The organism is Nocardia pseudovaccinii (assembly GCF_050942345.1).
GTDB classification, from domain to species: Bacteria; Actinomycetota; Actinomycetes; order Mycobacteriales; family Mycobacteriaceae; genus Nocardia; species Nocardia pseudovaccinii.
Genome location: NZ_CP192074.1, coordinates 3893398 through 4007842, shown reverse-complemented (window position 1 = coordinate 4007842; position 114445 = coordinate 3893398). Strand labels below are relative to the sequence as shown.

Here is a 114445-nt window from a genome sequence, read left to right as displayed (position 1 = left end):
CGAGCAGATCGGAGAGCTCACTATGACCGACGCAATCCACCTCCCCGGCACCGGGCCGGCGGGTGACCGCGTCCCCGCGTTGCAGGGACTGCTGGTGGCCGAGTCGGAACGAGATTTCACAGTCAGAGTGACCGAAGGCACCTGGACCTTCCGCCGCGACGATGTACTTCGGGTCCTCGACTGGACCGACAGCGCGACCACCGAGCGCGAGGGCCGTCCGGTGCTGATGGATATCCGTCCCGGCGCCACCGCCGATTTCACCCGCCGCCTGCGCATCGACCTCGTCGACCGGCCCATGACACTGGCCGAGGAACCCTCCGCGGCACTGGGAGATGAAGCGCTGCAACAACTCACCGCATCCTGGGCCGACAGCCTGCAACTCGCCGATTGCCCGGGCACCAGCGGAGCGACCTTCACCTACTGCCAAACCAAATCGCTCGCGACAAGCGACGACGGCATAAACTGCGACAGTCTCGACTGAACGGAACTGCGCATGGCGGCGCGCCGGACAGGTTCGGTCCTCATCGTCTCCGAATCCGATGATCTGCACGGGACCGCGATGGCGGCGACGTTGCGAGAACACCACGGGCTCAGCCCTATTCACCTCGACCTGCGCGACTTCCCGCGCGAATCCGGAAGTTTCCGGCTCGATCGGCACGGCACCACGCGTTCGCTGTCGCATGTGATCGGACTCGACGACGTCCGCTCGGTCTGGTGGCGCAGACCGCATCCCGCACAGGTCCCGGCCGGCGTGCGCGCCTCGGATGACGCCTACCGCCAAGCCGAATGCGATGGCTTCATCCAGGGTCTGCTGTGGTCGATACCGGCGTACTGGGTCAACGATCCCGGTGCCGATCGCACCGCGAGCCGCAAAATCGTACAGTTGGAGACCGCACGGCGAGCCGGTTTCGTGATCCCGGAAACGCTCATCACCAACGATCCGGACGAGGCGCGCAGCTTCGTCGAATCACGTTCGGGCTCGGTGGTTTACAAGCGAACCGGCACCGGGCGCGCCGAATTCGCCGAAACCCGATTGATTACCAAGGCCGACTTCGGCCGCCTCGCGGGCATACGCTCCGCGCCGACCACGTTCCAGGACTACGTCGAGGCACGGTGCGATCTGCGTGTGGTGTGGATGGACGGCGTCGAATGGGCGGTGCGCATCGACTCGCAGTCCGGGGTCGGCCGGGTCGATTCCCGACTGGACACCACTGTCGACTTCGTACCGGAGCATCTGCCCGCCTCGGTCAGCAAATCGCTGGCCACGCTGATGGGCGCACTCGGCCTGAGCTTCGGCGTGCTGGATCTACGCCTCGGCCTCGACGGCGAGTACTACTTCCTCGAGGTCAACCCACAGGGCCAGTTCGCGTATCTGGAGATCAAGACGGGCCTGCCGATGTTCCGCAGCCTCGCCAACCTGCTGGTCAACGGCGACGGCGCGGTGCCCGGCTATTAGCGCGCAGGATCTCGCTCGGTGTCGGCGAAATCCATTCGCCGACACCGGCATCCAGATCCAGGAACGCTACTGGCTCTTGCGGCGGTTCGCACCGCCACGACTGCGGAGCTGCACGTGCGACTCCACCAGCACGTTGTGGATGAAGCCGTAGGAGCGGCCGGTCGACCGGGCCAGCGATCGAATGCTGGCACCCGCCTCGTACTGCTTCTTCAGCTGGGTTTGCAAACGGTCTCGTGATTTCCCCGTGACGCGTGTGCCCTTACCCAGTGTGGCCTTGACTTGTGTGGGCCTGTCGCTCATGGCTTCCTCCGAGTCGCCGAGCCGCGTCTTTCCAGGCTAGACAACTGGGAAGCTGTGATCAACGGGTCTTTGTGATGAAAATCACCGGAGATCCGATCCCGGGGAACCGAAAACCCACCGCCCGCAACGAAACTCCGGCCGGATCACCCCGGATCAGGCCAGCTGAATCAGTTCCAAATATTCCGCAGACCAGTGGTCTTCCTGGCCGTCCGGCAGCAAGATCACCCGTTCCGGGGACAGTGCCTCGGCCGCGCCAGGGTCGTGGGTCACCAGGACCACCGCGCCCGCGTAGGTGCGCAACGCGTCGAGGACCTGTTCGCGCGAGATCGGGTCCAAGTTGTTGGTCGGCTCGTCCAGCAGCAGCACATTGGCCGCCGAGGAGACCAGCCCCGCCAGCGCGAGACGGGTCTTCTCACCGCCGGAGAGGGTGCCTGCGGGCTGCTCCAGCTGCGGTCCGGAGAACATGAACGCGCCGAGCAGTCCGCGCAGCTCCTGCTCCCCCGCATCCGGCGCGGCATGGCGGATGTTCTCCCACACCGTGGCCTGATCGTCGAGGGTGTCGTGCTCCTGGGCGAAGTAGCCGACTTTGAGCCCATGACCGGGCACGAGACCTCCCGCCGTCGGCGTCTCCACCCCGGCGAGCAGGCGCAGCAGGGTGGTCTTGCCCGCGCCGTTGAGACCGAGCACTACGACGCGGCTGCCGCGGTCGATGGCAAGATCGACGCCGGTGAAGATTTCCAGCGAGCCGTAGACCTTGGTCAGGTTCTCGGCCATCAGCGGGGTCTTACCGCAGGTGGCGGGTTCGGGGAATTTGATCCGCGCGACCTTGTCGGCCACCCGCACCTCGTCGAGTTCGGCCATCAAGCGGTCCGCGCGCTTGGCCATGTTCTGTGCCGCAGTGGCTTTCGTGGCCTTGGCGCCGAGTTTGGCGGCCTGGGCGCGCAGGGCGCTCGCCTTCTTCTCGGCATTGGCGCGTTCGCGGCGGCGGCGCTGTTCATCGGTGGCACGCGCGTCCAGATATTTCTGCCAGCCCATGTTGTAGACGTCGGCCTCACCGCGCACCGCGTCCAGGAACCAGACCTTGTTCACCACATCGCCGAGCAATTCGACATCGTGGCTGATCACGATCAGACCGCCGTCGTGGTTCTGCAGGAAGCCGCGCAGCCAGGTGATGGAGTCGGCGTCGAGGTGGTTGGTCGGCTCGTCGAGCAGCAGGATGGTGTCCGAGCGCCCACCGCTGCCGTCGGAGGCCGCGAACAGGATGCGCGCCAACTCGATTCGGCGGCGCTGACCACCGGAGAGCGTGCGCAGCGCCTGGCCGAGTACCCGATCGGGCAGGCCGAGGCTATTGCAGATGCGCGCCGCTTCACTCTCGGCCACGTAGCCGCCGAGCGCCGAGAAGCGTTCCTCCAGCCGACCGTACTTGCGCACCGCCTTCTCGCGTTCGGCATCATCGACCACCTCGGCCATCAGCGCCTGCTGCTTCTCCATATCGCGCAGCAGGGTGTCCAGGCCGCGTGCGGAGAGCACACGATCGCGGGCGAGTACGTCCAGATTGCCCTCGCGCGGATCCTGCGGGAGATAGCCGATATCGCTGGAGCGCAGAATCTTTCCGGCGTAGGGCTCACCCTCGCCCGCCAGAATGCGCAGCGTGGTCGTCTTGCCCGCGCCATTGCGTCCGACCAGTCCGATCCGGTCGCCGGCCTGCACCCGCAGCGCAGGCCCGGGGGCCGACAGCAGGGTGCGGACTCCGGCCCGGACCTCCAGGTCCGTCGCGGTGATCACAGGCTTCTCCTACGGGTACGTGGTGCTGACCGGTTGCTGTTCGATTGTGCGACGCGAAACCGCACAAGAACCACCGATTTTACCTGGCTCCGGAGGTGCTTCCGACACCCCACGATCCAGGTGTGACCGCGCTAACTCCGCGATCGGCGCTAAGCCGCCACACCGGCCAGGCTCGACGCGATGCTGTTGGCATTCGCGACGCGCTGGCCGCGGGCCTCACCCGAGCTTCGTTCGTAGTACTGATCGAACGCCGCCGCCGCCGCACCGGCCGAGCTCGCCGACGTCAGATGACCGTACGCGTTCGATTCGCTGCCCTTCAGTTCGTGAATCATGAAATCGACTTGGGTCTGCCAGTCGGTGACGGATCTGCCCTGCGAGGCGGCGAATGCCTCGAGATTCGCCCGTCGACCCCCCTCCCACTGGCACAGACCGATGGCGCCTTCACCCGGATTGTAAGCACCGGTATCGAAACCCGATTCGACCTGCATATTGCCCAAGATGCCCGCCGCTTGCGCCGGTGTGAAGCCCTTGCTCAGGAGGTACTTGTAGATCTCGCTGGCCGTCACTTTCTGACCTGCGCCGATGGGTTGGGCACTCGCGCTGTTGCCAAGACCTGCGGGGCCGCTGGAGTTGCGGCTGTTTCCACCGCTCCCGGTATAAGTGGGGAACTGGTTGCCGCTACCGATCGAATTCGTGGCACTTCCGCTGTCGTCCGACTCCGGGTCGGTGACCTTTCCTGCCTGATCGTCCAATGCGTCGTACGCGTCCGAGACTGCCTGCGCCGCTTTCTCGACCTTCTTATCGATTTTGTTGATTGCGGTCATCTGCAACTCGATGCTGCGCGGCAGCGGCACGTCGGTCAGATTCGGCACACCGGCCATAATGTCCTTGACGTCGCCCACCAGTTCCTTGACCTCGCGGGTCGTGGTGACGGACACGTCAGCCGCTTTCGCCGCGATCTGGGCGATATTGCTGTCCAGCGAGTTCAGATCGTCTCTATATTTCGTGTCGTCGCTCTGTTTGGCACGGTATTTCGTGACGAGTTCGCCGGACTTCAGCTGCGACTCCCCCAGGCCATTCAGACCCTCGACCGTAATCGACTTCGCCGAGCCGTCGCCCACCGCCTTCACCAACTTCGCCAGCACCGTCTCTATGTGGCTGGCGAAGGCGTTGAGAATCGGTGCATCCGGCCGCGACGGCAGCGATGTGTCGACAGCCTCGTCAGCCATATGTCACCTTCCCGTCGATACCTCTCCGGCAGCTTAATCGCGGCTAGGCGCCACGCATCGACCATTAGATCCCCGACGGTGGGAACAGTCGCTCGGGGTCGAAATCGCACAAACCCGACCAGGTCCACTCGGCGTATTCAAACAGAGGTAGCGTGCCATCACATGACGACCGATCTGTTGGGCAAGAGCGCACTCGTTTCCGGAGCCAGCCGGGGCATCGGCAAGGCCGTCGCGGCGGAGCTGCTGCGCCGCGGCGCAAATGTGCTGATCACCGCCCGCAAGCCGGAACCGCTCGAGGAGGCGGCCGCCGAGCTGCGGGCGCTCGGCCATCGGGGCGAGGTCAGCGCGCTGGCGGGCAATTCGGGTGATCCGGACAGCCGTGCCACCGCGGTGAGTCGGGTGGTCTCGGAATTCGGCTCGCTGGACATCCTGATCAACAACACCGGTATCAACCCCGTCTACGGCTCGCTCATGGATGCGGATCTGGAGGCGGTGCGCAAGATCTTCGACGTCAATGTCGTCGCCGCACTCGGGTACGTGCAGGAGGCCTACAAGGCTTGGATGCGCGATCACGGCGGTGCGGTGGTGAATGTGGCCAGTGTCGCGGGTCTGCGTTCGACCGGCGTGATCGCGGCGTACGGCGCGTCCAAGGCCGCGCTGATCCGGCTCACCGATGAACTGGCCTGGCAGCTGGGCCCGAATATCCGGGTGAACGCGGTGGCGCCGGGCGTGATCAAGACCAAGTTCGCCGATGCGCTGTACTCGGCGGATGAGGAGCGGGCCGCGAGCGTGTACCCGATGAAGCGACTCGGTGCGCCGGAGGATGTGGCGCAGCTGATCGGATTCCTGGTCTCGGATGAAGCCAAATGGATCACCGGTGAGACGATCCGCGTCGACGGCGGATTGTTGTCGACCGGCGGAATCTGAACCGTCCCAACAGAACTGATGGCCGTGCGGCGAATTCCGCACGGCCATCGGCGTTTCTATACTCGGGCCGGCTGGCGCAGATCGTCCGGATCGGGCAGCGACGGCGCGGAAGGTCCTTCGTCGAATCCGAAACGCTCGTGCAGCTTTTCGAGCGGGCCGGGCGCCCACCAGTTCCAGTCGCCGAGCAGTTTCATCACCGCGGGCAGCAGGAAGCCGCGGACCAGGGTCGCATCGACCAGCACCGCGAGCGGCAGCCCGATGCCGAAGGACTTCATGAAGGTGATGTCCGAGGCCAGGAATCCCAGGAACACCAGCGAGATCAGGACTGCGGCGGCGGTGACGATACGGCCGATCTTCTCGAGCCCGTGGGCAACCGCGGATTCGTTCTTGCCGGTGCGTTCGTATTCTTCGAGGATCCGTGACAGCAGGAATACCTGATAGTCCATGGCCAGACCGAAGGCGACACCGAAGAGCATGACCGGCACGGTCGGCGGCAGATCGCCGGTCACGGTGAAATCGAGCAGGCCGGACAGATGCCCGTCCTGGAAGATCCAGACCAGCGCGCCGAAGGTGGCGGTGAGGCTGAGTGCGCTGAGCACGATCGCGACCAGCGGCAGCACCACGCTGCCGGTCAGCAGGAACAGCACGACCAGCATGATGATCACCACGTAGGCCAGCGCGATGGGCAGCGCCGAGGTCACCGCTTCGAGGGAATCGGCGCTCGCGGCCGCGATACCGCCGACCAACCGTTGTCCGGGTGCGGGCACGGCGCGCAACTGTTCGGCCACCTGATCCAGCAGCGCCGGATCGCTGGTGTCCGGTGTCACCGAAAGGTATGCGGCGTCCTTGGTTTCGAAGCGCACGTGCTGTGCCATGGCCGGGGCGAGCTGCCCGCCGTGGGCGTAGCTGCCGGTGGCGGTGTCGACGCGCCGGACATTATCGATTTCGGAGAGTTTCCTGGCGTAGGCGTCCAGCCCGGATTTGCCCTCGGGCAGTACGACGAAAAGTCCATTGGTGTCGGTGGCGGCGAAGTCGCGCTGGATGGTCTCGGTGATCTGCCGGTTGTTCATCGACTCCGGCAATGCCCGCTCGTCCGGGAAACCGAGTTTCACACCGAGGAAGGGGGTCCCGAGCAGCAGCAGGAAGGCCGCGACCGCCAAGCCGATGGGCATCGGCTTGCGCATCACGAATACCGCGAGCCGATGCCAGAAGCCCTCACCGGGCGCGGGGCGTTGCGGTCGGAAGAACCAACCGAGTTGGCCGCGATCAATGCGGCTGCCGAGCAGCAGCAGAATCGCGGGCAGCACCGTCAGCGACACTGTCGCGGCGATCGCCGCGACCGCCAGACCCGCATACCCCATGGAACGCACCGCGAGAAGCGGGAAGAACAGCAGTCCTGACAGCGCGACCGCGACGGTGACCGCCGAGAAGGCCACGGTACGTCCGGCCGAACGCATGGTCGCGGCGACGGCGGGACCGGTTGCGGCGCCAGCGGCCAATTCGTCGCGGTAGCGGCTGATGATCAGCAGGCTGTAGTCGATCGCGAGACCGAGGCCGAGCAGAGTGGCGACATTGGTCGCGGTCGCGGCGAGATCGGTGACCAGGGTGATCATCCACAGCGCGCCCATGGTGATCATCACGGTCACCGCCGCGACGACCAGCGGCAGGCTGGCCGCCACCAAACCGCCGAATACGAACAGCAGAGCGATCAGTGTGATCGGAAAGGCGATGGATTCGCCGAGGACGGCGTCCTTCTCGCTCTGCTGCACCGTCTCGTGCAACAACATCGCGTAACCGCCGACACGCACCTGCATCGGCCCGTGCGTGCCACCATAGCGATCCGCCAGACCGCCGACCTTCTGATCGACCGCACCCTCCTCGCCGAGAATGCTCGCGACGATCAGCCCTGATTTGCCGTCGGCGCTGCGCAATGCGGGCGACTTGTCCATCCAGTACGACATGACACCCGCGACGCCCGGCTCATCCTTCAGCTTCAGCGCCAATTTTACTGCGGCCGTTGCCGATTCGGGGTCGTCGACCGAGGTGTCGCTGTGCACCAGCAGCACGAAGTTCGGCGGCGCCTGACCGAAGGTATCGCGCAGAATCTCGGTGGCCCGGCTGGATTCGCCGCCGGGATCGCTGTAGCCGCCGCCCTGCACTTTGTCGAACAACGTCGAGCTGAGCATCCCCATTACCAGCGCGAGACCGGCGAATATGCCGAGAATCCATTTGCTGCGCTGCGTAGCGACTGCATGCAGGTCGCTCGAAATGGTCAGCTTGGTCAGTTCGAACACCGCCACACCCTCATCACTCGTTAAGCCGCGCCGCGCTCGCTCCCTGACGAATCCGCGACGTGCCCGGTTTGCACCTGCCTGGCCACCACCCGCATCGGCAGATACTTCGGGTGCACCAGGGCGCCGATCACCGTCTCTTGCACCGCGATACCGGGCATCGGGCGCAGGCGCCAGCGCCCGCCGATCGTAGCAACCTGCAGGGCAACCTCGGTGAGCGAGAACACGTTTCCCGGACACTGCCTCGTGCCCATACCGAACGGCAGGTACGCGCCTTTGGGCCGGGACTCCATTGCCGCAGGCAGCCAGCGGTCCGGGTCGAATTTGTGAGGATTCGGGAAGATCGCCGGATCCCGGTGTACCGCAACGGGACAAACCAGCAACATGGCGCCTTCTGGCAACGCCTTGCCGCCGAGTTCGTAGTTCGCGGGCACATCGCGGACGGTCAGCCACGGCGAGTACATGCGCAGGGTTTCGGTGACGATCCGCTTGGTCAGATCGAGTCGGCCGAGATCGGCGAATTCGGCCGGACGACCGCCGAGCACCGCGTCGATCTCCGCGTGGAAAGCGGCCTCCAACTCGGGATTTCGGCCCAGCTCATGGAAGACCCAGGACAGCGTCATGCCGGTGGCCTCGGTACCGCCGACCAGGAAGTTGATCAGCTCGTCGTGCACCTGGGCATCGGTGAGCGCGACACCGTCCTCGTCGCGGGCCTTGATCAGAGTGTCCAGCAAGTCACCGTGATCCAGGTTCGGATCGACCGCCAGGTCCGCGCGGTAGGCGGTGATGATCTTGCTGGTTGCCGACTTCATCCCGGCGACAAGGCCTTCGAAGCGCCGGTTGCCGGGCAGTGGCAGCCTGTCGATCCAGGCCGGGCGGGTGACGCGGCGGGCGAGCAGCGTCATGACCGGTGTGAGCATCTCGTGGATTTCCGCGCCGGTCTCCGCGCCGAGGTCGCCGCTGAACAGCGCCCCCGCGACGGTGCGCAGCGCCAGATCGTGCATCGCGGTATCGACGACCACCATTTGACCGTCACGCCAGGTATCGGCCTGTTCCGCGCCCAGACGCGTCATCACAGTGGCGTACTGCGCGATGCGGCCGCGAGCGAAGGCCGGGGCGATCATCCGGCGCTCCCGCTTGTGCTGCGGGCCCGACAGCACGGTCACGCCCGCACCGAGCAGCGCCTCCGCGCGATCGATCATCGCACCCTGATCGGACAGGCCGACGAAGGCCTCGCGGATCAGTTCCGGTTCGGTGACGACGTAGGTGTCGTAACCCGGAATCTTCACGCGCACCACGGGTCCGAGGTCCGACAACGTCTGCAGGAAGCGGTACGGCCTGCGCGCGAGCCGGTGTGAATGGCCGATGAGGGGTAGTGCCCCCGGTGCGGTCGGCACCGCATTCGTGCCGGTCGGGCTGCTGGCGAGCCGGGTGGTCATCATGTGAGTCTCCTAGTCATCCGCGAGCGATGACGGCGTCGACGCCGCCGATCTGGCCGACCCAGTCGACGTAGGCCGCCAGTCCGTCGGCCAGCGAGACCGTCGGCGCATAGCCGAAATCCCGGGTGGCGGCGCCGGTGTCGTAGGTACTGGAGACGGTCAGTGCCGCGGTGGTCCAGCTGGACAGCGGCGGCGCGTAGCGCTCCTTGATCGCCGGCACTCGCCATATGGTGTCGAAAACCGCGATGGCGGCGTCGAATACCGGTTTGGGAATGGTCCGGGTCGGGGGCGTCAAGTCCAAGGCGACGGCGAGATCCTTGACGAACTTCCACAGATCGACATCCTCGGGATCGGCGAGGAAGTAGGCATTGCCCGCGACCTGATCCGAGCGCGCCGCCTGTAGGCAGGCCTGCGCGGCGTGCTCGCAGTAGGTGATCGACACCATGACGTTCTTGCCGCCGGAGAGGTCGGGCAGCTTGCCGGACTTCAACTTTCGCAACAGCAGCGTCATCCAACCCGAGGAACGCGGTCCCCAGATCATCCGCGGTCGCAGCGCGCAGGTCACGAAATCCGGGGTGTTGGTGGCCAGGACGAGCTGTTCGGCGGCGGCCTTGGTCTCCACGTACAGACTCTTCGGGGCGGTCACGTACGGCTCCGACTCGTCGATGCCGAAGCGGTCGGTGTCATAGGAGGTCGCCACCGAGGGGCTGCTGACGAAAACGAACCGGCCGACACCGGCCTCCTGCGCGGCCTTCATCAGCCGCCGGGTGCCCTCGACATTGGCCTCCCAGAACTGCGCCCGGCTACCGACCTCGGCGACCAGCCCGGCGCTGTGATACACCACATCGACGCCTTTACACGCGGTGACCAGCGATTCGTAGTCGCCGAGATCGCCTGCCACCGTTTCGAGTTCGGGGACCGTCGACAGGTAGCCGAGATCGCTCGACGGCCGGACGATGGCACGCACCTCATCACCCGCCGCCACCGCGGCGTCGACGAGATGGCTGCCGAGGAATCCGGTTGCCCCGGTGACCAATGCCTTCATGGCGTCATACCCTTTCCGGCCCAAACGGCCAACTCCTCGCGCCCGATCTTGGCGTTGTGCCTGATGTCGACCGGGAACCCGGGATGGGCGCGGAATACCTTGATGGACCTGGTGAATTCGCGCTCGCGCGCGATGGACCACAGCTCCCGCTGGACCCGTGGGATCTCGGATTCCGCCACCCGGGACCGCAATTCGAAGCACAGCACCGGGATCTGCGCCCCCGGCTCGCCGATACCGACGAGCGCCGTGCGGTGCACATCCGGGTGGGTATTGAAGATCTGCTCGCACTGCACGGTGAACAGGTCACCGGCCGCGGTGCGGACCCGCTGCGCCGAGCGGCCGCAGAACCACAGCCGACCGGATTCGTCCTGCCAGGCCAGATCGCCGACACGATGCCAGCGGCGCACAGTGCCGTCCGGGCGGGTTTCGTCGATCTTGGTGTGGGCATCGGCGGCCCGGTTGCGGTGATAGGCGGTGCTGACTTGCGCACCGGTGGACACGATTTCGCCGATCTGTCCCTGCGACAGCACGAGATCCTCGCGCCAGGTGGGGATTTCGTCATCGGAGACGGCGATGATCCGTACTCTGGTGTCGCTGTCGGATTCCGCGATCGGACGGCCGACGCAGGTGCCCGCGCCCTCGGCGGTCTGCTTGCGGGTTTCGTCGAGTTCGGACCATTCGAGGGTGGTCAGCGGCAATGCCTCGGTCGCACCGTAGGTGGTGAAGACGTGCGCGGACTCACCAAGAGCGGCCCTGACCCCCACCAGCGCATCGAGGTTCGCGGGCGCGCCCATCGATATGACCCGGACCAGACTCGGCAGCGTGATCCCGGTTCTTGTCAGATATTCGCCGAGCGGACCGAGCAGGGCTGGGGATGCGGTGACATCGGTGGCCTGGAAACTCTGGACCACATCGGTGAGCAGTGCCGGATCGGCCCTGGACACCCGCACCGGATCGACCGGCCCGAGCACCACATGCGCCCCCTGCAGCAGATCGAAGATGCCGAACAGCGGTACCGAGGTCAGCGAGACGAAACCCGTCGGGCGGCCGTGCAACTGCTCGATCACCCGCAGCGAGGCGGCGAATCCGGCCCTGGTGAACTCCACCCCCTTGGCCGGTCCGGTACTGCCGGTGGTGAATGCGATCATCAACAGATCGTCTGGCCCATGGGCGATTTCGGGTGCGGCCGCACCGGGCGTCTGCCGCATGGCGAGCAACGTGTGCCCACCCCAGAACGAGCGTCCGGCCGTCACATGCACCCGCACCGAACCGAAGGTGCGCCGCGCCGCCAGCCGCACCAGATGCGCCAGCGGTATGCCGATGAACGCCTCCGCACCGACACTGCGGAAGCAATGCAGCATGCGACGCACGCCCATACCCGGATCCACCACCACCGGCACCGCGCCGACCCGGAACAGCGCGAAGATCACCGCGAACAGATCGGGATCGGGCTTGACCATGACAATGGTCTTGACGCCCTTGCTGATTCCGATCCGCTCGAAGGCCGCGGCATAGGCCTCGACCCGCGCGCCGAGTTCGGCGAAGGTCAGCATCGCGAATCCGAGATCCGTTGCGCGCCTGGCGCGTTCGGGATGCGCGACGGTCGGATAGCTGATGGCGGGCAGGTCGGCGCGCTGCCCGATCTGATGCTCGAGCAGCGCGCTCAGATCCGCGGGCTCCTGGCTCACCCCGCACCGCCGGCGGGAACGGTGTAGCTCACGCAGCCGGCGATCGGACCGGATCCCGCGGCGACCAGGAGCAATTCGTCACCGGCCGACAGTTCACCGGCCTCGAGCAACTGGTGGTAGCCGATGATCAAACCCGAGCTGCCCGCGTCCAGGTCGCCGGTCGCGGCCTGATGGGTTCGGACGAAACCGAATTCGCTCGCCAGAGTGGTCGCGAAGTCGGGCACCGGGTTATTGGTGACCAGTACGCGCTGCCCCACCGGACGTTCGGCCAGGTACGGGCGGACCGCGGCAAACGCTGCGCCGCTGACCAATTCCGCGTAGTCGTCGGCGACATCGACGGTGATCGAGCGCTGTCCGTCGTCACCCATCGCCTTCAGATCGAGGTATCCGGCGATACCGGGATGGGTGCCGACCGCGCGCGGCAGCGGCGCCGGGATATGCACGCGGTCGAAGCCGGTGCCCTCATCGATCCCCTTGGTCACCAGCAACGCGGCACCGACCGCGGCATAGCGGAAGTCGGCGGGTGCGTGTCCGACGCCGCCGGGGTGGGCGTCGCTGCCGACGATCAGCACCCGCTCGACCGTGCCGTTCTCCAGCAGCGCACCCGCGGCCTGCAATGCGTTGAGCACGCCGCAGGCCCCATTACGCAGATCTAGCGAGAATCCCGCCCGCGAGGAGCCGACCTGGTAGTCCAGGTGCATCCCCAATTCCTTCTGGATCAGCGCCGCATTGGACGGTTCGACGATATTGCTGTCGCGGTAGACACCGACATTGATCAGCACGTCGATATCGTTCGGCTCGACACCCGCGCCCGCGAGGCACTCCTCGCCCGCCCGCACGGCGTGGTCTATGGAACCCAGGGTTGGGTCGGCGCTGACGGCGGACCGCCGAATAATGAACGTCATTTCATCCCACCAATGCGCTGATAGTTGCCGAAAGGACACCGAATACCATTCCGGAGGCCGTCGGCACGAAACAGATTTTGGCCCCCTTCGGGATCTCGCCTCGGGAAATGTAGTCGTGCAGCACCAGGAAATGCGTACTTGCTCCGGTGTTGCCATACTTTTCGACGGTCGCCAGCCGCGGTGGCATCGCGGTGCCGTGAATCTTGCTGCCGGATTCGGCGAGCTTCTCGGTGAATCCGACGCCGAGCTGGTGGAAGACGATGAAGTCGAACTTCTCGTCGGCGAATGTGGTGCCGCGCTTTGCGAGGATATCGCGATGGAATTTCGCCCATGTTTCGCGGCGCGGCGCGGCTTGCATAGTGAGATTATCGGTCAACATGATCATGTTCTCGCTGGCATCGCTCGGTTTGGCAATACACAATGGCGAGTACTCGGCGCAGGTCGTCAGATCGACGTAGTGCAGTACGTCTTCCTCGTCCACCGCGGGGTCCAGAATGACCGCGACCGCGGCATCCGCGAGAGTGAGTGCGGCGAACTGTGGATCGCGCACATCGACGGCCTCGGCGAGCGCGCCCTCGGTCACCGGCGAGATCACCTCGGGCGTGACGACCATGCCATTGCGCACCACACCCGCGCGAATCAGATTGTCCAGCAGATAGATTCCGGTCATGGTGCCGCCGCAGGCATTCGCCACGTCATAACCGGACGCATTGACCGCGCCGATGCGCCGAGCGATCTCCTGTGCCGCCGACGGTTCGAAGACCATATGGAATCCGTCGTGCACGGTGGTGCCGCCGCAGATGATGATGTCCAGGTCGGCAGCCAGCAATCCGGACTTTGCCAGCGCGTCCTGCGCGGCCCGCGCGCCGAGGGTCATGGTGTCCTCGCTGGTGCGGTCGACCATATAGCGATGACCGATGCCGGTAATTCGCTCGACGTCGAACTCGCCGCCGCTCGTCATCCGGCTCAGTACTTCCGAAGTGGTGTATTCGCCGGCCGGAAGGGCGGCTCCCAGGGCGCGTAATCGGGAAGAATTCACCGTAGCGGTCCTTTCGACAGAGACGGGCAGCACGAACTCCCCGGCTGGCACGACAATGGCTGCGGGCAGATGATGCGGGAATTCCGTTCCACACGATCGCGAGAACAGAAGGTTCCGAAATCAACATTGGTTTCGGTAATCGGATCCGGATTGCCCGACCCTGAGCAATCCGTTCGACAACGCCGAGCATACGGCGCGCCGGACAATGTGACCAGCCAGATGACAGCACGATGCTACTGGCGAGTCACATAGTTGCTGGAAAAGGGAGATCTGACATGATCGCATTATGAAGAATGTCACCGTCGATATCCGTGAACTATCACAGCGCAACGGTGACCCGACCACCCGGCAGTAAGCTCCGCACGACCGACGAACCACGCCGACAACGAAGGGGGTCCGCCCTGCACACCACCGAACTCGCTGTGCCACACCGGCATCCGCGTTACGCATGGGAAATGCGATGACCGCGGACCTCGTCGTCTGCGGACTCGGACCCGCCGGTCGCGCACTCGCGCACCGCTGTCTCGCGCACGGAATGTCGGTCACCGCAATCGATCCGGTGCCGGATCGACCCTGGTCGGCGACGTATGCGGGATGGTATGACGAGCTGCCGGGGTGGCTGGATCCGTCGGTTATCGCCACCACCGTGCAGTACCCGACGGCGTGGGGCACGAGGTCGCATCGACTCGACCGAACCTATGTCGTCTTCGACTCCGCGCGGTTGCGGGATTCGCTGAATCTCGACGGCGCACAAATAGTTACCGATCGGGTTGCCGAAATTCGGCACAACACAGTGACTTTGGCTTCGGAAACAATATTCGGCGCGAAACGTGTTATCGACGCACGAGGAATTGCCCGCTCCCCCGAACTCGCCGAGCAAACCGCGTACGGCGTGGTCGCGCGACGCGACGCCGACATCGAACCCCTGTTCATGGACTGGCGCTTGGACAACGGCGCGGAACCCGATGCGCCACGGTCGTTTCTGTACGCGGTGCCGCTCAGCGCGGAGACGATGCTGCTGGAGGAGACCTGCCTCGCCGGACGCCCCGCCCTCGACACCGCGGTGCTGCGCGACCGCCTGTACCACCGGTTGCGCTCGCGCGGAATCGAACTCACCGGCACCGAACCGATCGAGCGCGTGCGTTTTCCGGTGCAGGGCGGCCACCCCGGACAGCGACGATTCGGCGCGGCGGGCGCATTCACCCATCCCGCAACGGGTTACAGCGTCACCGCCTCGCTCGCCGCCGCCGACACGGTCGCCCTCGATTCGAAGGCATGGCCTGCCCGGGCGCGAGCGGTACACGCGTTGCGGTCGGCAGGTCTGCGCGCACTGCTCGCACTGCCGCCCGCCGACCTGCCCGTCTTCTTCGATGCCTTCTTCACCCTGCCACCGGACCTGCAACGGGCCTATCTATCGGGCCGCACCGATCTCGGCGGCACCGTGGCCGCCATGCGCACCCTCTTCGCCGCCCTGCCCACACCGCTGCGTCGGCGCGTCGCGACCGCGACACTCGGGATTCCGATTCGCTCGCCTATTCGAATCGGTTCGTCCATGATGGAGTGATGGCACGAGCTATCTGGAAGGGCTCGATTGCGTTCGGGCTGGTAAACGTCCCTGTCAAGGTGTACACGGCCACCGAAGACCACGACATTCGGTTCCACCAGGTGCATGCGAAGGACGGTGGCCGGATCAAATACGACCGCGTCTGCACGGTCTGCGGCAAGTCCGTGCAATACGCCGATATCGATAAGGCCTATGAATCCCCCGAGGGGGACAAGGTCATCCTGACCGACGAGGACTTCTCGAAGCTGCCCGCCGCCGAGAAGCACGAGATTCCGGTGCTGCAGTTCGTACCCAACGACCAGATAGACCCGATCCTGTTCGAGAAGAGCTACTACCTCGAACCCGACTCGAATACCCCCAAGGCCTACGTCCTGCTGGCGACCACACTGGAACGCATCGATCGGACCGCGCTCGTACACTTCACGCTCCGGCAGAAGACCAGGCTTTCGGCACTGCGGGTGCGCGACGGCGTGTTGGTGCTGCAGACGCTGCTGTGGCCCGATGAGGTCCGTGCCGTCGATTTCGAATCCCTGGACGGTGTGGCCGAGCCGAAGCCGCAGGAGATCAAGATGGCCGAGACGCTGGTCGAGACCATGTCCGACGATTTCGATCCCGAGCAATACACCGACGAGTACCAGATCGAGCTGCAGAAGGTGCTCGACGAGGCCATCGCCAGCGGCACCGGGAAGGTGGTCAGTCAGCCCGAGGAGGCGCCCGCTGCGATGGACGCCGAGGTCGTCGACCTGGTGGCCGCACTGCAACGCAGCCTGGAGGCCAGTGGACGACGGACCGCCGAGAGTTCCGGCAAGACAGCCGCCGAGCCCAAGGCCAAGGCGGAACCGGCGAAGAAGGCCACCAAGGCAGCGGGCACCAAGGTAACGGCGACAAAGTCTGCGGCCAAGAAGACCGCCGCCAAGCCCGCCAAGAAGACCGCGAAGAAAGCAGCGGCCCGCAAGGGCGCATAACCGACTACCCGCACACTCCCGGCAACTTGCGGCATGGACCGGTGCCGCCGGGCACGAAGCGGGCGCTGATCCGCCGCGGCCGACTGGCCGGTGCGGGGCGCGGCGCCCGCCAGCGCCGATCAGAACATGCCGTGCGGGAGCTGGTCGGCGTCGGGCACCGGTTGTACGACATCCCAGTGCTCGGTGATCACGCCGTCGACCAGCCGCCAGATATCCACCACCACAACGCCGTGGAAGTCGTCGGGCGCGAACATGTGGTAGTGCACGACCGCATATTCGTCATCGGTGATGACCCGTTTGATCTCCAGCCGGGCCGCGGCCACCGGTGCGTTCGCGATGAACTCGATGAAGGCGTCACGGCCGGACGGATTGCCCGGACTGTGCTCGATGAAGTTCTCGTGCAACAGGTCTCGCAGTATCTCGATATTGCCCGCACTGAACTCGGCGAGGCCGTGGAGTAAGAGATCCCTATTGCGGGTTGCCAGGTTGTTCGTCATGGCGGTAACCCTCGCAAGCGCACGGTAAACCTGTCGATTACCAGCCATGTAATGGCGACTGCTCGCGTGGTGTGGTGATACTGGCGGGGTGGATAGCGAACGCCCCGTCGGAGCGCTGCTGCGTGAGTGGCGGCTGCGGCGCCGACTCAGCCAGCTCGAATTGTCCGTGCGGTCGGGCATCTCGACGCGGCATGTGAGTTTCGTGGAGACCGGCCGCACCATTCCTAGCCCGGCGATGGTCGAGCGGTTCGCCGAACATCTGGGCATCCCGTTGCGCGAACGCAATCGGCTGCTGGTCGCGGCCGGATACGCGCCGACATACCGGCATCGCGCACTCGACGATCCAGATCTTGCGCAGGCGCGCGCCGCGGTCCGGCGCGTACTCGATGCCCACGAACCGTTTCCCGCACTGGCCATCGATCGGCAGTGGAATCTGTTGCTCGCCAACACGGCGGCTGAGGTGTTCTTCGAGGGTGTGTCCGCGGAACTGTTGGAACCGCCGATAAATATGATGCGAATCGGTCTGCACCCCAATGGTTTCGCGCCACGCGTGCGGAATATCGAACAGGTGCGCGGGTTCCTGCTGCCTCGGCTCGCCCGGCAGGCGGCGCTGTCCGGTGATCCCGAATTGGCCTCGCTACACACGGAATTGAGCGCTTTCGCGTCGGAAGGCGTTTTTCCGCAGGTAGATCCGTCCGAGGTCGCGCTGCCCATCCATCTCGACCACCACGGCACGCAGCTGTCGCTGTTCAATACGATCATGCGGTTCGGCGCGGCCTTCGACGTGACCCTCGACGAGATCGCCATCGAGTCCTACTTCCCTGCCGATCAAACCACCAGCGCCTACCTGCACTCACTCGCCAGGTGATCGTCAGGACTCGACGGCCCGCGCTTTGCCCTCTTCGAAGAAATCGAGCAGGGCGGCGGCGTTGTTCACCTCCTCGCGCGAGCGCAGTGCGCCGAACGAGGCATTCCAGAATTCGCCGGTGCGCGGCGTCCACGGGCCGACATAGGCGTACGGACCCGGATGCGCCGAATCACCCGGTGACACACCGTAATTGACCTCATTGACAGTGCTGGAGAGATCGAAATGCTCCGGCCACAGCACCGGAATGACATCGGGCGCCGTGCAGCGCAGTGTCGAATCCCCGAGCGCGAGCCAGTCCGCGATGAGCCCCGCCGCCTCCGAATCGACAGCGAGCTGATCGCCGGGGTCGACTCCGGTGGTATCGGCGTAGACATTGGCCGGTGCCTCGGGTTCGAAGCCCGCGGCGGCGGCGACCTTGTCGAAGGTGCCCGCGAGCGCGACCCGGCCCTCCGGCCACACCAAATCGGTGCCGACCACCGACACCGGCCACTGCGCACCGCCGAAACCACCGTGCACCACCCGTAGCCGGATGGTCCCGAAGCGCCGATATTGTGGGCCCGCGATCAACAACTCCCCCACCGCGTGCAGTGCGAGCCGGGTGTCCCGATACGTGATGTCGTCCACCCGGAAATCATCGCCGCTGCGGGCCGCCCGCGCTGGCCAATCGCACCAGCGGAATCAGAACGGATGGGCGATGACCAACAGCACCTCGGCGGGCTTGATGCGGATTCATTGCTGTCGCCTATTATCAAGATGTTGTCGAGGGAAGGACACTGCCGTGGAATTCCAAGTACCGGTCATCGATATCTCGTCATATGTCGGCGATGGCTCCGCAGCCGAACGCCGGGCGGTTGCCCGCGCGATCGACGCCGCCGCGAGCACCGTCGGCTTCATGCAGATCACCGGCCACGCCATCCCAGAACCGGTGCTCGACGACTTCGCGGCCGCACTCGACAGCTTCTTCGACCTCGAACCGGTGACCAAACAGGGCTATCGCACCCCGCCCGAGATCAATCGCGGCTACTCACCGCCCAAAAGCGAGAGCCTCAGCCTGAGCCTCGGCGGCGCGTACGCCACCCGCATGAACGATTATTTCGAGGCATTCAATGTGGGCATCTCCGCGGCCGCCTATCCGGAGGTCGAGTTGTCCGCGAGCGACTACGCCGAGAATCTGTGGCCGACAGAGATTCCCGGCTTCCGCGCACCCGTGGAGACCTACTTCGCGCACGCCGCCCGCATCGCACGAACCCTCACCACCATCTTCGCCGACGCCCTCGAACTGCCGCCCGGCTACTTCACCAGGTTCACCGACCATTCCCTCGACGTCCTGCGGATGAACAACTACGCGCTCCCGCCGGGCACCGTGGATCTCGACGACGAACTCACCGGAATGGGCGAACACACCGACTACGGCATCGTCACCGTCTTGTGGGCGGACCGGGTCCCCGGTCTCCAGGTCGCCGGCGCCGATAACCGTTGGCACGACGTGCAACCCGCCGACAACGCCCTGCTGGTCAATCTCGGCGACGTGATGGCGCGCTGGACCAACGAACGCTGGCTCTCCACCCTGCACCGCGTCATGCCGCCGATCACCGACGGAACCATCCGAAGACGCCGCAGCGCGGCCTTTTTCCACGACGGCAATCCGGACGCCGTCATCGAAACACTCCCGTCCCGCCTCGGCGAGGGAAGTAAATACGCCCCGATCACCGTCGCCGAACACCTGCGCACGAAACTCGCCGGTTCCCGTGCCCTGCAACCCAATACCAATGCCACCCGCGAGGCGGCACGGGCCTTCGCCGCGGCGAGCACCCAACGCACTTCGGAGTGAGCGCCACTCACTTACGGAATTTCGTCTCCAGCTCGGCGAGCGTGGCCTGCAGATCTGCCGCGTCATTCGTCTTGAAGATGCCCTGGAATCCGGCTTCCGCACGGATGGCGGCCTCGACCTCGGGATCGTGGTAAAGCCTCACCAGCGCAAGCAGTTTCGGGTTGTCCCTGTCTTCGGCGCGAGCCGCGAAAATATTGACGTACTGCTTCAGTTCCGGGCGTTCCGGGTCGTCGGTGAAGATGGTCTCGTTGTTGGTGAGCCCCGCGGGACGAGCGAAGGTGTCGTCGACGAACGCTGCGTCGACACTCTCCAGAGATTGCGCGGTCAAGGTTGGATCGATGGTCTTCAGCGTCACCCGCGATGCATCGGTGTCCACATCCTCGATCTTCGAATCCCAGCTCGCACCGCCCTTCAGCACGATCAGTCCGGCGGCGGCCAAGCCGAGCAGCGGGCGAACCTGATTGGCCGGGTTATTGCTCAGGGTGATCTGGCCGCCCTTCGGGATCTCCGCCACCGACTTGTGCTTGCGCGAATACAGCGTGAGCGGGTAGATCTCGGTCGCGCCGATCGGCACCAGGGTGTCGTTGTTGCGGACGTTGTAGTTGGCCAGGTACCGCACGTGCTGGAACTTGTTGAGATCGATCCGGCGTTGTGCCAGTGCGGGATTCGGCTGATTATAGTCGGTGAAGTTGACGAATTCGACGGCAATGCCCTGTTCGGCGGCCTTCTTCTTGTAGACATCCCAATGCGGCAGCGAGATGTCGTTCACGCCGATGCGCACGACATCGTCATGATGCTCCCGACCACACGCGACCCCACCAGCGGCCAGGGTAAGAAGCAGGGAAATCACCAGAACACGGCGCAGCAATTGCATTGCTGGCAACCTAGACGCTCGTCCAACTAGTTGCCAGGGTTTCGCTCAGCACAATCCAAACCGTTGCCCGACCCCCGGGCGCATCGCTTGGATTATCGGGTTCATATTGCGACAAGCATTCGGGAGCACGAGTGAAATTCCATCGGGTACTGGCGATCCCGGTCCTGGTAGCCACCGCGGCCCTCACCCTGACGGCGTGCGGCGACAACAAGGCTTCCGCCGACAACGTAGTGCGCATCGGCACCACCGACAAGGACCACGCCTGGGACGTCTTCGAGGAGAAGGCGAAGGCTCAGGGTATCAACCTGCGGATCACCAACTTCTCCGACTACAAGCAGCCGAATCTCGCACTGTCGCAAAAGCAGATCGATCTCAATCTGTTCCAGCATCTGCAGTTCCTCGGCGCCTACAACGTGGCCAACAACGACACCCTGACGCCGATCGCCTCGACCTATATCGTGCCGCTCGGGCTCTACTCCAAGAAGCACAAGTCGCTCACGGATGTGCCGCAGGGCGCCGAGATCGCGATTCCCAACGATCCGACCAATCAGGCACGGGCGCTGTTCGTCCTGCAAGCTGCTGGTTTGCTGAAGCTCTCCGGTGACAGCAAGGCGCCGACACCCGCCGATATCGATAAGGGCGCGTCCAAGGTCAAGGTGACCCCGGTCGACGCGGCGCAGACCGCGCTCTCGCTGGCCTCGGTCGACGGATCGATCATCAACAACACCTTCCTCGATCGTTCCGGCATCGACCCGAATTCGGCTCTCTACAAGGATGATCCGAAGAATCCGGCGGCCGAGCCGTACATCAATGTCGTGGTGTCCAGGGCCGAGGACAAGAATAACGAGCTGTATCAGAAGGTGGCCCAGCTCTGGCACGATCCGGAGGTTCAGCAGGCGCACGCCGAAGTCACCAAGAACACCGCGGTCGAAGTAAAGCGCAGCGGTCCAGAACTGGAGCAGATCCTGGCCAGGGTGCAGCAGACCGTCAAAGACGGCAAGTGAGCGGGCAAGCCGTCTCTGCGGTCGAATTCCGGTCGGTCACAAAGATTTTCGGCAAGGGCGCGGATGGGCAGGTCGCGCTCGACGATATCGACCTGCGCATCGAACGGGGCGAGATCTTCGGTGTGATCGGCTATTCCGGCGCGGGCAAGAGCACGCTGGTCCGGCTGATCAACGCCCTGGAGAAGCCGACCACCGGCACCATCGAAGTCGCCGGGACGCCCGTCACGGGTGTGCGGGAGGCCGAGGTCCGCCGCATCCGCCGGGATATCGGCATGGTCTTCCAGCAGTTCAACCTGTTCCGATCGCGAACGGCCGCAGGCAATATCGAATATCCGCTCAGGGTCGCGGGCTGGAAGCGTGCTGAACGCAAAGCACGGGTGAAGGAGTTGCTCGAGTTCGTCGGGCTCGCCGACAAGGCCCGCAGCTATCCGGATCAGCTCTCGGGCGGTCAGAAGCAGCGGGTCGGCATCGCACGGGCACTGGCGACATCGCCGTCACTGCTGCTCGCCGATGAATCGACCTCGGCGCTGGACCCGGAGACCACCGGTGAGGTGCTGCGGCTGCTGAAGAAGATCAATCGCGAACTCGGCGTCACCATTGTGGTGATCACGCACGAGATGGATGTGATCCGCGCGGTGGCCGATCGGGTCGCGGTGCTCGCCGAAGGCAAGATCGTCGAATTGGCCAGTACCTTCGAGGTTTTCGCGACCCCGCAAGCGGCGCCGACACAGTCGTTCGTCGAGACCGTGCTGCGCAATCGGCCCGACGCCGAAGAACTGCGGCGACTCGGTGAGATGCACGGTGGACGGTTGGTCACCGTGGATGTCGACGACAAACGTGGGATCGGAGCGGCACTGGCCGTCGCCGCGCAGGCGGGTGTCGAGTTCGAGGTGGTGTACGGCGGAGTGAGCACGTTGCAGGACAAGACGTTCGGCAGCGTGACTCTGGCATTGCACGGTTCGGATGACGATGTGGACAAGGTGGTCGAAGAACTCGATCACCGCGTCGGCTGAAAGGGCTGGCAGTGCATACGGATTGGGACAAACTCCGGCCGGTACTGACCGAGGCCGTCGGCACCACCATCTATCTGGTGCTGCTCACCTTCGTGGTCGGCGGATTGATCGGGCTGTTCCTCGGCACCGCCCTCTACACCACCCGCAAAGGCGGACTGCTGGCCAATGCGCCGATCAATGTGCTGCTCAATGTGTTGGTGAATGTGGTCCGGCCGATTCCGTTCATCATTCTGCTCGCGGCACTCGGTCCGGTCACCCTGGAAGTGGTCGGGACGACGATCGGTACGGAGGCCGCTGCCTTCGTCATGATCGTGGCGGCATCCTTCGGTATCGCTCGCATAGTGGAACAGAATCTGGTCACGGTGGATCCGGGCGTCATCGAGGCGGCCAGGGCGGTCGGCGCCGGGCCGCTGCGGATCATTCTGACACTGCTGATCCCGGAAGCGTTGGGGCCCTTGGTGCTCGGCTACACCTTCGTGGTGATCGCCATTGTCGATATGTCCGCCATGGCGGGCACGGTCGGCGGCGGAGGGCTCGGTGATTTCGCGCTGGTCTACGGATACCAGCGCTTCGACTGGCAGGTCACCCTGGTCGCGACGTTGATCATTGTCGTCGGTGTGCAGGGGATTCAGTTTCTGGGCAATTTCATTGCCCGAAAGGTGCTGCGCCGCTGATCCACCGGCGCGGCCACAGCCAGGTGCGCTCTCGACGCCGATCACGTCGAGAGCGCACTCGGTTTTCCGTCAGCCCGCGTTCGCGGTGCACTGCGAATCGACGATGCGCGGTTCGCGCGGCGCCGAACTGCCGAAGTTCAGCAGCGGCGGCGGTGCGGTCGGCCCGGCATTGGCGATCGCCTGCTGCTCGGCCTCGGCCCGTGTCGGCGCCCAGGCCCAGCCCAGGTGATCATCGCCATTGCGGGCCACGGCGGCGCACGCGTTGGCGAACTGCACGATGACGTGGCAGCTGGACAGTCCGCACTGCTGCACCGCGGCACGGTCCGAATCCGCCCAGTTCGAGTAGTTGTATGCCCATCCGAGGGTCGCGTCGCCGCGCGACGAGACCGAAATCGCCAATGAGCCGTAGAGGCCATCGTCCGCCTGTGCGGTGCCTGCACCGGCGGCGACGAACGCACCCGCGGACGCGGCCACCAGACCCATGGCAGCCTTGGACGATAGTGACATGTGTTGCGCTCCCCAGTTCCGAAAATAGCTTCGGATCGAAATCCTGACCGTTCCGATCCGAATTGTCCAAATCTTTGTATCACCAGAGCTGGACAACCCGTCGGTCAGCGATCCCCCAGCGCCATACCTCCTCGTGCCGCCAAGGCTGACGAGCCCCACGGCGGCACCACATCCCGCCAGTCCGCCGGCCAATTCGCCAGCGCGACAACTATCATGATCACCAGATGAATCGGCGCCGAGGTGCCCTGCCAGAACGGCGCGTCATCGATGAGATGTGTGGTCACCGCACCCGTCAGCACCAACACCAGCATGGCCGCGCCCAAGAATCTGCTCTCCCGGCGCGGAAGCACCAGCAGCACAGCGGCGATCAACTCCAGCCCGCCGACCACGAACCGCATGTTCGGATGAAATCCCCACTCCGCGAACTTCTCCGAATAGGCGGGCCCGAAAAACGTAGACCCGGGCCAGAACTTGGTTGCGAAGCCGACGAAGAACTCGAATCCGAGAAACCAGTAGAGCCCGGTATGTACCCGCTCCGACCGCAAGCGTTGCGACATGTTTCCTCTTCCGCGCAGGTCATCCACCGCGATGCGGGGGCGACGGGCGTCCGCCCGCCACCGCTATGACCGGGCCCGGCCGGGAAATGTGACGACGGCCGCGAAACGCAGCGACCCCGACCGATGGTCGGGGTCGCTGCGAATGGGTTCGGGCGCGGCCGGATTCGTGGTGCTAGACGGTGAAACCGAGGGCGCGGAGTTGTTCGCGGCCGTCTTCGGTGATCTTGTCGGGGCCCCACGGGGGCATCCAGACCCAGTTGATCTTGAGGTCTTCGACCAGGCCGGAGCGGACCAGGGCGTTGCGGGACTGGTCCTCGATGACATCGGTCAGCGGGCACGCCGCCGAGGTGAGGGTCATATCGAGGGTGGCGATATTGGCCTGGTCGACGCTCATGCCGTAGACCAGGCCGAGGTCGACGACATTGATGCCGAGTTCGGGGTCGACGACGTCGCGCATCGCCTCCTCGATGTCCTCGAGTTGCTTGATGTCCTCGGCCGAAAGTTCGACCTGCTCGGTCGTTTCGGTGACTGGTGTCTCACTCATGCTGTTTTCCATTCGTGGAGATGTCGCTGCCCATGGTCCGCTTGGCCTCTTCCGCGGAGGATATCCGGATCACCGCATCCTTGAACGCCAGCCAGCCCAGCAGTGCGCATTTGACCCGTGCCGGGTACTTCGACACTCCGCTCAGCGCGATACCGTCGCCGATCATGTCCTCGTCGCCCTCGATGGTGCCGCGGCTGGAGATCATCTCGTTGTACGAGTCGACGACCTTGAGCGCCTGTTGCACCGGCAGCCCGATCACCTGATCGGTGAGGATCGAGGTGGCGGCCTGGCTGATCGAACAGCCCTGGCCGTCGTAGGACACATCGGCGACATCACCGTTGTCGTCGAGCTGGACGCGCAAGGTCACCTCGTCACCGCAGGTCGGGTTGACGTGGTGCACCTCGGCACCGAACGGCTCCCGCAGCCCGCGGTGATGCGGGTGCTTGTAGTGATCCAGGATCACTTCCTGGTACATCTGCTCCATGCGCATGTCTTATGCAACTCCGAAGAAGCTCTGGGCCTTCCGCACGGCGGCTACCAGCTGGTCTACCTCATCGAGGGTGTTGTAAACCGCGAAGGACGCACGGGCGGTGGCGGGCACGCCGAGACGACGCATCAGCGGCCAGGCGCAGTGGTGACCGACTCGCACGGCGACGCCCTCATCGTCGAGAATCTGCCCGACGTCATGGGCGTGGATGCCCTCGACCACGAACGACACCGCGCCGCCGCGATCGATATTCTCGGTCGGTCCGATGATCCGCACGCCCGCGATCGCCGCGAGGCCCTCCAGCGCCGCACCGGTGAGTGTGTGCTCATGCGCCGCAACGGCATCCATGCCGATCTGTTCGAGATACCGCACGGCCGCGCCCAATCCGACCACCTGCGAGGTCATCGGCACACCGGCCTCGAACCGCTGCGGCGGCGGCGCGTAGGTGCTGCCCTCCATGGTGACGGTCTCGATCATCGAGCCGCCGGTGATGAACGGCGGAGTCTCCTCGAGCAGCGCACGCCGCCCGTAGAGCACGCCGACACCGGACGGGCCGAGCATCTTGTGCCCGGAGAACGCGGCGAAGTCGACGCCGAGCTCACGAAAGTTCACCGCCATATGCGGCACCGACTGGCAGGCATCGAGCACGGTGAGCGCGCCGACTTCCTTTGCCCGGTGCACCAATTCGGCGACATCGCTGACCGCACCGGTCACATTCGACTGATGCGTGAACGCGACAACCTTGGTGGCGGAAGACAATTCGAGCGAGTCGAGGTCGATCCGGCCGTCGTCGGTGATGCCGTACCACTTCAGGGTCGCACCGGTCCGGCGGGCGAGCTCCTGCCAGGGCACCAGATTCGCGTGATGCTCGAGCTCGGTGATGACGATCTCGTCGCCCGGACCGACGTGGTACGGGAAGCGGCCATCGGAGAACGCGTACGTCACCAGATTGAGCGATTCGGTCGCATTCTTGGTGAATACGATCTCGTCCGCATCCACACCGACGAACCGGCCGATATCGGCGCGTGCACCCTCGTACGCGTCGGTGGCTTCCTCGGCCAGCTGGTGTGCACCGCGGTGTACGGCCGAATTGCGCTCGGTGAGGAATTCACGTTCGGCGTCGAGCACGGCGAGAGGACGTTGCGAGGTCGCGCCCGAGTCCAGGTACACCAACGGCTTCCCGTCCCGAACCGTGCGGCTCAGGATAGGGAAGTCGGCCCGGATCCGGGCGACATCGAGGGTGCGGACCGTGGCGGTCATATCAGGCTCCAGCGGTAGCGGACTGGGGGACGGCAGTCGGCGAAGCCGACGGGGTGGGTGAGGCTTGCGTGAAGCGGACGTAGCCGTTCGCATCGAGTTCCTCGGCCAGCTCGGCGCCGCCCTCGGCGACGATGCGGCCACCGACGAAGACGTGCACGAACTCGGGCTGGATGTAGCGCAGGATGCGGGTGTAGTGCGTGATCAGCAGGATGCCGCCGTTCTCGCGCTCCTTGTAGCGGTTGACGCCCTCGGAGACGATGCGCAGCGCGTCGACGTCCAGGCCGGAGTCGGTCTCGTCCAGGATGGCGATCTTCGGCTTGAGCAGACCCAGCTGCAGGATCTCATGGCGCTTCTTCTCACCACCGGAGAAACCCTCGTTCACGCTGCGCTCGGCGAAGGCGGCGTCGATTTCCAGCTCGTTCATCGACTCCTTCACCTCCTTGACCCAGGTGCGCAGCTTGGGGGCCTCGCCGCGGACCGCGGTGGCGGCGGTGCGCAGGAAGTTCGACATCGAGACACCGGAGACCTCGACCGGGTACTGCATGGCGAGGAACAGACCCGCGCGCGCCCGCTCGTCGACCGACATCGCGAGCACGTCCTCGCCGTCGAGGGTGATCGAACCGGAGGTCACCGTGTACTTCGGGTGCCCGGCGATCGCGTACGACAGCGTCGACTTGCCGGAGCCGTTCGGGCCCATGATCGCGTGCGTCTCACCGGATTTGATGGTGAGGTTCACGCCCTTGAGGATCTTGATGGGCTCGCCGGACTCGTCCGGGTTGGCGACCTCGACGTGCAGGTCCTTGATTTCCAGGGTGGTCATCGAATTCGGATTCCTTTGCGGGATAAGGGGTTCTGGGTCAGGCGCCGATGGCGGCGAGTTCGGCCTCGATGGCCGACTCGAGCCGCTCCCGGACCTCGGGGACCGCGATCTTCTGGATGATTTCGTGGAAGAAACCGCGTACTACCAGCCGGCGGGCGGCGTCCTCCGGAATGCCGCGAGCACGCAGGTAGAACAGCTGCTCGTCGTCGAAACGGCCGGTCGCACTCGCGTGGCCCGCGCCGACGATCTCACCGGTCTCGATCTCCAGGTTCGGCACCGAGTCGGCGCGCGCACCGTCGGTGAGCACCAGGTTGCGATTCACCTCGAAGGTGTCGGTGCCCTCGGCGGCGGCGCGGATGAGCACGTCACCGACCCACACCGTGCGGGCATCGCCCTTGGGCGAATGCGGATCACCTTGCAGCGCACCCTTGTACAGCACATTCGACTTGCAGTGCGGCACCGCGTGGTCGACCAGCAGACGCTGCTCGAAGTGCTGACCGGCGTCGGCGAAGTACAGGCCGAGCAGTTCGGCGTCGCCGCCGGGACCCGCGTAGCGGACATTGCCGGTGAGGCGCACCAGATCACCGCCGAGAGTGACCGAGGTGTGCCGCAGGGTGGCATCGCGCCCGAGCTCGGCGTGGTGCGCGGTGGCGTGCACGGCGTCGTCGGCCCAGTCCTGGATCGCGACGACGGTCAGCTTGGCGCTGTCACCGAGTACGAACTCGATATTCTCGGCGTAGGTTCCGCTGCCGCGCTGGTCGATGACCACGGTGGCGACGGCGAAGTTGCCGAGCCGGATCTGCAGGTGGCCGTAAGCGGTTTTACCCTCGCCGGGACCATCGACGGTAACAGTAACCGGTTCGGCGACTTCGGTTTCCGAACCGACCGTGATCACGGTCGCCTGCTCGAAGCCCGAGTACGCCTGGGCCGCAACACGATCCGACGGCACCCCGGCCGCGCCGAGGCGAGAGTCGGTGCGCGCCACCGTTTCCACGGTCACACCGGCGACCGGCGCGACCCCGACAGTGACTTGGCCGTCGCGCACGGCGGTACCGTCTTGCAGACCACGCAGGCGACGCATCGGGGTGAACCGCCAGGCCTCATCCTTCGCCGAGGGCACTTCGAAGGCGTTCACATCGAAGGAGGTGAACACCTCCCCCTTATTGCTCGGCGCATGCGTCGCGTCGGTAATGCGAGCCTCGGCGGCTTCGGCAACATTGTCCAGGGCTGCCATCAGCCGACGGCTCCTTCCATCTGCAGTTCGATCAGGCGGTTCAGCTCGAGCGCGTACTCCATCGGGAGTTCCTTGGCGATCGGCTCGACGAAGCCGCGCACCACCATCGCCATCGCCTCGTCCTCGGTGAGGCCGCGGCTCATCAGGTAGAACAGCTGGTCCTCGGACACCTTCGAGACCGTGGCCTCATGGCCCATGGTCACGTCGTCCTCGCGGATGTCGACGTAGGGGTAGGTGTCGGAGCGGCTGATCGTGTCGACGAGCAGCGCATCACATTTCACGGTCGACTTGGAACCGTGCGCGCCCTTGTTGACCTGGACCAGACCGCGGTAGGAGGCCCGGCCGCCACCGCGCGCCACCGACTTGCTGATGATGGTCGAGGAGGTGTGCGGCGCCAGGTGCAGCATCTTCGCCCCGGTGTCCTGGTGCTGACCCGCACCCGCGAACGCGACCGAGAGCACCTCGCCGCGCGCGTATTCGCCGGTCATCCACACGGCCGGGTACTTCATCGTGACCTTGGAGCCGATATTGCCGTCGACCCATTCCATCACCGCGCCCGCCTCGGCCTTGGCCCGCTTGGTGACCAGGTTGTAGACGTTGTTCGACCAGTTCTGGATGGTGGTGTAGCGGCAGCGTCCGCCCTTCTTCACGATGATCTCGACCACCGCGGAGTGCAGCGAATCGGACTTGTAGATCGGCGCGGTGCAGCCCTCGACGTAGTGCACGTAGGCACCCTCGTCGACGATGATCAGGGTCCGCTCGAACTGGCCCATATTCTCGGTGTTGATCCGGAAGTAGGCCTGCAACGGAATATCGACCTGCACGCCCGGCGGCACGTAGATGAACGAACCACCCGACCACACGGCGGTATTCAGCGCGGAGAACTTGTTGTCACCGGCCGGGATCACGGTGCCGAAGTACTGCTCGAAGATCTCCGGGTGCTCGCGCAGACCGGTGTCGGTGTCCAGGAAGATGACGCCCTGGGCCTCCAGATCCTCGCGGATCTGGTGGTAGACGACCTCGGATTCGTACTGCGCGGCGACACCGGCGACCAGGCGCTGCTTCTCCGCCTCCGGGATGCCGAGCTTGTCGTAGGTGTTCTTGATGTCCTCGGGCAGGTCTTCCCAGCTCTCGGCCTGCTTCTCGGTCGAGCGCACGAAGTACTTGATGTTGTCGAAGTCGATGCCGTCGAGGTTGGAGCCCCACTTCGGCATCGGCTTGCGATCGAAGATGCGCAGCGCCTTGAGCCGGTGCTCGAGCATCCACTCGGTCTCGTTCTTCTTGGCCGAGATGTCGCGGACGACAGCCTCGGACAGGCCTCGTTGCGCACTGGCACCGGCCACATCCGAATCGGCCCAGCCGTAACCGTATTTGCCCAGGGAAGCAATGGTTTCTTCCTGAGTGAGCGGTTGCACCTGGTCGGTGGTCGTCGTCATTCGGCACTCCTTCCGGAGTCGTTCGTACGTACCGCTGCGGGCTGTGCAGCGGTTTCAGGGGAAGCGTTGTCGGTGATAGGGAGAACGAACAGCGGCACATGGGTAGTGCACGCGCAGTCGCCGTTGGCGATCGTCGCAAGTCGCTGCACGTGGGTTCCGAGCAGGTCCCGGAAAGCCTCGAGTTCGGCCTCGCACAACTGCGGGAATTCCTCGGCGACGTGGGCCACCGGGCAGTGGTGCTGGCAGATCTGCACGCCCGCCCCGACCTTGCGGGTGGACGCGGCGAATCCGGCGTCGGTGAAGGCCTCGGCGATCTCGTCCGCCTTGGCGGTGGTGGTCTCGGGGGTGTGTTCGGCGACCGGTTCGATGCCCTCGACGATGGTCCGCGCCCGCTTGCGCGCGAAATCGGCAATGGCCTGCTCACCGCCGACCTCACCCAGCTGGCGAATGGCCGCACCGGCCAGATCGTCGTAGGCGTGGCCGAGCCGTCCCCGGCCGACGGCCGTCAGCTGATATTGCTTGGCGGGCCGGCCGCGACCCTTCTGCTGCCACGGCGCCGAGCGGCTGGCCCGCGCCTGACCGGATTCGATCAGCGCGTCCAGGTGCCGACGGACACCGGCCGGCGTCAGGCCGAGCTTGGTGCCGATCGCGGTCGCGGTGATCGGGCCCTCTTCGAGCAGCAGCTGGACCACGGCGGCGCGAGTATGTCCTTCACCGCCCGTGACCAGGGGCGCGGGCGCAGCAACGGACCCGGCACCGGTACGGCGACCGGCCCCTCGATCCTCGTCGTGCGGCAAACCCACGGTTTTCACAACACCAGTGTGACGGAATTCGTTCCCGGAATCTAATAAGGGTGCCCTGAGTTGAACGGCCCGATGACCTGCATGGGAGCGCTTTTCCGGCGGCGTTCGGATGCGACACGTTCGTTACCTGCGGCTCTCGTGCGACGACCGGCTCGAGTTCCCGACGAAAATACGAGTGCGATTTAGGCCACACGTCGGTGCCCAAAATCCGTCAGCGCACCGTGATCAGCTTCATCGACACCTGACAGTGGGCCCGGTTCGAACTTCCGCGGCCGCGCCTGTGCCTGGTCCGAACGTGCCCCGGGGTCGGTTCCGCGGGGCACCGGATACGCCGGTGGTATCGGCTACGCTGGCCGCGTGATGTCAGGCGAACACGGCGAACCAGGTGTCGAACGCAGCCGGTCGACCACCCTGATTCGCCTGCGTCGGACCGCGCCCATCAGCACCGCCGTCGCGCTGGGGCGTCGGATCATCGGTCTGGATGTCGCGCCCGACCACACCGTCGGCGACACCCTGCACATCAACGAACCCGAAGCCGCCGAACTCAACCCGCAAGAGACCGCACAACTGCGTCGCGTCCGTCTGTTGGGCGCGACGGGAGCGGTGATGATGGCCATCGGGGCGCTCGGGCTCGGCGCCCAGCCGACGCTGCAGAATCCGACCTACGGCAAGGCGATTCTCGGGCTGCCCGCGCGGGTGCACAATTCGGGACTGGCGACGACCATGGTCGGCACGGTCATCGTCATGCTGGCCTGGCTGCTGCTCGGCCGATTCGCACTCGGCTTGCAGTCCAACCGCATCCGCCGCATCAGCCGATCACAACTCGACCGCACGCTGCTGCTGTGGATCATTCCGCTGTCGGTCGCACCGCCGATGTTCAGTCAGGATGTCTATTCCTATCTGGCCCAGGGTGAGATCGCGGCGAGTGGACTCGATCCCTACGACGTCGGCCCGGTACAGGGGCTCGGCCAGGACCACATTCTGACGCGCAGCGTCCCCAATATCTGGCAGAATTCGCCCGCGCCCTACGGGCCCCTCTCGATTTGGCTTGGCAAGGGCATCGCCGAAATCGTCGGCGACAATATGCTCGCCGGAGTGCTGCTGCACCGAATGCTGGCGTTGCTCGGCGTGGCCTGCATCGTTTGGGCGCTGCCGCGACTGGCACAGCGCTGTCGAGTATCGCCGGTGGCCGCATTGTGGCTCGGCGCCGTGAACCCATTGGTGATATTCCACCTGGTATCCGGTGTGCACAACGAGGCCATGATGCTCGGCCTGATGCTGGTCGGGTTGGAATACTGCCTGGCGGCCCTCAGCAATATCGGACCGATGCGCGGCCACGCACTCGTACTGCTCTTATCGGGCACCACGCTGATTGCGCTGTCCGCCATGGTCAAGATTCCATCGATGCTGGCACTGGCATTCGTGTGGATGGCATTGAGCCGAAAATGGGGCGGCGATTGGCGTGCGGTGCTCAGATCCGCGCTATTCCTCGGTTGCGTCACCGGTACGGTCATGCTCGCGGTATGCCTGGGCAGCGGTCTCGGTTTCGGCTGGATAGACACCCTGACCATGGCCAACTCGGTGCGCAGCTGGATGTCGCTGCCCACCGCGCTCGGGGTAGTCACCGGATTCGGCGGCGTTCTACTGGGATTGGGCGACCACACCACCGCCCTGCTGAGCATCACCCGACCGATCGCGGCGGTCGCGGCCTCGCTGATCGTGGTGCGACTGATGGTGGCCACCTGGCGCGGGCGGCTGCATCCGGTCGGTGCGCTCGGCGTCGCCTTCGGCGCGGTCGTCCTGCTGTTCCCGGTGGTGCAGCCTTGGTATCTGCTCTGGGGCATCGTCCCGCTGGCGGCGTGGGCCAGCCGACCCGCCTTCCGGGTCCCGGCCACGATTGCCTCGGCGGCGATCAGCGTCATGCTCATGCCCTCCGGCAGCGAAATCCAGCCTTTCGTCCTTATCTATGCGGCCTGCATCACCATCCTCACCTGCACGCTGATGATCCTGGCCACCCGCAAGTCGCTGCCGTGGCGGCTGCACCACGTCGGCGCCGACACCGCGTCCACCGCGGCCGGTCCTTCCGGACCGCAGAGTTGACGAGGCAGGGGTGTCGTCCGGGTCACATCTGTCGACGGCTTACCGTGTGACACCGTGAGGGAGCGCAGCGAGCGAACAATGGGCACAGCACCCTTGGACGCGACGGAGCCGAGCACCGAGGCGCGATGGTGACCGCAGCCTCGGAACCCGCCGTCTGTATCGACGGCGTCATCAAGCATTACGGCGAAACCACCGCCGTCGCCGGGATCAGTTTCGCGGTCGAACGGGCGCAGGTGCTTGCCCTGCTCGGCCCGAACGGCGCGGGCAAGACCACGACGGTCGAAATGTGCGAGGGGTTCAAAACTCCGGATGCCGGTTCGGTCCGGGTGCTCGGACTCGATCCGATCGCCGACTCCGACCGCCTGCGGCCGCGCATCGGCGTCATGCTGCAGGGCGGTGGCGCGTACCCGGGTGCGCGCGCGGGCGAGATGCTCGATCTGGTCGCCGCCTACTCGGCTGATCCGCTCGATCCCGAGTGGTTGCTGAAAACCCTTGGCCTGCAAGATAACCGGCGCACACCGTACCGACGGCTGTCCGGCGGCCAGCAGCAGCGGCTCGCCCTGGCCTGCGCGCTGGTCGGGAAGCCGGAGATCGTCTTCCTCGACGAACCGACCGCGGGCCTGGACGCGCAGGCCCGGCTCATCGTGTGGGAGCTGATCGACGCGCTGCGCCGTGACGGAGTCACCGTGCTGCTCACCACGCACATGATGGACGAAGCCGAGCAATTGGCCGACCAACTGGTCATCATCGATCACGGACAGATCGTCGCCTCCGGCACACCCGCCGAGGTCACCGCACACGGCGCGGCCGGGCAGCTGCGCTTCACCGCCCCGCCGAAACTCGATCTGCGCCTGTTGAAAACCGCTCTGCCGGAGGGCTTCTCGCCGCGCGAGACGATGCCGGGACAGTATCTGGTCGAGGGTGAGATCGATCCGCAAGTACTTGCGACGGTGACCGCGTGGTGTGCGCAGCAGAATGTGCTGGCCACCGATATCCGGATCGATCAGCGTCGCCTCGAGGACGTCTTCCTGGAACTCACCGGAAGGGACCTACGCGGATGAATCAGCCAAATCTCGCCGGGAACCGCTTCGCGCCGGGCACTTTCACGCCCGATCCGCGTCCAAGCGGCCGCCTCGCCATGATGACCGCGCAGACCCGGCTCGAGCTGATCCTGTTGCTGCGCAACGGCGAACAGCTGCTGCTCACCATGTTCATTCCGATCACGCTGCTGGTCGGGCTCAGTCTGTTGCCGTTCGGGGACCTCGGCACGGACCGGGTCGACAAGATCGTGCCCGCGGTCATGATGGTCGCGGTCATGTCGACTGCCTTCACCGGACAGGCCATCGCGGTCGGATTCGACCGCCGTTACGGTGCGCTCAAGCGCCTCGGCGCGACCCCGCTCCCCCGCTGGGGCATTGTGGCGGGCAAGAGCGCCGCGGTGCTGATCGTGGTGGTGATGCAGGCAATTCTGTTGGGAGCCATCGGATTCGCGCTCGGCTGGCGACCGGAACTCGCCGGGCTCGCGCTCGGCGCGCTGGTGATCGCGCTCGGCACAGCCACTTTCGCGGCAATGGGTCTGCTGCTCGGCGGCACGCTCAAAGCGGAGATCGTGCTGGCGCTGGCGAATATCCTGTGGTTCGTCATGCTCGGCATCGCGAGCATCGTGTTCGCATCCGACGATCTGCCTTCGGCGGTGAATGTGCTCGTACGGTTGGTGCCGTCCGGGGCGCTGGCCGTCACGCTGGAAGACGCCATGCGCACCAGCATCGACTGGTTCGGCATCGCCGTGCTCGCCGCTTGGGGCGGCGTGTCCGGCTTCCTCGCCACCCGCTTCTTCCGCTTCGACTAACCGGAGCAACGACGGAATGTAGTAGACCGGGTGCGGGCGGCCGAAGTGGCCCGGCTACGATCGTCGGGTGCTGTATCGCGCATTCCTGCGACTCGTCGATCTGCTCCCGCTGCCCTCGTTGCGGGTGCAGCGACTGATCGCTATCGCGGTCATCGTCTCACAGGCGGGTATCGCCGTCACCGGTGCGATCGTGCGGGTCACGGCATCCGGACTCGGGTGCCCGACCTGGCCGCAATGCTTCCCGGGCAGCTTCACCCCCACCGGTGTGGCCGAGGTTCCGGTGCTGCATCAGACCGTCGAATTCAGCAATCGCATGCTGACCTTCGCGGTGACACTGTGCGCGGCGCTCATCGTGCTCGCCGTCACCCGGGCCCGTCGCCGTCGCGAGGTGCTGGTGTACGCGTGGTTGATGCCGGGCGGGACGGTGCTGCAGGCGATCATCGGCGGCATCACCGTGCGCACCGGTCTGCTGTGGTGGACGGTGTCGGTGCATCTGCTGGCATCGATGCTGATGGTGTGGGTCGCGGTGGTCATGTTCGCGAAGGTCAGCGAACCCGATGACGGCATCGAAGTGATCCAGTCGCCCGCGCCGCTGCGCTGGCTCACCGGACTGAGCGGAGTCGCGCTCGCCGGGGTCCTGATCGCGGGCACGCTGGTCACCGGTGCCGGACCGCATGCGGGCGACAAGAGCATCGAGCGACCGGTCGAACGCCTGCAGGTCGAGATCGTCACGCTGGTACATCTGCACTCGCAACTGCTCGTCGGCTATCTCGCACTGCTCATCGGGTTGGCCTTCGGCCTCTTCGCCGTCGGCATCACCCCCGCCGTCCGCACCCGACTGTTCGTCATACTCGGCCTGGTCTGCGCCCAGTCTCTCGTCGGCGTCGTCCAGTACTTCACCGACGTGCCCGCCGCCCTGGTGGCCACCCACGTCGGCGGCGCCGCGGCCTGCACCGCCGCCACCGCCGCCCTCTGGGCCTCCCTGCGCACCCGCGAACGCGTCACGGCGTCGATCTCCAACTCCGCGGAACAGTTGGCATAGCGCACACTGTTCCGATGCGCCCAGCAGCATCGAGTACCGAAGCGCCACAACCGTTCCCGGATATCGAGCCGTATGAGCGCGGACTCCTGGACGTCGGCGACGCAAACCAGGTCTATTGGGAGACCAGCGGTAACCCGCACGGTAGGCCCGCGCTGGTAGTGCACGGCGGGCCGGGCAGCGGCGGCCGACGCGGATCGCGAAAGTTATTCGATCCCAACGTATATCGGATTATCCTCTTCGATCAGCGCGGGTGCGGGGAGAGTCTGCCGCACGCCTCGGACCTGGCTGTCGATATGGCGCACAACACCACCGACCATCTGATCGCGGATATGGAGCGCCTGCGCGAGCATCTCGGGATCGAACGGTGGCTGCTGTACGGCGGTTCGTGGGGTTCGACCTTGATCCTGGCCTATGCCCAGCGACACCCGGAGCGAGTCAGCGCGGTTGTGCTCGTCGGCGTCACGATGACGCGCCCCGAGGAGATCGAGTGGCTGTATCACGGTGTCGCGCGATTGTTGCCTGGCGAATGGGAGGCATTCCGGAATGGAGTGCCCCCGGCCGAGCGCGACGGAAACCTGGTTGCGGCCTACAACCGGCTGATCAACAGCCCGGACGCGGATGTGCGCACCAAGGCCGCCCGGGACTGGTGTGCCTGGGAGGATGCGATCATCGCGCATGAGAACCTCGGCAATCCGGGGCAGTACAGCGCGAAGCCGGATGACGCGATGCTCGCTATGGTCCGGATCTGCACGCATTACTTCGCCAGTGCCGCCTGGCTCGACGATGGTGTCCTGCTACGGGAGGCAGGCAAGCTCGCCGGGATTCCGGCGGTGCTGATCCACGGACGTCTCGATCTGTCCGGACCCCTCTACACCGCTTGGCAATTGGCGCGGGCCTGGCCCAGTGCGGAACTGCGGGTCATCGAGGATTCCGGCCATACCGGCAGCCTGGCCATGCGCGGCGCGATTCTCGAGGCATTGGCGCGCTTCGGCGGCAGCGGCCATGGTGAATGGTCCGATGATCGGATGCAATTCGGCGGTGAGCACGGCTAACCTGGCAGGCATGCCGGTCACTGTCCTTGTGCCAGACGAATATGGAGTCGGGGTATTGGCCCGGCTCGATGGGATTCGCCCGGTGCGGTATTCGCCCGGCGAACCGCTGCCCTCGGGGGCGGAGTTGGCGGAGGTGCTGGTTCCGGCGTTTCTGGCTCGGCCCGATTCGATCGAAATGGCCGGATTGCCGAAGTTGCGGTTGGTGCAGATGCTGACGGCCGGAGCCGAGCGGTGGATCGGTCGGCTGCCAGATGGGGTGCTGCTGTCGAATGCGCGGGGTGCGCACGGCGGCAGTTCCGCGGAGTGGGTGGTCGCGGCGCTGCTCACGATTTATCGCGAGCTGACGGAGTTCGCCGATTTGCGGCGCGAGCAGCACTGGTATCAGCATCGGACGGATACGTTGGCGGGCAAGCGGATCCTCGGCATCGGCGCGGGTGATCTCGGTATCGAATTGCGCCGCAGGGTCGAGGCTTTCGACGCGACCTTGACGCTGGTCGGCACGACCGCCCGCGACGGTGTGCACGGTGTCGACGAATTGCCGCGGCTGCTGAGCGAATTCGATGTCGTCGTGCTGATGGTTCCGGTGACCGATCAGACCATCGGCATGGTCGATGCCGAATTCCTGGCCGAGATGGCCGACGGCGCGATACTGGTGAATGTCGCGCGCGGACCGATCGTGCGGACCGAAGCGCTACTGGCCGAACTGGTTTCGGGGCGATTGCGTGCAGCCCTGGATGTCACCGACCCGGAGCCCCTTCCACCCGAACATCCGCTCTGGACAGCGCCCGGTCTGTTGCTGACACCCCATGTCGCGGGAAGTAGCCGAGGCAGTCTCGAACGCGCCTACGCCGTTGTCGCCGCGGAGATTGCCCGATTCGCGGCTGGTGAGCTACCGAAAAACCTTGTGCGCGGAGATTATTGAGTCGCTCACGGATGAACGACGGCTACCCGAACCGCGGCCGAGTGACACGCGCGAGTGTTCGGATCAAAGCATCCGATGCCAGTTGCCCGTGTTCGATGCGCAACCCCGCGTAGCACGGATCGCCGTTCTCGACGAGCCCGACGATCGTCGGCTCATCCAATTGCTCCGCCGCGAACGCATATATCTGCTCCAATTTCGGCACGATCAGACCGTAGTCGAGGGCCCGCGCCACGCGTCCCTCGAGCGCGAGCACCGCGTCGACAGACATATTCACCAGCGGATACACCTCGGGAAAAACATTCCGCAGGTCGAGAAACAGGCGAACCGAGCTGCGGCGCGGATCGGCCGACCAGCTGCCGAGAGCCCCGAACCGGCCCAGCGCCAGCGTCGGCCGCGCCACCAGGACGTGGGTGAACAGCACCCGCATGAGCGTCACGTTGATCATCAGCCGCTCGGCGGGCAATTCGGCCGCGGCCAACTCCTGATGTTCCAGATAACCGGCGACGATGCTGCGATTATGCGCCCGGTACCACGCCGCGGGCGAAGGGGCGATGAGGAATTCGAGCCACAGCCGGGCACCGGGCGTCGACGCGTCGCGGGCATCGGCGTGATGCAGCAGTGCGGCCTCCAGTTTGTCGTGCAGTAAGCGGTCGTTGATGGCCCGCCACCACGGGCTGCCGGTATCGGCGTGCAGCACACCGCGAGCGAGTTCCCATTGCAGAAAAGCGATTTCGGCCCGACGGTAGGCGCGGAGTTCCGGCGGATAGAAGCTCTCGGCGAGCGCGACGCGGTGCTGCGCGTCGGCATGCGCGGCGCCGACCCGCCGAGCCGCCAGCTCGCTCGCCTTATCCGCGTTCATCGCCCCCTACTTTACGATCCCGGAGCCGTCCACAGCCGGAACCGGAGACCCATCAATATTGCGATGTCTCTTATTGGCGATCCTATTGGTGCTTCGATGAACGGGTGCCTAACGTCGACATCGCGACGAACCGACACGTCGCGCGCGTCAGCGCGGCAACCCTAATCCCCGATCAGGAGGCACACGATGTCGAAGGTTCTTTTCGTCATGACCGGCGTCGACTACTGGACGCTCGCCGATGGCACGAAACATCCGACCGGCTACTGGGCCGAAGAGGTCGTGGCTCCGTATAAGGCCATCAAGGCGGCGGGGCACGAGATTGTGGTGACCACTCCCGGCGGCGTCGTACCGACGGTCGACCAGGGCAGTCTCGCACCCGAGGTCAACGGCGGCGCGGACGGTACCGCGGAGATCGCCGAGACCCTGGCCGATGCGGCAGAACTGCGCAGCCCGATCCGGCTCGAGGATGTCGACCTGGCCGACTACGACGCCGTCTACTACCCCGGCGGACACGGCCCGATGGAAGATCTCTCGGTGAATGCCGACTCCGGCGCCCTGCTCAATGCCGCGCTGGCCTCGGGCAAACCGCTCGGCGTCGTCTGCCACGCGCCCGCAGCGCTGCTCGCGACCGCCATCGGCGGCGATTCCCCGTTCGTCGGCTACCAGGTCACCGGATTCACCAATGCCGAAGAGGCACAAGCCGGATTCGCCGATAAGGCCAAGTGGCTGCTGCAGGATCGGCTGGTCGAGCTCGGCGTCGATTTCCGCGAGGGCGAGCCGTGGGCACCGCATATCGAGATCGATCGCAATCTCTACACCGGCCAGAATCCCGCATCGTCGGCACCGCTGGCCGCGGAAATCGTCACAGCGCTGGGCTGAGGTACCGATGGCCGCCGACCAGACCACCGAGGTGCTGGACGCCATACCGCGCTGCCTGACCCGCACCGTCGAGGGCGCGAGACCAGAAGGCATAAGGGAAACGTAAAGATCGCTTGCGCCAACGGCTCTCGGTGGCCACGAGGTCTAGCGTGGAATGGTCGAACCGCGGCAGGGAGGTGTCGGTGGCGACAGACGTGATCGGCAAGATCGCCCGCGTCACCGCGACGATCAAGCCGGACCATCTCGGCGAAGTTCTGATCGAGGTGCGGGCGGGCACCGAGCGATTTCTCGCGCGCCCTGCCGACGGGACGACAACCATTCCGAGGCATACCCAGGTGCTCGTGGTCGGGAGCCTGGGTGGACGCACGGTTGAAGTCACTCCCTTGAAATGAAGGTTCATCATGGACGTCCTGATACTGGTCGTCGTCGGCATCGCCGTTGTTGTGCTGTTCCTGGCCGCCGTGCTGTTCCGGCTGTCCTGGCGGGTCGCCGAACCCGATGAGGCACTGATCATCTCCGGATTCCGCGCGGGCGAAGGACAGTCCTTCGGCGAGAGCATGGGCTTCCGGATCGTCACCGGACGCGGCAGTCTGGTGGCACCCGGACTGACCAAGGTGCGCCGAATCTCATTGGAGGCGCACGAAAGTCAGATAACCGTCCCCTGTGTGAGTCAGCAGAAGATCAGTCTGCAGCTGGCGGGTGTGGTGGTCTACAAGGTCGGTGACGACTACCGGTCCATCGCGAATGCGGCCCGCCGGTTCCTGGACCGCCCGGCCGAGGAGCTGGAAACCAAGGTGCAGAATGTCTTCGTCGGCCATCTGCGCGCGATCGCGGGTTCGATGACCGTCGAGGATATGATCAGCGACCAGGACAAATTCTCCGAGCAGGTCCGCGACCGGTGCTCGCAGGAGATGGAGTCCTTCGGCCTCGTGATCGACAGCTTCCAGATCCAGTCCATTGCCAGCGGCTCGAATTACATTGCCAATCTTGCGATTCCGCATCAGGCCGCAGTAGAGCAGCAGGCCCGCATCGCCCGCGCCAATGCCGAGCGCGAGGCCATCGAACAGGAACAGGCAGCACAGGCCCAGATCGCACTCGCGGTGCGCGACACCCAGATCAAGAAGGCTGGTTACCAGGCCGAGGTGGACAGCGCGAGTCAGGAAGCCGCCCAACAGGGGCCGCTCGCCGATGCCAAGGCCCGCCAGGCGGTCGTCGAAATGGCAACGCGCGTCGCACAACTCGAAGCACAGCAGAAGGAACAGCAGCTGCAGGTGGAGATCCGCAAGCCAGCGGATGCCGAGGCCTATCGCCAGACCACACTGGCGACCGCGAGCCGCGACGCGCGGATCAGCCAAGCCGAGGCCGATGCCCAGGAGACCCGTTTGCGCGCGGAAGCCGCTGCGGCACAGACGAAAATGCAGGCACTCGCCGAGGCCGAGGCGATCAAACTGCGGGCCGCCGCCGAGGCCGAGGCCACCCGGCTCACCGGTCAGGCCGAGGCAGACGCCATCAAGGCCAGGGGTCTGGCCGAGGCAGACGCCGTGCGCGCGCATATGGCCGCCGAGGCCGCGGGCATCCAGCAGCGCGCCGAGGCGATGAGCCAGAACCAGGAGGCCGTCATCGCACAGCAGATCGCCGAGAAGCTCCCGCAGATCGTCGCCGCGGCGGCGGCACCGTTCGAGCACGTCGATCAGTTCACGGTGTTGAACGGCGCACAGGGTGTCACCTCGGCATTGGCCGAGATCATTCAGCAGGCGGGTGCGCTCACCTCGATCGCACGCGAATCCCTGCTGCCCGCAATGAATCTCAGTTCGAACGGGCACCAGAACGGCGAGGTCGAACTCCCGAAGTAGACCGCGAGTCGGCGGCGATCCGCGAACGATTCGCCGCCGACGCCCGAAGTACCCTTCGGTAAGGGCCGTTGGTCCCTTGTTCGACATTCGGTGTCTCTGCGACCGTGATACGTCCGATCATCGGTAAGCGGAAAGCGAACTCGCGTGACATCGCTGTTGTGGATCGCGCTGCCCTATGGCGCGTTCGTGTCGTTCGTGCTCGGTCATGTGTGGCGCTACCGGCGCGATGGTTTCCGCAGCTATACCCGTTATCCGGAGATGGACCGCAGCCAGCGGTTCGGATCGACGGCATTTCGGTCCGGGGTGTGTGTCATAGTCCTCACCCGCCTGATCAATGTGATCACCGCTGAACCGCATGCCCGCCCCTCCGGCGCGCTGCACGTGGTCACCACGATCGTGCAGATCGGCGGCGTCGCCGCTGCCACGATCGGGGCGGTATTGCTATTCCTACCGGATCTGATAGTGGGTCCATCGCGTCCGGTGATCACCCCGCTGGACCGCATGACCTTCCCGGCCCTGACGGCCGCTCTGCTTTCCGGGGTGATCATCGAATACGATCCGACCACGGTGGCGCGTGAATATCGAACCGGCGAAACGCTTTTCGCGTGGTTCCGCTCGCTGGTCACCATCGATCCGTATCCCGAGGCCATGCAGCATGCACCGCTCATCTACCAGGCGCGCGGTCTGATCCTGCTGCTGGTCCTCGGCATCTGGCCATTTACCCGGCTCGCGGGTATCTTCGCCGGCCCGGTCGTTCGGCGGATCCTGCGCGCCGTCCCACGCGAGACTCGCGAATCGGACCGCGCGACCACGGGAGGCTGAACGGCTCAGTTCTCGTTGCGCGCCTTGGGAAAACGGGTCTGCCGAGCGACCCAACCGGCCATCTTGGCCCAGTGCCCCTTGCGCGGGGTGACCACCGAAATCAGCTCGCGATCCCATTCATCGGCCTCGGTCAGGCCGTTGATGGTCTCGACCAATTCCCTGGCGGTCGCCAGATCGTCGACGACGCGGTCACCGAGGACACCGTCGGAGCCGACCAGGGTGACGCGCACGCCCGCGCGGCCGATCGGCTGCAGTACAGCGGTGGCGGAGCCGCCGTGCTCGGCGACGAATCCCTTGACCGAATCCACCAGGGAACCCGACAGCTGGACTGGGGCGGCGGCTTCAACACTCATGGCGGTTAGTTTACTGCCCGGTACGTTCGGGTCCAGCCCCCGTGGGTGTAGAACGGATCTCATGCGCGCTATTCAGGTTTCCGAGCACGGTGGTCCCGAAGTCCTGAACTACGTCGAGGTGCCGGATCCGCGGATCGGTCCGGATCAGCTGCTCGTCGACACCGAGGCGATCGGTATCAACTTCATCGATACCTATATCCGCACCGGCCGCTACCCGCAGGCGGTGCCCTATGTTCCCGGCGCCGAAGGCACCGGCGTGGTGGCCGAGATCGGCACGAATGTGACCGAATTCGCAGTCGGCGACCGGGTCGCCTGGGCAGCCGCCCCCGGCAGCTATGCCCAGCGGGTCGCGGTACCGGCGGCGGTCGCGGTCAAGGTACCCGACGGTGTCGACGCACCGGTCGCCGCCTCGGCGCTGCTGCAGGGCATGACCGCGCACTACCTGATCGAATCGATCTACAAGCCCGAACCCGGCGAGACCGTGCTGGTGCAAGCGGGCGCGGGCGGCGTCGGTCTGATGCTCACGCAGCTCGCCGTCGCGCGAGGGGTGCGGGTGATCACCACCGTCTCCTCGGACGCGAAGGAAAAACTGTCTCGCGAGGCAGGCGCGAGCGAGGTGCTGCGCTACAGCGATGATCTCGCAGATCAGGTTCGTGCACGCACCGAGGGCGTCGGCGTCGCGGCCGTATACGACGGCGTCGGCGCGGCCACCTTCGAGGCCAGCCTCGCATCTCTGCGAGTGCGCGGCATGCTGGCCCTCTTCGGCGCGGCCAGCGGCCCGGTACCGCCCTTCGATCTGCAACGCCTCAATCCGGCAGGGTCGCTGTTCGTCACCCGTCCCACGCTGGTGCACTACACCCGCGACCGTGCCGAATTGCTCTGGCGCGCAACCGATATCCTCACCGCGATCGCCGACGGAACGCTGCATGTGCGGATCGGCGCCACATATCCGCTGGCCGAGGCCGAGCAGGCGCACCGTGATCTCGAGGGCCGCAAGACCACCGGCTCGATCGTCCTGCTGCCGTAACCACACGCCACCGGCCGCGCACGGTGCACGGCCGGTGGCACCGGAATCCATTGCCCAGCAGCCTGATTCGCACCCCAGCCGCTACCGAGCCGGTTCCGCTGCCCAGCGGCCCGACTCGCCATCCCTGCCGCTGCCGGATCGATTCCGCTACACGACAACCAGATTCGCACTTCCGGCTGCTCCCGGATCGGTCCGAGGCCAAGTAACCTGATTCGCACTGTCGGGTGCTGCCGAGCCGGTCTCCGCCGCCCGGCAACCATATCCGCCGGATCAGTAGTCCTGCCCGGTCAGACCACGGTAAATAAACCGCGTCAAACCCTCGATCGCCTGTTCATCCGTCAAGTTGACGGAACCGTCCTCGACCGCGGCCAACATCCCCTGGGTGACCTGGAACATCATCGCCAGACTGGCATCGACGCTGCTCGGCAGCCGTAATCCCTTGTCGGCCAGGCCATCCAGGTGATCGGCGATATCCGCGCGCTGTTCGACCCCGAACTGTCCGAGCACCCGGGCGAAATCCTCGCTGACGATCGCCGCCTGAGCAATCGCGCGCATCACCGCCCCATGTTCCCGCGAGAAGGACCAGTACCCGGCGATGTGATACCGCACCGCCTCCGGATCACTGAAATCGGATTTGTGTTCGGGCTGCTCCGCGCGCTCGTCGCCCGCGCTCGCCAGATCGTTCAGCAGCGCCTGGAGCAGCTCCTCCTTGCTCGCGAAGTGGTTGTAGAACGACCCGGCCGCGCGCCCGGCGGCCGCGGTGATGTCGGTGATCTTGGTGTTCAAGTAGCCGCGTTCGGCGAATACCCGCCGCGCCGCATCCTTCAGTGCCTGTTCGGTCTCTGCGGACTTCTCCCGGCGACTCGATGTCACTCGCACCACCTCCTTGACACGAAACCTATCAATCTCCATACTGAATTCAGATTCAGTGAATTTCAATTCAGATAGGTGGGCATCATGAAAGCAGCAGTCCTGCGCAGCGCCGGCGAGAGTCCTGTGTATGCCGACTTCGACGAGCCGGAGGTGACCGAAGGCCGAGAGCTGGTCGAGCTGGTGGCGGCGGGCATCCATCCGATCGTTCGATCGCTGGCGGCCGGTACGCACTACGGCAGCACCGACGCCTACCCCCTGATCCCAGGCATCGACGCGGTGGCGCGCACCGCCGACGGCGCGCTCGTCTACACCGGTTTCCCGCAGGCTCCATACGGCACGCTGGCCGAACGTATGGCGGTGCCCGCGCGGATGCGGATTCCGCTCCCGACCGGCGCCGATCCCGCGCGGATCGCCGGTGGGCTCAACCCCGGATTGTCCTCGTGGCTGGTCCTGCGCGAGCGCCGCGACGCACTGCCCAACCAGAAGCTCGGCACCGTGCTGATCCTCGGCGCCACCGGGGCCGCGGGCCTGCTGGCCGTGCAGAACGCCTTCGTGCTCGGCGCGGACCGGGTGATAGCCGCTGGACGCAATCCGTCGGCACTCGAGCGGGCGGCGGGATACGGCGCGACCACGGTCACACTGCAGGACGACAGGGACGCCACCGCGTCGGCACTGGCCGAGGCGATCGGCGCCGTGGCGCCGAGCCTCGTGCTCGACTATGTGTGGGGCGCACCAGCCGAGGCCGCCTTCGCGGCGCTCGGACGCCATGGCCTGACCGAGGACGACGCGGATATCGCATACATCCAGATCGGCGCCACGGCAGGTGCCGAAGCGGCCGTTCCGGCGGCGCTGTTGCGCAGCCGTCGCATCACGATCTCCGGAAGCGGGGCCGGGTCCGCGTCGGTGCAGTCGATCCTGGCCGCGATCCCCGAATACATGCAGTTGCTCACCGATGGCCGGTTGGACACCGCCGTGCAGGAGTTCCCGCTCTCGAAGATCGAAGACGCTTGGGCCACCGCGCAATTCGGCGCCACCCGGGTAGTCGTGGTCCCGGATTGATCCATCGACGGTAACCAACCAACGCAATTCGGTACGGAGATATCGTGCACGACCGAACGCAAGTACTCATCGCGGGTGCCGGACCCACCGGCCTCACCCTCGCCATCGACCTGGCCCGCCGCAATATCCCGGTGCGCGTCATCGACCGGGCCGCCGAATTCTTCGCCGGATCGCGCGGCGACGGTATCCAGCCGCGCACGCTCGAGGTTTTCGACGACCTCGGTGTGCTGGATGCGGTCCGCCGGGCCGGATCACCGTCACCGACGATCCGCGCGTACTTCGGCGGTGAATTCGCGGGCGAACATCGGATGGCCGAACCGGTCGAGCCGACGCCCGCGGTCCCCTACCCCAACCTCTGGGTGCTCGGGCAGTCGCGGACCGAGGCGATCCTGCGTGACCGGCTCGCGGAATTCGGCGTCCGGGTCGAACTCGCCACGGCGCTGACCACCTTCGAACAGGACGAGACGACGGGCGTCAGCGTCGAATTGGCGCACGACGGCGTCGTCGAGACGTTGCGTGCCTATCTGGTCGGCGCGGACGGCGGAAAAAGCACCGTCCGCAAGACGCTCGGCATTCCGTTCGAAGGCACCACCGACGACTCGATCCGGATGCTGCTGGGCGATGTCGGTGCCGAGGCGCTCGATCACGACTACGGCTATTGGTTCGCCGCAGCCGGTCGGCCGATGGAGGGAATCATGTTGTCCCCGTTGCCCGGTGGCAGCCAGTTCCAGTTCGGTGCGCCATTGGAGTCCGACGCCGAGCCCACCCTCGAGGTGCTGCAGGAGTTCGTCGACCGCTATGCCGGAAATCTGGATATCGTCCTGACCGATCTCACCTGGGCGACGGTGTGGCGGCCGAATATCCGTCTGGCGCAACGATTCCGGGAGGGTCGGGTATTCCTCGCCGGCGACGCCGCGCATGTGCATCCGCCCACCGGCGGACAGGGCATGAACACCGGTATCCAGGATGCCTACAACCTCGGCTGGAAGCTCGCCGCCGCCGTCGCGGGCGACGAATCACTGCTCGACAGTTACGAATCCGAACGCCGCACAGTTGCCGCACGGGTGCTCGGGATCAGTACCGAACTGTTGGACAAGCTGGTCGGCGGTGCCGAGGACGCCATGCAGCGCGGCGAGGAGACCCGTCAACTGGATATCAGCTACCGAGATCCCGCCGACCACGGCGTGCTGGTCGCCGGTGATCGCGCACCTGACGCACCGGTCAAAGATGTCGAGGGGCGGCCGATTCGACTGTTCGACCTGTTCCGCGGACCGCATGCGACGCTGCTGTCATTCGGCGAAACGGACCTACCGCCCCAACCCGGCGTCGAGATGTACACGGTGATCCGCCCCGGCGACAAGGCGACCGGACGGTACGTCGTGGATGTCGCCGGTCACGCCTTCACCGCCTATGCCGCGGTCGACGGCACCGCCGTACGAGTCCGGCCCGACGGATACATCGGCTGACCTAGCCGAAGAAGCTGCCGATCGTGTCCCATCCGAGCACCGAATCCACCGCCAGACCACAGAACACCACGGCCAGATAGTTGTTGGACTGCAGGAACAGTCGCAGCGGCTTCACCGATTCACCGCGCCGCACACCGGAATACAGCTGGTGCGCCATGAGCAGGAACCACGCTCCGGCCACCAGGGCGACGGCCGCGTAGACCACACCGGTCGCGGGTACCAGCGCGAGGGTGGTGAGCACGGTGAGCCAGGTGTAGATGACGATCTGCTTGGTGACGGCCTGCTCGGTCGCCACGACCGGCAGCATCGGCACGCCGGCCGCGCGGTAGTCCTCCTTGTAGCGCATGGCCAAAGCCCAGGTGTGCGGCGGCGTCCAGAAGAAGATGACACCGAACAGCGCGATCGCGGGCCAGCCGATATTTCCGGTCGCCGCCGACCAGCCGACCAGCGCTGGCATACATCCGGCCGCGCCGCCCCACACCACATTCTGCGAGGTGCGGCGCTTGAGGCCGAGGGTGTACACGAAGACGTAGAACAGGATCGTCGCGACGACCAGCAGGCCGCTGAGCAGATTCGCCTGCCACCACAGCCAGGCGAAGGAGCCGATGCCGAGCGTGACGCCGAAGACGAAGGCGTGCGATGTCGGCACGGCCTCCCTTGCCAGCGGCCGCTTCGCGGTCCGCTTCATCACCTTGTCGATATCGGCGTCGGCGACACAGTTGAGCGTATTGGCACTCGCCGCGCCCATCCAACCGCCGAACAGCGTGACCAGGATCAGCCGGATGTCGACGTGGCCGCGATCGGCCAGCAGCATCGTCGGAATGGTCGCGACCAGCAACAGCTCGATGACGCGCGGCTTGGTCAACGCGATATAGGCGAGGGGTCGCCGCAGTAGCCGGGACAGCAGGCCGTCGCCGGTCAACCGGTCGGCCAGCGCCGTCGCGGAGGAGCCGTGTGCACCATTGCCACCCGGCTGTTGCCCAATCCGCACTGTCTCTCCTCGCACGCTGTGCATCGCATCCGGCATGAAACCGCCGCCGCGCTCCCCTGCTCGAGCTGGTGTGAGGCGGCAACTACTACACACGATGGTAGACCCAGCCGCACAGCCTTCTTTCCATAGCCCCTCGCTCCGGCACACTGTCGGAGCGATTCGACACCCGAACTAAGCCGGGTTCCTCACATGCCGGTCATCGGGCACATCTAGGGTGGTTGGGGTAAACCCGGTTCGCATTCCACAGCTGCCGTGCGCGCACCCCTCCGCCACCGTCGACGAAACAATGTCAGGAGAACCTCGGTCGTGTCAGTGACAGACGACATCCGCGCCCTCACTCAGCCGCATCACCCGGACGACTGGACGGATCTGGACACCAAGGCCGTCGACACCGTTCGGGTTCTAGCCGCCGATTCGGTGCAGAACGCCGGGAACGGGCACCCCGGCACCGCGATGAGCCTCGCACCGCTGGCCTACACGCTCTACCAGCGCACCATGCGCCTGGACCCGAGCGATCCGAGCTGGGTCGGCCGGGACCGCTTCGTATTGTCCTGCGGTCACTCCAGCATTACCCAGTACATCCAGCTCTACCTGGCCGGATACGGTCTGGAGCTGAACGATCTCGAGCACCTGCGCAAGTGGGGCTCGCTCACCCCGGGCCACCCTGAATTCCGCCACACCGACGGCGTCGAGATCACCACCGGCCCGCTGGGTCAGGGGCTGGCCTCCGCGGTCGGTATGACGATGGCGGCACGGCGCGAGCGCGGTCTGTTCGACCCGGACGCCGCACCGGGCACCAGCCCGTTCGACCACTTCATCTACGTCATCGCCTCCGACGGTGATATGGAGGAGGGCGTCACCTCCGAGGCCTCCTCACTCGCGGGCACCCAGCAGCTGGGCAACCTGGTCGTGATCTACGACGACAACAAGATCTCCATCGAGGACGACACCACCATCGCCTTCACCGAGGATGTCGCCGAGCGCTACGCGGCCTACGGCTGGCACGTGCAGGTGGTCGAGGGCGGCGAGGACGTCGTCGCCATCGAGGCGGCGCTGGCCGCGGCCAAGGCGGAGACCGGTAAGCCGTCGATCATCGTGCTGCGCACCATCATCGGGTTCCCCGCGCCGAACAAGATGAACACCGGCGCCGCGCACGGCGCCGCACTCGGGGCCGACGAAGTGGCGGCCACCAAGAAGATCCTCGGCTTCGACCCGGACAAGAACTTCCAGGTCGACGACGACGTCATCGCGCACACCCGCAAGGTCGTCGAGCGCGGTCAGCAGGCGCATGCGGCCTGGCAGCAGCAGTTCGACGCGTGGGCCGCCGCGAACCCGCAGAACAAGGCGCTGTTCGATCGGCTCGCCAAGCGTGAGCTGCCCGCAGGCTGGGCCGCGAATCTGCCGACCTACGAGGCGGATCCGAAGGGTATGGCCACCCGCAAGGCGTCGGGCAAGGTGCTCGCAGCGCTGGCGCCGGTGCTGCCGGAGCTGTGGGGCGGTTCGGCCGACCTCGCCGAATCCAACAACACCACCATGCCCGACGCGCCGAGCTTCGGCCCGGAGTCGATCTCGACCGGCATGTGGAAGGCCAACCCGTACGGCCGCACCCTGCACTTCGGTGTGCGCGAGCACGCCATGGGCGCGATCCTGAACGGCATCGCCCTGCACGGACCGACCCGTCCGTACGGCGGCACGTTCCTGGTCTTCTCCGACTACATGCGCCCGGCCGTGCGCCTGGCCGCACTGATGCGGGTGCCCGCGATCTACGTGTGGACGCACGACTCCATCGGCCTCGGTGAAGACGGCCCGACGCATCAGCCGATCGAACATCTGGCCGCGCTGCGCGCGATTCCGGGTCTGAACGTGGTCCGCCCCGGCGACGCCAACGAGACCACCTACGCCTGGCGCACCATCCTCGAGCGCGACAGCAGCGAGCACACCTCGCACTTCTCGGTCTCCGAACCGGCCCACCAGGACGGGCCGTCCGCCCTCGCGCTGACCCGCCAGGATCTGCCGATCGTCGAGGGCACCAGCTACGAGGGCGTCAAGAAGGGCGGCTACGTGCTGGCCGAGGCGTCCACCGGCACCCCACAGGTAATCCTGATCGCGACCGGATCCGAGCTCCAACTCGCGGTCGCCGCCCGCACTACGCTGGAGGCGCAGGGCATCGGCACCCGCGTGGTCTCGATGCCGTGTGTGGAGTGGTTCGACGCGCAGGACAAGGCATATCGGGACGAGGTGCTGCCGCCGGCGGTCGCCGCTCGCGTGGCCGTCGAGGCCGGTATCGCGATGCCGTGGTACCGGTTCACCGGTGACTCGGGCGAGATCGTTTCGATCGAGCACTTCGGTGCCTCGGCCGATTTCAAGACCCTGTTCCGCGAGTTCGGTATCACCGCGGAAGCCGTAGTCGCTGCCGCGCAGCGCACCCTGGAAAATGTGAAGGGATAAGAGCTCATGGCACAGAACGAAAACCTCGCCGCCCTCTCCGCCGCGGGCGTCTCGGTGTGGCTCGATGATCTGTCGCGGGACCGGATCCAGTCCGGGAACCTGGCCGAGCTCATCGAAACCCGCAGCGTCGTCGGCGTCACCACCAATCCGACCATCTTCCAGGGCGCCCTGAGCCAGGGCCACGCCTACGACGGCCAGGTGAAAGAGCTTGCCGCCCAGGGCGCGGATGTGGATTCCGCGATCCGGACCATCACCACCGACGACGTGCGTGCGGCCTGCGACGTGCTGGCCGGGGTCTACGAGGCCAGCAACGGTGTCGACGGCCGAGTCTCCATCGAGGTCGACCCGCGCCTGGCCTTCGACGCCGAGCAGACGGTCGCACAAGCCATCGACCTGTGGAAGACGGTGGACCGGCCCAACCTGTTCATCAAGATTCCGGCCACCGAGGCGGGCCTGCCCGCGATTACCCGGGTGATCGCGGAGGGCATCAGCGTCAACGTGACCCTGATCTTCTCGGTCAAACGCTACCGCCAGGTGATGGGCGCCTACCTCGATGGTCTGCGCGGAGCCAAGGCCACCAGCCACGACCTGGCCAAGATCCATTCGGTCGCTTCGTTCTTCGTCTCCCGCGTGGACACCGAGATCGATAAGCGACTCGAGGCCATCGGTACACCGGAAGCGCTGACACTGCGCGGACAGGCCGGTGTCGCCAACGCCCGCCTGGCCTACGCCGAATACCAGGATGTCTTCGACGGTGGAGCGCACACCTCGACCTACGCGCATCTGGCCGCCTCCGGCGCGAATCGGCAACGGCCGCTGTGGGCTTCGACGGGTGTGAAGAATCCGGAGTACTCGGACACGCTGTATGTCACCGAACTCGTCGCACCGAACACGGTGAACACGCTGCCGGAGAAAACCCTCGAGGCCGTCGCCGATCACGGCGAGATCCACGGCGACGCCATCAGCGGTACCGCCGCGGCCGCGCAGGAGGTCTTCGACAAACTCACCGCGGTCGGCATCGACCTCGACGACGTGTTCGACGTGCTCGAGCGCGAGGGTGTGGAGAAGTTCGAGAAGTCGTGGGAGGAGCTGCTTTCCGCCACGGCAGGCGAACTGGCCAAGTCCGGGGAAAACTGACCCGATGGCCGGCACTCAGACGAATACCTGGAAGAACCCGCTCCGCGACGAGCGGGACAAGCGGGTCCCCCGCATCGCGGGGCCATGCAGCATGGTGATCTTCGGCGTCACCGGCGATCTGTCCCGGAAGAAACTGATGCCGGCCATCTACGATCTGTCGAACCGGGGGCTGCTGCCCCCGGGCTTCGCGCTGGTCGGCTTCGCCCGCCGGGACTACGCGGACGAGGACTTCGCGAACGTCGTGCTCGAGGCGGTAAAAGCCCACGCACGCACACCCTTTCGGCAAGAGGTCTGGGACCACCTGGCCGAGGGCATCCGCTTCGTGCAGGGCTCCTTCGACGACGATTCCGCCTTCGCCAAACTCGCCGACGTCCTGGCGAAGCTGGACAAGGACCGCGGCACCGGCGGCAATCACGCCTTCTACCTGTCGATTCCGCCGAATATGTTCCCGGTGGTGCTCGATCAGCTCTCCGAGCACAAACTGGCCCAGCCGACGAAATCCGAGGGCGAGGGCCGCAAGCCGTGGCGCCGGGTGGTGATCGAGAAGCCGTTCGGCCACGATCTGGACAGCGCGGTCGAACTCAACGCGCTGGTCAACCGGGTGTTCCCGGAGGAGACGGTATTCCGCATCGATCACTATCTCGGCAAGGAGACGGTGCAGAACATCCTGGCGCTGCGCTTCGCCAACCAGCTCTACGAACCGATCTGGAATGCCAATTACGTCGACCATGTGCAGATCACCATGGCCGAGGACATCGGATTGGGCGGGCGCGCAGGCTATTACGATGGTATCGGCGCTGCCCGCGATGTCATCCAGAACCACCTGCTGCAGTTGCTCGCGCTGACCGCCATGGAGGAGCCGATCAGCTTCGAGCCCAAGCAGCTGCAGGCGGAGAAGATCAAGGTGCTCTCGGCGACCAAACTCGTCGAGCCCCTCGATGAAACCACCGCGCGCGGACAGTACGCGGAAGGCTGGCAGGGCGGCGAGCATGTGGTCGGACTGCTCGACGAGGAGGGTTTCGACCCGCAATCGCGCACCGAGACCTACGCGGCGATCACTCTCGAGATCGACACCCGGCGCTGGGCGGGTGTGCCGTTCTACCTGCGCACCGGAAAACGCCTGGGCCGCAGGGTGACCGAGATCGCGGTGGTGTTCAAGCGGGCCCCGCATCTGCCGTTCGACCAGACCATGACCGAGGACCTCGGGCAGAACGCACTGGTCATCCGGGTGCAGCCCGATGAGGGCATCACCACCCGATTCGGTTCGAAGGTGCCGGGGTCGAGCATGGAAGTGCGCGACGTCAATATGGATTTCAGCTACGGCGAGGCGTTCACCGAGTCCTCCCCTGAGGCCTATGAACGCCTGATCCTCGATGTGCTGCTCGGGGTGCCGTCCCTGTTCCCGGTGAACGCGGAGGTCGAATTGTCATGGCGCATCCTGGATCCGGTGCTCGAGCACTGGGCCGCCGACGGTAAACCCGAACAGTACGAGGCGGGGACCTGGGGTCCGGCCTCGGCCGATGAGATGCTGGCCCGCACCGGGCGCGAATGGCGGCGGCCATGATCGTCGATATGCCGCAGACCACCACCGCCGAGGTCACCAAACGCCTGGTGCGCCTTCGGGAGAGCAATGGCGTGATCACCATGGGCCGGGTGCTGACCCTGGTCGTGTGCACGTTGGACAGTTCCGAGGCCGAGGACGCCATCGACGCCGCCAATGACGCCAGCCGCGAACATCCCTGCCGTGTGGTCGTTTTGGCGCGCGGGGATCGCGAGGCCGAGACCCGGTTGGATGCTCAGATCCGCGTCGGCGGTGATGCCGGAGCGGCCGAGGTGATAGTGCTGCGGCTGCAGGGGGATCTGATCAACCACGAGAGCAGCGTTGTCATCCCGTTCCTGCTGCCGGACACCCCGGTGGTGGCTTGGTGGCCGCGTGGTGCCCCGGAGTTCCCGTCCAAGGATTCGGTGGGGCGCTTGGCGACTCGCCGCATCACCGACGCCACCTTCGCCGCCGATCCGCAGGCGACGATCAAGAAGCGGCTCGGCACCTACGCCTCCGGCGATACCGATCTGGCGTGGAGTCGCATCACCTACTGGCGAGCGCTGTTGGCGGCCGCCATGGACGAACCGCCGTTCGAGCCGGTGGATTCGGTGATCATCTCCGGACTGCGCGAAGAACCCGCGCTGGATATGCTCGCAGGCTGGCTGGCCGCCCGGCTCAACTGTCCCGTGCGTCGCCGCTCGGGTGCGTTGCGGGTGGAGGTGCATCGCCCAACGGTGTCGATCGCGATCGAGCGGCCGCAGACCGGGCGCACCGCGACACTCACCCGCACCGGTGATCCGGATCAGCGAATCGCCTTGGCGCGCCGAGAAACTCGCGACTGCCTCGCCGAGGAACTGCGACGGCTGGATGCCGACGAGATCTATGCCGAGGCACTCGCCGGAATCGAGAAGGTGACCTATGAGTGAGCACGCGAACGTTCCCGCGAGCACCGTCGAAGTACACGACGATACCGATGCCTTGATCGCCGCCGCGGCCGCGCGATTCGTCGCGGTCGTGGTGGCGGCGCAGGCCGAACGTGGCTCGGCATCGGTGGTGTTGACCGGCGGTGGTGCCGGGATCGGACTGTTGGAACTGGTCCGTAAGACGCCCGGCGATATCGACTGGTCGCGGCTCGATGTGTTCTGGGGTGACGAACGATTCGTGCCCGCGGGCGATTCGGAGCGCAATGATCTGCAGGCGCGGCAGGCGCTACTGGATCATGTGCCGGTTGATCCGTCGCGGGTGCATCCGGTTGCCACCTCCGACGGTGAGTATCCGGATCCGGTCGAGGCCGCAGCCGAGTATGCGGCGGCAGTGCACGCGCACCTGGCCGAGCACGGGGCCTTCGATCTGCATCTGCTCGGTATGGGTGGCGAGGGGCATGTGAATTCGCTGTTCCCGCATACCGATGCGGTGCGCGAACAGCACGAACTCGTTGTCGCGGTACCGGATTCGCCGAAGCCGCCACCGGTGCGGGTCACGCTGACGCTGCCCGCGGTGCGGCACAGTCGCCATGTTGTGCTGGTCGTCGGTGGTGCCGCCAAGGCTGAAGCCGTTGCCGCGGCGGTTGCCGGTGCGGATCCGGTGGAGATTCCCTCGGCGGGTGCCGTCGGGTCGGAATCCACTACGTGGCTGTTGGATCGGGATGCCGCCGCGGCCTTGCCGGATGCCGCGAGCTAACTCAGCAACTGCTGCGCGGTCGCGCCGAGGACCAGTTCACGCACGTCTGGTGAGCGGGTGGCGCGTTCGACGGTGATGCGTGCGATGACCAGGTCGCCATAGGGGGCATCCGAGCCGAAGAGGGTCCGCTCGGGAATTTCGGCTATGGCCAGACGGACCGCGAAAACGATACTGGCAGTGGACAGTTCCAGGTACATGTTCGGGGTGTCGCGAACCAGTTCGATCGCGTCCATCCAGTGCGCGCCGCCGAGTTGGGAGACCACGAGCGGCACTCGTGGGTAGCGTCGCGCGAGGTCGGTCAGGGTGCGCAGATCGGCGGCGGTTGTGGGTGCGGCGCCGTGCACGACGACAGGAAGTCCATCGTGGTCGGTGGCGGCGCGGAGTACCGGCTCGATCAGGGCCGCTCGGTCCGGCGGCGGGGTCAACTCGCCGATGCCGCGCAGTCCGCGCCCGACTACGTCACGTTCGACGATCGCGTCGGCATCGGGCGTGTCGAGCGGTACCGAGGCGAATCCGATGAAGCGCTCCGGGTAGGCGGCGATTGCGGCATCGAGTTCGCGCCGGGCCGTTTCGCGGCCGAGGGCGCCGCCGGTGAGCGCCTGCGTCAGCAGGTCCATCTCTTCGCGTAGTTCGGTGAGGTTGCCAGCTCGTTCGGGATGCGGTCGGGTCATGAACAGGATGGTCTTGTCCACGCCTGCCTCGTCCAGCAGCGCGATGTGGTCGGCGAGTGGGTCGTGGACGTGGCTGTGTGCGTCGATGATCAACATCTCTCCTTATGGAATCGAGTTGCGGGCTCGAGTGTTGATCCCTGACACCATGGGAAGGTCAAATCATGCTGATCGGTGAGCTGGCCAGCCGTACCCGCACCAGTGAGCGGCTGCTGCGGTACTACGAGCGGGTCGGGTTGCTGTCGGCCGAACGCCGCCACAATGGGTATCGCGAGTACGACGCGGATGCCGAGCAGCGAGTCGGGCAGATTCGCGCATTGCTCGCGGCGGGGCTCTCGACCCGGGTGATCGGGCAGTTGCTGCCGTGCGCTGTCGACGACGGTGCGTTGCGGGCCTGTCCTGGCGTGCTGCCCGCGTTGCGGGATCGGCTGGCGGAGTTGGATCGTCGGGCCGCTGATCTCGATTCCGCTCGCGATCTGCTGCGGCGGACGATCGAGGAGACCGAGCAGTCGGGCTGAAGCTGTGCATCCTTCTGGCTGTGGCCGATAAATCCGCGATTCGACACCGGTATACTCGGAGAATTTTCTTGCAACTACCGAGGTAATCAGAATACTTTCGGAAATAGCGCCGAAATCAGGTCCCCGGAGCAGCGTTCGTCGGAGATGATCACAGCGTGACCGAACAGCGAGTCGACCTCGAGGAGCGGTTCCGTGCCGAGCTATCGGCGCTGGAGCCGCGGCCCAGCCGTCCCGTCGAACAGCCGCTCGACGCGGTAGGGCTCACCGGAGCCCAGTGCCTGGACCTGTTCGAATCACAGGCGACCAGTAGGCATCTCGACCTGACAGCGCGCCGGTTGGGCAGCGCCAAGCGCGGTTATTACAGCATCGGGTCGTCCGGGCATGAGGGCAATGCGGCGATTGCGGCAGCTCTGCGCCCCACCGATCCGGCGCTGCTGCACTATCGCTCCGGGGCATTCTTCGTGCACCGAGCCAGGCAGGTGCCCGGTCTGGACCCGATCCGGGATGTGCTGCTCGGCGTGGTCGCGGCCGCCACCGATCCGATATCCGGCGGCCGTCACAAGGTTTTCGGCAGCAAACCGGCTGCGGTGATCCCGCAGACCTCCACCATCGCATCACATCTGCCGCGCGCCGTCGGGCTCGCCTTCGCGATCGAGCGTGCGGCTCGGCTCGGCGTCACCTGCGAATGGCCGTCGGATTCGGTGGTGCTCTGCAGTTTCGGCGATGCGTCGGCCAATCACTCCACTGCCGCCGGTGCCGTCAATGCCGCGATTCACACTGCGCACCAAGGGGTTCCGCTACCGCTGCTGTTCGTATGCGAGGACAATGGCATCGGCATCAGCGTCCCGACTCCGCCCGGCTGGATCGAACAGTCCTACGGCATCCGCCTCGGGCTGCAGTATTTCGACGCGGACGGCTGCGATCTGCTCGACGTCGCGACAACCGCGACCCAGGCGGTCGACTGGGTACGCGAACATCGCAAGCCCGCCTTTCTACACCTGAGCACCGTACGACTCATGGGACACGCCGGGTCCGATGTCGAATCCGCCTACCGCAGCCCCACCGATATCACCGCCGACCTGCGCCGCGACCCGGTGGTTGCAACCGGCCGCCTCCTGGTCACTTCCGGTGTCGCCACCCCGACCGAAGTCATCGCACGCTACGACGAAATCGGTGGCCGAGTCGCCGCCATGTCCGAATTGGTTTGTCGTGAACCGAAATTGACTTCTGCCGCTGCGGTGATGGCACCGCTGGCCCCGCCGCATGCGGACCTCGTGCAGGCCGATGTTCTGCGTCGAGGACACTCGGTTACACAGGGTGATTCGGTGACATTGGCGCAGGCGATCAATCAGACGCTCGCCGCCCTGCTCGACCGGGACGACGACATCCTGGTATTCGGCGAGGATGTCGGCCGCAAGGGCGGCGTGTACGGCGTCACCAAGGGGCTGCAGAAGCAGTTCGGGGTGCGCCGCGTCTTCGATACGCTGCTCGACGAACAGAGCGTGCTCGGCACGGCTCTGGGCGCCGGGCTCGCCGGATTCGTGCCGATTCCGGAGGTCCAGTATCTCGCCTACGTGCACAATGCCGCGGACCAGTTGCGCGGAGAAGCCGCCACACTGTCGTTCTTCTCCCAGGGGCAATACCGCAATCCGATGGTCGTCCGCATCGCCGGTTATGGCTATCAGAAGGGGTTCGGCGGCCACTTCCACAACGACAATTCCATTGCGGCACTGCGCGATATCCCGGGCTTGATCATCGCCTCCCCCGCTCGCGCCGATGATGCCGCCGCCATGCTCCGCACCTGCGTCTCCGCTGCTCGCGTCGACGGACGCGTGTGCCTCTACCTCGAACCCATCGCCCTCTACCACACCCGCGACCTGCACCAACCTGGCGATAATGCCTGGCTCGCAACACCTTCCGATGCCGATCACATCGCCATCGGCCGCGCCCGCAGCTACGGCGACGGCGACGGCGACGGCACCGACCTCACCATTGTCACCTTCGCCAATGGCGTCCCCATGAGTCTGCGTGTGGCCCAACGCCTCTTATCTCGCGGCATCCGAGCCCGCGTGCTCGACCTCCGCTGGCTCTCGCCCCTCCCCCTCGACGACCTACTCGACCACGCCCGCGCCACCGGCCGAGTCCTCATCGCCGACGAAACCCGCCACACGGGCGGCGTCTCCGAATCCCTCTGCACCGCGCTGATCGACGCCGGTTTCAACGGCCCCATAACCCGCGTAACCAGCGAAGACTCCTTCATCCCCTTGGGCCCGGCCGCCACTACCGTCCTTCTCGACGAATCCCGAATCGAGTCCGCAGCCACGAAACTCCTCACGCGCTAACCGTTCCGGACCGCGCGTCACTCGCCGACCCCTCGTATCGGCGAGTACGCGCGCCCGCTGGAACGGTTATCGCCGCAACCGCAGCACCGCTTCCAGGATTTCTCGCATCGACGGCCGAAACCTGTTGTGCGGCTCGTGGATCCAGCGCCGAAATCCGCGCCGCTCGTCAGCGGGAGACGGCAGCACAATGTAGTTCGACGCGACGCCGATATTCCAGCGCAGCAGCGCGGGCGTCAGACTCTCCGGACACGGTCCGGACGGTCCGGTCAGAAAGGCCCACCGCCGCGACGCCGGATGCTCTATCACCGGCCCCAACGGCCCCTGCTGCTCCGCGATGACTTCCGTTGCCAGCCTCGAGGGCATCACCACCGCACTGACGGGTCCGGTCTGCACGATGATCCGCGTCTGGGTGTCGGGCATTATCACCGCGGGCAGTCCCAGATCGCGTTGGTAGTGCCGGCAGCGCTGCGCGGTTGTCTCTGCGCTACTGGACATTTCGCACCATCCGACGATCGTTCGTGGCTGTCGTCATCCGACGCCCCCTCAAACCGCGACGCAGGGGACGGTCCTCGATGACACCCACTGCCTCGGCGTGACGTGATATCTTTGGTGTGGTAATGCTAGCGTGATTATCACGCTCCAGGAAGTGAATCGGATGAGTTGCGTCAGACCGATACGCTGGGGAGCCATGGGAATTCGATTACGGACCGCGCGAAAATTGTTGCTGGGACGCGAGATCGAGCATATGGTCCGCACCGCGGGTGTCAGCCAGACCGAGGCAGGCAAGATCATCGAGTCGACCCAGAGCCGAATCAACCAGCTGATCAACGGAGTCGGCGCAATCAGCGTCGGCGATCTCGAACTCCTCACGACCACACTGGGTTTCACTGATCCGGGTTATGTCGAGACGCTCAAGGAACTGCGCCGCGACAACCACAAGCGCGGCTTCTGGACCACCGGCCATCGCCGCGCCTACGTCGAGGACCTGCGGCTGCTCGTCGATCTGGAGGCGCATGCGAGTCTGTTGCGCACCGCCGAGGCGGAGATCATGCCGGGACTCGTGCAGTGTGAGTCCTACATTCGCGCACTGCACGAACCGGTCACTCCGGTCGCGGCCGACCGTGTCACCGTCGAGGAGTCGGTGCAGGCGCGGCTGGCCCGGCAACAGGTCCTGACCGAGGCGGACCCGCCGGAGTTCCGCGCGATACTGTCCGAATCCTGTCTGCGCCGCGAATACGGCGGGCGCGAGGTGATGCTCGAACAACTCGAACATCTGTCGAGTCTGTCCAGACGGCCGAACATCCTGATCCAAGTACTCCCGTTCACCGTCACCACCCGCGGGGCGGGGATGGAGGACCGGTACACCCTGGTCCGGGTGCCGTCGCCGGGTGCGGCGGGTGACCTCGAGATGGCGATCGTGGAGAGCCAGGGGGATATCCGCTACATCGATGACAAACCCGCGGTGGCCGCCCGCGAAACCGTATGGTCCCGGCTCAGTGCCGCCGCTCTCGGCGCCGCGGATTCCCGGAAGTTCATGGAGCACGTCGCACGATCGTTGCGCCGCAAGACATTCACCAGTACTTGACGAATCAGGAGCACCCGGATGTCCGCCGACTTCGAGCCCCGAGAAATTGATGCGAGCCGACCATCCGCCGCCCGCATGTACCACTACTACCTGTCCGGGGAAGCCGTCTTCGAGGTCGACAAGATCTTCGGTGAGCGACTGTTCGAAATACTTCCATTCCTTGATGTGTGGGCGCATCACAACCGCGGATTCCTGCGCCGCGCAACACGATTCATGGTGGAGCAGGGCATCCGGCAATTCCTCGATATCGGTTCCGGACTCCCCACCGTCGGCAATACGCACGAGGTCGCACGGGAATCGGCACCGGATTCGCGCGTGGTCTATGTCGACAACGATCTGGAAGCGGTCAATCGCGCCCACGACCTCCTGCTGCACGGCGATGCCCTCGACAACACCGCCGTCATCGAGGCCGACCTGCGTTATCCCGACCTGATTCTGGACCATCCGGATACCCGACGGCTGATCGACTTCGGGCAGCCGCTGGGCCTGTTGATCGTCAGCGTCTGGCCGTTCTTGCCCGACGCCGACCAGCCGCACGAGTTGATGGCGCGATTACGCGACCGGCTCCCCTCGGGCAGCTATGCCGCGATGACCCATGTGTCCCTGGACGACGCCGGTCCGGAGATCAAGCAGCAAATGGCCGCGGCCGCCGCACTGTACGACGAGACCTCCGATCCAGTGTCCTTGCGCACCCGCGCCCAGTTCACCGCTCTCTACGACGGCCTGGACCTGGTCGAACCCGGTATCGCCTACGCACCGGACTGGCGCCCGGATCAACCGGTCGACCGGGCAGACACGGCGCGGCCGTGTAATTTCGCCGCCGTTGGCTATAAGCCTTGAAGGACGAGCAACGGGTCTGCACCCCTGCGACTCCTGCTCTACCCGTTGAAAGGACATGCAATGACGCAGCCCACCTTCACCGTCGCCGAATTCCGCAAGGCGACCTTCAGCTCGCCCAACCAGAATTGCGTGTGCATCGCACGCAAGAACGGGTGGACTGCGGTCTGGGACGACAAGCTCGCCGACGAACGCTACACACCCGGAATGTCGTTGCCCGACAAGGAAATTCTTGTATTCACCGACGAGCAGTTCGATGCTTTCCAGGCCGGAGTGCGGGCGGGTCGCGTCGAAGACCGGTATCTGGCGATATCGCGCCGCGACGGCGGATACGTCTTCCGCGCCGCCGTTCCCCAGCCGATCGATGGCGTGGAACTACTCTTCGACGAGGATGAGTTCGATGCCTTTCGACAGGGTGTGCTGAGCAACGAATTCGATTGCGCACGATTCATCGCGGCCTGAGATCTATCCCGTGGCGCCGACCGATCCGACACGCGGTAGCCGACTTCCGACGAATCCGATTCGGCGGCGCCACCGAGGAAATACAGTGGACATACGGTGACCAGCGGCGAAAGGGCACGGCTATGACCACGATGTCCATGCTCGGCGAGGTACGACCCGAACACGATCGGGCGATCGAGGAGGGCCGGGTACTGCTGCACTTTCTGCGGTCGTTCCGCATGCCCGTACTCGACGTATGGTCCGCCTGCGCCGAACGCAGGCAATTGGATCGCTGGTTCGGCAAGGTCACCGGGGGCAATGGCAACCTGACCATCGAACCGTTCGACGGTCCGGTCCCCGGCCCCATCGCAATCCGTGTCGAAGACTGCCGCGCACCACATGATCTGGTGATCCATATCGATGGCGGCATCCTCGAAATGCGTATGACCCAGGTGGGCGTCGTCACCAATCTCGAACTGATCCGCCGCCACATCTGCCCCGCCGACGCCTGCTCGGTCGGCCCACGCTGGCAGTACCTACTGGATCGGCTCACCGCCTACCTGGACCGACGCCCCCTCCCCAGCTGGGCCGACTACCCCGAATTGACCAACGAATACCGCTGACCCGGCTATTGCGTGAGGGCCGGATTCGGGACCAGGTCGCGCAGGTGGCTCGTGATCACGGCGTTGACCTCGTCGGTGCGTTCCAACTGCACGAGGTGACCCGCGTCCGCGATCTTGGTGACGGCGCGCAGATCGGGAACGTTCGCACGCAGAGTTGCGAGCGGGTCGCGCCCGCTGAAGCCCTCCATATCCGGATCTCGGTCGCCGTAGAGGAAATACGTCGGAACGGAGATCTCGACGTCGGCGAATTCGGCCGTGAGTTCCCAGTTCCGATCGAGCACGCGGTACCAGTTCAGACTGCCGGTGAAGCCCGTGCGCTCGAAATCCTGTGCCAGGGTGTCGAATTCGGCGATGGAGAGCCAGCGCCACGGCAACAGCGGGGCTTCGGGGAGAACGTCGAGGTAGCCGGTGCCCTCGGCCGGGAAACGCCAGGTGTCGAGATAGTGGTAGTCGGCGCTGAGCGAGTAGTAGACGCGGGCCAGGAATTCCCTTGTGCGACCGCCGAGTTCGGCATCGGCCACGCCAGGCTTCTGGAAATAGTCCAGATGCAGGAAATGACGCTGAGCGGCCTTGGCCCACAGCTGCGATGGCGCGCGCGGCGGCCGCGGGGCGAACGGATTATTGAGCACGATGACACCGCTCACTCGCTCCGGCGCGCGCAACGCCAGCTCCCACACCAGCGCGGCCCCGAAGTCCAGACCGACGAAGACCGCCTGCTCGGCACCCATCTCGTCCAGCAGACCGAGCAGATCGCCGATGACGGCGCGGTTGCTGTAGTCCTCGATATCGGTAGGCACATCCGTGCGCCCATATCCGCGCAAATCCGGCGCAACGGCCCGGTAACCCGCCGCGGCGACGGCCGCGAGCTGGCGATGCCACATGAACCAGGTATGCGGAAAGCCGTGGCAGAAGATCACCGGATGCCCCTCGCCCTGCTCGGCGACATGCATGCGAATGCCGTTGCTCGTAACGAACCGATGGATCAATTCCACTACGGCCTCCAATTGCTAGAACGTGTTCTTGTTTCACGGTAATGTCCCGGGATCGTGAACGGAATACCTCAGGTTCTAGGCGGCCGAGTCGCGGTGGTGACCGGCGCGAGCCGCGGCATCGGCAAGGGCATCGCGCTGGAGTTGGGCGCCGCGGGCGCCACCGTCTTCGTCACCGGGCGCTCGGCCGTACCAGGACGGCTGCCGGGGACCGTGCACGCGACCGCGGCCGAGATCGACCTGCTCGGCGGCGTCGGGGTGCCGGTGGTCTGCGATCACCGCGACGACGATGCGGTCGAGCGACTGTTCGAGCGGATCCGCAACGAGCACGGACGACTCGATGTGCTGGTGAACAACGTCTACAACGCTCCCGCTGCCGCGCGTTGGCTGGGCAAACCGTTCTGGGAGGTGCCGCCGCAGGCCTGGGATGAGACATTCGACGTCGGCCTCCGGTCACATTACGTCGCAAGCGTTTTCGCGGCTCCCCTGCTGATCGAATCGGCGGGCCTGATCGCCAATATCTCCTCCCCCGGCGCCGAGCGCTATATGCACAACGCGGTTTACGGCGTCGCCAAGGCCGCGCTGGACCGGCTCACCTCGGATATGGCCGACGATCTCGCCGAGTCGGGCGTCACGGTGGTCTCGCTGTGGCCCGGAATCGTCGACACCGAACTGCTGCAAATGGTTCCACGCGATCGGGACGGCCGCCGCGTCGTCACACTGCCCGGCGAGGGCACCTACGACCTCGACAACGCAGAATCCCCCCGCTTCCCGGGGCGTGCCGTCGTCGCACTCGCCGCCGATCCGGACCGCAGGCAACGCTCCGGATCGGCTTGGCGCATAGCGGATCTCGCCGAAGAGTACGGCTTCACCGACCTCGACGGCCGCATTCCGCGCAACGACTGAGATTCAGGCCAGACTCAGAAAGCGCTGCACCGATCGCAACGGCGCCGGCTTGCCCCGCCAGGTCAGATAGATATGCGAACGCGGCGCATCCACGATATCGACATAAACCACGCCCGGATGTGGTGCCCGAGACCGCGCCAGCACCGGCACAATCCCGATACCACGTTCCGCCGCGACGAGTTCGATCCATTCGTCGAAATTCGTGCAGGTGATGACGGTGCGGTTCGGATCGGGCGCATCCCATGATTCAGCATTGGTGGTGCCGGAAACGGTATTGGCCACCAGCGGAAGGTGCGCGAGATCGGCCCAGCGCAGCTCGACCGCGGTTGCCAGCGGCGAATGCACCGAAACCGCCAGCACCCGCTGCTCCGAACCTATTTCGCGGGATTCGAGATGGTGCGGCAGCCAGATATCGTTGCGGTGGATGGCGATATCGATCGAGCGGTCGTCGAGTGCCGCCATCGGATCCTCCACGCGGCGTAGCGAAATCCGGCCGCCGAGCGCCTCGTAGCGGGTGCGGATCGCGGCGAACCAGGCATCGGGCAGCAGCCAGGAGAATCCGACCTCGATCGTGGCGCGCATGCGCAGATCCGCTTGGACGGTCTCGATATCGCCGATGATGCGTCTGCTGTGTTCGAGCAGCTCGGCTCCCTCGTCGGTCAGCTCGAAGCGCCGGGACGTGCGTTCGATCAACCGGCATTCGACCAAGCGCTCCAACTGCTGGATGGTTCGGGTCAGCGCGGGCTGGCTGAGGTGCAGCCGGGCGGCGGCGCGGGTGTAGTTCGCTTCCTCGCAGAGCGCGACGTATGCCCGCAGGTGCCGCAGCTCGATATCCATGCGTCGAGCGTATACATCGTGCACAGAAAGCATTTCACAGGCTTGTCAGCGGACCGTACCGTCGGATCTTGTGACCGCATCAGCTCTCCTCGACACCCCGCGCCGCACCCTCGCACCGGCACTCGCCGCAGGTGCGGGCCTCGCAGGCGCCGTGGGTGTCGGGCGCTTCGCCTACACACCGATGCTGCCCGCGATGGTGGACGCGCACCGCATCGACGCCCACGATGGCGCGCTCATCGCCGCCGCCAACTATGCGGGCTATCTGCTGGGCGCGGTCCTGCTCGCGCGTCGTCCGGAGATGAACAGCCGCAATATCTTTCGCATTTCGGCCGTGGTCCTGGTGATCAGTGAAGCGTTGGTCGTATTGCCCGGCCCGACCGTGATCCCCGCGCTGCTGCGATTGATCGCGGGGTTGGCCAGCGCGGTGATCTTCGTCGGCTGCGCGGGCGCGATCGCTCGGCTCGGTGGCCGAGCGCATGCCGCGGGCATCGCCTTCGGCGGGGTCGGGTTCGGTATCGCGCTCACCGGGTTGCTCGCGCTGGCCGCGCAGCCGGTCTTGTCCTGGCAGGGCCTGTGGCTCGGTGCCGCCGGTCTGACCGCCCTACTACTACTGCCCGCCTTCCGACTGGATATTCACGCCGGGCGGAGCGCCGAGGTGGCCCACGCGAAACGGAAGAGCACGGCTTGGCGCGCGCTGCTCATCTCCTACTCGCTCGAAGGCATCGGCTATATCGTGATCGGCACCTTCTTGGTCGCCGCCGTCGGCGCACACAACACGACCGTTGGCTCGGCGATGTGGGTGATCGTCGGCGCGGCCGCCGCACCGGCGGTGCTCTGGAGCATTGCCGCACATCGCTGGACGCCGACGACCGCCCTGGTCTTCGCACTGCTCGCGCAGTGCGCCTCGTCGGCCCTGCTCGCCTGGTCGACGACCATGTGGTCGGCGATCATCGCGGCGGCACTGTTCGGCGGGACGTTCATGGGCATCTGCATGCTCGCGATCCAGATCGGCATCGAACTGACCGGCCACCGGGCCGCGGCCACGCTCACCGCGGTCTACGGCGCGGGGCAGATGCTGGGGCCGCTGGTCGTCGCACCGGTAATCGGCGACGGCTATGCGATGGCCTTCGTAATCGCGACCCTCGTGCTGGCGGCGGCGACAGCGGGAGCCGTCGTCGTCGCCGGGCAACTCAGGCGAACTTGATCTCCAGGCCGATACCGAGGATGGCGATGAGCCAGATCAAGCCGGTGAAGATGGTGATGCGGTCGAGGTTCTTCTCGACGACGGTCGAACCCGACAGGCTGGACTGCACGCCGCCACCAAACAAGCTGGACAGACCTCCACCCTTGGCGCGGTGCAGCAGCACCAGCAGCACCAGCAGCACGCTGGTGACGATCAGGAGGATATCCAGGAACATCCGCATGCCGGACAGTCTATGGGTGCGGGTCGGTACCCGCATAATCACCCCGGCTCGACGCGACCTACGGTGTGTCTACCGCAACCAGGTGCGTGGCGGTGTCCTGGCCGATCATGAACTCCGCGACGGCGCGTTCGCGCAGTTGGTCCTGAGCGGTCAGCCGCACCTGATGCTGGTGCATATGCTCCGACCAGGAGCGCACCACGAAGGCCTCGACATAGCGATCGATCACCCCGACGTCGCGGTACAGCCGCCATTCCATCGCGCCGGTGCGCTGCATGGACCGTCCGACGAACACCATCGCGGCCAGGAATTCGTCGATCTTCTCCGGCGGGACATCGTAGGTGCGCAACACCAGCACCGGCCCGTCCTCGGGATCCGGTTCGACCACGAGTTGCGGTTCCGGCCAGAAGACGCTCGGGCTCAGATCCACCTCCTCCGCGTTGTGGCGGATCGGCAGCCAGACCGAACTAAGCGCGGAACCTGCCAACAGCACCGTCGCCGCCAGCAGTGCGGCCACCGGACCCACCGCACCGGCCACCAGACCCCACACCAGCGAACCGAGTGCCTGGCCGCCCATGAACACCAGCATGTACACCGACAGCCCGCGCGCCCGCACCCATGCGGGCAGCAGCAATTGCATGGTCGAGTTCATCGTCGACATCGCGAGCAGCCAGGCGAATCCGGCCCCGACCAGCAGCACCAGCACCACCGGCACGCTGTGCAGCACCGCCGCCCCCGCCGAGGCGATGCCGAACAGGATCGCGGCCGCGGTCAAGCGCTGCGTGGGTGTCAGCAGGGCACGGACCCGTCCCAAGCCGACCGCCCCCGTCACCGCGCCGAGCCCGAGCGCGCCGAGCAGCAGACCGTAGCCCGATGAGGACAAGCCGAGTTCGTCGCGGGCGATGACCGGAAGCAGCGCCCACACCGCGCTCGCCGGCGCGATGAACAGAATCGAGCGCAACAGCACCCGCCGGATCGCGGGCGCGGCGCGAATGAACCGAGTGCCCGCCTGCAGCGCCGCCAGCGGACGTTCACTGGGCAGTTTCCGTTCCTTCGCCGGTCTTCGCCAGCTGAGCAGCACCGTCACGATGCCGACGAACGACACCGCGTTCAGCGCGAATACCAGCGTCGGGCCGGACACGGAGACCAGTACGCCCGCGATGGCGGGCCCGACCGCGCGCCCGATATTGATATTCATACTGCCCAGCGCCGCGGCAGACGGGATCTGTTCGCGCGCAACGAGTTCCGGCTGAATCGCCTGCCAAGACGGCGCCGTCAACGCCTGCCCGCACCCGAGCAGGAACAGCAACGTCAACAGCACGCCGGGAGTGGTGTGCCCGGTCGCCGTCGACACCGCGAGCACCGCCGCCAACACCGCCATCGCCGACTGCGCCCCGACCAACAACCTGCGCCGATCCAACAGATCCGCCAACACCCCCGACGGGATCGACAACAGCATCACCGGCAATGTGGTCGCCGTCTGCACGAATGCCACCAACGTCGCGGCATTGGGCGCATCGACCAGAATCCACTGCGCCCCAACGGTTTGCATCCAGGTACCCAGATTCGAGACCAACTGCGCGATCCACAGCGCCCGATAGATTCGCGACCGTAACGGCGCCCAGGTGGATAAAGGTGTCGTCGCGTCAGCAGTGGTCACTGGCCCGAGCATAGCTACGGGTCGAACTACGTGCCGTTCGCCATTGCTGCGGATCTGGTGACTACGACCTCGGCGCGGCTCGGGTCGGTGCGGCGGCAGGCCGAGGCGGTCGGTGGACGGCCGACTCCCCTCGACGGCCGCGCGGGCGACCGAGCGGCTGCCTACGCCGCGGGCGCAGTACCAGCGTCGCCACACCGACGGCGAGGAGAAGCAAGCCGGTTCCCAACACTGCACCGAAGTGGTTGCCCCGCTGCGGATTGTCCACCGCTGACCCTGCGGTCGGCGTGCCGGATGTTTCCGCGACAGCTGCTCGAGTGGTACTCGTCGTGATCGGCTTGGTGGTCGTGCCGGAGCGAGGGTCGATCGTGATCTGCCGGACCGCAGATGCCTCGCCACAAGCCGCGCTGATCGTCTGCGGGCCGGTTGCGGCCTGATTGGACACGGCAATGGAAGTGGCGAACGTCCCATGGGAGACCGACGCGTTCTGCGGCGAACCGGACCAGCTCGGGGTAAGCCGGACCACGGTGCACGGCCAGTAAGTGCCGTTCACTGCGATCTGTGTGCCGCGTTCCGCGCGGGTTGGCGCGACGTCGAAAGTGGGGTCGGAACGCGGGCAAGTCTCCCCCACCGCTGTGCGGGCCGTAGTGCACGGTCCCGCCTGTCCTGCGGTTGTCGAAGATGTGGTCGGCGTAGGTGTGGTTGTCGTAGGCGCCGACACCGCCATCGGTACCGCCATCGCACCGAGCACAGCCGCCGCGGCCGCCGCGACAAGAAACGCTCGCGCCTCACTTCTCATAACCGCCTCTCCGAAACGCGGATCGCCGCATCGATCCGTGCCCCGTAACCAAGTCTGTGCCGCGTCCCGACACACCGGCACGAGTAATCCACTACCTGTTTCGACGGTCGCGCGCGCAGCAGCGGCCAGCTGAATTGCGCGGTTTCCAGCGGCAACGCCCGTACCATCGGCTACATGTCGGCTACAACGGTGCGCGTCGGGATTCTGCTGGTTATGGCGGCCGCTCTGGTGGCTGGCTGTTCGGGAGACGATGAGAAGAAGAACCAACCGGCGGGGTCGCCGATGGGGCGCACATTTGTCTCGACCGGGGTCGAGGGACAGCAGATTCCGGGCGGCGGACCGATGACACTCGCCTTTACCGATGGCAAGATCTCGGCGAACTCCGGCTGCAATACGGCCAATGGCACGGTGGATCTGGCCGATGGGATCCTGCACGTCGGCACGCTCTCGAGCACCCTGATTGCCTGTCCGGATGAACGAAGCCAGGCCGATAGCTGGCAGGACAGGGTGTTGACGTCGCTGCCGAAGTGGCGGATCGACGATTCGACACTGACGCTGACCGGAAAGGAAACAACGGTCACGTTGCTCGACAAGAAGGTCGCCCAACCCGATAGGCCGCTCATCGGCACGACATGGATCGTCTCCGCCCTGATGACGCCCGATGCGCAGATCCGTTCCCAGACGCTGGACGATGTGAAGCCGACGCTCACCATCGCGGCGGACGGTGGGGTCGCAGGAAGCGCCGGATGCAATCGCATGACCGGCCACGCCACCGCATCGCCCACCACCAACGGTCCGGACGTCACGTTCCAGATCGGCACTACGAAGATGGCGTGCGCGCCGGAGATCATGGAGGTCGAGCAGGCGGTGCTGAAGGCCCTCGACGGCAAGACAACAGCGACCATCGACGCGGAAACGCTGATCCTGCGCAATACCAACGGCTTCGGCCTGACCCTGCGCGCGGCATAGCCGTGAACCAAAACGCCTCCCGCACACCGGATCTCCGCCACCCGGACCGCAAACGCACCTGGCATACCGAGATCGGCCCGTGGCCGGATCTTCCGTCCGCCCACATCGAGAAGCTGCCCGCGCCGCCGTCCCAGGTAACCCTCGTCCGCTACGCCGAGCTCTACACCGCCGCGGGCCGCATCCGCCGCACCGAACACGGCGGCTCGGATATGGATACCGTCGCCGCGCTACTCGCCGCGCGCGACGAATTCCTGCACACCATCTTCACTTTGGGCTTTATCGACCCCGACGGCGCACTCCTGGCCGAATGCTCGGTCGGCATCTCCGAGACCACAGCCAAGCTGTACATCGTGCACGCCACCAAGCAGCCCGCCGAACTCGCCCACCTCCTGCGCGGCACCCTGTACCGACTACACGTGCACTACCCGGACGTGCGGACCGCCGAGATCTCGATGGACCCGCACGACGAGCCACTCGAGCTGGCACTCACCGCCAGCGGTTTCATCGTGAATCACCTCTGATCCCAACTACTTCCGCGTCAGGATCACCCGGTCCGCAATCCGCTCCGCCTCCCCGGGCGGGGCGAAGTAGAGCTCCATGGTCACCCGATCGGCCGACTCCAGCTCGATCACCGTCCGCATCGGAATCGTCTTGCCGACGAATTGCGGACCGAGCACACCCGGATCGGTGAACTCCCCCGCCACCTCGATATCGGCGGCGCTCCCGCTGGCCTTGGCGCCCTTGTAGGTCATCATCATCGGCGTCACGCTGTCCACCGTCGACCATTCGTAGCGATCGCCGGTCGGCGAATAGCCGAGCGTGCCGAGCCGGTAGTACGGCTTGCCACCGAAGGTACCCTCGGCCTCCTCCTGCATGAAGTTGTTGCCCGTCTTGCCGATCCAATGCCAGCGCGAGGTGATATCGCTCTTGATCGGATTATCCGCGGTACCACCCGCGATGAATGTCGACTTCGCGCCATTCCATTCGCCCACCAGCTGATTCAACTTCTGGTGCCCGGCATCCTGGTTGGTGGGAGCCGCCTCGGAACTCGATATGGTTTCCACCGGCGAGGGAGAATCGTCGGAGCATCCGGCCCCGAACGCGGTGAACGCCATGAGCGCAACCGTCACCAGTGCGCGCGCCTTCGTTGATCTCACGTGAAAGTCCTTGTCGGCCTACGGATCAGAGACTCGAACAGCATCGCATCCCGGGCGCCGGTATGCCTCGCCCCGAGCGGGAAGCCCGACGCGAATCAGCCCGGCAACACGCGCTCGAGCGTGTTACCGGGCTGATTCGAACATTCACCCGTCAGGGCAGCGGACCACCCGCGGCTATCGCGGACAGCGTGGCGAACTCGTCGCCCTTGAGCGACGCACCGCCGACAAGCGCGCCGTCGATATCCGTCTGCGCGACCAGCTCGCCGACGTTCTTGGCATTCACCGAACCGCCGTAGAGCACCCGCACGCCCGCCGCGACCTCGGGCGAGGCCAGTTCGACGAGCTCCGCGCGAATCGCACCGCAGACTTCCTGCGCGTCGGCGGGGGTGGCGACCTTACCGGTGCCGATGGCCCAGACCGGCTCATAGGCGATGACGATCTTCGAAATCTCTTCGGCCGTCAAACCTTTGAGCGAACCACGCAACTGCTCGAGGTTGTACTCGACATGGGTCTTCGCCTCGCGGACATTGAGACCCTCGCCGATGCACACGATCGGGGTGATCCCGTACTTCAGCGCCTGCTTGGTCTTGGCCAGCACAGTGGCGTCGTCCTCGGAGTGGTACTGCCGCCGCTCCGAATGGCCGACGACCGCGAAGGTGCAGCCCAGCTTGGACAGCATGGCGGCGCTGATCTCGCCGGTGTACGCGCCCTCATCGTGCGTCGAAACATCCTGCGCACCATAGGTGAGCAGCAGCTTGTCACCCTCGACAAGGGTCTGCACGCTGCGGATATCGGTGAACGGCGGAATTACCGCGACGTCGACCTTTGCGAAGTACTTCTCCGGCAGCGCGAAGGCGATCTTCTGCACCAGGGCGATGGCCTCGAGGTGATTGAGGTTCATCTTCCAGTTGCCCGCGATGAGCGGTTTGCGTGCCATGGTTCAGTCCTCCAGTACCGCGATACCGGGCAGTTCCTTGCCCTCGAGGTATTCCAGGGATGCGCCGCCACCGGTGGAGATGTGCGAGAAACCGTCCTCGGGCAGGCCGAGCGCGCGCACGGCCGCGGCCGAATCGCCACCGCCGACAACGGTGAAGGCACCCTTGCCCGTCGCGGTCACGATCGCCTCGGCGACACCCCGGGTACCCGCGGCGAAGTTCTCGAACTCGAATACGCCCATCGGGCCGTTCCAGAACACCGTCTTCGCCTCGGTGAGCAGTGCCGCGAACCGGTCCACCGACTCGGGACCGATATCGAGACCGAGCCAGCCGTCCGGAATCTCGTTGGCGGGCACCACCTTCGAGTCCGCGTCGGCCGCGAACTTATTCGCCACGACGATATCGCGCGGCAGATGGATGACGTCCCCGTAGCGCTCCAGCAGCCCCTTGCAGGTCTCGATCATCTCCTCCTGCAGCAGCGAGGCGCCGACCGAAAGGCCCTGTGCGGCAAGGAAGGTGAAGCACATGCCGCCGCCGATCACCAGGGTGTCCACCTTGGGGGCCAGTGCCTCGATGACAGCCAGCTTGTCGGAGACCTTCGAACCGCCGAGCACAACCGCGTACGGGCGCTCCGAGCTCTCGGTCAGCTTGGCCAGCACCTCGACCTCGGCGGCGACCAGCGTGCCCGCGTAATGCGGCAGCAGCTTCGCCACGTCGTAGACCGAGGCCTGCTTGCGGTGCACTACGCCGAAGCCGTCGGAGACGAACGCACCGTCATCACCGACCAGCTCGACCAGCGCAGCGGCCAGCTTGGCCCGCTCGGCATCGTCCTTGCTGGTTTCGCGCGCATCGAAGCGCACGTTCTCCAACAGCAGCACGTCACCGTCGGTGAGGCCCTCCGAGCGCGACAGCGCGTCGTAGCCGACGACGTCACCGGCCAGCTGGACATTGCGGCCCAGCAGCTCGGCCAGCTTCACCGCGACCGGAGCGAGGGAGAATTTCGGATCCGGCTCACCCTTCGGACGGCCCAGATGCGCCGTGACGACGACCTTGGCGCCGGCCTCGACCAGCGCACGCAGCGTCGGCACCGAGGCGATGATGCGGCCCGGGTCGGTGATCTCGCCGTTCTCGTCGAGGGGGACGTTCAGGTCGGAGCGCACGAGTACGCCCCGACCCTCGACACCCTCGTTCAGCAGATCCTGGAGTGTTTCGACCGCCATGTCAGAGCGACTTGCCGACGAGGCCGATGAGGTCGGCCAGGCGGTTGGAGTAGCCCCACTCGTTGTCGTACCAGCCGACGACCTTCACCTGGTCATCGATGGTCTTGATCAGCGGCGCGTCGTAGATGCACGAGTGCGGGTCGGTGACGATGTCGCTGGACACGATCGGGTCCACGTTGTACTTCAGGATGCCCTTCAGCGCACCTTCGGCGGCGGCCTTGTAGGCGGCGTTGATGTCATCGATCGAGGCCGACTTGCTCAGGGTCACGGTGAGGTCGGTGACCGAGCCCGTCGGGACCGGGACGCGCAGCGCGTAGCCGTCGAGCTTGCCGTTGAGCTCCGGGAGCACGAGGCCGATGGCCTTCGCGGCGCCGGTGCCGGTGGGCACGATGTTCAGCGCGGCGGCGCGGGCGCGGCGCAGGTCGCTGTGCGGGCCGTCCTGCAGGTTCTGGTCCTGGGTGTAGGCGTGGATGGTGGTCATCAGACCACGCTCGATGCCGAAGCTGTCGTTGAGCACCTTCGCCAGCGGACCGAGGCAGTTGGTGGTGCAGGACGCGTTGGAGATGATGTTCTGGCTGCCGTCGTACTTGTCGTCGTTGACGCCCATGACGACGGTCAGGTCCTCACCCTTGGCGGGCGCGGAGATGATGACCTTCTTGGCGCCCGCGGCGATGTGGCCCTTCGCCTTGGTCGCGTCGGTGAAAATGCCGGTGGATTCGACGACCACGTCGACGCCGAGGTCACCCCACGGCAGCGCGGACGGGCCCTCCTTGATGGCCAGCGCCTTGATCCGCTGGTCGCCGACCACGATGGTGTCGTCGCCGTCCAGCGAAACGTCCTGCGGCAAGCGGCCCAGGATCGAGTCGTACTTGAGCAGAGTGGCCAGCGTCGCGTTGTCGGTGAGGTCGTTGACCGCGACGATCTCGATGTCGGTGGTGCCGAGCGCCTTCTGCGCCTCCACCGCCCGGAAGAAGTTACGTCCGATACGGCCGAAGCCGTTGATGCCTACCCGGACAGTCACGTTATCGCTCCTCAGCTTTCAAGCGGATTCATTCCGATGCCATAGACCACAGTAGTGCCCGACCGTAGCCTCTCCGACACGCACCTGACATTCCTGAGAACGCGGGACCTGCGCAGACGCCCGCGCATGTGGTTTCGGTGCACAAATCCGCCGTCCGTGTCCTTGTCTCGGCTCACCATGGAATCCGGTGCCTCGCTGCGGCCACCTGCGATCCGAGCGAGCCCGGCAGGCGCTGCCACGGCGGGCTTCGGACCGTAAGCCGGGTGGACAGCCCGGCCTCGGAAAAGCGAATCGCCGCCCCGTGGGGCGGCGATTCGGCTCAGGCTTCGTCGAGCAGTTCGGCGGTGACGGCCGATTCGGTATCGGGTACCCCCAACTCCTTGGCCCGGCGGTCGGCCATCGACAGTAGCCGCCGAATCCGGCCTGCCACAGCGTCTTTGGTCATCGGCGGATCGGCGAGCTGGCCGAGTTCCTCCAGTGACGCCTGACGGTGCTGCACGCGCAGCTTGCCCGCCGCGGCCAAATGGTCGGGCACCTCGTCGCCCAGAATCTCCAGTGCGCGTTCGACTCTCGCGGCCGCGGCGACCGCGGCGCGGGCCGATCGGCGCAGGTTGGCGTCGTCGAAATTGGCCAGGCGGTTCGCGGTAGCCCGCACCTCGCGGCGCAGCCTGCGCTCCTCCCAGACGATCCGGGTGTCCTGTGCGCCCATCCGGGTCAGCAGTGCGCCGATGGCCTCGCCGTCGCGCACCACGACCCGATCGGTGCCGCGCACCTCACGCGCCTTCGCGGTGATGCCGAGCCGCCGCGCCGCGCCGACGAGTGCCAGCGCGGCCTCCGGACCGGGGCAGCTGACTTCGAGCGCCGAGGAGCGACCGGGTTCGGTGAGCGAGCCGTGCGCGAGAAACGCTCCGCGCCAAGCGGCTTCGGCATCGCCGATGCTGCCGCCGACCACCTGTGCGGGCAGACCGCGCACCGGACGGCCGCGCACATCGAGCAGACCGGTCTGTCTGGCCAGCGCCTCACCCTCCTTGGACACCCGTACCACATAGCGCGAGGTCTTGCGCAGACCGCCCGCGCCGAGCACGTGCACATCGGAGCCGTAGCCGTACAGCTCGAAGATCTCGCGCCGTAGCCGGCGCGCGATGGAACCCATATCCACCTCGGCCTCGACGATCACCCGCCCGCCGACGATATGCAGGCCGCCCGCAAACCGCAGCAGCGCAGACAATTCCGCCTTGCGAGAACTCACCTGCGAGACCGTGAGCCTGCTCAGCTCGTCCTTCACTTCGGCTGTCATCGCCACGAGACGCGCTCCTTTCCACCCAACCCGGAACGCACATCCTGACCCATGTGCCGTCCCTCGACTCGAAGCCCTGCCATATGTGGCCGAGGTTGCCGGATCAGCTGATCCAGTGCGGCGGCAAGCTTTCCGGGGTGATGCCGGTCGGTTCCCGCTTCGGCGACATCGGAGAAGGTTACTCGCGCCCGCAACTGTTCGGCAGCCCTGGCCACATGTTCTCTTTCGCGACCCTCCGGCACCGACCCGGAATCGACCAGTACCTCGTCGACCACGAATTCCGGTGCGTGCTGGGACAATACATGTAGATGGCGTTCCGCGGAGAAACCCGCCGTTTCTCCGGGCTCCGCGGCCAGATTCAGTACCAGGACCTTGCGTGCTCTGGTATAGACCAGCGCGTCACGCAATTCGGGCACCAGCACGTGCGGAATTACGCTGGTGAACCAGGAACCCGGGCCGAGCACGACGACATCGGCGTGTTCGATGGCCGAGGTTGCCTCCGGACTGGCAGGCGGATCGGACGGAATCAGCCGCACCCGCCGCACCTTGCCCGGTGTCGTCGCGATGGCGACCTGGCCGCGGATACAGCGGCTCACCCGCGGATCCGCTTCCAGCCCAGAAACATCCGCCTCGATATCGAGGGCGATGGGCGACATCGGCAGCACCCGTCCGGTGATTCGCAACATCTTGGCGACCTCGTCGAGCGCGGCGACCGGATCACCGAGCACCTCGGTCAGGCCCGCGAGGATCAGATTGCCGACCGAATGTCCGGCCAGCGCGCCGGTGCCGCCGAAGCGGTGCTGCACGGTGCGCGTCCACACATCGTCGCCGTCGGCGGCCAGAGCCGCCAGGGCCATGCGCAGATCGCCGGGCGGTGGCACGCCGAGTTCGGCGCGCAGTCGGCCCGATGATCCGCCGTCATCGGCGACGGTCACCACCGCGCTGATCTTTCTGGTCAGCCGCCGCACCGCGGTGAGCGTCGCGTACAGCCCGTGCCCGCCACCGAGCGCAACTATGGCGGGATCCGATTCCCACCCCGTCATTCGCGCCCCAGATCCCGGTGCACGACTCGCACGACATCGGCCGGGCCGGATTTCTCCGTCTCCGAACCGATGAGTTCGCCGAGCGCCTCGGCGATCGCCACGCTGCGGTGTTTACCTCCGGTGCAGCCCACTGCCACCGTCATGTATCGCTTCCCCTCTTGGCGGTAACCATTCGTCGTCAGGTCGACCAGGTGGTGGCAGGTGCTCAAGTAATCGGCCGCGCCGGGACGCGACAATACATACTCGCTGACCACGGTCTCCTGTCCCGAATGTTCCCGAAGTTCCGGTATCCAATGCGGATTGGGTAGAAAACGCACATCCAACACCATGTCCGCATCGAGTGGAACCCCGTACTTGAATCCGAACGACTGCACTGTCAGCTGCAGTGCGGTGGGCGCGCCGCCGCCGTAGGCCTCTTCCAGCTTGCGGTGCAGCTGGTGGATCGAGAGTTCGGTCGTGTCGATCACCAGGTCGGCCGCCGTCTTCACGGCGGAGAGGCGAATCCGTTCGGCTGCGATGCCCGCCGAGAGCGTACCGTCGGCGCTTTCGCTCTGCAGCGGGTGGCGTCGGCGCGCGAAGCCGAAGCGCCGGATCAGCACGTCATCGGAGGCCTCCAGGAACAGGATCCTGGTCGGCACGCCCGCGGACCGCAGCTGATCGGTGACGGCCGAGAGATCGCCGGTGAAAAAACGGCTGCGCACATCCATGACCAGCGCGAGCCTGCGGATCGGCGGTTCGGCGGAGGCGCCGAGTTCGACCATCCGTCCGATCAGCTCGGGCGGCAGGTTATCGGTGACATACCAGCCCAGATCCTCGAGTACCCGGGCCGCGGTACCGCGACCCGCGCCGGATAGGCCGGTCACGATGACCACCTCGACCTTTGGCTGCGCCGGGTTGCCATCGCCGCGTTCGACAGGTGCGCCGAGGGTGCCCGCGGGGCCGGTCCGCCCAGCGGTCGACCGCGGGCTGCCCGCACTGTTGTTCGATTCGACGCGTGTCATGTCCTACCGGATCTGTGTCAGGGTGCGTGTCGATCATCCCGCACCGGTTCCGGTATCGGGCGCAGACACACAACGTAGGTGTCTTATTCCTCCCGCAAAGCGGCCAAAACGGCCTTCGCGGTCGCCACACCGATGCCGGGTACCTCGGTGATCTGCTCGACCGTGGCCTCCTTCAGTTTGGCAACCGACCCGAAATGGGTGACGAGCGCGGTCCGGCGCGACTCGCCGAGGCCACGCACCGAGTCCAGTGCGGACGCGGTCATCCGACGGGAGCGTTTGCTGCGATGGAAGGTGATGGCGAAGCGGTGCGCCTCGTCGCGCACCCGTTGCAGCAGATACAGCGACTCACTGTTGCGCGGCATGATCACCGGATCGGTCTCCCCCGGCACCCACACCTCCTCCAGCCGTTTGGCCAGGCCGATCACCGCGACATCGGTGATGCCGAGTTCGTCGAGGACCTCCGCGGCGGCCGCGACCTGGGGCGCGCCGCCGTCGACCACGTAGAGATTGGGCGAGTAGGCGAATTTGCGCGGGCGGCCGGTACGTGGGTCGATGCCGGGGCGTGAAGTCAGTTCGAGGTCGTCGTCGACGTGTCCGTTCTCCTGACCGGATGTCAGCTCCTCGGCCGCCAGCTCGTCCCGTTCGCGGCGCAGACGATAGAACCGCCGTCTGGTCACCTCCGCGATGCTGCCGACATCGTCGGAGCGACCCTCGCCCGCGGCCTCTTTGATCGTGTAGTGGCGATACTCGGACTTGCGCGGCAGGCCGTCCTCGAAGACCACCAGCGAAGCCACCACATCGGTGCCCTGCACGTGGCTGATATCCACACACTCGATTCGCAGCGGCGCGCTGTCCAGCTCGAGGGCATCTTGAATGTCTTGCAGCGCAGCGGATCTCGAGGTCAGATCGCCGGCTCGCTTGAGTTTGTGCTGGGCCAGCGCCTCCATCGCATTGCGCTGCACGGTTTCGGCGAGCGCCTTCTTGTCACCGCGTTGCGGCACCCGCAGCCGCACCGCCGAGCCGCGTAGTTTGCTCAGCCATTCCTCCACCTGTTCGGCATCGGCGGGCAGTTCCGGCACCAGCACCTCGCGCGGCACCGCGGTGGCCGGTTGCTGGGCCTCGCCCTGTTCGTCCTCGCCCTGTTCGGCCTGTGCGGCCTGCTCGCCGTAGAACTGGGTGAGGAACTGCTCGACCAGTGCGGCGACCTCGCCACCGGCCTCCTGGCCGTCGATGGCGTCGCCGGATTTGTCGACCACCCAGCCGCGCTGACCGCGCACCCGGCCGTCGCGGACGTGGAAGATCTGGACCGCGACCTCGAGCTCATCGATGGCGAAGGCGACCACATCGGCGTCGGTGCCGGTGCCGAGGACGACGGCCTGCTTCTCCAGTGCCCGCCGCAGCGCTTGAACGTCGTCGCGCAGCCGGGCGGCGGTTTCGAAGTCCAGGTCCTCGGCGGCGTCGTGCATCCGGCGCTCCAAGTCGCGCACCATGCGATCGGTGCGTCCAGCCAGGAAGTCGCAGAAGTCCTCGACGATCCGGCGATGCTCGTCGGCATCGACGCGGCCGATGCACGGGGCCGAGCATTTGTCGATATAGCCGAGCAGGCACGGCCGCCCGATCTGGTTGTGCCGCTTGAAGACTCCGTTGGAGCAGGTGCGCGCGGGGAAGACCCGCAGCAATAGATCCAGGGTTTCCCGAATGGCCCAGGCGTGCGCGTACGGCCCGAAGTACCGCACCCCCTTCTTGCGTGCGCCGCGATAGACGAACAGCCGCGGGTACTCCTCGTTCAAGGTGACCGCCAGCACCGGATACGACTTGTCGTCCCGATACCGCACGTTGAATCGCGGATCGAACTCCTTGATCCAGTTGTATTCCAGCTGCAGGGCTTCCACCTCGGTGGAGACCACGGTCCATTCGACGCCGGCCGCCGTCGTGACCATCTGCTTGGTCCGCGGATGCAGCGAAGCCACGTCGGCGAAGTATGAATTCAACCTGCTGCGCAGGCTCTTCGCCTTGCCGACATAGATCACACGCCCGTGCGCGTCCCGGAATTTGTAGACACCGGGTTCAACGGGAATCGTGCCCGGCTTCGGCCGGTAGGTCGCGGGATCTGCCACGAATCCAAGCCTATCGACCGGCTCCGACACATCCGCACGGGCGCGGCTCAGCCGAAGCGGCGGGCACTGGCGACGATCGCGTCGCACAGCGCCTGCTCCGGCGCGGACAGGGTCGTCCGCCGCCGCATCAGCACGAATTCGAGGTCGCCGAGCATCGGAAGCCGCGGGTCGCCCAGCACGCGCAGACCGTCCGGGATCAGGGTTTCGGCATGCACGATGACGCCGAGACCGGCGAGGACCGCGGCGCGCAAGCCGAGCTGGCTGTCACTGGTGCAGGTCACGCGCCAGGTGCGGGCGTCGCGTTCGAGTGCCCGCAATGCGATGCGGCGGGTGAGACTGGGTGGCGGATAGGTCACCAGCGGGACCGGATCGTCGAATTCCGTTGTGGTCGAACGGCCCGCCCACACCAGACGGTCGCGCCAGAGCAGTTCGCCGTGCCGTTCACCGGGCAGGCGTTTGCCGACGACCAGGTCGAGTTCACCGGTCTCCATCCGGGTTTTGAGGTTTTCACTCAGGCCGACAGTGAGTTCCAGATCGACCCCCGGATGGGTGCGCTGGAATTCCAGGAGTACGTCGGGGAGTTCACGGGCCATCACATCATCGGAGGCGCCGAGCCGGATCAGGCCGGTGAGGGTGGAGTCCGAGAAGTAGCGCTCGGCCTGGCCCTGCGCGTCGAGGATGGTCCGGGCGAAGCCGACCATGGCCGCACCGTCGGCGGTCAGCGCGAGATTGCGCGTATCGCGGCGGAACAGTTCGCGACCCGCGGCCTTCTCCAATCGGGCGATGTGGCCGCTGATGGTGGACTGACGCAGGCCGAGGATGCGCCCGGCGGCGGTGAATCCGCCCGCACGCTCGACGGCCAGGAAGGTGCGTAGCAGTTCGGGTTCGAACACACCCACAATTATCACTGCTTGCGTTTACAGATATCATTCTGAACGCCTTTCGCGTTCAATTGGCCGAGTCGTACGGTCGACTGGTGAAGTTCCTCGCCAAACTCCGGATCGATGCGTTCATGCTCGGCATCCTGGCCAGCGTCGCGGCGGCCGCGCTGTTGCCCGCGCGAGGTGTCGCGGCCGATGCGCTCGACTGGGCAACCAAGATCGCGATCGGTGTGCTGTTCCTGCTCTATGGCGCTCGCCTCGAGCCCCGTGAGGCGCTCGCCGGATTGCGGCATTGGCGGTTGCATTCGACGGTGCTGGCGGTGACCTATCTGATCTTCCCGTTGATCGGGCTGACCTTGCATGTGCTGGTGCCATCGGTGCTGACCGACGATCTCTACACCGGCGTGCTGTTCCTGTGTCTGGTGCCGTCGACCGTGCAGTCATCGATCGCCTTCACCTCGATTGCCCGAGGCAATGTGGCGGGCGCGGTGGTCAGCGCGTCGCTGTCGAATCTGATCGGCGTCTTCGCGACCCCGTTGCTGGTCATGCTGCTGATGGACACCACCGGCAATGCGACCGTCTCGCCCACCGCGATGCTCGCGATCGTCGTTCAGTTGCTGCTGCCGTTCTTGGCGGGCCAACTCTTGCGCCCCAGGATGACCTGGCTGCTGCGACATGCCACGGTGACCAAGGCCGTCGATCGTGGCTCGGTCTATCTCGTCGTCTATGCCGCCTTCAGCGCGGGCATGGTGGAACACATCTGGAGCGGCATCTCGCCGCGGGCGCTACTGGCGATCGTCGCGGTTTGCGCAGGCATTCTCGCCGCAGTCCTGACGATTACCACTTTCGGCAGTCGCCTCCTCGGCTTCGCCCGCCCCGATCAGATCGTCACCGTATTCTGCGGTTCGAAGAAGAGCTTGGCCACCGGTCTCCCGATGGCCTCGGTCCTGTTCGCGGGACATCAGGTCGGTTTGATCGTGTTGCCGCTCATGGTCTTCCACCAGATCCAGCTATTGACCTGCACCGTGCTCGCTCAGCGCTACACGCGATCAGCACAGTCCGGTCTCCCGGCAGCCGAGCCATCCGTACAACCCGCCTGATCCGAGCTGTTCACCACTCGGCGTCGGCGACCCGGATGCCGAACCACGTTTTGGCTTCCGGTCGCGAAAGCTGGTACAGGATCGTCGCCGACGCGCCCAGCGTGAAGAGGGCGACGACCAGCCGGGCCGAGTCCGGGACAGCCTCGACGTGAATCCGCAGTACCGCGACGGACTGCAGCATGACCGAAACGATCGCGACGCGACGCATCCGCGGCCCCGGACCGAGAACCAGTACCGCGAGACCGAGCACCCAACTGCAGCCGAATTGCAGTGCCGCGGATCCGGCCGCCTCGTCACCGGCGATCAGGCCCATGACGACCGGATATGCGAGGCCGAAGCCCGCAAGTCCCAATGCGGCCTCTCTGGCCTCGCGGACCGATTCGGGCAGGTCGACCTGCCGCGCCGTCCGCACGACCGACGATTCGAAATATGCCTCGGCATCATCCATGGCCACTCCCCGTCGAGCTTGCGCACCGCGATGTGGTGGGCGTCACAGCAAGCTAATTCAGTTCGGAGGCATCGACATTCAGGAACGGCAGAGTGTGTCGCAGGTCACATACTGGACGCTAGGCCAGTTCGTGCCGCCGCAATACCTCGAGCAGACCTTCGGCGCGCTCCACCGTCGGCAATGGATCGACCAGCGCGAAACCGCAGCCCGCCGCGACCGCACCGCCGTCGGCCTCGGCACTGTCGCCGACCATGAGCGCCGACTCGGGACGCACGCCGAGTTGTTCCACCGCGGCCAGGAAGATCCGCGGATCCGGCTTCACCGTACCGACTTCGAACGACAGCGTGTGCGCGGCGACGAGCCGATCCCAATCGTTGGCGACGAACGCCGGACGGATATCGAAAGCGATATTACTCACCACCGCGACCGGGATGCCCTGTGCCGCCAAGGTTTTCAGTACGGCACCGGTGTCCGGATACGGCGTCCACGCCAATGGGTCGAGCATCCAGTCGTAGAGTCGCGCGACCAGCGCCGGTGTCGGCACCCCGGCTTGTCGCATCAATTCGTGGTAGGCCGTGCGATGCATCGCCGGATCCAGATCTCGCCGCTCCCATGCGAGCCGCCCCTCGGTGTCGAAGACCGCACCGTCGCCGACCGGCCTCGTCATCCGATCCAGGATCGCGTCCTGCTGCGACCGGTCCAGGGGCTTGCCATCTGCCCCGACCATATCGGCCCAGGTTTCATCGGGTTCCAGCCGGAACAGCGTGCCGGAGAAGTCGAAGAGAACTGCCTCGATCGCCACTTGGCCAGCCTACCGATGACGACGATTGTCATTGGGGTCGAGCGGAATTGGCCTCAGCGCCCACTCCTCGGTAGATCTCGCCGAAATCGCATCCGAATGGGCGCTCAATGCAATTGCCCGCTAACCGTTTTCGCTGAACTCACCAGTACTGGGAGCCCACAGCGCCGGATTTGCCGCGACGCTCGGCGATCGGCGATACAGTGCCGTCCATGAGTGGCACGCGAAGAACCTGGGTCAGCGCCGCGGCGGCGCTCACGCTCATCGTCGGCGTTGTCAGCGGATGTTCCTCCGACGACACACCGGCGAACGCGGCGTGTAGTGCGACGCCGAACGGAACCCCGATGGTCGCGACCTCAGCGGGTGCGACTCCAGGCGCGACCAAGGATCTGAGCACCAATCCCGAGATCGCGACCGGCTACCGGTCCGATATGACGGCGGTGCGCACCAAGACGTACGCGGTGTCCACGGCCAACCCGGTCTCCACCAAAGCCGCCTGTGAGGTGCTGAGCAACGGCGGCACGGCCGCGGATGCACTCATCGCGGCGCAGATGGTGCTCGGGTTGGTGGAGCCGCAGGCCTCCGGCATCGGCGGTGGCTCGTTCATGCTCTATTACGATGCGGCCAGCAAGAGCGTCGAGGCCTACGACGGTCGGGAGATCGCCCCTGCGGCGGCGACCGAGAATTATCTGCGCTGGGTCAGCGATACCGATCGCACCGAGCCGAAGCCCAGTGCCCGTGCGAGCGGACGCTCGATCGGCGTGCCCGGCGTCTTGCGCATGCTGGAACTGGCGCATCGCGACCACGGCAAGACCGCTTGGCGGGACCTGTTCGATCCGGCCATCGGACTGGCCGATCGTGGCTTCCCGATCAGTCCGCGGCTGGCCGGTCAGATCGCCGAATCCGCCAAGGATCTCGCGGTGGACGAGTCCGCGAAGGCATACTTCCTCAATCCGGACGGCACCCCGAAACGGGCCGACACCGTACTGACCAATCCGGCGATGTCGAAGACCTTGAACGCCATTGCGACCGACGGTGCGAATGCCTTCTACACCGGCGCTATCGCTCACGACATCGTCGATGCGGCCGGATCCGCCGCGGGCGGGCGCACCCCGAGCCTCATCACCGCCAACGACCTCGCCGGATATCAGGCCAAGAAGCGGACCGCGCTCTGCACGAACTACCGCACGCACGAGATCTGCGGTATGCCGAGCCCGTCCTCGGGCGGCATCACTGTCGCGGCCACCCTCGGCATTCTGGAGAACTTCGACCTGTCCGCGCTGAAGCCGGACAATATCGACCGCAACGGCGGCAAGCCGAAGGCCGAAGCGGTGCATCTGATCTCGGAGGCCGAGCGGCTCGCCTACGCCGACCGGAACAAGTACGTCGCCGATACGGATTTCATTCCGCTGCCGGGTAATTCACCGCAGACCCTGCTGAACAAGGACTATCTGAAGCAGCGCGCGGGTCTCATCGATCCCGGCCACAGCATGGGCACCGCGCAGCCGGGCGATTTCGGCCCGGTGCCACTCGGTGTCGGCCCGCAGCCGCCCGAGCACGGCACCAGCCATATCTCGGTCGTCGATAAGTACGGCAATGCCGCCGCGATGACCACCACGGTCGAATCGGCCTTCGGATCATTCCATCTCGTCGACGGACTCGTGCTGAACAACCAGCTCACCGACTTCTCCGCCGATCCGCTCGGCACCGACGGCGCTCCCGTCGCCAATCGCGTGCAGCCGGGTAAGCGGCCGCGCAGCTCGATGAGCCCGACCCTCGTCTTCGACCACAATGCCGACGGCTCACGCGGCGATCTGACCCAGGTCGCCGGCTCCCCCGGCGGTTCGGTGATCATCCAGTTCGTTGTGAAAGCCCTTGTCGGCGTGCTGGATTGGGGCCTGGACCCGCAGCAGGCGGTCTCCGCGGTCGCGTTCGGCGCCGGAAACAGTCCGGCGACCGGCGTGGGTGGCGAACATCCCGCGATCAACGCCACCGACAACGGCGATCACGACCCACTGGTCCTACGCCTGCGCCAACTCGGCCACCAGGTCTCGGTCGCCCCCCAATCCAGCGGCCTCAGCGCACTGCAACGCGACGGTACCGAAGGCTGGATCGGCGGCGCGGATCCCAGACGCGAAGGCGCCGTCCTCGGCGACACCCGCTGACCTGCGGTTGCTCTATCCGGTCTGCGGCATCGGATAGAGCACGGGCCGTCGTCGAACGTCCGGTCACCCCGCATGAATCCCAGAAAAGCGGTAACGCTTTCCGACGGCGAACCGCATTCGGCCGGAGTTGAGTCATGAGCGGATCGTCACCGAATGCCTCGGCGACACACTGACATCCGGCTGCCGACTACTCCTCGGCGGCGGTGGTGTATTTCACACCGAGTGCGCGCAGCTTGTCCAGGGCCTCGACAGCGCGTTGCTTATCGTTGGAGCGGATTGCCATGAGGGGGACGTAGTCGTCGTCGACCAACTCGAGGCGGGCCCAGGACTTTCGGTCCGGAAAGGAGACGCCGCGGATGTATTCCCAGGGGAATTCGGTGTCCCCCAGGATGTTCCGCACCGAGATGCCGCGCTTGCCGACACGGACGCGCGGCCGGGTCAGCAGGAGTACCGCCGCCGCACCGAGCACGCCGATACCGATCATCGCGAATTGGTCCGCGAGGCGGAAGTTCACACCGGTCGAACCGTGCCGCAACAGGATGCCGCCCGCGGTGAAACCGGCGACGAGCAGTACCGCCACGGTCCATGCGGTCCGTACCGCGCGATGCGGCCGCACCTCGAGCTCCCACTCGCCGGAGCTCGATTCGGCAGCCGCGGCCGGGCCTCTACGCCAGATGCGAACGACCGGCATGATCTACGGCCGCAGAGCGCGCAGCGTCAGCGCGGCATCGAGCGCTGCGGCGGCGGCCTGTTCGCCCTTGTTCTCGGCGGAGCCCGGCAATCCGGCCCTGTCCAGCGCCTCCGCCTCGTTATTGGTGGTCAGCACACCGTTGGCCACGGGCGTACCCGCATCGAGCGACACCCGCGTGAGACCGGCGGTCACCGCATCACAGACGTATTCGAAATGCGGTGTGCCACCGCGGATCACCACACCGAGCGCGACCACCGCGTCATGTGAGCGAGCCAATTCCTGAGCGACCACCGGAAGTTCCATCGCACCCGCGCACCGGACCACGGTGATGTGCTCGACGCCCGCGTCCTTGGCCACCTGCTCCGCGTTCGCGACCAGCGTGTCGCAGATCTGGGTGTGCCAGCGCGAGGCGACGATGCCGAGCTTCAGATCCTTGGCATCCGACAGCTCGAAGCTCGGTACGCCAGTGCCACTCATGCCTGCGCCTCGCTGGCGCTCGGCTCCGGCATGCGCGATGCACGCTGTGACATGGTTCGCTCGCTGCGCTCGCTCACTAGTGTCCTTTCCAGGCTGCGTCGAGGTGAGAAATCACTGGGCGGTCTCGCCGAGATCGAGTTCGTCCAGCCCGATCAGGTCGTGACCCATCCGGTCCCGCTTGGTGCGCAGGTACCGCAGGTTCTCGGCATTGGCGCGCAACGGCATCGGCACCCGCTCGGTGATCTTCAGCCCGTAGCCGTCCAGTCCGACGCGCTTGGCCGGATTGTTGGTGAGCAGGCGCATCGACCGAATGCCGAGATCCACCAGGATCTGTGCTCCGGTGCCGTAGTCGCGGGCGTCGGCGGGCAGACCGAGCTCCAGATTCGCGTCGACGGTGTCGTGGCCCGAATCCTGCAGCTGGTAGGCCTGCAGCTTGTGCATCAGCCCGATGCCGCGGCCCTCGTGTCCGCGCATGTAGAGCACGACACCGCGACCCTCCTGGGCCACCATCTCCAGTGCGGCGTCCAGCTGCGGACCGCAATCGCAGCGCAGCGAACCGAAGACATCACCGGTGAGGCATTCGGAATGCACCCGCACCAGCACATCGTCGCCGTCATCGATATCGCCACGCACCAGCGCCACATGTTCGACATCGTCGTAAATGCTCTGATAGCCGACGGCCTTGAATTCGCCGTGCGCCGTGGGGATCCTGGCCTCGGCGACCCGAATGACCTGCTTCTCGTGCTTGCGCCGCCACGCGATCATTTCCGCGATGGAGATCAGCGCCAAGTTGTGTTCGTCGGCGAACACGCGCAGTTCCTCGGTGCGGGCCATATGGCCCTCGTCCTTCTGGCTGACGATCTCGCAGATGACACCAGCGGGCTGCAATCCGGCCATCCGCGCCAGATCGACAGCGGCCTCGGTGTGCCCGGGACGACGCAGCACGCCGCCCTCCTTGGCGCGCAACGGAACCACATGACCGGGCCGGGTCAGATCGTCGGCCTTGGCGTTCGGGTCGGCGAGTAGCCGCATGGTGGTGGCACGGTCGGCGCCGGAGATTCCGGTGGTGATGCCGTCCCTGGCATCGACCGAGACGGTGTAGGCGGTGCCGTGCTTGTCCTGGTTCTGCGCGTACATCGGCGGCAGGCCGAGCCGATCGCAGTCCTCACCCGTGAGCGGCACACAGATATAACCCGAGGTGTAGCGAATCATGAAGGCGACCAGCTCGGGGGTCGCCTTTTCCGCCGCGAAGATGAGGTCGCCCTCGTTCTCGCGGTCCTCGTCGTCGACGACGACGACCGCCTTACCGGCAGCGATATCGGCGACTGCGCGCTCGATGGTGTCGAACCTGGTCACGTCTGTTGTGCTCCATCTCGAAATAGGTGCCCCCATACAGTACGGCGTCGATCGCGAGTCGCCGCCGCCCGGCCGGATCAGCCGCGCTGCTGGAGGCGTTCGACGTACTTGGCGATGACATCGACTTCCAGGTTCACCTTGGTACCGATGGCGGCCGCACCGAGGTTCGTCATGGACAGGGTGGTCGGAATCAGCGAGACCTCGAACCAGTCGCGATTGCCGTCGGCGGCGGGCGCGTCGGCGATGCCGAGACCCGAGACGGTCAGCGAAATGCCGTCGACGGTGATCGAACCCTTCTCCACTACATAGCGGGCGATCGCGTCGGGCAGCGAAATCCGCACGACCTCCCAGTTCTCCGAGGGCGTGCGCGCCAGCACGGTGCCGGTGCCGTCGACGTGGCCCTGCACCAGGTGGCCGCCGAGCCTGCTGTTCAGCGCGGCCGCGCGCTCGAGATTCACCCGCGAACCCGTGCCGAGTCCGCCGATGCTGGAGCGGTTCAGCGTCTCCTGCATCACGTCCACGGTGAACGAATCGCCGTCGATCACGTCGACAACGGTCAGGCAGACGCCGTTGACGGCGATCGAATCACCATGTCCGGCATCGGAAGTGACCAGCTTGCCCCGGATCGTCAGCCGAGCGGCATCGGCCAGCTCTTCGGTGGCGACGATCTCGCCGAGTTCCTCGACGATGCCTGTGAACATGCCTTGACTCCCTGTCGCGTCGTTTCTACGGTTGCCGAACAGCCGGGATCCGGCGACTATTCCCGCCGGTACGCCGATCCCTCCTCAGCCTAACGACGCCGGGTCGTAGACGACACCGCGGTTCCAACCAGCGGCCGGTCGATACCGCGGCTCGGCGAGTCCCCGAGGAAGCAGACCGCGGGGCACCTCAGGCCTCGCCGAACCAGCGGCAATTATTTTTCGAAGCGAAATAGTGCACGGCCGTGCAAAAAAAGTCGTCGCTTCCCCGCCGACGACATTTATTCATTCTTACTTTCGTGACCACACGAATGGATTTCATACATCGCGCATAGAGTCGAACTGGGAGTAATACCCAGCCGAGACACACTTACACCAAAACCTTGCGCAGGCCCGGAAACGGTCGCAAGATTGTTATGTAGCTGATCCCTATCGTTCAACTTCGACCCGGGCAGTTCAGTGCGGAACGGTTCGACCCGGTCCCGACGCGGTCCGGCGAGTTCGACCCAGGGAAATCCACCACTCGAGGAAGCTGGATACAGCAGTGGGTCAAATCAGGTTCGACACCAACGGAGGTGTTGCGTGACCACTCTTGTCGATTCGACGCTGGAAGTTCGCTGTGTGCAGTACCGGCGCGAATTCCATATGCCTGCGTCGATCGACCCGACGTCCCGCCGCATCCTGCTCCATATCGGCACCCATTACGGCGCTATAACGATGCCCGCAGAGCTGGGCGAACAGGTGCAGCAGCAGCTCACCCAGACCCACATCGCGGCACCGGTGGTGCACCATCCGCGAGCGAGGCGCTGGACCTTCATCACCGGCCCCGCCCGGCCCGATACCCTCAGCGCGTCCGTCTCCGCGGAGCTGTTCCGGCTCTACGCGACCGTCGCCTGCCCCGGGAGCCAGGTCGTGCTGCCGTCACCGGATGACGAGCGCACCGGCTATCGCACCTGGATCCAGCCGCCGGAGAACGCGACGACCCTGCCACCGCTCAGCGCGGTGATCGAGGCGACGCGCGCCATCGGCAGCCGGAAAGTGCCCGCCCGCTAGGAGATTCGCGAGCTAGGAGCTGCGCAGCGCCGCGGCCTGCTGCCGCAGCTTTTCCACGGTCGCACCCGGATCGGCGGTGTTGTAGACCGCGGATCCGGCGACGAAACAATCGATGCCCGCCTCCGCGGCGGCCTCGATCGTGTCGGAATTGATGCCACCGTCGATTTCCACGATCAACCGCAGTTCGCCCGCGTCCACCAGCCGACGCACAATGCGCGCTTTTTCCAGCACATGTGTGATGAACGACTGGCCACCGAAGCCCGGCTCCACGCTCATCACCAGCAGTGTGTCGAAGTCGCGCAGGATTTCCAGATACGGCTCGATCGGCGTATTCGGCTTCACCGAAAGACCGGCCTTGGCGCCCGCCGCGCGAATATCGCGCGCGACCGCGATCGGATCGTCGGTCGCCTCGGCATGGAAGGTGACGTTGTAGGCACCCGCCTCCGCATAGGGCGGAGCCCAGCGCGCCGGATCCTCGATCATCAGATGGCAGTCGAGCGGAATGTCGGTGGCTTTCAACAGACTTTCGACCACCGGGAGTCCGAGAGTGAGATTCGGCACGAAGTGTGCGTCCATCACATCGACATGCAACCAATCCGCGCCATGCACTGCATTCGCCTCATCCGCGAGGCGTGCGAAGTCGGCGGAGAGGATGGACGGGGCGATCATCGGCGTGGTCGGGCGCGTAAACGTCGAAGAGGACACATCGCGGGAGCTTACCGGTACCTAGGGTTGCTCCGGCCGGGAGTGGGTAGCCTGCATAGGGTGATCAACATTTCGGCGGAACAGGGGCTCTACAGCACCCCGGTGGAGATTCGGGTGGCTGCGTCGGTGACGCAGCTGCCGATCGTGCGCGGGCTCGCCGAAACACTGGTGCTGCTCAGCGATTTCACCCTCGACGAGGTAGCCGACATCCGGTTGGCCGTGGACGAGGTGTGCTCGACGCTGATCGCGGTCGCAGCACCGGCGACCAGCCTGCACTGCCGGTTCACCGTGGGTGACACCGAGTTGCTCGTCAAGGTCACCGGCCTCGCCGGGACAGAGGGGCTGCCGGATCAGCGCAGCTTCGGCTGGCATGTGCTGCGCACCCTCACCGATGAAGTACAAGCGACACAGGACCCATTCGACTCGGCCGCATCCGGATATCCGACGACGGTGGAGTTCCGTCGGGTCCGGGGGAAAGCGTAGTGGCGGACGAGAACACCGTGTCCGATGCCGAGCGAGACGACGACGCCGAACCCGTGCTGACCGAAGAGGCCGCCGAGGAAGTCGAAACCCTCCAGGCGTCCGGCGCGGGGTACGACGATGTCGGCGCACTATTCGAGCAGCTCGCCGCCAGTACACCGGGTACCGCGCGGCATACCGCATTGCGTGCCGAGCTGATCGGCCGGTGTATTCCGCTCGCGGATCACATCGCCCGCAAATTCAGCGGGCGCGGTGAGCCGTTCGACGATCTCACGCAGGTGGCGCGGGTCGGTCTGGTGCACGCGGTGGACCGTTTCGATATCTCGCGCGGCTCGAACTTCCTGTCCTTCGCGGTACCGACGATCATGGGTGAGGTTCGTCGCTATTTCCGCGACAACACCTGGGCCATGCGGGTACCGAGACGGGTGAAGGAGACCCATCTGCGCATCGGCGCGGCCATCGACGCGCTCTCGCAATCCCTCGGCCGCTCCCCGACCGCGAAAGAGATTGCGGCCGAACTCGATGTGGATCCCGACGAGGTGACCCAGGCCGTCATCGCGGGCAACGCCTACCAGCCGAGCTCCATCGATGCCGCCTCACTCGGGCGCGATACCGAAGCATCGCTGCTGGACACCCTCGGCGAGGAGGAATCCCAATTCGACCGGGTCGAGGAGTATGTCGCGATCCGTCCGCTGCTGGCCGGACTCCCGGAACGCGAACGCCGCATACTCACCATGCGGTTCTTCGAATCGATGACGCAGACCCAGATCGCCCAGCGCATGGGTATCTCGCAGATGCACGTCTCGCGCATTCTCGCGAAAACCCTTGCCCGTCTGCGCGAACAGTCGGCCCGCGACTGAGCGGAGTCAGCGCGCCTGCTGATTGCGGAGTTTCGCGGGCGCCGACAACCACCAGGCGGCGTCGAGCAACTCGCGGAGTTGATCGGGCTCGATCCGGTCGAGGTCGATGAGGATGTAGGGATATCCGTCATAGTGCGGGGTGGTGTAGAAGGCCGGGTCACCGGAGGCGAGCATGGCCTCCTTCTCCGCCATCTCGCACAGCAGCACGAGTCCCCCCTCGGCCTCCGACCGCAACCGCGCGAACCCCTTGCCGCTCACCTTCAGCGCAGGGCTGCGCCACCACGTCGATTCCGTCACCCCGGGCAGTTCGGTCGCCAGCGCCACCACCTGCTCCCATGTCATCGCCATGCGATCAGTCTGCGCCGCCGACCTGCCCGAGTCTTGGACGAATGTCGCCTCGCAGTGTGGACCCGCTTTGGTCTCTTCGGGTCGACCGATGCAAGGCCCGCCGGCGGCGGTGCGGCACACGTGCGGCGATGCAGTGCAAGTCCATCAGGATGCGCAACAAACCGCCCACGGCACCCGCTCTGCTACCAGGCTGACTGCCAACGGGACCCTGGCAGGTTGCCAGAGGTGCCTCGGATCAGGTGCTACTCGACGTGCGTATGCAGCACAGCCACGAACATGGCGTCGCCACCCGGCGGTGCGGATCCCGCGCCGCCCTGGCACGAACTCGCGACCCGTCGCCGCTCGATTGCCGAGCCGAATGCCGAATGCCGCTGGGCGCGCCTCCGATCAGGTGCTACTCCAAAGGCTTGCGCAAGGCGGCCAGGAACATGGCGTCGGTGCCGTGGCGGTGGGGCCAGAGTTGGGCGCCGGGGCCGTCGCCGATATCGGTGACGCCGGGGAGGAGGTCGCGGGTGTCGAGTTGGATGGCGCCGGTGCGGCGGGCGGCGTCGGCGACGACGGCGACCGTCTCCAGCAAGTGTGGGGAGCAGGTCGAGTAGAGGACTACGCCGCCGGGGCGCAGGAGATCCCATGCGGCGGCGAGGAGTTCGCGTTGCAGGACGACCAGTTCGGAGACGTCGGCGGGCGTGCGCCGCCACCGGGCCTCCGGGCGGCGACGCAGTGCGCCAAGGCCGGTGCACGGTGCGTCGACGAGGATGCGGTCGTAGCCAGGAGTGAGGCCGCTATTGCGGCCGTCGGCGACGTGCACGTCGACGGGTAGGTCGTGGACGGTCTTGCGGACCAGCTCGGCGCGGTGTTCTGCCGGTTCGACCGCGTCGACGCGGTGGCCGTCGATTGCGGCGATCGCGCCGAGCAGGGCCGCCTTGCCACCGGGTCCGGCACACAGGTCGAGCCAGCGGCCATTGTCCGGACCATCCAGTTCCGCTCGGGTCAGCGCGAGCGCGACGAGTTGACTACCCTCGTCCTGTACTGCCGCCATACCTTCGCGGACCGGCTCCAGCTTGCCGGGATCGCCGCCGCCGTCGAGGTAGACCGCGTACGGCGACCACTTGCCCTCTTCGCCGCCCGTCACCAGGGCCAGTTCCTCAGCGGTGATATCGCCGGGACGAGCCACCAGGTGCACGATCGGACGAGCATCGTCGGCTGCCAGCACGTCCCGCAGCTCCCCGGCCCGCGCGCCGAGCGCATCCGCGAATGCCTGCGCGATCCACACCGGATGCGCGAATTCGAATGCCAACCGGCCCACCGGATCTCGCGGCGCGAGCTCGTCCACCCACTCGTCGACGGACTTCTCCCCTGCCCGGCGCAGCACGGCATTGACGAAACCCGCTTTGCCCGCACCGAACTCCGTGCGCGCCAATGCCACCGAGGTATCCACCGCCGCATGCGCCCCGATCCGGGTACGCAGTAACTGATACACCCCGAGCCGCAGCACATCCAGCAGCGGCCCATCGATATCGTCAACCGGTCGCCCAGCGCCCGCCGCGATCACCGCGTCCAGCAGCCCGAGTGAACGGCAGGCCCCGTAGGTCAGTTCAGTCGCCAACGCCGCATCCCGCCCCGAAATCCGCCGGTCGCGCAGCAGCCCTGGCAGCACCAGATTCGCGTAAGCCTCCCGCTCCCGGACAGCCCGCAAAACATCCCGCGCCACGAGCCGCACCGGATCGCCGTGTGGTATCGAATCCTTTTGCCGCCCGCGCCCTTTCGGTGCATCGACACGCCTGTCCGAAGCGCCGCCACTGGGTCGGCCTGCCGCTCCAGCCGAACCCCGTGCGCGATTCGAACGCCGCTCATCACCACCCGCGGCCTGTCGCCCCTGGCTCGATCCGGCCGAACTGGACTTCGCCGGGCGGTTGGCCCGCCGCTGCCCGCCGGACGCCGCATCGTTTCCGTGCGAACGGCCATGCCGGTCTGCTGGGGACGACGGGCCCCCGCGCCGGTCATCGCCAGATCGTCTCGTGTCCTGAGAGCTGTCATCCCGTGCCGAAGACCGCCGCGCGGGATCGCCGCGCCGCGCCGGATCATCCTGCCCGCCGCCCCGCGCGCCCTGCCATCCCCCGCGCACCGAGCCTCCGCCCTGCTCGGAGATCGGCCCTTTGCGCTGCGACGAACCGTCCCCCGATGATGCGGACTTGCGCTGATCGGTCATATTCCGCCGCTCTGGTCGGGTCCGCGGCGCATCGCCGCGGCTCTGGTCGGTGCGCCACGGCCGGGCTTCGTCGTCGCGCCGTATGGACTGCGAATTCTTCTGTTGTGCACCACTTTTCGCTGACGCAGCGCGGGCGAGCCAACCGCCGTCGACGGATTTCCCGGCGGACTTGCGATTCGTGCTCACTCGACCACCGCGCCGGCCTGCAGGCGCGCACCGCGCGCCCAGTCGAGGGCCGACATCATGCGTTTGCCTTGCGGCTGAACCTGATCGAGGCGGACCGCGGTGGTTGCGGTGCCGACGAAGACGCCGGACTTGCGGACCTCGATCGTCCGTTCCGGCAGGACTTCCTCGACCATCTCGACGGGACCGACCTTCAAGCGGGTGCCGTTCACCTCGGTCCAGGCACCGGGTGCGGGGGTGACCGCGCGAACGCGGCGGTTGATCGCCAGCGCGGGCTGATCCCAGCGGATGTGCCCGGCCTCGACCGGCACCTTGGGTGCATAGGAAACACCGTCATGCGCTTGCGGAACCGCTTGCAGCGTCCCGTCTTCCACGCCGTCGAGCGTCTTCTCCAGCAGCACCGCCCCGGTGTTCGCGAGCCGGTCGAGCAACGCGCCCGCGGTATCGGTCACCGCGACCTTCTCGGTCACCACGCCGAAGACCGGGCCGGTGTCCAGACCCGCCTCGATCTGGAACGTGGACGCGCCGGTGATCTCGTCGCCCGCGTCGATCGCCGCCTGCACCGGAGCCGCGCCGCGCCATGCGGGCAGCAGCGAGAAGTGCAGATTGATCCAGCCGAAGCGCGGAATATCGAGCACCTGCTGCGGCAGCAGCGCACCGTAGGCCACGACCGGACAGCAGTCGGGCGCCAGTTCGGTGAGCTGCTCGATGAATTCGGGTTCGGCCGGGCGCCGCGGCGTCAGCACGGGAATGCCGTGCTCATCGGCGAGCCGACCGACCGGCGACCGCTGCACCTTGCGTCCGCGCCCAGCGATGGCATCGGGCCGGGTCAGCACGGCGAGCACCTCGTGCCGCTCCGAATCGATGAAACGCTGCAGCGACGGGACCGCCGGTTCCGGTGTGCCCGCGAAGACAATGCGCATCAGCGACCCCGTCCGAACGGTCCGGCCTCGGTCGAGCCGAGCGCACGCGAACTGCGCACGGTGATACCCGCGCTGAACCAATCGGATTCGCGAATGGTGCGCATCGCCTCCTTGCGCTGCGCGGGATCGAGCCGATCGATGAACAGCACACCGTCCAAATGATCGGTCTCGTGCTGTACGCAGCGGGCCAGCAGGCCCTCGGCCGCGAATTCCACCGGCTCACCGTTCACATCGATACCGGCGGCCCGCACCCGCAGCGCGCGGCGCGTGTCATAGCGCAGCCCGGGGATCGACAGGCAGCCCTCGGGCCCGACCTGCTCCTCTGCACCCACTACCTCGTAGGTCGGATTGATCAGATGCCCCCTGGCGTCCTCGGTGTCGTAGACGAAAACCCGCAGCCCGACGCCGATCTGCGGCGCGGCCATCCCGACCCCGCCGTCATCGTGCATGGTCTCGGTCAGGTCGGTGACCAACTGCCGCAGCTCACGATCGAATTCGGTGACCTCCGCCGCACGTGATCGCAGGATGGGATCGCCGAAGAGGCGAACGGGCTGAATGGTCACGGCGGCGGCTCCCCAAAACGATGAACACGGTCGATTCATTCTAGAGAGAGACACCGTTCACACCGATCTCCCCGACCGAACGGGAAAAAGCTGGTAGAACTCCAATGCGGTCCGGGCGGGGTGTTCACCCCTCCGCCCGGCCGCCTGTGCTTGTCAAGCTTATTTCCGGCTTGTTTCCAAGCACGCTGAACGTCGACCGCGTCGCCGAACCGACGTAGCGTCGATGGGGTGATTGTTCCTGAGCACCTGCCGACCACCGTCGGCGAGTTGCGCGCGGGCGGCCATCTGCCGCGCAGCGTGAAGTCCGAGATTCGCGAGAACCTGTTGTCCCGGTTGGGTTCCGGCGACGATCCGTGGCCGGGCATCGTCGGCTTCGATCGGACCGTCCTGCCGCAACTGGAACGCGCGCTGCTGGCCGGGCACGATGTCGTACTGCTCGGTGAGCGCGGCCAGGGCAAGACCCGGCTGCTGCGCACCATGATCGGCCTGCTCGACGAGTGGACACCCATCATCGCGGGTACCGAACTGGGCGAGCATCCGCTGGCGCCGATCAGCCCGGCAGGTCGCCGATTGGCCGAGGAGTTGGGCGACGACCTGCCGGTCACCTGGCGGCACCGCTCCGAGCGTTACGCGGAGAAGCTCGCAACTCCGGACACCTCGGTTGGTGACCTGATCGGCGATGTCGACCCGGTCAAGGTGGCCGAGGGCCGCAGCCTCGGCGATCCCGAGACCATCCACTTCGGGCTCGTACCGCGCGCGCACCGCGGCATCGTCGCCATCAACGAATTGCCCGATCTCGCCGAACGCATCCAGGTCGCGCTGCTGAATGTGATGGAGGAGCGCGATATCCAGGTCCGTGGTTACACCCTCCGACTACCCCTGGATGTGCTGCTCGTCGCCACCGCCAACCCCGAGGACTACACCAACCGCGGCCGGATCATCACCCCGCTCAAGGACCGGTTCGGCGCGGAGATCCGCACCCACTATCCGCTGAGTGTCCCGGCCGAGGTGGCGCTGGTCCGGCAGGAGGCCGAATTGGTGGCCGAGGTCGGCGACCCGCTGATCGAGGTGCTCGCCCGGTTCGTGCGGCACCTGCGCGAATCGTCCGCGATCGACCAGCGCTCCGGCGTGTCCGCGCGATTCGCGGTGGCCGCCGCCGAGACGGTGGCGGCTGCCGCACTGCGCAGATCGGCGCTCACCGGCGAGCGTCCCGCCGTCGCGCGACCCGTCGACCTCGAATCCGTGCCCGCGGTATTGCGCGGCAAGCTGGAATTCGAGTCCGGGGAGGAAGGCCGTGAGCAGGAACATCTCACACATCTGATGCGGCGTTCGTTCGCCGAGGCCGGGAGTGCGCTGCTCGGTGGGCTGAATCTGCGACCGTTGGCGGAGGCGGTCGGCGACGGCCATCTGGTCACCACCGGCGAACGCGTCCCGGGCAAGGATGTGCTCTCCGCGCTGCCGGAACTGCCTGTCCTGCACGAGGTCGCGCGTCGGCTCGGCGTCGGCGCCGACGAACCGGCGGCCCGCATCGCGTCTGCGGTCGAATTCGCGTTGGAAGCCCTTTATCTGGCTCGTCAGATAGCCAAGGACTCCGACGGCGGCGTCGCGGTATATGGCTCATGACCGCCCCCGACCACTACGCCTACGGGCCCTATCACGATGGACCCGATCCGCTGGCGCCTCCGCTCGATCTGCGCGAGGCGCTGGACCAGATCGGGCGCGACGTGATGGAGGGCAGCTCCCCCCGCACCGCACTGGAGGAGTTGCTGCGGCGCGGTATGCGAGAAATGCGAGGGCTCGATGAGCTCACCCGGCAGGTGTGGCAGCGCCGCGCCGAGATCAGTAGACGGCACCGGCTCGACGGCACCCTGCAACAGGTCCGTGAACTACTGGAACAGGCTCTGAAAGCCGAACGCCGCGAGCTGTTTCCGGATCCCTCCGATGACGCCAGGTTCGCCGAGGCACAGCTGGACGCATTGCCGCCGAGCACCGCGGCCGCCGTCAACGAGCTCGCCGAATACCAATGGCGCTCCGAGACCGGTAGGGAGAACTACCAGAAGATCCGCGACCTGCTCGGACAGGAACTGCTCGAATCCCGGTTCCAGGGCATGAAACAGGCACTGGAGAACACCACTCCGGAGGATGTCGAGCGCGTCGGACGGATGCTGTCCGATCTGAACAACCTGCTCGCGGCGCATGCGCGAGGCGAGAACACCGAACAGCAATTCGCCGAATTCATGGCCGAGCACGGCGAATTCTTCCCGGAGAATCCGCGCAATACCGACGAACTGATCGACGCGCTCGCCGCCAGGTCCGCCGCTGCCCAACGCATGTTGAACTCGATGTCCGCCGAGCAGCAAGCCGAACTGGCCGAGCTGATCGGGCAGGCATTCGGCGATCCACGCATTGCCCAGCAGGTCGCCGCCCTCGACGCCGCGCTGCGGGCGCTGCGGCCGGGCGAGGACTGGGACTCCGCCCAGCGGTTTCGCGGCAACGATCCATTGGGCCTGGGTGCGGGCACCCAAGCCCTCCAGGATCTCGCCGAACTCGACGCGCTCGCCGAACAGCTCAGCCAGTCCTATCCGGGCGCCAGCCTCGAGGATATCGATCTGGACGCCTTGGCCCGCCAACTCGGCGACGACGCGAGCGTGGATGCCGCCCGGTTGGCCGAACTGGAACGCGAACTGCGCAGACAGGGCGTATTCGAACGAGCACCGGACGGCTCACTTCGGTTGACGCCCAAGGCTTTACGACGGCTCGGTGAGACCGCGCTGCGCGATGTCATCGGGCGGTTGCGGTCCCGGCGCGGCGAGCGGGATACCCGGTTGGCCGGTGCGGCGGGCGAGCCGACCGGCGCCACCCGGGCATGGCAGTTCGGCGATACCGAACCGTGGGACGTGCCGAGGACCGTGCGCAATGCGGTGCTGCGGTCGATGTCGGTCGGCCGTCGCGGCGTCACGCTCGACGTGTCCGATGTCGAGATCATGGAAACCGAACAGCGCTCCCGGGCCGCTGTTGCGCTCTGCGTCGACACCTCATGGTCGATGGTGCAGGAGGGCAGATGGCTGCCGATGAAACGCACTGCCCTCGCGATACATCAGCTGATCAGCACCCGGTTCCGCTCCGACGCACTGAGCCTGATCACCTTCGGCCGGCACGCCACCACCGTCGATATCGGCGAACTGACTGCGCTGGAAGGTGTTTGGGAACAGGGCACCAACCTGCACCACGCATTGCTGCTGGCCGCACGCCATCTGCGCAGACATCCGGACGCGGTGCCCGTCGTACTCGTCGTGACCGATGGCGAGCCGACCGCGCACCTGGAACCGAACGGTGCGGCGTACTTCAATTGGCCGACCGCACCGCGCACCCTGGCCGTGACAATGGCCCAGGTCGACGCCCTGGCCAAGCTCGGTGCATCGGTCACCGTCTTCATGCTCGGCGAGGATCCGAGCCTGGCCGCATTCGTCGATTTGGTGGCCCGCCGCAGCGGCGGTCGCGTCGTCGCCCCGGACCTGGACGGACTCGGCGCTGCCGTGGTCGGCGACTACCTGCACGGCAGGCGCGGTTGATCCGCTAGTCGTCGACCACGACCACCTTTCCGGTGGCATGGCCTTCCTCCTGGTAGCGCACGGCCGCCGGGATTTCGGTGAAGGGATAGGTCCGGTCGATGACCGGGGTGATCTTTCCGTCCTCGATGAGCTCGGTGAGCGCGAGGAGGTTTTCCCTGTTCCGAGTGCATCGGGTCACCTCCGCCAGCGCGACTCGCTGCGAGATGAACGGCGCGAGTGCCAACGCCGCGAACATCCGCCCGGCGGGTTGCACCCAACGACCCGCCGGCCCGCCGACCGCGACATAGGTGCCCTTGGCAGTCAGCGCACGGCGACATGCCGACATCGAGCGGGTACCCGCGATATCCACCAGCAGGTCGTAGCGCTGCCCGTTCCGCGTGAAATCCGCTGCGGTGTAGTCGATTACCGCATCCGCACCGAGCGAGCGGATCAGCTCGGTGTTCCGCGTGCCACAGATACCGGTGACCACCGCGCCGAACGCATGCGCAAGTTGTACGGCGAATGTGCCGACACCTCCCGACGCGCCATTGATCAATACCCGCTGCCCGGCTTGGATCCGTCCCTCGTCACGCAGGGCCACCAGCGCGGTATTGGCCGCCAGTGGTACCGCGGCCGCCTGCTCGAATGACAGGTTCTTCGGCTTCGGCGCCAATTCACTTTCCCGGACACAGACGTACTCGGCGAAGCCACCCCCTTTGAGCAGCGCGAACACCTCGTCGCCGGGCTGGAATCCGGTCACCGCCTTGCCGACAGCTTCGACCACCCCCGCCACGTCCGCGCCAAGGATGGCGATGGACGGCTTGCGCAATCCGACGCCGCCACCCATCAGCCGCGCGATATACGGCTCGCCGCGTAGGAAGTGCCAGTCATAGGGCTGGACCGAGGTGGCACGCACCCGAACCAACACCTCGTCGTCGGCGGGTACCGGCTGGTCTATATCGGTGAGAGTCAGCTGTTCCGGTGGTCCGAATGCGCGAAGGACATAGGCCTTCATCATGTTCTCCTCAGATCTCGGCACCGAGACGCCACCCGCGCTCATAAGCCTTACAACGTAAGGTACCCTTACGTTGTAAGGCTCGTCAATGGCCGCCGCAACCCATGCCGACCGAAGTCGTTGCAGATCAAGCAGTCCCACGCAGACGGTCGAGACCGTCGAGAATCAGATCGAGCGCGAATTCGAATTCGAATTGGTCATCACACCAACCCAGCGTCGAGTCCGGATCGTCGTGGGCGACCTCTCGCAACATCCCGACCAGGTTCGGGAGCGCCTCGGCCATTCCGTCGAGCGCGGCCATGGCTTCGGCATCCATCGGTCCGTCGCCGGGATCGAACAACTCCTGGGTGAAACCCAGCGCCCGACTGCCGAGAACATGCATCGCGTGGTGGGTCTGGTCGTAGGAGAAGCCGCCTTCGCGCATCAGCCCGAGCAGGCCGTCGTAGTAGCGCAGCACGGCCTGGCTGGTATTGGTCCGCGTCTGGAATACACCGGGCGCCCACGGATGCCGGAGCAGCACCTCGCGTGCGGACAGAATCCGCCGCCGCACGGCCTGCTTCCACGCGGCGCCGACAGCGGGCACATCGATGTCGGCAACGACCTCGTTGATCTCCCCCGCGATGACGTCGACGACGCCGTCCAGCACGTCTTCCTTGTTGGCCACGTGGTGATATAGCGACATCGCCTCGACCCCGAGCAGTTCCGCCAACCGACGCATAGTCAGCGCTTCGATACCACTCGTGTCAGCGACGCCGATCGCCGTGGAAAGTACTCGCATCCGGCTCAATGGGATTCGAGACTCGACTTCGGCCGCCACTTACGCATCCTCCCATACGGCGTAAGTCCGGCATGGACAGCCGAGCCGGGCGGAGGGTCGATACCTCCGCCCGGTCGCCCGAACTGCGCGTTCAGGAATGTCCGGCGATGATGACCTCGGGAATGCCGGTGCCGAGCGGCACCTCTCGGCACGTCGGAGCCGGTGCGTGGACCGGGTCCAGCGTCCGCAGCAACAGTTCCTGCACGAATGGGTCGTAGACCATGTGGAAGTGACCGGTCTGGTCGATCGCGCATTCGTCCTGCAGTGCGATGTTCGCCACGTTCGGGCCGTGCAGTGCGATATTGCTGAACGGCTGGATCATCTCGTCGACTCGGCTGCCGATGGTGACGTAGTGCGGGCCGGGCACGGTGTCTCCGCCCGCATTCAGTTCGATCATCAGCGGCGAGCCCTGCACCTGCTGCACCGCCGCGAGTGAGGTGACCTGCGCGAAGGCTTGCAGCGCACCCGGAATCGACTGCGCCACCGGCACCAGCCCATACATCACCCCGCCGTAGCTCGGCGACGCGAGGCCGATCCACTGACCGACCTTCGGCGCGCCACCGAGCTTGTTCACGTAGTAGCGAGTGACGTTGGCGCCCTGGGAAAATCCGACGATATCGACCTGGGTGGCATTGGTGGCGGCCAGTACCTGGTCGACGAATGCGCCGAACTGATAGGCACTCACCCACATGTCCTCGGTGCCCCAGGTGTCTTTGCCCGGCGCACCGCCATAGTTGAGTGCGAAGACACAGAAGCCGAGCGCCGAGATCTGCGGGCCGATGGCCGCCCAGTCGGAGTACGCCGAGGAATCGGTGCCGTGCGCCAGGACGACCGGGCGGGGATGCTCGGCGGTCGGCTTGCAGTCGAAGTTGTTGGTACCAGCCGGGGCAACGTTCTTGTGCGCCTTCTGATACACCGCCGCGGCCAGATGGTCCGATTGGGTCGGACCGATTTGGGTGGGTACATCCGGCGGGCGATATCCGGCGATCTGGGCACTCACCGGCGCGGGATCAGCTGGTTCGGCCCCCGCTATGGGTGCCGCGCCGGAGCCGAAGAAGACGGCTCCGGCCATGACACCGGCAGACACCACGCGCCTGAACTGTGATACTCCCCAACCCCACTGACCGCTCGGCTGTTCCATATCACAATGATGTACCCGATCCGCTCGAAAAGTGCACGCTCAGGCGGCGTTTCACACTGCCATCACTTTTCGGGGGAGTCGTCCTCGGCGAGAATGCGGTATAGCGATTTACGCGCCTCGGTGAGCACCTCCGCGGCCCGAGCCGCCTGCTGCGGAGTACCCGCCGCCGCGACCTGAGCGGCCGCACCCATCAGCTGTCCGATCAGCGCGCGCAGATCCATCGCCTGAGTGCCGACGTCCTCCTTGACATCGGCCCAGGGATCGCCGAGTTCGTCCCGATGCTCGGCGACGTAGGTCTCGCCCGCGTCGGTGAGCTTCGCGGTCTTGCGACCGGCGACCTTCTCGATGAGCACCAGACCCTCGTCCTCGAGCTGCGCGAGCGCCGGGTAGATGGATCCCGGGCTCGGGCGCCAGACATCGTCGCTGCGCTCCCTGATCTGCTGGATCAGCTCGTAGCCGTGCATCGGACGCTCGGTGAGCAGCAATAACACCGCGGCACGCACGTCACCGCGCCTGCCCCGGCCACCGCGGCCGCGCCCACGTCCGAATCCCGGACCGAAGCCGGGCCCGAAACCAGGACCGAAGCCCGGTCCGAACTCGGGTCCGAAACCGTGCCGCCCACCGCGGCGATGCTGGCGACGACCGGCGTCGCCCTCGTCGTGACCAGGCTTCCGCCAGCGGCCACGACCTCTGAATTCTCCGTATTCGATGTTCTCCATGTCAGCCTCCTTGGGCTCTCGTGTATATCTCACGCTATCGACGATATATCGGCAATGCATCGCATGCAAGGGTGATCGACGACACGAACCGACCGGGCGCCCCGAAACGCGGAATGGGCCGCACATCGGTCGATGCGCGGCCCGGGTAGGGAGTTGTCACATGAGCGGGTTGTCCCCGTGGAGCAAGTCACCACCGAACGTCGCGTGGCAAGTCGAAGCGCTATAAAACGAACTCCCCATCTCTTTTCGCTTCCGGTTACGGCGCAAGCGAATCGATCCAGCGCTCGAGCCGATGCCCCTCGGTCACCATGAGTTCCGGATCGCGGAAGGTATTGGTCAGCAACGAGATCCCCTGATAGGCAGCGAACAGCGCAACCGCGAGCTCCCGCGCATCCACGCGACCCATTGCGATGAACTGCCGTTCGATCCAGTCGAGCAGCGTGCGAATACTCGCCGCCGATGCCAACTCCAGGCCGTCGCCACGTTTACCCAGCTCCGAGGCCAGAGTTCCAGTGGGGCAACCGAATCGCACGGCGCGGTCACGCTGGCCCACCCAGCCGCGGACCAGCGCCTTCAGCCGATCTTGCGGCTCGTCGCACTGCTCGAGCACGGTGATCAGCTCCTGCAGCGTCTGCGCATGCGCGCCGAGTGCCGCCTCGACGAGCTGATCCTTGGTCTTGAAGTAGTAGTACACATTGCCGAGCGGAACATCGGCGACCCGCGCGATATCGGCGATGGTCGTCTTCTCGACGCCCTGCTCGTGGAACACCTGGGCGGCCGCGGCGGCGAGGCGTTCACGCTTGCCCGCCTTGGGTGTCGCGCGCCGACCTTCGACTGAGTTAGTCACACAACTAACTATAGACAAGCAACAGATCCATCGGCTACGTTATTTAAGTCAGCCAACTAACTCAGGAGTGAATGTGATCGTAGTGACCGGAGCGACCGGCAATATCGGACGCACCCTCGCGCGGCACCTCGCCGCCGCCGGTGAGCAGGTGACCGCCGTATCCCGCGGGAATCAGGACATCGTCGTGCCCGACGGCGTGCGGCATCGGCGGGCCGACCTCGCCGATCCCGAAAGCCTCTCCCCCGCAGTCGAAAACGCGGATGCGCTCTTCCTGCTGCTGACCGGGCCGCAGCTGGTGATCGGACCGGATCCGGCGCGGTTCGTAGAGGTCGCCGCGGCGGGTGGGGTCAAGAAGGTGGTGCTGCTGTCGTCGCAGGCGACGGGTACCCGGCCAGGACTGGCCTCACATGCGCGACTCCATGCGTTCGAGTCCGCGCTGCAGCGATCGGAGTTCGACTGGACGATTCTGCGGCCCACCGGATTCTTCTCCAACACCTACGCGTGGATCGAGTCGATCCGGGCCGAGCAGGTGATTGCCGCACCCTTCGCCGATACCGCACTGCCCGCCATCGATCCCGAAGATATCGCCGAGGTCGCCGCGACCGTATTGCGCACGGACGGCCACTCCGGACGCACCTATGAACTGACCGGTCCCGCCGCGATCAGTCCGCGCCAGCAGGCCCAAGCCGTCGAAGAGGCATTGGGAATTTCGCTGCAATTCGTCGAATTGACCCGCGAACAGGCGCGTTCCGGCATGTTGCGATTCATGCCGGAGGATGTCGCGGATGGCACGCTCGATATCCTCGGCACGCCGACACCGGCCGAGCAGCAGATCAGCACCGATGTCGAGCGGGTGCTCGGACGGCCCGCGACATCGTATGCCGAATGGGCGCGACGCAATCAGGCCATCTTCGGCTGACCCTCGCCAGAAACTCGAATCCGATACTCGCCCTTGCGATCTCGCACATCGACACCGAGGGCGAGCAGCTTGTCGCCGAACGAAGCCACGTCGGTGGTGGTCGCCGTCCCGGCCCGGGGTCTACACGGGGGTCGCGCCGGGGCGAGACCACTGCTTTACCGGGCCGCGGCGAGGGTGTCGCCCGCGCGGGTGTGGGCCTTCTCGCGGACCAGCAGTTCGTCCCGGGCGGCCTACCCAGGTGGCCAGGCCAACCGCAGACGGCTTTCAAGTTCTCAGACCACGCTCTTGCTGTTCGCGCCCGTTCGTTGGGCGAGTTGGGCGTGGTCGTCGGCGACGGTGAGCGCCACGGTCTCGTCGGGGGATCAGCCGATGTCGACCGGGTCGATTTGGACGCGCAGGGGGGCGTCGGAGCGGTGGGTGCTGCGGACGGCCTGGGCGGCCGTGAGGGCGCGGGCGAGGGCGGCGCCGGAGGTGCGGTGCACGCGCAGAAGCATGCGTTCGACTTCGGCGGGGGTATCGCCGCTGTCGAAGGGTTTGCGGGCGCCGGGTGGGAGGGGTACCGGGCCGAGGATATCGACATCGTCGGGAAGCTTTGCGGTGGAGAGCAATTCGGCGATGGAGTCGGAGGTGCCGTCGATGGCGGCCATGCGGACGGCGGGTGGAAAGCCGACCTCGGCACGGCCGGCCACCTCTGCGCGGGCGTGGCCGACCGGATCCCAGCGCAGTAGCGCCTGGACGGTGGGTAGCGAAGGTTCGGCCATCACGATGACCTGGCCGTGATTGCGCACCAGGGTGGCCGCCGACATCCACCGGCGCAGGGTGTCCTCGGCGGCGCGCAAGTCCGCGCGGCTCAGCAGCGCCCATCCGTCGAGCAGCAGTGCGACACCGTAGCCGCCGGGCAGCACCGGTTCGGCGCCGACGGTCGCCACGATCACCTGCGGTCCCGGTTCCACCGTGTCGAGTACCGCGCCGCCGCTGGATCCGCGAATCGGTACGCCGGGAAAGGCCCGACCGAGTTCCTCAGCGGTCCGGGCCGCACCGATCACCACCGCGCGTAGCGCTCTGGATGCACAAGCAGGACAGCGGAAGGCGGCCTCGGTGATACCGCACCAGCGGCATGCTGGACTGTGCGCGGTCTCGCCGCGATGCCCAGCTCGCCCATCCGGCAAGGAAAGTGGGCCATTGCAGTGCCGACATCGTGCGGGTGTACGGCATTTCGCGCAGGCGAGCGCCGGGATGTATCCGCGCCGCGGCACCTGCACCAGCACCGCGGCACCTTCCTTCAGCGCGGATCGCGCGGCAGCGTAACCAACGGCGGGAATGCGGACTGCGCGCGCGACCGGGTCACGCTCCATCGCGATATCGGAGTCACCCGGTGCGCTGATGCGCGGGGAAAATTTGCGCACCACAGCACGATCAGCGACCAGGTCGTGCGCCCACCCCGAATCGACCACGGCCTGGATCTCCGCCGTCCGCGCGAATCCGGCCGCGACGAATGCCGCCCCGGTGTCATGTGCCCGCAGCATCGCGACCTCGCGCGCATGCGGATACGGCGCCCGAGGTTCGGCATAGGTGTCGTCGCCGTCGTCCCAAATCGCGATCAACCCGAGATCAACCGCAGGAGCGAAGACCGCACTGCGCGTCCCGACGATCACCCGCGCGGTCCCCCGCAATGCCGCCAACCACCGCCGATACCGCGCGGCCGGCCCCAACCCCGCAGCCAACCCGACTGCCGAATCCCCCACCAGCCGAACACATTCCGCCAACACCCGATCCAGATCCCGCTGATCCGGAACCATCAGAATCGCACTGCGCCCCCGCCCGACCACAACCGCCGCCAATTCCGCCAGCCGCCGCGCCCAATCCTCCCCCGGCACCGCCTGCCACCCCGCCCGCACCCATTTCCCCTGCCCCAGCGCCGACACAAACGCCGCCCCATGGATGTACCGCTCCCACGGCCGCAGTTCCACACCGTCCTGCATACCGGTACCGCCCGAATCAGCCAGCACCGCAACAATATTCGACGATTCGGCAGCAACGACAGCGCGCTCACCCACCGGCGCGTCAGCGTCCTCGGGTTCCGCCTCCACTCGTCCGTCGGCGGCAGCGACACCGTTCTGCCCTGCCGATGTCACGGCACCAGAATCCACCACCGATTCGATCGAATCCGCCGACAGCGATTCCGATCCAACACCGGCAGCCGTCACATGATCGGCCGAGCGCGAGGACACCGGAGCAGTATCGAACCGATCGCGAACGTCGACCGCCGCGTCCTCGCCACCCACCGTCGGAGCATCGACGGAATGCTCGAGCGCCGCGACCGCATCGTCGGACGCAGCGGATTCGACAGAATCGGCCCCTGTCGGCGAATCACCCACCGTCGGCAGGTCACACGAATCCGCCAACGCCGCTACGGTATTCGGAGTTCCAGCAGGCCCGACAGCGTCAGCTGCCGAGTCAGTTACCAGCACGGGATCTGGCGACGGCGAACTGGGCGAGGCCGGGGCGGCCGCCGCCTTCGAGCTCCCGTTCTCGGTGCGCGCGTGCCGGGGCGGGATCGCGAGCCGCAGAACATCCGCGCGGGTCCCTGCGTAGCGGGCGGCCACGGCGGTGGCCAGCTTCAGGATTTCCGGGGTCAGGACGCGTTCCGCGGAGACCACACGTTCGAGTTTGACCATTTTCCCGGTGTGGTCGCTGTGGGACAGGCGGGCCAGCAGATACCCGTCGACGAGGCGGCCCGCGAAACGGACGCGGACTCGGACACCGGGTTGGGCGATTTCGTCCAGCTCAGGAGGAACCAGATAGTCGAAGTCGCGGTCCAGGTGAGCAGGCGACAGCAGCGGGAGCACCCGGGCGATCGGGTGTCCCGCTGCTGTCGAATCCTGTGTTGCCGTGGCTCCCGCCCCTGCGGGAGCCACGGCGGCGAGGTCCGCTGTGGGTTCGTGCACGCGGGCCCCCGATATGCCTACAGACCGACGGCTGCACGCAGCTTGTCCGCGCGCATCAGGCAGGGCCTCCCATTGCAGGTCGGCATATCCATATCGACTACCCCTACAGGCCGACGGCTGCACGCAGCTTGTCGGCGCGCATCAGGCAGGGCCTCCCATTGCAGGTCGGCATATCCATATCGGCTACCCCTACAGGCCGACGGCTGCACGCAGCTTGTCGGCGCGGTCGGTGTGCTCCCAAGGCAGGTCCACGTCGGTGCGGCCGAAGTGGCCGTACGCGGCAGTCGGTGCGTAGATCGGGCGCAGCAGGTCGAGGTCGCGGATGATCGCGCCGGGGCGCAGATCGAAGACCTCGGTGATGGCCGTGGCGATGCGCGCCGGATCGACCTTCTCGGTGCCGAAGGTCTCGACGAACAGACCGACTGGTGCGGCCTTGCCGATGGCGTAGGCGACTTGGACCTCGACCCGTTCGGCGAGTCCGGCCGCGACGACATTCTTGGCGACCCAGCGCATGGCGTAGGCGGCCGAGCGGTCCACCTTCGACGGATCCTTACCGGAGAACGCGCCACCACCGTGACGAGCCATGCCGCCGTAGGTGTCGACGATGATCTTGCGGCCGGTCAGGCCCGCATCACCCATCGGACCACCGAGGACGAACTTGCCGGTCGGGTTCACCAGCAGGCGAATATCGGAGACATCCAGCGGCGCGGGCAGATCAAGATCGGCGAGCACCACGTCGACGACCTTCTCGCGGATATCGGGTGCCAGCAAGTTGTCCAGGTCGATATCGGCGGCGTGCTGCGTGGAGATCACGACCGTATCCAGGCGGACCGGACGGTCACCGTCGTATTCGATGGTGACCTGGGTCTTACCGTCGGGACGCAGGTACGGCAGCACACCCGACTTACGAACCTCGGTCAGCCGACGCGAGAGCCGGTGCGCGAGCGCGATCGGCAGCGGCATCAGCTCGGGTGTGTCGGTGTTGGCATAGCCGAACATCAGGCCCTGGTCGCCGGCACCCTGCCGCTCGATCTCGTCATCCGATCCGGCGGTACGCGCCTCGTGCGAGGTGTCGACGCCCTGTGCGATATCCGGCGACTGTGCGCCGATCGCAATATTTACACCGCAGGAATTTCCGTCGAAACCCTTTGCGGACGAGTCGTATCCGATTTCCAGAACCTTTTCGCGGACGATTTTCGGAATATCCGCATAAGCCGACGTGGTTACCTCACCCGCGACGTGCACCTGGCCGGTGGTCACGAGAGTTTCCACCGCGACCCGGCTGCGCGGATCCGCCGCGAGCAGGGCGTCGAGGATGGAATCGCTGATGGCGTCACAGATCTTGTCCGGATGACCTTCGGTCACGGACTCACTGGTGAAAAGGCGGCTGCCAGACGTGGGCACAGTTCTTCCCTCTCCCTCAACGGGTTACTCGTATCGGATTGCGACGGTAACGCGATGCGGCCACCGCACAACCCTTCATTCAGACTATTCCAAACCACCGACGCGACGGGGTTGACGACAGGCAACTGTCTCAGACTATTGAAATCCGTCGATATGTCGGGCCGGGGCTCCAGCCTCCAACACATCGACCAGTCCGGGTTGCGGTCGACAACAGCCTAACCATCACGCGGCGGTGTATCCACCGGACATCCTCGATGCACAGCACAATCCAAGCGCCGCAACGATTCTCAGCGCAGCAACGGACCGAGCGCGTCCAGCACCCGGCTCGCGAGCAATGCCTTCGATCCGTGGTCGAGCGCCTGTTCGGTGCCGTCGGCACCGAGCAGCCAGCCGTCGTTGGTGTCGACCTCGAACGCCTTGCCCTCGCCGACCGCGTTGACGACCAGCAGATCACAGCCCTTACGCGCCAGTTTGGCCCGCGCGTGCGTGAGCACGTCGCCGTGCTCGTCACCGGTCTCGGCGGCAAAGCCGACGATCGCGGTTCCGGGTAGCTGACCATCGCGTCGCGACTGAACGAGTCCGGCGAGAATATCGTCGGTCTTGGTCAGCGGGATCACGTCGGGCTCGTGCGCGCCCTTCTTGATCTTGGCCGCGGCCACAGTGGTCGGCCGGAAGTCGGCGACGGCCGCGGCCATGATCACCGCGTCCGCACCGAGCGCATGCTTCTCGACGGCGGTCTTGAGCTGTTCGGCGGTGGTGATGTGCACGAGATCCACGGCGGCGGGTGCGGCCATCTCGATGGTGTTGCCCGCGATCAACGTGACGTGGGCGCCGCGCTGCGCGGCGACCCTGGCCAATGCGTAGCCCTGCTTGCCGGAGCTGCGATTGCCGAGGAAACGCACCGGATCCAGCGGTTCCCTGGTGCCGCCCGCAGTGATAACCACGCGGCGGCCCGCCAGATCACGCGGGATGGCGTCGGCGCGTTCCAGCAGCAGCGTCGCCAGCCCGAAGATCTCCTCGGGCTCGGGCAACCGGCCGGGACCCGTATCGGTACCGGTCAACCGGCCCGACGCGGGTTCCATGACGATCGCACCGTGCGCGCGCAGCGTCGCGACATTGGCGACGGTGGCCGGATGCTCCCACATCTCGGTATGCATCGCGGGCGCGAACAACACCGGACATCGGGCCGTCAGCAAGGTGGCGGTGAGTAGATCGTCGGCGCGGCCCTGTGCGGCACGCGCCATCAGATCGGCGGTCGCCGGGGCGATGACCACAAGGTCCGCCTCCTGGCCCAACCGCACGTGCGGCACCTCGGGGACATCGGTGAACACATCGGTGTGCACCGGATTCCCGGACAGCGCCTCGAAGGTTGCCTTACCGACGAACTGCAGCGCCGACTCGGTGGGGATCACCCGTACCTGGTGCCCGGTCTCGGTGAACCGGCGCACGATCGAACAGGCCTTATAGGCGGCGATCCCTCCGCCGACGCCGACGACGATCCGTGTGGTCACTACGCCTCCGGCCTAGATGTGGTTGTTACTCGCCTTCGGAGTGCTCGAGCAGGTCGGAGTGGATCTCACGCATCGCGACCGACAGCGGCTTCTCCTGCAGACCCGGCTCGACCAGCGGGCCGACGTATTCGAGGATGCCGTCGCCGAGCTGGTTGTAGTAGTCGTTGATCTGACGGGCCCGCTTGGCCGCGTAGATCACCAGCGCGTACTTGGACGAGGTGCGCTCGAGCAGCTCGTCGATCGGCGGGTTGGTGAGGCCGACCGGAGTGTCGTATGCGGGCGCGGGCTTGATGTCCGTACTGCTCACTGAGAGGGCTCCTGCGGGGATCGGTTCTTCGGGCTGGGTGGTTTTCCGAGAGTGCGGGTCACGAACTCGAATTTGTGCTAACGAACAACGATACCAACTGCTCACAGGCGCTGGTCACCTCGTCGTTCACTATGACGATGTCGAACTCGTCACAGGCCGCCAATTCCGTCCTGGCGGTCTCCAACCTGCGGGCGATCACCTCGGGTGATTCGGTACCCCGCGCGGTCAGCCGGGAAACCAGTTCGTCCCAGCTGGGCGGGGCGAGAAATACCAGCAGCGCCTCCGGCATGGCCTTGCGCACCGACCGCGCGCCCTCGAGGTCCACCTCGACGAGCACCGGCAGGCCGGCGGCGAGTGCGTCACGCACCGGTTTCGCCGGAGTACCCGAGCGCTGCAGTCCCCCGTGGATATCAGCCCACTCGAGGAGTTCGCCCGCCGCGATCATGGCGTCGAACTCCTCCCGGGACACGAACCGGTAGTCGCGGCCGTCGACCTCCCCGGGCCGGGGGGCCCGGGTTGTCGCCGACACGCTGAAGACCAGTTGGGGCAGTCGCTCGCGGACGCAGCGGACCACGGTCGACTTGCCCACGGCCGAGGGGCCGACCAGTACTACCAGTCGACCCTTCCGCGTGTGTTCGACCACCTTGGTGGTCAGGCGAAGTCGAATCGGGCGAGCAGCGCCTTGCGCTGCCGATCACCCAGTCCGCGCAGACGCCGGGTGGGGGCGATCTCCAGCTCGCTCATGATTTCCGCCGCCTTGACCTTGCCCACCTTGGGCAGGGCCTCCAGCAGCGCCGACACCTTCATCTTGCCGAGGATCTCGTCGGTTTCGGCGTCGGTGAGGACCTGCTTCAGGTCGGTGCCGCCACGCTTCAGGCGCTCCTTGAGCTCCGCCCGAGCACGGCGAGCGGCAGCCGCCTTCTCCAAAGCAGCGGCGCGCTGCTCGTCAGTCAGCTGGGGAAGGGCCACGGTTCCTCCGTCTCATCGTTCATTGCATCAACTCCTGCCGGTAACCCAGCAGTCTCAGCGACCGTACCCACGACGTTGCCCGATTGCGAACCCACCCCCCAGGTCAGCGCATGATTCGCCGATGTCGTAAGGGTGGGCCCGGCGGGATGCGCACAGCGCGTCGATCGCTGTGGTGATCCTACCGCCGAAATCTCGAAATACCCCGCTAGCAGGGCTTTTTCATACCGAAAGGGGGTTAGCGGAGTGGTTGCGGCGCCAACCCGCATCGGACCAGCAACCGGTCACGTGTCCGACCTGGAATTTTCTAGGATTTTTCCGCGTGTCGCGTTGTTCTTGCGCGTGTCGGAGGCTCGAAACGCCCGATTTCAGGCTTCCGTACCTCCCGAACCAACGCCCTCACGGATCGCCACAAAATCCTGACATTCGCCTGGACCGCGGCGCGGCGAGAGCGAACGGCACTCTGTGCCGGTCCAGTTGGCTCCGTGATCGATCAGGACGTCGCCTCGGCCACCGGAGTGCCGGATGGCGGGGAAATCGGCGCAGCGGGCCGCACAGCTGTTCGATATGACACGTCATCCCCGATCAACGTGCCCTCCCTGGGCCGAAACGCGAAATGGACCGACGCCGAAGCGCCGGTCCACGTAATCGTCACGCGTCATCGCCGCAGGAAGGCGAACTCCTCCTGCAGCGCGCTCACCTTGGCACGCAGTGCCGACACGGACGGACCGGCGCCGAGCACCTCGCGCGAAACGGTCGGCACCGCGGCGTGCAACAACTGCTCCGGCACCAGCGCACGCACGGTTTCCGGACCGCCCCCCTGCGCGCCGACGCCCGGCATCAGGATCGGGCCGTTGAGCTCCGCGAGATCCGGCGCTTCGGTGAGGGTGGCCCCCAGCACAATGCCGACCGAGCCGAACTCCTGGCCCGCATTGCATTGCGCCGCCGCATCGACCATGGTCTGCGCGACCGTTCGACCGTCCGCCGCGACTGCCCGCTGCACCTGTGCACCTTCGGGATTCGAGGTGGCGGCGAGTACGAAGACACCGCGCCCGTTCGCCTCCGCCAGCGTCAAAGCCGGTGCGAGGGAACCGAATCCGAGATACGGCGAGACCGTCACCGCGTCCGAGCCGAGCGTGCCGTCGGCGAGCCAGGTCCGCGCGTAGGCATCCATGGTCGAGCCGATATCGCCGCGCTTGGCATCGGCGAGCACCAGGGTGCCCGAGGCGCGCAGTACCTCGATGGTGCGCTCGAGCACCGCGATTCCGCCGGAACCGTAGGCCTCGAAGAAGGCGACCTGCGGTTTGATCAGCGCGACCCGGCCGTCGAAAGCCTCGACACAGATCTCGGCGAAGGCCTCGACACCGTCGACATCGTCGGTGAGACCCCACGATCCGAGCAGGCCGGGATGCGGATCGATGCCGACGCACAGTGGCCCGAGATGCCGCATGGCGTGCTGCAATCGGGCACCGAAGGTCTTCATCGCACCGTCTCCTTCGTCAGCCACGCAGCACCGAATGCAGTTCCTGCAGCGAGCGCACCCCGATGCCGCCGTTGATGCTCGCCTCGATGCCCTGCACGGCCGCGGCCGCACCCTGCACCGTGGTGATGCACGGGATGTTCACACCGACCGCCGCCGTGCGGATCTCGTAACCGTCCACGCGCGGCCCGGAGTTGCCGTAGGGGGTGTTGAACACCATGTCGACCTCACCGTCGCGGATCTGCTCCACGATGGTCGGCTGGTCGGCGGGCCCGTCCTCGGAGTGCTTGCGCACCTGTTCGCACGGAATTCCGTTGCGGCGCAGCATTTCCGCGGTGCCCTCGGTGGCCAGGATGCGGAAGCCGAGGTCGTTGAGGCGCTTCACCGGGAACACCATGGCGCGCTTGTCCCGGTTGGCGATCGAGACGAAGACGGTGCCCTCGGTCGGCAGCGAACCGTAGGCCGCGGCCTGGCTCTTGGCGAAGGCGGTGCCGAAATCGGCGTCGATGCCCATGACCTCACCTGTGGACTTCATCTCCGGCGAGAGCAGCGAATCCACACCGCTGCCGTCGGCCTTGCGGAACCGGTGGAACGGCAACACCGCCTCCTTCACCGCGACGGGCGCGTCGAGCGGCACGTGGCCGCCGTCGCCCTCGGCGGGCAGCATGCCCTCCTTGCGCAGTTCGGCGATGGTGGCGCCCATGGTGATCCGTGCGGCCGCCTTGGCCAGCGGCACCGCGGTGGCCTTGGAGACAAAGGGAACCGTGCGGCTCGCCCGCGGATTCGCCTCGAGCACGTAGAGCACATCGTCCTTGAGCGCGTACTGCACATTGAGCAGGCCCTTGACGCCGATACCCTTGGCCAGCGCGATGGTGGAGCGGCGCACCGCCTCGATATCGCTGCGTCCCAGGGTGATCGGCGGCAGTGCGCAGGCGGAGTCGCCGGAGTGGATGCCCGCCTCTTCGATGTGCTCCATCACACCGCCGAGGTAGACCTCGTCACCGTCGCAGAGCGCGTCGACGTCGATCTCGATGGCGTCTTCCAGGAACCGGTCGACCAGCACCGGATGTTCCGGGCTGAGTTCGGTCGCCCGGGAGATGTAGCCCTCCAGCGAGTCCTCGTCGTAGACGATCTCCATACCGCGACCGCCGAGCACGTAGGACGGGCGCACCAGCACCGGGTAGCCGATGCCTGCGGCGATCTTCTTGGCCTGCGCGAAGGTGGTCGCGGTGCCGTACTTCGGTGCGGGCAGGCCCGCGGCGACCAGTACGTCACCGAATTCGCCGCGATCCTCGGCCAGGTCGATGGCGGCGGCGCTGGTGCCGACCACCGGCACACCGGCGTCGGTGAGGCGCTGCGCCAGCCCCAGCGGGGTCTGGCCGCCGAGCTGCACGATGACCCCGGCGACGGTGCCGGACTCGGTTTCGGCGTGGTAGACCTCGAGCACATCCTCGAAGGTCAGCGGCTCGAAGTAGAGCCGGTCGGCGGTGTCGTAGTCGGT

General features: G+C 66.1%; 111 protein-coding genes (1 of these 111 cut by a window edge). 46 read left to right on the top strand and 65 right to left on the bottom strand.

Annotated features, from left to right (window positions below; genetic code table 11):
• Positions 1–22 precede the first annotated feature (22 nt).
• Both ACQPZ2_RS18095 and ACQPZ2_RS18090 read left to right on the top strand, forming a co-directional pair.
• The gene (locus tag ACQPZ2_RS18095) at positions 23–481 is read left to right on the top strand and encodes a hypothetical protein (protein ID WP_433526603.1); all 459 of its coding nucleotides are present in this window, start codon (positions 23–25) and stop codon (positions 479–481) included.
• A gap of 12 nt (positions 482–493) precedes the next feature.
• Positions 494–1456, top strand: coding sequence for a hypothetical protein (locus tag ACQPZ2_RS18090; protein ID WP_433526602.1), 963 nt, complete (start codon positions 494–496; stop codon positions 1454–1456).
• Between the two features lie 66 nt (positions 1457–1522).
• On the opposite strand, the gene ACQPZ2_RS18085 is transcribed toward ACQPZ2_RS18090, so the two are convergent.
• The 3 genes from ACQPZ2_RS18085 to ACQPZ2_RS18075 form a co-directional block, all read right to left on the bottom strand.
• Entirely contained in the window at positions 1523–1756 is a 234-nt protein-coding gene (locus ACQPZ2_RS18085) for a helix-turn-helix domain-containing protein (protein ID WP_063043281.1), read from the bottom strand.
• 153 nt (positions 1757–1909) lie between these two features.
• Positions 1910–3541 carry an ABC-F family ATP-binding cassette domain-containing protein gene (locus tag ACQPZ2_RS18080; protein ID WP_040691953.1) on the bottom strand — a complete coding sequence of 544 codons (1632 nt, stop codon included), beginning with the start codon at positions 3539–3541 and terminating at the stop codon, positions 1910–1912.
• A gap of 149 nt (positions 3542–3690) precedes the next feature.
• Positions 3691–4770 carry a phage tail tip lysozyme gene (locus ACQPZ2_RS18075; RefSeq protein ID WP_433526601.1) on the bottom strand — a complete coding sequence of 360 codons (1080 nt, stop codon included), beginning with the start codon at positions 4768–4770 and terminating at the stop codon, positions 3691–3693.
• A gap of 162 nt (positions 4771–4932) precedes the next feature.
• Here ACQPZ2_RS18075 and ACQPZ2_RS18070 point away from each other — a divergent pair, with 162 nt between their 5' ends.
• Positions 4933–5697: an SDR family oxidoreductase gene (locus tag ACQPZ2_RS18070; RefSeq protein ID WP_063043279.1), complete on the top strand. Its 765-nt coding sequence runs from the start codon at positions 4933–4935 to the stop codon at positions 5695–5697.
• A gap of 56 nt (positions 5698–5753) precedes the next feature.
• Here ACQPZ2_RS18070 and ACQPZ2_RS18065 read toward each other — a convergent pair whose 3' ends face one another.
• The 6 genes from ACQPZ2_RS18065 to ACQPZ2_RS18040 are packed head-to-tail and all read right to left on the bottom strand — an operon-like array spanning position 5754 to position 14104.
• Complete coding sequence (locus tag ACQPZ2_RS18065; RefSeq protein ID WP_433526600.1) at positions 5754–7991, bottom strand: MMPL family transporter; 2238 nt, start codon at positions 7989–7991, stop codon at positions 5754–5756.
• Positions 7992–8011: 20 nt separating this feature from the next.
• The gene (locus tag ACQPZ2_RS18060) at positions 8012–9430 is read right to left on the bottom strand and encodes a cytochrome P450 (RefSeq protein ID WP_433526599.1); all 1419 of its coding nucleotides are present in this window, start codon (positions 9428–9430) and stop codon (positions 8012–8014) included.
• A 13-nt stretch (positions 9431–9443) separates the two neighbouring features.
• Positions 9444–10472 (bottom strand): NAD-dependent epimerase/dehydratase family protein, encoded by a 1029-nt coding sequence (locus ACQPZ2_RS18055; protein WP_433526598.1) that lies wholly within the window; start codon positions 10470–10472, stop codon positions 9444–9446.
• Positions 10469–12160, bottom strand: coding sequence for a fatty acid CoA ligase family protein (locus tag ACQPZ2_RS18050; protein WP_433526597.1), 1692 nt, complete (start codon positions 12158–12160; stop codon positions 10469–10471). The genes ACQPZ2_RS18055 and ACQPZ2_RS18050 overlap by 4 nt, the downstream gene beginning before the upstream one ends.
• Positions 12157–13065 carry a hypothetical protein gene (locus tag ACQPZ2_RS18045; protein ID WP_433526596.1) on the bottom strand — a complete coding sequence of 303 codons (909 nt, stop codon included), beginning with the start codon at positions 13063–13065 and terminating at the stop codon, positions 12157–12159. Before ACQPZ2_RS18045 ends, ACQPZ2_RS18050 begins: the two co-directional genes overlap by 4 nt.
• 1 nt (position 13066) lies before the next feature.
• Entirely contained in the window at positions 13067–14104 is a 1038-nt protein-coding gene (locus tag ACQPZ2_RS18040) for a 3-oxoacyl-ACP synthase III family protein (RefSeq protein ID WP_433526595.1), read from the bottom strand.
• A gap of 460 nt (positions 14105–14564) precedes the next feature.
• On the opposite strand from ACQPZ2_RS18040, the gene ACQPZ2_RS18035 reads away from it, so the two are divergent.
• Positions 14565–15668 (top strand): lycopene cyclase family protein, encoded by a 1104-nt coding sequence (locus ACQPZ2_RS18035; protein WP_433526594.1) that lies wholly within the window; start codon positions 14565–14567, stop codon positions 15666–15668.
• Positions 15668–16633 carry a Ku protein gene (locus ACQPZ2_RS18030; protein WP_433526593.1) on the top strand — a complete coding sequence of 322 codons (966 nt, stop codon included), beginning with the start codon at positions 15668–15670 and terminating at the stop codon, positions 16631–16633. Before ACQPZ2_RS18035 ends, ACQPZ2_RS18030 begins: the two co-directional genes overlap by 1 nt.
• Before the next feature lie 119 nt (positions 16634–16752).
• On the opposite strand, the gene ACQPZ2_RS18025 is transcribed toward ACQPZ2_RS18030, so the two are convergent.
• The gene (locus tag ACQPZ2_RS18025) at positions 16753–17130 is read right to left on the bottom strand and encodes a nuclear transport factor 2 family protein (RefSeq protein WP_433526592.1); all 378 of its coding nucleotides are present in this window, start codon (positions 17128–17130) and stop codon (positions 16753–16755) included.
• A gap of 88 nt (positions 17131–17218) precedes the next feature.
• Here ACQPZ2_RS18025 and ACQPZ2_RS18020 point away from each other — a divergent pair, with 88 nt between their 5' ends.
• Complete coding sequence (locus tag ACQPZ2_RS18020) at positions 17219–17998, top strand: helix-turn-helix domain-containing protein (RefSeq protein WP_433526591.1); 780 nt, start codon at positions 17219–17221, stop codon at positions 17996–17998.
• A 3-nt stretch (positions 17999–18001) separates the two neighbouring features.
• Here the strand turns inward: ACQPZ2_RS18020 and ACQPZ2_RS18015 are convergent, their stop codons facing one another.
• Positions 18002–18622, bottom strand: a complete 621-nt coding sequence (locus tag ACQPZ2_RS18015) for a hypothetical protein (protein WP_433526590.1) — start codon at positions 18620–18622, stop codon at positions 18002–18004.
• 154 nt (positions 18623–18776) lie between these two features.
• Between ACQPZ2_RS18015 and ACQPZ2_RS18010 the strand changes: the two genes are divergently transcribed.
• A complete protein-coding gene (locus ACQPZ2_RS18010; RefSeq protein ID WP_433526589.1) occupies positions 18777–19829 on the top strand; it encodes an isopenicillin N synthase family dioxygenase in 1053 nt (350 codons plus the stop codon).
• A gap of 7 nt (positions 19830–19836) precedes the next feature.
• Here ACQPZ2_RS18010 and ACQPZ2_RS18005 read toward each other — a convergent pair whose 3' ends face one another.
• Positions 19837–20703: a MetQ/NlpA family ABC transporter substrate-binding protein gene (locus ACQPZ2_RS18005; protein ID WP_433526588.1), complete on the bottom strand. Its 867-nt coding sequence runs from the start codon at positions 20701–20703 to the stop codon at positions 19837–19839.
• Positions 20704–20834: 131 nt separating this feature from the next.
• Between ACQPZ2_RS18005 and ACQPZ2_RS18000 the strand changes: the two genes are divergently transcribed.
• The 3 genes from ACQPZ2_RS18000 to ACQPZ2_RS17990 are packed head-to-tail and all read left to right on the top strand — an operon-like array spanning position 20835 to position 23394.
• On the top strand, positions 20835–21707 hold the full coding sequence (locus ACQPZ2_RS18000) for a MetQ/NlpA family ABC transporter substrate-binding protein (protein ID WP_433526587.1): 873 nt from the start codon (positions 20835–20837) through the stop codon (positions 21705–21707).
• On the top strand, positions 21704–22720 hold the full coding sequence (locus ACQPZ2_RS17995) for a methionine ABC transporter ATP-binding protein (protein ID WP_433526586.1): 1017 nt from the start codon (positions 21704–21706) through the stop codon (positions 22718–22720). The genes ACQPZ2_RS18000 and ACQPZ2_RS17995 overlap by 4 nt, the downstream gene beginning before the upstream one ends.
• A gap of 11 nt (positions 22721–22731) precedes the next feature.
• Positions 22732–23394, top strand: coding sequence for a methionine ABC transporter permease (locus ACQPZ2_RS17990; RefSeq protein ID WP_433526585.1), 663 nt, complete (start codon positions 22732–22734; stop codon positions 23392–23394).
• Positions 23395–23463: 69 nt separating this feature from the next.
• Here ACQPZ2_RS17990 and ACQPZ2_RS17985 read toward each other — a convergent pair whose 3' ends face one another.
• From ACQPZ2_RS17985 to ACQPZ2_RS17945, 9 genes are all read right to left on the bottom strand, one after another.
• Positions 23464–23901, bottom strand: a complete 438-nt coding sequence (locus ACQPZ2_RS17985) for a DUF4189 domain-containing protein (protein ID WP_084508735.1) — start codon at positions 23899–23901, stop codon at positions 23464–23466.
• A gap of 104 nt (positions 23902–24005) precedes the next feature.
• Positions 24006–24458, bottom strand: coding sequence for a DoxX family protein (locus tag ACQPZ2_RS17980; RefSeq protein WP_433526584.1), 453 nt, complete (start codon positions 24456–24458; stop codon positions 24006–24008).
• Positions 24459–24630: 172 nt separating this feature from the next.
• Positions 24631–25002 (bottom strand): metal-sulfur cluster assembly factor, encoded by a 372-nt coding sequence (locus tag ACQPZ2_RS17975; protein WP_433526583.1) that lies wholly within the window; start codon positions 25000–25002, stop codon positions 24631–24633.
• The gene (sufU, locus tag ACQPZ2_RS17970; protein WP_433526582.1) at positions 24995–25492 is read right to left on the bottom strand and encodes a Fe-S cluster assembly sulfur transfer protein SufU; all 498 of its coding nucleotides are present in this window, start codon (positions 25490–25492) and stop codon (positions 24995–24997) included. The genes ACQPZ2_RS17975 and sufU overlap by 8 nt, the downstream gene beginning before the upstream one ends.
• 3 nt (positions 25493–25495) lie before the next feature.
• Complete coding sequence (locus ACQPZ2_RS17965; protein ID WP_433526581.1) at positions 25496–26749, bottom strand: cysteine desulfurase; 1254 nt, start codon at positions 26747–26749, stop codon at positions 25496–25498.
• A gap of 1 nt (position 26750) precedes the next feature.
• The gene (gene sufC / locus ACQPZ2_RS17960) at positions 26751–27569 is read right to left on the bottom strand and encodes a Fe-S cluster assembly ATPase SufC (RefSeq protein WP_433526580.1); all 819 of its coding nucleotides are present in this window, start codon (positions 27567–27569) and stop codon (positions 26751–26753) included.
• 37 nt (positions 27570–27606) lie between these two features.
• Positions 27607–28803 carry a Fe-S cluster assembly protein SufD gene (gene sufD, locus ACQPZ2_RS17955; protein WP_433526579.1) on the bottom strand — a complete coding sequence of 399 codons (1197 nt, stop codon included), beginning with the start codon at positions 28801–28803 and terminating at the stop codon, positions 27607–27609.
• A complete protein-coding gene (gene sufB, locus ACQPZ2_RS17950) occupies positions 28803–30239 on the bottom strand; it encodes a Fe-S cluster assembly protein SufB (RefSeq protein WP_433526578.1) in 1437 nt (478 codons plus the stop codon). Before sufB ends, sufD begins: the two co-directional genes overlap by 1 nt.
• Positions 30236–31051 carry a helix-turn-helix transcriptional regulator gene (locus tag ACQPZ2_RS17945; RefSeq protein ID WP_433526577.1) on the bottom strand — a complete coding sequence of 272 codons (816 nt, stop codon included), beginning with the start codon at positions 31049–31051 and terminating at the stop codon, positions 30236–30238. Before ACQPZ2_RS17945 ends, sufB begins: the two co-directional genes overlap by 4 nt.
• A gap of 351 nt (positions 31052–31402) precedes the next feature.
• Between ACQPZ2_RS17945 and mptB the strand changes: the two genes are divergently transcribed.
• The 6 genes from mptB (at position 31403) to ACQPZ2_RS17915 (ending at position 38007) form a co-directional block, all read left to right on the top strand.
• On the top strand, positions 31403–33142 hold the full coding sequence (gene mptB / locus ACQPZ2_RS17940) for a polyprenol phosphomannose-dependent alpha 1,6 mannosyltransferase MptB (RefSeq protein ID WP_433527454.1): 1740 nt from the start codon (positions 31403–31405) through the stop codon (positions 33140–33142).
• A 125-nt stretch (positions 33143–33267) separates the two neighbouring features.
• A complete protein-coding gene (locus tag ACQPZ2_RS17935) occupies positions 33268–34203 on the top strand; it encodes an ABC transporter ATP-binding protein (RefSeq protein WP_433526576.1) in 936 nt (311 codons plus the stop codon).
• Complete coding sequence (locus ACQPZ2_RS17930; RefSeq protein ID WP_433526575.1) at positions 34200–34991, top strand: ABC transporter permease; 792 nt, start codon at positions 34200–34202, stop codon at positions 34989–34991. Before ACQPZ2_RS17935 ends, ACQPZ2_RS17930 begins: the two co-directional genes overlap by 4 nt.
• A gap of 67 nt (positions 34992–35058) precedes the next feature.
• Positions 35059–36033 (top strand): COX15/CtaA family protein, encoded by a 975-nt coding sequence (locus ACQPZ2_RS17925; RefSeq protein ID WP_433526574.1) that lies wholly within the window; start codon positions 35059–35061, stop codon positions 36031–36033.
• A 14-nt stretch (positions 36034–36047) separates the two neighbouring features.
• Positions 36048–37085, top strand: coding sequence for a prolyl aminopeptidase (gene pip, locus ACQPZ2_RS17920; RefSeq protein WP_433526573.1), 1038 nt, complete (start codon positions 36048–36050; stop codon positions 37083–37085).
• A 10-nt stretch (positions 37086–37095) separates the two neighbouring features.
• Positions 37096–38007 (top strand): NAD(P)-dependent oxidoreductase, encoded by a 912-nt coding sequence (locus ACQPZ2_RS17915; RefSeq protein WP_433526572.1) that lies wholly within the window; start codon positions 37096–37098, stop codon positions 38005–38007.
• Between the two features lie 22 nt (positions 38008–38029).
• Here the strand turns inward: ACQPZ2_RS17915 and ACQPZ2_RS17910 are convergent, their stop codons facing one another.
• Complete coding sequence (locus ACQPZ2_RS17910) at positions 38030–38866, bottom strand: hypothetical protein (protein ID WP_433526571.1); 837 nt, start codon at positions 38864–38866, stop codon at positions 38030–38032.
• A gap of 186 nt (positions 38867–39052) precedes the next feature.
• On the opposite strand from ACQPZ2_RS17910, the gene ACQPZ2_RS17905 reads away from it, so the two are divergent.
• Entirely contained in the window at positions 39053–39745 is a 693-nt protein-coding gene (locus tag ACQPZ2_RS17905; protein WP_433526570.1) for a type 1 glutamine amidotransferase domain-containing protein, read from the top strand.
• On the opposite strand, the gene ACQPZ2_RS17900 is transcribed toward ACQPZ2_RS17905, so the two are convergent.
• Positions 39729–39884: a hypothetical protein gene (locus ACQPZ2_RS17900; protein WP_433526569.1), complete on the bottom strand. Its 156-nt coding sequence runs from the start codon at positions 39882–39884 to the stop codon at positions 39729–39731. The genes ACQPZ2_RS17905 and ACQPZ2_RS17900 overlap by 17 nt on opposite strands.
• 43 nt (positions 39885–39927) lie before the next feature.
• Between ACQPZ2_RS17900 and ACQPZ2_RS17895 the strand changes: the two genes are divergently transcribed.
• From ACQPZ2_RS17895 to ACQPZ2_RS17885, 3 genes are all read left to right on the top strand, one after another.
• Positions 39928–40137: a hypothetical protein gene (locus ACQPZ2_RS17895; protein ID WP_433526568.1), complete on the top strand. Its 210-nt coding sequence runs from the start codon at positions 39928–39930 to the stop codon at positions 40135–40137.
• Between the two features lie 9 nt (positions 40138–40146).
• A complete protein-coding gene (locus ACQPZ2_RS17890; protein ID WP_433526567.1) occupies positions 40147–41598 on the top strand; it encodes a flotillin family protein in 1452 nt (483 codons plus the stop codon).
• A 144-nt stretch (positions 41599–41742) separates the two neighbouring features.
• Positions 41743–42420 (top strand): respiratory nitrate reductase subunit gamma, encoded by a 678-nt coding sequence (locus ACQPZ2_RS17885; protein WP_433526566.1) that lies wholly within the window; start codon positions 41743–41745, stop codon positions 42418–42420.
• A 5-nt stretch (positions 42421–42425) separates the two neighbouring features.
• Here ACQPZ2_RS17885 and ACQPZ2_RS17880 read toward each other — a convergent pair whose 3' ends face one another.
• The gene (locus ACQPZ2_RS17880) at positions 42426–42773 is read right to left on the bottom strand and encodes a hypothetical protein (RefSeq protein WP_433526565.1); all 348 of its coding nucleotides are present in this window, start codon (positions 42771–42773) and stop codon (positions 42426–42428) included.
• Between the two features lie 61 nt (positions 42774–42834).
• Here ACQPZ2_RS17880 and ACQPZ2_RS17875 point away from each other — a divergent pair, with 61 nt between their 5' ends.
• The gene (locus tag ACQPZ2_RS17875) at positions 42835–43800 is read left to right on the top strand and encodes a quinone oxidoreductase family protein (protein WP_433526564.1); all 966 of its coding nucleotides are present in this window, start codon (positions 42835–42837) and stop codon (positions 43798–43800) included.
• 270 nt (positions 43801–44070) lie between these two features.
• Here the strand turns inward: ACQPZ2_RS17875 and ACQPZ2_RS17870 are convergent, their stop codons facing one another.
• A complete protein-coding gene (locus ACQPZ2_RS17870; RefSeq protein ID WP_433526563.1) occupies positions 44071–44673 on the bottom strand; it encodes a TetR/AcrR family transcriptional regulator in 603 nt (200 codons plus the stop codon).
• Between the two features lie 84 nt (positions 44674–44757).
• On the opposite strand from ACQPZ2_RS17870, the gene ACQPZ2_RS17865 reads away from it, so the two are divergent.
• Positions 44758–45732, top strand: a complete 975-nt coding sequence (locus ACQPZ2_RS17865; RefSeq protein ID WP_433526562.1) for a zinc-binding dehydrogenase — start codon at positions 44758–44760, stop codon at positions 45730–45732.
• Positions 45733–45776: 44 nt separating this feature from the next.
• Positions 45777–47198 (top strand): FAD-dependent monooxygenase, encoded by a 1422-nt coding sequence (locus tag ACQPZ2_RS17860; RefSeq protein ID WP_433526561.1) that lies wholly within the window; start codon positions 45777–45779, stop codon positions 47196–47198.
• A gap of 1 nt (position 47199) precedes the next feature.
• Here the strand turns inward: ACQPZ2_RS17860 and ACQPZ2_RS17855 are convergent, their stop codons facing one another.
• Positions 47200–48189, bottom strand: coding sequence for a heme o synthase (locus ACQPZ2_RS17855; RefSeq protein ID WP_327099879.1), 990 nt, complete (start codon positions 48187–48189; stop codon positions 47200–47202).
• A 306-nt stretch (positions 48190–48495) separates the two neighbouring features.
• Between ACQPZ2_RS17855 and tkt the strand changes: the two genes are divergently transcribed.
• The 5 genes from tkt to pgl are packed head-to-tail and all read left to right on the top strand — an operon-like array spanning position 48496 to position 54997.
• Positions 48496–50637 (top strand): transketolase, encoded by a 2142-nt coding sequence (tkt, locus tag ACQPZ2_RS17850; protein WP_433526560.1) that lies wholly within the window; start codon positions 48496–48498, stop codon positions 50635–50637.
• Positions 50638–50643: 6 nt separating this feature from the next.
• Positions 50644–51774, top strand: a complete 1131-nt coding sequence (gene tal / locus ACQPZ2_RS17845; protein ID WP_433526559.1) for a transaldolase — start codon at positions 50644–50646, stop codon at positions 51772–51774.
• A 4-nt stretch (positions 51775–51778) separates the two neighbouring features.
• On the top strand, positions 51779–53338 hold the full coding sequence (gene zwf, locus ACQPZ2_RS17840) for a glucose-6-phosphate dehydrogenase (RefSeq protein WP_433526558.1): 1560 nt from the start codon (positions 51779–51781) through the stop codon (positions 53336–53338).
• On the top strand, positions 53335–54243 hold the full coding sequence (gene opcA, locus ACQPZ2_RS17835; RefSeq protein WP_433526557.1) for a glucose-6-phosphate dehydrogenase assembly protein OpcA: 909 nt from the start codon (positions 53335–53337) through the stop codon (positions 54241–54243). Before zwf ends, opcA begins: the two co-directional genes overlap by 4 nt.
• Positions 54236–54997, top strand: coding sequence for a 6-phosphogluconolactonase (pgl, locus tag ACQPZ2_RS17830; protein WP_433526556.1), 762 nt, complete (start codon positions 54236–54238; stop codon positions 54995–54997). Before opcA ends, pgl begins: the two co-directional genes overlap by 8 nt.
• Here pgl and ACQPZ2_RS17825 read toward each other — a convergent pair.
• Complete coding sequence (locus ACQPZ2_RS17825; protein WP_433526555.1) at positions 54994–55764, bottom strand: amidohydrolase family protein; 771 nt, start codon at positions 55762–55764, stop codon at positions 54994–54996. The genes pgl and ACQPZ2_RS17825 overlap by 4 nt on opposite strands.
• A gap of 65 nt (positions 55765–55829) precedes the next feature.
• On the opposite strand from ACQPZ2_RS17825, the gene ACQPZ2_RS17820 reads away from it, so the two are divergent.
• Together ACQPZ2_RS17820 and ACQPZ2_RS17815 are read left to right on the top strand one after the other, a co-directional pair.
• Entirely contained in the window at positions 55830–56183 is a 354-nt protein-coding gene (locus ACQPZ2_RS17820) for a MerR family transcriptional regulator (protein ID WP_433526554.1), read from the top strand.
• Between the two features lie 155 nt (positions 56184–56338).
• Entirely contained in the window at positions 56339–58525 is a 2187-nt protein-coding gene (locus tag ACQPZ2_RS17815; protein WP_433526553.1) for a thiamine pyrophosphate-dependent enzyme, read from the top strand.
• A gap of 66 nt (positions 58526–58591) precedes the next feature.
• Here ACQPZ2_RS17815 and ACQPZ2_RS17810 read toward each other — a convergent pair whose 3' ends face one another.
• A complete protein-coding gene (locus tag ACQPZ2_RS17810) occupies positions 58592–59020 on the bottom strand; it encodes a hypothetical protein (protein ID WP_433526552.1) in 429 nt (142 codons plus the stop codon).
• 193 nt (positions 59021–59213) lie between these two features.
• Between ACQPZ2_RS17810 and ACQPZ2_RS17805 the strand changes: the two genes are divergently transcribed.
• From ACQPZ2_RS17805 to ACQPZ2_RS17790, 4 genes are all read left to right on the top strand, one after another.
• Positions 59214–60110, top strand: coding sequence for a Scr1 family TA system antitoxin-like transcriptional regulator (locus ACQPZ2_RS17805; protein ID WP_433526551.1), 897 nt, complete (start codon positions 59214–59216; stop codon positions 60108–60110).
• An 18-nt stretch (positions 60111–60128) separates the two neighbouring features.
• Positions 60129–60950 carry an SAM-dependent methyltransferase gene (locus tag ACQPZ2_RS17800; protein WP_433526550.1) on the top strand — a complete coding sequence of 274 codons (822 nt, stop codon included), beginning with the start codon at positions 60129–60131 and terminating at the stop codon, positions 60948–60950.
• Positions 60951–61010: 60 nt separating this feature from the next.
• Positions 61011–61409: a DUF397 domain-containing protein gene (locus ACQPZ2_RS17795; RefSeq protein WP_433526549.1), complete on the top strand. Its 399-nt coding sequence runs from the start codon at positions 61011–61013 to the stop codon at positions 61407–61409.
• A gap of 122 nt (positions 61410–61531) precedes the next feature.
• Positions 61532–62011 carry a hypothetical protein gene (locus ACQPZ2_RS17790; protein WP_433526548.1) on the top strand — a complete coding sequence of 160 codons (480 nt, stop codon included), beginning with the start codon at positions 61532–61534 and terminating at the stop codon, positions 62009–62011.
• Between the two features lie 5 nt (positions 62012–62016).
• Here ACQPZ2_RS17790 and ACQPZ2_RS17785 read toward each other — a convergent pair whose 3' ends face one another.
• Positions 62017–63003 carry an alpha/beta fold hydrolase gene (locus tag ACQPZ2_RS17785; protein ID WP_433526547.1) on the bottom strand — a complete coding sequence of 329 codons (987 nt, stop codon included), beginning with the start codon at positions 63001–63003 and terminating at the stop codon, positions 62017–62019.
• A gap of 54 nt (positions 63004–63057) precedes the next feature.
• On the opposite strand from ACQPZ2_RS17785, the gene ACQPZ2_RS17780 reads away from it, so the two are divergent.
• Positions 63058–63906 (top strand): SDR family NAD(P)-dependent oxidoreductase, encoded by an 849-nt coding sequence (locus ACQPZ2_RS17780; protein ID WP_433526546.1) that lies wholly within the window; start codon positions 63058–63060, stop codon positions 63904–63906.
• A 3-nt stretch (positions 63907–63909) separates the two neighbouring features.
• Here the strand turns inward: ACQPZ2_RS17780 and ACQPZ2_RS17775 are convergent, their stop codons facing one another.
• A complete protein-coding gene (locus ACQPZ2_RS17775; RefSeq protein ID WP_433526545.1) occupies positions 63910–64743 on the bottom strand; it encodes a LysR family transcriptional regulator in 834 nt (277 codons plus the stop codon).
• Positions 64744–64813: 70 nt separating this feature from the next.
• Between ACQPZ2_RS17775 and ACQPZ2_RS17770 the strand changes: the two genes are divergently transcribed.
• Positions 64814–65947 (top strand): YbfB/YjiJ family MFS transporter, encoded by a 1134-nt coding sequence (locus ACQPZ2_RS17770; RefSeq protein WP_433526544.1) that lies wholly within the window; start codon positions 64814–64816, stop codon positions 65945–65947.
• Here the strand turns inward: ACQPZ2_RS17770 and secG are convergent.
• Both secG and ACQPZ2_RS17760 read right to left on the bottom strand, forming a co-directional pair.
• Positions 65934–66167 carry a preprotein translocase subunit SecG gene (secG, locus tag ACQPZ2_RS17765; protein ID WP_063043223.1) on the bottom strand — a complete coding sequence of 78 codons (234 nt, stop codon included), beginning with the start codon at positions 66165–66167 and terminating at the stop codon, positions 65934–65936. The two genes, ACQPZ2_RS17770 and secG, sit on opposite strands and share 14 nt — an antisense overlap.
• Before the next feature lie 58 nt (positions 66168–66225).
• The gene (locus ACQPZ2_RS17760) at positions 66226–67836 is read right to left on the bottom strand and encodes an MFS transporter (RefSeq protein WP_433526543.1); all 1611 of its coding nucleotides are present in this window, start codon (positions 67834–67836) and stop codon (positions 66226–66228) included.
• A gap of 958 nt (positions 67837–68794) precedes the next feature.
• Between ACQPZ2_RS17760 and ACQPZ2_RS17755 the strand changes: the two genes are divergently transcribed.
• Positions 68795–69589: an META domain-containing protein gene (locus tag ACQPZ2_RS17755; protein ID WP_433526542.1), complete on the top strand. Its 795-nt coding sequence runs from the start codon at positions 68795–68797 to the stop codon at positions 69587–69589.
• A 2-nt stretch (positions 69590–69591) separates the two neighbouring features.
• Positions 69592–70110: a hypothetical protein gene (locus tag ACQPZ2_RS17750; protein WP_433526541.1), complete on the top strand. Its 519-nt coding sequence runs from the start codon at positions 69592–69594 to the stop codon at positions 70108–70110.
• Positions 70111–70116: 6 nt separating this feature from the next.
• On the opposite strand, the gene ACQPZ2_RS17745 is transcribed toward ACQPZ2_RS17750, so the two are convergent.
• The 9 genes from ACQPZ2_RS17745 to ACQPZ2_RS17705 form a co-directional block, all read right to left on the bottom strand.
• Entirely contained in the window at positions 70117–70746 is a 630-nt protein-coding gene (locus tag ACQPZ2_RS17745; RefSeq protein WP_433526540.1) for a DUF1579 family protein, read from the bottom strand.
• 151 nt (positions 70747–70897) lie between these two features.
• Positions 70898–71683, bottom strand: a complete 786-nt coding sequence (tpiA, locus tag ACQPZ2_RS17740; RefSeq protein ID WP_063043217.1) for a triose-phosphate isomerase — start codon at positions 71681–71683, stop codon at positions 70898–70900.
• Between the two features lie 3 nt (positions 71684–71686).
• Complete coding sequence (locus ACQPZ2_RS17735; RefSeq protein WP_433526539.1) at positions 71687–72901, bottom strand: phosphoglycerate kinase; 1215 nt, start codon at positions 72899–72901, stop codon at positions 71687–71689.
• A gap of 1 nt (position 72902) precedes the next feature.
• The gene (gene gap, locus ACQPZ2_RS17730) at positions 72903–73922 is read right to left on the bottom strand and encodes a type I glyceraldehyde-3-phosphate dehydrogenase (protein ID WP_433526538.1); all 1020 of its coding nucleotides are present in this window, start codon (positions 73920–73922) and stop codon (positions 72903–72905) included.
• A gap of 319 nt (positions 73923–74241) precedes the next feature.
• Positions 74242–75225 carry a DNA-binding protein WhiA gene (gene whiA, locus ACQPZ2_RS17725; protein WP_040692075.1) on the bottom strand — a complete coding sequence of 328 codons (984 nt, stop codon included), beginning with the start codon at positions 75223–75225 and terminating at the stop codon, positions 74242–74244.
• Positions 75216–76262, bottom strand: a complete 1047-nt coding sequence (locus tag ACQPZ2_RS17720) for a gluconeogenesis factor YvcK family protein (protein ID WP_063043214.1) — start codon at positions 76260–76262, stop codon at positions 75216–75218. Before ACQPZ2_RS17720 ends, whiA begins: the two co-directional genes overlap by 10 nt.
• A complete protein-coding gene (gene rapZ, locus ACQPZ2_RS17715) occupies positions 76259–77263 on the bottom strand; it encodes an RNase adapter RapZ (RefSeq protein WP_040692081.1) in 1005 nt (334 codons plus the stop codon). Before rapZ ends, ACQPZ2_RS17720 begins: the two co-directional genes overlap by 4 nt.
• Before the next feature lie 83 nt (positions 77264–77346).
• A complete protein-coding gene (gene uvrC / locus ACQPZ2_RS17710; protein WP_433526537.1) occupies positions 77347–79380 on the bottom strand; it encodes an excinuclease ABC subunit UvrC in 2034 nt (677 codons plus the stop codon).
• Between the two features lie 47 nt (positions 79381–79427).
• Positions 79428–80279: a LysR substrate-binding domain-containing protein gene (locus ACQPZ2_RS17705; protein WP_433526536.1), complete on the bottom strand. Its 852-nt coding sequence runs from the start codon at positions 80277–80279 to the stop codon at positions 79428–79430.
• A gap of 77 nt (positions 80280–80356) precedes the next feature.
• Between ACQPZ2_RS17705 and ACQPZ2_RS17700 the strand changes: the two genes are divergently transcribed.
• Complete coding sequence (locus ACQPZ2_RS17700) at positions 80357–81361, top strand: bile acid:sodium symporter family protein (RefSeq protein ID WP_433526535.1); 1005 nt, start codon at positions 80357–80359, stop codon at positions 81359–81361.
• A 10-nt stretch (positions 81362–81371) separates the two neighbouring features.
• On the opposite strand, the gene ACQPZ2_RS17695 is transcribed toward ACQPZ2_RS17700, so the two are convergent.
• Positions 81372–81809 carry a hypothetical protein gene (locus tag ACQPZ2_RS17695; RefSeq protein ID WP_433526534.1) on the bottom strand — a complete coding sequence of 146 codons (438 nt, stop codon included), beginning with the start codon at positions 81807–81809 and terminating at the stop codon, positions 81372–81374.
• Between the two features lie 118 nt (positions 81810–81927).
• Positions 81928–82611 carry an HAD family hydrolase gene (locus ACQPZ2_RS17690; RefSeq protein WP_433526533.1) on the bottom strand — a complete coding sequence of 228 codons (684 nt, stop codon included), beginning with the start codon at positions 82609–82611 and terminating at the stop codon, positions 81928–81930.
• Between the two features lie 209 nt (positions 82612–82820).
• On the opposite strand from ACQPZ2_RS17690, the gene ACQPZ2_RS17685 reads away from it, so the two are divergent.
• Positions 82821–84773 (top strand): gamma-glutamyltransferase family protein, encoded by a 1953-nt coding sequence (locus ACQPZ2_RS17685; RefSeq protein WP_433526532.1) that lies wholly within the window; start codon positions 82821–82823, stop codon positions 84771–84773.
• Positions 84774–84960: 187 nt separating this feature from the next.
• Here the strand turns inward: ACQPZ2_RS17685 and ACQPZ2_RS17680 are convergent, their stop codons facing one another.
• From ACQPZ2_RS17680 to ACQPZ2_RS17665, 4 genes are all read right to left on the bottom strand, one after another.
• A complete protein-coding gene (locus ACQPZ2_RS17680; RefSeq protein ID WP_433526531.1) occupies positions 84961–85464 on the bottom strand; it encodes a PH domain-containing protein in 504 nt (167 codons plus the stop codon).
• Positions 85465–85467: 3 nt separating this feature from the next.
• Positions 85468–85941 carry a 6,7-dimethyl-8-ribityllumazine synthase gene (gene ribH / locus ACQPZ2_RS17675; protein ID WP_063043207.1) on the bottom strand — a complete coding sequence of 158 codons (474 nt, stop codon included), beginning with the start codon at positions 85939–85941 and terminating at the stop codon, positions 85468–85470.
• Positions 85942–86052: 111 nt separating this feature from the next.
• Complete coding sequence (locus tag ACQPZ2_RS17670; protein ID WP_063043206.1) at positions 86053–87297, bottom strand: bifunctional 3,4-dihydroxy-2-butanone-4-phosphate synthase/GTP cyclohydrolase II; 1245 nt, start codon at positions 87295–87297, stop codon at positions 86053–86055.
• 77 nt (positions 87298–87374) lie between these two features.
• Positions 87375–87998 carry a riboflavin synthase gene (locus ACQPZ2_RS17665; RefSeq protein WP_433526530.1) on the bottom strand — a complete coding sequence of 208 codons (624 nt, stop codon included), beginning with the start codon at positions 87996–87998 and terminating at the stop codon, positions 87375–87377.
• Between the two features lie 579 nt (positions 87999–88577).
• Between ACQPZ2_RS17665 and ACQPZ2_RS17660 the strand changes: the two genes are divergently transcribed.
• The gene (locus ACQPZ2_RS17660) at positions 88578–89048 is read left to right on the top strand and encodes a hypothetical protein (protein ID WP_433526529.1); all 471 of its coding nucleotides are present in this window, start codon (positions 88578–88580) and stop codon (positions 89046–89048) included.
• A 12-nt stretch (positions 89049–89060) separates the two neighbouring features.
• On the opposite strand, the gene rpe is transcribed toward ACQPZ2_RS17660, so the two are convergent.
• Positions 89061–89717: a ribulose-phosphate 3-epimerase gene (gene rpe, locus ACQPZ2_RS17655; RefSeq protein WP_063043203.1), complete on the bottom strand. Its 657-nt coding sequence runs from the start codon at positions 89715–89717 to the stop codon at positions 89061–89063.
• A 96-nt stretch (positions 89718–89813) separates the two neighbouring features.
• On the opposite strand from rpe, the gene ACQPZ2_RS17650 reads away from it, so the two are divergent.
• A complete protein-coding gene (locus ACQPZ2_RS17650) occupies positions 89814–90236 on the top strand; it encodes an ATP-binding protein (protein WP_040692115.1) in 423 nt (140 codons plus the stop codon).
• Positions 90236–91093: an RNA polymerase sigma factor SigF gene (locus ACQPZ2_RS17645; RefSeq protein ID WP_433526528.1), complete on the top strand. Its 858-nt coding sequence runs from the start codon at positions 90236–90238 to the stop codon at positions 91091–91093. The genes ACQPZ2_RS17650 and ACQPZ2_RS17645 overlap by 1 nt, the downstream gene beginning before the upstream one ends.
• Positions 91094–91099: 6 nt before the next feature.
• Here ACQPZ2_RS17645 and ACQPZ2_RS17640 read toward each other — a convergent pair whose 3' ends face one another.
• The 4 genes from ACQPZ2_RS17640 to def all read right to left on the bottom strand — a co-directional run bounded on the left by ACQPZ2_RS17640 (position 91100) and on the right by def (position 95319).
• Positions 91100–91441, bottom strand: coding sequence for an MmcQ/YjbR family DNA-binding protein (locus tag ACQPZ2_RS17640; RefSeq protein WP_433526527.1), 342 nt, complete (start codon positions 91439–91441; stop codon positions 91100–91102).
• Between the two features lie 394 nt (positions 91442–91835).
• Positions 91836–93179, bottom strand: coding sequence for an RsmB/NOP family class I SAM-dependent RNA methyltransferase (locus tag ACQPZ2_RS17635; protein ID WP_433527453.1), 1344 nt, complete (start codon positions 93177–93179; stop codon positions 91836–91838).
• Positions 93180–93832: 653 nt separating this feature from the next.
• The gene (fmt, locus tag ACQPZ2_RS17630) at positions 93833–94756 is read right to left on the bottom strand and encodes a methionyl-tRNA formyltransferase (protein ID WP_433526526.1); all 924 of its coding nucleotides are present in this window, start codon (positions 94754–94756) and stop codon (positions 93833–93835) included.
• Positions 94756–95319 (bottom strand): peptide deformylase, encoded by a 564-nt coding sequence (gene def / locus ACQPZ2_RS17625; RefSeq protein WP_433526525.1) that lies wholly within the window; start codon positions 95317–95319, stop codon positions 94756–94758. The genes fmt and def overlap by 1 nt, the downstream gene beginning before the upstream one ends.
• Positions 95320–95547: 228 nt before the next feature.
• Here def and ACQPZ2_RS17620 point away from each other — a divergent pair, with 228 nt between their 5' ends.
• A complete protein-coding gene (locus ACQPZ2_RS17620) occupies positions 95548–96942 on the top strand; it encodes an ATP-binding protein (protein ID WP_433526524.1) in 1395 nt (464 codons plus the stop codon).
• Positions 96939–98891 (top strand): vWA domain-containing protein, encoded by a 1953-nt coding sequence (locus ACQPZ2_RS17615; RefSeq protein WP_433526523.1) that lies wholly within the window; start codon positions 96939–96941, stop codon positions 98889–98891. Before ACQPZ2_RS17620 ends, ACQPZ2_RS17615 begins: the two co-directional genes overlap by 4 nt.
• Positions 98892–98895: 4 nt before the next feature.
• Here the strand turns inward: ACQPZ2_RS17615 and ACQPZ2_RS17610 are convergent, their stop codons facing one another.
• The 5 genes from ACQPZ2_RS17610 to ACQPZ2_RS17590 form a co-directional block, all read right to left on the bottom strand.
• The gene (locus tag ACQPZ2_RS17610) at positions 98896–99888 is read right to left on the bottom strand and encodes an NAD(P)-dependent alcohol dehydrogenase (protein ID WP_433526522.1); all 993 of its coding nucleotides are present in this window, start codon (positions 99886–99888) and stop codon (positions 98896–98898) included.
• 124 nt (positions 99889–100012) lie between these two features.
• The gene (locus tag ACQPZ2_RS17605) at positions 100013–100702 is read right to left on the bottom strand and encodes a TetR/AcrR family transcriptional regulator (RefSeq protein WP_433526521.1); all 690 of its coding nucleotides are present in this window, start codon (positions 100700–100702) and stop codon (positions 100013–100015) included.
• Between the two features lie 91 nt (positions 100703–100793).
• On the bottom strand, positions 100794–101774 hold the full coding sequence (locus tag ACQPZ2_RS17600; protein ID WP_433527452.1) for an esterase/lipase family protein: 981 nt from the start codon (positions 101772–101774) through the stop codon (positions 100794–100796).
• Positions 101775–101905: 131 nt separating this feature from the next.
• Entirely contained in the window at positions 101906–102562 is a 657-nt protein-coding gene (locus ACQPZ2_RS17595; RefSeq protein ID WP_433526520.1) for a PadR family transcriptional regulator, read from the bottom strand.
• Positions 102563–102818: 256 nt separating this feature from the next.
• On the bottom strand, positions 102819–103409 hold the full coding sequence (locus ACQPZ2_RS17590; protein ID WP_433526519.1) for a TetR/AcrR family transcriptional regulator: 591 nt from the start codon (positions 103407–103409) through the stop codon (positions 102819–102821).
• Between the two features lie 73 nt (positions 103410–103482).
• Here ACQPZ2_RS17590 and ACQPZ2_RS17585 point away from each other — a divergent pair, with 73 nt between their 5' ends.
• A complete protein-coding gene (locus tag ACQPZ2_RS17585) occupies positions 103483–104328 on the top strand; it encodes an NAD(P)H-binding protein (RefSeq protein ID WP_433526518.1) in 846 nt (281 codons plus the stop codon).
• A 362-nt stretch (positions 104329–104690) separates the two neighbouring features.
• On the opposite strand, the gene ACQPZ2_RS17580 is transcribed toward ACQPZ2_RS17585, so the two are convergent.
• The 8 genes from ACQPZ2_RS17580 to carB form a co-directional block, all read right to left on the bottom strand.
• On the bottom strand, positions 104691–107246 hold the full coding sequence (locus tag ACQPZ2_RS17580; protein WP_433527451.1) for a primosomal protein N': 2556 nt from the start codon (positions 107244–107246) through the stop codon (positions 104691–104693).
• Positions 107247–107465: 219 nt separating this feature from the next.
• Positions 107466–108680 carry a methionine adenosyltransferase gene (gene metK, locus ACQPZ2_RS17575; protein ID WP_387284559.1) on the bottom strand — a complete coding sequence of 405 codons (1215 nt, stop codon included), beginning with the start codon at positions 108678–108680 and terminating at the stop codon, positions 107466–107468.
• Between the two features lie 287 nt (positions 108681–108967).
• The gene (coaBC, locus tag ACQPZ2_RS17570; RefSeq protein ID WP_063043186.1) at positions 108968–110191 is read right to left on the bottom strand and encodes a bifunctional phosphopantothenoylcysteine decarboxylase/phosphopantothenate--cysteine ligase CoaBC; all 1224 of its coding nucleotides are present in this window, start codon (positions 110189–110191) and stop codon (positions 108968–108970) included.
• Positions 110192–110216: 25 nt separating this feature from the next.
• Entirely contained in the window at positions 110217–110498 is a 282-nt protein-coding gene (rpoZ, locus tag ACQPZ2_RS17565; protein ID WP_040692158.1) for a DNA-directed RNA polymerase subunit omega, read from the bottom strand.
• A 58-nt stretch (positions 110499–110556) separates the two neighbouring features.
• Entirely contained in the window at positions 110557–111141 is a 585-nt protein-coding gene (gene gmk, locus ACQPZ2_RS17560) for a guanylate kinase (protein ID WP_433526517.1), read from the bottom strand.
• An 8-nt stretch (positions 111142–111149) separates the two neighbouring features.
• The gene (mihF, locus tag ACQPZ2_RS17555; RefSeq protein ID WP_062993489.1) at positions 111150–111467 is read right to left on the bottom strand and encodes an integration host factor, actinobacterial type; all 318 of its coding nucleotides are present in this window, start codon (positions 111465–111467) and stop codon (positions 111150–111152) included.
• Between the two features lie 655 nt (positions 111468–112122).
• Positions 112123–112947 (bottom strand): orotidine-5'-phosphate decarboxylase, encoded by an 825-nt coding sequence (gene pyrF / locus ACQPZ2_RS17550; RefSeq protein ID WP_433526516.1) that lies wholly within the window; start codon positions 112945–112947, stop codon positions 112123–112125.
• 16 nt (positions 112948–112963) lie between these two features.
• Positions 112964–114445 carry the end of a carbamoyl-phosphate synthase large subunit gene (carB, locus tag ACQPZ2_RS17545; protein WP_433526515.1) on the bottom strand. 1827 nt of this gene lie beyond the right edge of the window, so the window shows 1482 of its 3309 coding nt (coding positions 1828–3309); its start codon lies off the right edge, out of view; it ends in the stop codon at positions 112964–112966.

Bases quoted from the DNA above. Each gene is read 5' to 3' on its own strand.
- ACQPZ2_RS18095 (WP_433526603.1), top strand. From the start codon at position 23: ATGACCGACGCAATCCACCTCCCCGGCACCGGGCCGGCGGGTGACCGC.
- ACQPZ2_RS18090 (WP_433526602.1), top strand. From the start codon at position 494: ATGGCGGCGCGCCGGACAGGTTCGGTCCTCATCGTCTCCGAATCCGAT.
- ACQPZ2_RS18085 (WP_063043281.1), bottom strand. From the start codon at position 1,756: ATGAGCGACAGGCCCACACAAGTCAAGGCCACACTGGGTAAGGGCACA.
- ACQPZ2_RS18075 (WP_433526601.1), bottom strand. From the start codon at position 4,770: ATGGCTGACGAGGCTGTCGACACATCGCTGCCGTCGCGGCCGGATGCA.
- ACQPZ2_RS18070 (WP_063043279.1), top strand. From the start codon at position 4,933: ATGACGACCGATCTGTTGGGCAAGAGCGCACTCGTTTCCGGAGCCAGC.
- ACQPZ2_RS18060 (WP_433526599.1), bottom strand. From the start codon at position 9,430: ATGATGACCACCCGGCTCGCCAGCAGCCCGACCGGCACGAATGCGGTG.
- ACQPZ2_RS18055 (WP_433526598.1), bottom strand. From the start codon at position 10,472: ATGAAGGCATTGGTCACCGGGGCAACCGGATTCCTCGGCAGCCATCTC.
- ACQPZ2_RS18045 (WP_433526596.1), bottom strand. From the start codon at position 13,065: ATGACGTTCATTATTCGGCGGTCCGCCGTCAGCGCCGACCCAACCCTG.
- ACQPZ2_RS18035 (WP_433526594.1), top strand. From the start codon at position 14,565: ATGACCGCGGACCTCGTCGTCTGCGGACTCGGACCCGCCGGTCGCGCA.
- ACQPZ2_RS18030 (WP_433526593.1), top strand. From the start codon at position 15,668: ATGGCACGAGCTATCTGGAAGGGCTCGATTGCGTTCGGGCTGGTAAAC.
- ACQPZ2_RS18025 (WP_433526592.1), bottom strand. From the start codon at position 17,130: ATGACGAACAACCTGGCAACCCGCAATAGGGATCTCTTACTCCACGGC.
- ACQPZ2_RS18005 (WP_433526588.1), bottom strand. From the start codon at position 20,703: ATGCAATTGCTGCGCCGTGTTCTGGTGATTTCCCTGCTTCTTACCCTG.
- ACQPZ2_RS17985 (WP_084508735.1), bottom strand. From the start codon at position 23,901: ATGTCACTATCGTCCAAGGCTGCCATGGGTCTGGTGGCCGCGTCCGCG.
- ACQPZ2_RS17980 (WP_433526584.1), bottom strand. From the start codon at position 24,458: ATGTCGCAACGCTTGCGGTCGGAGCGGGTACATACCGGGCTCTACTGG.
- ACQPZ2_RS17975 (WP_433526583.1), bottom strand. From the start codon at position 25,002: ATGAGTGAGACACCAGTCACCGAAACGACCGAGCAGGTCGAACTTTCG.
- sufU (WP_433526582.1), bottom strand. From the start codon at position 25,492: ATGCGCATGGAGCAGATGTACCAGGAAGTGATCCTGGATCACTACAAG.
- ACQPZ2_RS17965 (WP_433526581.1), bottom strand. From the start codon at position 26,749: ATGACCGCCACGGTCCGCACCCTCGATGTCGCCCGGATCCGGGCCGAC.
- sufC (WP_433526580.1), bottom strand. From the start codon at position 27,569: ATGACCACCCTGGAAATCAAGGACCTGCACGTCGAGGTCGCCAACCCG.
- sufD (WP_433526579.1), bottom strand. From the start codon at position 28,803: ATGGCAGCCCTGGACAATGTTGCCGAAGCCGCCGAGGCTCGCATTACC.
- sufB (WP_433526578.1), bottom strand. From the start codon at position 30,239: ATGACGACGACCACCGACCAGGTGCAACCGCTCACTCAGGAAGAAACC.
- mptB (WP_433527454.1), top strand. From the start codon at position 31,403: ATGTCAGGCGAACACGGCGAACCAGGTGTCGAACGCAGCCGGTCGACC.
- ACQPZ2_RS17935 (WP_433526576.1), top strand. From the start codon at position 33,268: ATGGTGACCGCAGCCTCGGAACCCGCCGTCTGTATCGACGGCGTCATC.
- ACQPZ2_RS17930 (WP_433526575.1), top strand. From the start codon at position 34,200: ATGAATCAGCCAAATCTCGCCGGGAACCGCTTCGCGCCGGGCACTTTC.
- pip (WP_433526573.1), top strand. From the start codon at position 36,048: ATGCGCCCAGCAGCATCGAGTACCGAAGCGCCACAACCGTTCCCGGAT.
- ACQPZ2_RS17915 (WP_433526572.1), top strand. From the start codon at position 37,096: ATGCCGGTCACTGTCCTTGTGCCAGACGAATATGGAGTCGGGGTATTG.
- ACQPZ2_RS17910 (WP_433526571.1), bottom strand. From the start codon at position 38,866: ATGAACGCGGATAAGGCGAGCGAGCTGGCGGCTCGGCGGGTCGGCGCC.
- ACQPZ2_RS17905 (WP_433526570.1), top strand. From the start codon at position 39,053: ATGTCGAAGGTTCTTTTCGTCATGACCGGCGTCGACTACTGGACGCTC.
- ACQPZ2_RS17890 (WP_433526567.1), top strand. From the start codon at position 40,147: ATGGACGTCCTGATACTGGTCGTCGTCGGCATCGCCGTTGTTGTGCTG.
- ACQPZ2_RS17880 (WP_433526565.1), bottom strand. From the start codon at position 42,773: ATGAGTGTTGAAGCCGCCGCCCCAGTCCAGCTGTCGGGTTCCCTGGTG.
- ACQPZ2_RS17875 (WP_433526564.1), top strand. From the start codon at position 42,835: ATGCGCGCTATTCAGGTTTCCGAGCACGGTGGTCCCGAAGTCCTGAAC.
- ACQPZ2_RS17865 (WP_433526562.1), top strand. From the start codon at position 44,758: ATGAAAGCAGCAGTCCTGCGCAGCGCCGGCGAGAGTCCTGTGTATGCC.
- tal (WP_433526559.1), top strand. From the start codon at position 50,644: ATGGCACAGAACGAAAACCTCGCCGCCCTCTCCGCCGCGGGCGTCTCG.
- zwf (WP_433526558.1), top strand. From the start codon at position 51,779: ATGGCCGGCACTCAGACGAATACCTGGAAGAACCCGCTCCGCGACGAG.
- opcA (WP_433526557.1), top strand. From the start codon at position 53,335: ATGATCGTCGATATGCCGCAGACCACCACCGCCGAGGTCACCAAACGC.
- pgl (WP_433526556.1), top strand. From the start codon at position 54,236: ATGAGTGAGCACGCGAACGTTCCCGCGAGCACCGTCGAAGTACACGAC.
- ACQPZ2_RS17825 (WP_433526555.1), bottom strand. From the start codon at position 55,764: ATGTTGATCATCGACGCACACAGCCACGTCCACGACCCACTCGCCGAC.
- ACQPZ2_RS17820 (WP_433526554.1), top strand. From the start codon at position 55,830: ATGCTGATCGGTGAGCTGGCCAGCCGTACCCGCACCAGTGAGCGGCTG.
- ACQPZ2_RS17810 (WP_433526552.1), bottom strand. From the start codon at position 59,020: ATGTCCAGTAGCGCAGAGACAACCGCGCAGCGCTGCCGGCACTACCAA.
- ACQPZ2_RS17805 (WP_433526551.1), top strand. From the start codon at position 59,214: ATGGGAATTCGATTACGGACCGCGCGAAAATTGTTGCTGGGACGCGAG.
- ACQPZ2_RS17800 (WP_433526550.1), top strand. From the start codon at position 60,129: ATGTCCGCCGACTTCGAGCCCCGAGAAATTGATGCGAGCCGACCATCC.
- ACQPZ2_RS17795 (WP_433526549.1), top strand. From the start codon at position 61,011: ATGACGCAGCCCACCTTCACCGTCGCCGAATTCCGCAAGGCGACCTTC.
- ACQPZ2_RS17790 (WP_433526548.1), top strand. From the start codon at position 61,532: ATGACCACGATGTCCATGCTCGGCGAGGTACGACCCGAACACGATCGG.
- ACQPZ2_RS17775 (WP_433526545.1), bottom strand. From the start codon at position 64,743: ATGGATATCGAGCTGCGGCACCTGCGGGCATACGTCGCGCTCTGCGAG.
- secG (WP_063043223.1), bottom strand. From the start codon at position 66,167: ATGCGGATGTTCCTGGATATCCTCCTGATCGTCACCAGCGTGCTGCTG.
- ACQPZ2_RS17760 (WP_433526543.1), bottom strand. From the start codon at position 67,836: ATGCTCGGGCCAGTGACCACTGCTGACGCGACGACACCTTTATCCACC.
- ACQPZ2_RS17755 (WP_433526542.1), top strand. From the start codon at position 68,795: ATGTCGGCTACAACGGTGCGCGTCGGGATTCTGCTGGTTATGGCGGCC.
- tpiA (WP_063043217.1), bottom strand. From the start codon at position 71,683: ATGGCACGCAAACCGCTCATCGCGGGCAACTGGAAGATGAACCTCAAT.
- ACQPZ2_RS17735 (WP_433526539.1), bottom strand. From the start codon at position 72,901: ATGGCGGTCGAAACACTCCAGGATCTGCTGAACGAGGGTGTCGAGGGT.
- ACQPZ2_RS17720 (WP_063043214.1), bottom strand. From the start codon at position 76,262: ATGACGGGGTGGGAATCGGATCCCGCCATAGTTGCGCTCGGTGGCGGG.
- rapZ (WP_040692081.1), bottom strand. From the start codon at position 77,263: ATGACACGCGTCGAATCGAACAACAGTGCGGGCAGCCCGCGGTCGACC.
- ACQPZ2_RS17695 (WP_433526534.1), bottom strand. From the start codon at position 81,809: ATGGATGATGCCGAGGCATATTTCGAATCGTCGGTCGTGCGGACGGCG.
- ACQPZ2_RS17685 (WP_433526532.1), top strand. From the start codon at position 82,821: ATGAGTGGCACGCGAAGAACCTGGGTCAGCGCCGCGGCGGCGCTCACG.
- ACQPZ2_RS17680 (WP_433526531.1), bottom strand. From the start codon at position 85,464: ATGCCGGTCGTTCGCATCTGGCGTAGAGGCCCGGCCGCGGCTGCCGAA.
- ribH (WP_063043207.1), bottom strand. From the start codon at position 85,941: ATGAGTGGCACTGGCGTACCGAGCTTCGAGCTGTCGGATGCCAAGGAT.
- ACQPZ2_RS17665 (WP_433526530.1), bottom strand. From the start codon at position 87,998: ATGTTCACAGGCATCGTCGAGGAACTCGGCGAGATCGTCGCCACCGAA.
- rpe (WP_063043203.1), bottom strand. From the start codon at position 89,717: ATGATCGCCCCGTCCATCCTCTCCGCCGACTTCGCACGCCTCGCGGAT.
- ACQPZ2_RS17640 (WP_433526527.1), bottom strand. From the start codon at position 91,441: ATGGCGATGACATGGGAGCAGGTGGTGGCGCTGGCGACCGAACTGCCC.
- fmt (WP_433526526.1), bottom strand. From the start codon at position 94,756: ATGCGCATTGTCTTCGCGGGCACACCGGAACCGGCGGTCCCGTCGCTG.
- ACQPZ2_RS17615 (WP_433526523.1), top strand. From the start codon at position 96,939: ATGACCGCCCCCGACCACTACGCCTACGGGCCCTATCACGATGGACCC.
- ACQPZ2_RS17610 (WP_433526522.1), bottom strand. From the start codon at position 99,888: ATGATGAAGGCCTATGTCCTTCGCGCATTCGGACCACCGGAACAGCTG.
- ACQPZ2_RS17600 (WP_433527452.1), bottom strand. From the start codon at position 101,774: ATGGCCGGAGCCGTCTTCTTCGGCTCCGGCGCGGCACCCATAGCGGGG.
- ACQPZ2_RS17595 (WP_433526520.1), bottom strand. From the start codon at position 102,562: ATGGAGAACATCGAATACGGAGAATTCAGAGGTCGTGGCCGCTGGCGG.
- pyrF (WP_433526516.1), bottom strand. From the start codon at position 112,947: ATGAAGACCTTCGGTGCCCGATTGCAGCACGCCATGCGGCATCTCGGG.